A 115,343-nucleotide genomic window follows, 5' to 3' on the forward strand; every position below is an offset into this window, starting at 1 on the left:
AGGAAGATGCCTTGCTGCGCCAGCAAGGCTGCGACGAGATCCAGGGCTATTTCTACTCGCGCCCGTTGTCGCCGCGCGACATGGCGCAGTGGCTGCGCGAAGCCGAAGCCGGCATGCGACTGGGTGCGCGCTTGGTGATCGCCAGCTGAGGCGCTGGTCTGGCTGGCACCGTCAGCCTTGATGCTGCGCTACGGCGCACAGGGGCGTGTAGCGGTTTGATACGCCGATGCGGTGTGCCGTCATACAAAAGGTTTGCAGCTCGCGTAATGCAAGCGACTGCGTGGAGCCACAAGAATCTTCCATGCCATTTTCCCAACGCAGCGGCAGACGCGCGTTCCGCTCAACGTCACATACGCCCAGATGCGCGCCTCGCGATGTATGACGCTGCTATCCGGCGACACGTCACGGATTCCCGTGCGGAGCGTCATGGACATCTGCGACATCTTCCCAATACATCATCAGTGCGGATCTGGCTGCGACGCCGCGCCAACCGCCAGGGCTGATGTCCGGCACATTCAGTGATCACATCTGCATGCAGCCCCGTCGTCAGTGGTGCACGTGAGTTCCGCAAGCCAGCACGCTTAACCTATCTGGTGCCGTGTTCATTCCGGCGCAAATGAAAGCTCGCGCCGCCAGACCAACGGCGTGTTTTCTCTTTGTTTGTCAGGGAAGAAAAGCGATAAATAGCTTGCCGCGATGGCGCGGTCGCGGAGTTTCAGACCGACGCCTTCCGCGGTCACTACGGATACGTCGGTCACCGTGCCTTGCGCATCGACCGTCATGTCCCACACAAGGCGGCCGCGCCACTGGTCCGGGGGAATCGATGCGTCATAGTTCGGTCGGCCAACGACATAAGGCGTTCCAGGGTCGGTGGACAGTGGCGAATCTTCAAGTTTGGCATTGACCTGGATGGTGCTTTCGCCAGTGCGCCCATCGCCTGTTTGGGCTTGAAAAGTCCATAAGCCAGGCGCTCCGCTGTGGCCCAGGTCGGCGCCGTAACACTGCTTTGCACCACGATACTCAGGGTATTGATGGCTCGATACTTCCCGCCCGGATGCGTCGAAGGCCTTCAACATCAACCCGCCCACATCGGTATCGGCAAAGTTGGTTGCGACACAGACTTGGTGATGGTGCTGACCATCGGTCAGAAATTGGATGGTTTGCTGGCGTGTAATCGAATGGGGCGGCCGCGCCTCCCAGAGGAATTCGAGATACACACTCTCGTTCGCCGATGCTGCGACAGCTGCCGCGGGCTGGAGCGCTGCTGCAGCCAATAAAACCAAGCGACTTCCGTTCATGGATATGCAGCACGTTCAACCTAAGGACGAACGCAATCTTCCCATACTGATCGGCAATGGGCCGGCACTCCGGGAGTGATGAAAACGGCGTCGTCCCTGTGGCTGACAACCCCTGGGGCGTGTTGGCGTATTGGCCAGGGCGGGGGAGTTGTGTGCGCGCGGTCCGCGTAGTGCCCTGTGGCCCAGGGTAACTGACAGCCGGCGAGCCTGAGGCGGTTGGCTGGAAAGCCTGAGATCGGGCAGTTCAAAACAACCGGCGGGGCGCCTGCCGAGGCGCGCCCCGCCGTTGCAGGGATCAGCGTGTCGACGCGCCGACGGCGGCGCCGTCCAGGCCAAGGTCCCACGCCACGGTCGCGAACAGCAGGTCGGTTTCGCTGCAATCGCGGCGCGGGTTGATCAACGCCTTGATTTCCGCGCGGGCGGCAAGCTCCAGCCGTTCCAGTGCGGCCGGCAACCGTACCCGCCGCAGCGCCGGCCTGGCCGCTTCGCTTTGCGCGATGCGCTCGGCATGGGCGGTGGCCAAGGCTGCTGCCTGCAATGCGGCAGTGGGGTCGGTATCGATGGTGGGGGCAAGGAGCGTCATGAGCGGAACACCGGGTCGTTACGGAACGACAAATCCCCGGAAAGCCGGGGAATGTCGGGATCAGAAGCTGCGGGCAGACATCGGTCTTAGAACAACTCGACCGTGCCGGCACCCATGCCCTGCTGTGCGACCGGCTTGTGCGGCGGGCGTTCCCACTCCACACGCATGTCGCGCAGACGGCTGGACACCTTGGCCAGCGACGCAACCAGGTCGCTGTCGTACACGCCGCCATTGCGATGCAGCAGTTCCTGCAGCGCCACCGCCTCACGGTTGATCGCGGTGAGGCGATCGAGGTGGGTGTGGATGCCGCTCAACGTCTGCGTGGCGATGTCCTCGAACTGCAGGGCGCGGACGGCTTCGGCCACGCTGCCATCAATGGAACGAGCGCACTCGGAGATTTCGCGCATGCCATCGCCCAACGAGGCGTTGATCTGAGCGACGTTCTCCAGCATGGCGGCCGATTCATGGCGCGCCTCGCGGGAGCGGTCCATGTGACGCGATGCCAGCTGCGAGACCGTTTCACGCACCTTGGCGATCGATTCCTTGGAGCTGTGTGCCAGCTTGCGGATCTGTTCGTTGAAGGTGGTGGAACGTTCGGACAGGTTACGCACCTCGTCGGCGACCACCGCGAAGCCACGACCGGCTTCACCGGCACGTGCTGCTTCGATGGCGGCGTTCAACGCCAGCAGGTTGGTCTGGTCGGCGATCGACTTGACGTCTTCCAGCAACGCGAAGATGCCATCCAGATGCTGTGCCATCTCATCGATGTGATGGACGGTGTTGGTGCTCTGGCCGCTCACCTGTTCCAGCGCTTCCACCAATTGCTCCATGCGGGAGCTGGCGTGCTGGGCGAAGCGGGCGACGTCGACGCCGGCACTGCCATCGTCGCCTGCGCGGTCGACGATGCGGGCCAGTGCCTGGCTTTGCTGGCGCGACTTGCGGTTCATCGATTCGAAGCTGCCACCAAGACCGGACACGGCCTGGCGGATCAGTTCGCGGGCACGCTCGACTTCCGAGCGCGAACCATCGACTTCGTTGCTGACGAACGTACGCAGTTCGTTGAGCAGTTGGTCCTGCTCGCGCAGGATGCGGGTCTGGTCCGGGTTGCGCCGGAACTGGGAATACGTCACCCAGGCAGCGAAAACCAACCAACTAAGGGTCATGGTCGCCAGGATCGCCCAGCGCACCGAGGCGGGCCAGTCGAATCCGACAGCGAAGGGAAACAGCAAGGTCAGAGCCAAAGGAGCGGCTAGACGGATGAGTGGACGTGAATACATGGGCGTTCTCGGCAGAGTCACGGTTGCTGTATCGGCAATACCCCCGTTGTCTTTAGCGACGATCGCCATATCGTCTTGCCCATGCGCTTGCGGCCGGCGCACGCTAGCGCCCGTTATAGGCGCCTGAAACCGCTTTATTTGCGCTACTCAGCGCAGCACGCGGTCCACCGCTTCGCTCATCGCGCGTTTGGCGAACAGGAAGTCCCACAAGCTGCCCCCCATCTGCCGCCACAGGACCGCCGAGCGCACTGCCGCCAGCAACAATGCGCGGATTTCCGCGACCACGCCTGCCTGGCCAAGGTAATGCGGGTTGCCCTGCACCATGACTTTGGGGCGCAGGTGGCTGATGGTCTGCGCGTACAGCCCGCCCAGCGAACTGAGAACATCCGGATGAGCGCTGTCGTTCAGGTTCTGCGCCTGGCGTGCGGCTGCCTCGATGCCGTTGGACACCGTCGACACGGTGGTGGTGTCGCGCACGAAACGGCGCTCCAGTTGCAGCACCGCCAGCGCCAGGCGCGGCAGCACATCGTCCTGAGCCTGGTTGCGGAAGTAGTTGTGCAACAGGCGCAGACCGGGCGCCACCGCCTCAGCCGAGCCGTAAACGGCCTCTGGCGAGGCCGCGTCCACCCGGAACACGCTGTCCATGGCGGTGCGCACCGTCGCCGCTTCCGAATGCCCGGTTTCGGCGATCCGCCGCACCTGCTGCAACGCCTGGGCGACGCCGGCAAGCGCCAGCACGCGGTATTCCATGGAAACACTCATCAAGCCACACCCTCAGAGGAAAAAGAAGATCCCGCCAACTGGCGTTCCAGCGGCGCATCGGTGGCGGCAATGACCGCACCGCCCAGGCATTCCTCGCCGTCGTACAGCACCAGTGACTGCCCGGGCGTTACCGCCCGCTGCGGCCGCTCGAACCACACCTGCACGCTGCCATCGTCCTGCACGTCCACCGTGCACGGCTCGTCCGGCTGCCGGTAGCGTGTCTGCGCAGTGCAACTGAAGCGGCGCGCAGGCGGTGCGCCGGTCACCCAGTGGGCTTGCTCGGACTGCAGCCAGCGCGATTGCAGCAAGGGGCTGTCGCGGTCCTGATCCACATACAGCACGTTGCTGGCCACATCCTTGCCCACCACATACCAGGGCGCTGCTGCCCGGCCACGCACGCCGCCGATCTTCAGGCCTTCGCGCTGACCCAGGGTGAAATAGAACACCCCCGGATGGTCGGCAATGCGCTGCCCCTGCGGGTCGCGGATCTCACCGGTGCGGGCGGGCAGGTAGCGCCCCAGAAATTCGCGGAAGTCGCGCTCGCCGATGAAGCAGATCCCGGTGGAATCCTTTTTGGCGTGGGTCGGTAGACCGGCGTCCTGGGCGATACGGCGCAGCGTGCTCTTTTCCAGATCGCCGATCGGGAACAGGGTCGCGGCCAGTTGGGTCTGCCCCAGTTGGTGCAGGAAATAGCTCTGGTCCTTGCCACGGTCCGCCCCACGCAGCAGCCGCCAGCGTCCGCCGCTGTGGGCTACCTGCGCGTAATGGCCGGTGGCGATGCGCTCGGCGCCCAGCGCCTGGGCAGCGTCCAGGAAATGCTTGAACTTGACCTCGCGGTTGCACAGCACATCCGGGTTGGGCGTGCGTCCGGCGGCATATTCGGCCAGAAAGTGCTCGAACACGCCGCTCCAGTATTCGCCCGAAAAATCGCGAAAGTGGAACGGGATACCCAGCACGCCGCACACCGCGACCGCATCGCGACGGTCGTCTTCGGCGCGGCAATCGCCACTGCCGTCGTCGGCCCAGTTCTGCATGAACAGCCCGGCGATCGGCTCGCCTTGCTGCGCCAGTTTCCATGCCGCCACCGACGAATCCACGCCACCCGACACGCCCACCACGATACGCGGCGTACTCATGCGACGTGCTGTACCAACGCCAGCGGGTGACGCTGCCCGGCCAGAAAGTCGGCCACCACCTGCCACACCAATGGGCTACGCAGCCGCTCGGTCGCGTCGCGCAATTCATCCGGTGTCATCCATAGCGCGCGCACCACACCGGTATCCAGGCGGCGCTCCGGGTGATGGGTCACCGCCTCGCCGACGAAGGCGAAGCGCAGGAAGCACTGGCCGCTCGGCGCCACCCACTGGTAGGTGCCGATGAAGTGGGTCAGCCGCACGTCCCAGCCGGTCTCTTCCAGGGTTTCGCGCACGGCTGCGTCCAGCAGGCTTTCGTTCGGCTCCAGATGGCCTGCGGGCTGGTTCAACAACAGCCGGCCCGCGATGGTTTCTTCCACCTGCAGAAATCGGCCGTCGCGCACCACCACCGTGGCCACGGTGACATCCGGGTGCCAGCGCTGTTCGGGCGTGCTCATCGGTCGAGCGCCTGGGCGGGCGACAGGCCGGCCATTGCATCGGTCACCGCATCGGTGCACGGGCGAGCGGCCCAACACCGCAGGGCAGGCAGGGGCGCGCGGGCATGCAGGGATGCAGCAGCAGACGGCGCCTGTCGCAGCGCGGTCGGGGTATCGGTCATCAAGGGCCAGCCGGGGAATCGGAGACAAATTGTGCGGGCCGCGGCGCAAATCGTCCAATGCGCGCGGCGATGAACCGTATAATGGCCGGATGCCCCGGAAGACATCTCACGAACACGATCATGGCCTCACGGTCGAAGCCAGCAAGCCTGAAGTGGCGCCACCGCCGCGGTACCAGGTGCTGCTGCTGAACGACGACTACACCCCGATGGACTTCGTGGTGACCGTCCTGCAGCAGTTTTTCAACCTCGATCTGGAGCGGGCCACCCAGGTCATGCTGCACGTTCATACCCGTGGACGCGGCGTTTGCGGGGTCTACAGCCGCGAAGTGGCCGAGTCCAAGGTGGCGCAGGTCAACGAATTTTCGCGCATGAACCAGCATCCGCTGCTGTGCACGATGGAACAGACCTGAGCTGGTAGCGGGATCATTCCAGCAGCGCAACAGTGTGGCTGCAATCACGTGCTAACGCCGTCTGAACATGCCTATCCGATAGGGTTGTGGAAAATCCCAACAAAAGCCGCATATTGTTGGCAACAGCCGTTCGGAGTTACCAATGTTCAGCAAAGACCTAGAGCAAACCATCGGCCAGTGCTACAAGCGAGCACGCGAGGCGCGTCATGAGTTCATGACCGTCGAGCACCTGCTGCTCTCGCTGCTGGACAACCCTTCCGCGCAAGCCGTGCTCAAGGCCTGCGGCGCGGATCAGCTGCGGCTGCACAACGACCTGGAACAGGCGATCGAGGCCTCGGTCTCGCGTCTGGCCGAAGACGATGGCCGCGACACTCAGCCGACCCTGGGCTTCCAGCGTGTGCTGCAGCGCGCGGTCTACCACGTGCAGTCCTCGGGCAAGAAAGAGGTCACCGGCGCGAACGTGCTGGTCGCCATCTTCGGCGAAAAGGATTCCCACGCGGTGTATTTCCTGAATCAGCAGGACATCACCCGTCTGGATATCGTCAATTACCTGTCCCACGGCATCGCCAAGCTGGGTGAAGACGGCGAGCAGCCGTCTGCGTCCGACGGCGAGCCCAAGAGCGAGGGCGGGGAGGGCGAGGCCAAGGGCGATGCGCTGGCCGAGTACGCCACCAACCTCAACGAGCAGGCGCGCAACGGCAAGATCGACCCGCTGGTCGGCCGCGCCGATGAGATCGAGCGCACCATCCAGGTCCTGTGCCGCCGCCGCAAGAACAACCCGCTGTACGTGGGTGAGGCGGGTGTGGGCAAGACCGCGATCGCCGAGGGCCTGGCCAAGCGCATCGTCGACAACGACGTGCCGGAAGTACTCGCCGACGCGGTGATCTTCTCGCTGGACCTGGGCGCGCTGGTCGCCGGTACCAAGTACCGCGGCGACTTCGAAAAGCGCCTGAAGGGCGTGCTGACCGCGTTGAAGAAGGTGCCCAATGCGGTGCTGTTCATCGACGAGATCCACACCATCATCGGCGCCGGGTCGGCCTCGGGCGGCACCATGGACGCCTCCAACCTGATCAAGCCGGCGCTGGCATCGGGCGAGCTGCGCTGCATCGGCTCGACCACGTTCCAGGAATACCGCGGCATCTTCGAAAAAGACCGGGCGTTGGCGCGGCGCTTCCAGAAGATCGACATCGTCGAGCCGACCGTCGGTGAAACCTTCGAGATCCTGCAGGGCCTCAAGCCCAGGTACGAGGCGCACCACGGCGTCACCTACGCCGACGATGCATTGCAGGCGGCGGTGGACCTGTCGGTCAAGCACATTGGCGACCGTCTGTTGCCGGACAAGGCCATCGATGTGATGGACGAGGCCGGCGCGCGTCAGCGACTGCTGCCCGAGGGCGTGCGCAAGGAGTTGATCGACATCGAGGAGATCGAAACCATCGTCGCCAAGATGGCGCGCATTCCGGCCAAGCAGGTCAGCGCCACCGACAAGGACGTGCTGCAGCATCTGGAGCGCAACCTCAAGATGGTGATCTTCGGGCAGAACCCGGCGATCGAGACGCTGGCCGGCTCGATCAAGCTGGCACGCTCTGGTCTGGCCAACCCGGAAAAGCCGATCGGCAATTTCCTGTTCGCCGGCCCCACCGGTGTGGGCAAGACCGAGGTGACCAAGCAGTTGGCATTGCAGTTGGGCATCGAGCTGGTGCGTTTCGACATGTCCGAGTACATGGAAGCGCATTCGATCAGCCGTCTGATCGGTGCGCCTCCGGGCTATGTCGGCTTCGATCAGGGTGGTTTGCTGACCGAGAAAATCGTCAAGACGCCGCACTGTGTGCTGCTGCTGGACGAGGTGGAGAAGGCGCATCCGGACATCTTCAACATCCTGTTGCAGGTCATGGACCGCGGCATCCTCACCGATACCAATGGGCGCGAAGCCAACTTCAAGAACGTGATCCTGGTGATGACGACCAACGCCGGTGCCACGCAGGCATCGCGTCGCTCAATTGGTTTTACCAAGCAGGATCATTCCACCGACGCGATGGAGTCGATCCGCCGCGGGTTCACGCCGGAGTTCCGCAACCGTCTGGATGCCATCGTGCAGTTCCAGGCGCTGGGCTTCGACCACATCCTGCGCGTGGTGGACAAGTTCATCATCGAGCTGGAAATGTTGCTGCAGGAAAAGCACGTCTCGCTGTCGGCCACCCCGACCGCGCGCGACTGGCTGGCCCAGCACGGCTTTGATCCGCTGATGGGCGCACGCCCGATGTCGCGCGTGATCCAGGAGAAGATCAAGCGTCCGCTGGCCGACGAGCTGCTGTTCGGCAAGTTGGTAGAGGGCGGGCGGGTCAATATCGACGTCAAGGATGGCGAGCTGGTTGTGGAGGCGCATCCGGAGCCGGAGCGCTTGCTGCCGGCAACCGTCGACTGATCGACGCAGGTGATTCATGCGTTCTGAAACAAAAAAGCCGCTCGAATGAGCGGCTTTTTTATGTCCGGGACGGGGGTTGCTCGATGCTGTCTGTACGAGCAGCCAGTTAGCTCCCAACGCCCCATAATCCGTCGAGCGCCTCGCATCTGCTGAACCCCGCAATGCGCTATGGCGAGCAAGAAAACGGCAAGGGTGGTGCCGTATCGGCGCATGCCCGAGTTTGACGTGCGAATGCCAGCGCGCGCGTGGTCGATGCGGGCTCGTGGATATGCCCGTCAGCGGATTGCAGCCCGCGCCACATCGTGATGAGTCACGGCACTGCCACCAGCAACGTGCCAAATCACAGGCACGACAAAAAGCGGCCATTGGCCGCCTTGCGTCTCAGCACCAGAACCGCTTACTTCATGCGGTAGGTAATACGGCCTTTGGTCAGGTCGTACGGAGTCATCTCAACCTTGACCCGATCGCCGGTCAGGATGCGGATGTAGTTCTTGCGCATACGGCCGGAGATGTGGGCGATGATTTCATGCCCGTTTTCCAGCTTGACCCGGAACGTGGTGTTGGGAAGCGTCTCGCTGACGCTGCCTTCGAATTCAATGGAGTCGTCTTTCGACATGTAATCCTGGCAATCAAAGCTGGCCCGGAGGGGCCGTAAGGGACGGCATTTTACGCTCCATCTCCCCGTGGTGCAAATTTTATGTTAAGCGGGCTTCACCCAGTGCCGTGGCGGGCCGCTCGCCGTAGCGTTCGGACCAGCTGCCGGCCGGTTCTACCAGGGCAACCTGACGCTGCACGTGTTGCACAAACTCCGGGCGTGGCATGTGCTGCGCGCCCAGGCTGAGCAGGTGCGGGTTTTCCACCTGCGCATCGAGCAGCGGCCAGCCGCGCGCATGCAGGTCGGCGGCCAGGGCGGCTAACGCTACTTTCGAGCCGCCGCTGACTGCGCTGAACATGCTTTCCCCGAAGAACATCCTGCCGACTGCCACGCCGTAGATGCCGCCGACCAGACGCGCGCCATCGAACACTTCCAGCGAGTGTGCGTGGCCGCGATGGTGTAACTCCAGATATGCCGCCTGCATCTGCGCGGTGATCCAGGTGCCGTCCTGTCCGGGACGCGGGCTGGACGCGCAGGCGGCAATGACCTCTGCAAATGCGGTATCGGCACGCAGGGTCCAATTGCAGTTGCGCAGCTGCCGTTTGAAGCGCGACGACAGGCGCACGCTATCGGTGCGGAACACCATGCGCGGGTCTGGGCTCCACCACAGGATCGGCTGCCCTTCCGAAAACCAAGGAAAGATGCCCTGCGCGTACGCGTTGAGCAGGCGTTGCGGGTGCAGGTCGCCGCCAAGGGCGAGTAGTCCGTCGGGGTCGCGTAAAGCGTGTTCGACCGGAGGAAACGGACTGGCGGGGTCCGGTAACAGCAAGTGGGGCAGGGCGCGCGACATGGGGTGAGTCTAGCGGTGCGGCATGCGGGTGGCGCGCATTGGGTCAGTCGCGAAACGGGCTGTGGTCTGCCAGTTCGAGCGCGTGCCGCGCGACGGCCTCGCGCTCGTCGGCGCACCATTGCGCCAATGGTTCGCGGAACCCGGGGTCGGCGATCCAGTGACGGCTGCGCACCACGGTCGGCAGAAAGCCGCGCGCAATCTTGTGCTCGCCCTGCGCGCCTGGCTCGAAGCGGCTCAGGCCTTCGCGCAGGCAGTATTCGATGCCTTGGTAGTAGCAGGTTTCGAAGTGCAGCCCGGGCAGGGCTTCGCCGCCCCAGTAGCGGCCGTAGAGCGTGTCGTGGCCGCGCAGGCACAACGCACCGGCAATCGGGTGCCCGTCGAGGTCGGCCAAGAACATCACTAGCTGGCGCGGCAGGTGCTGCGCCAGGTGGCGCAGAAATTCGGGAGTCAGTGCTGGCGAATTGCCGTACTCGTTGAAGGTCTTGAGATAGAACCCGTACATGGCGTCCAGGTCCGCCTCGCTGGCCTCATCGCCATGCACCACGCGCAGCTGTATGCCAGCGCGCTGCACCTTGGCGCGTTCCTGGCGGATGTTCTTGCGGCGCTTGTGGTCCATCGCGGCCAGAAACGTTTCGAAGTCGCTCCAGCCGCTGGTGTTGTGCCAGTGGTACTGCAGATCGTGACGCTGCAGCCACTCGGCATCGAACGCGGTGTCTTCGTCGGCCAGATGAAAATTCACATGCGCCGAGGACAAGCTGCTGCGCTCCACCAGCTCGCGCATCGCGGCCAGCAAATGCCCACGCCACTTGGGCGCACCGAGCAGTCGCGGGCCGGTGACGGGCGAGTAGGGCACGCCGCACAGCCACTTCGGGAAATACTCCTGCCCGTAGCGCGCATACGCATGCGCCCAGGCATGGTCGAACACGAACTCGCCGTGCGAATTGTTTTTCAGGTAACCCGGCGCGGCGGCGACCAGCGTGTCGCCGGTCCACAAGGTCAGGTGCAGCGGATTCCAGCCCCAATCCGGGCGCAGGCAGCCTTCGCGTTCCAGGCCTTGCAGAAAGGCATCGCTGACGAAGGGATGGCTGCCGTCGTGCAGCGCATCCCAGGCACCGGCAGGAAGCTCGTCCAGCCGGCGGCACCAGCGGGCCGTCACGCTCATGCGCGCGGCCCGTTGGTGCTGCTGTCCGCGCGGCGCGGCCGGCGGTCAGCAGCCATCTCAGGCGCTCTTGTCGAGGTAACGCTCGGCATCCAGCGCGGCCATGCAGCCGAAACCGGCCGAGGTGATGGCCTGGCGGTAGTGCTGGTCGGCCACGTCGCCGGCGGCGAACACGCCGGCCACCGAGGTCTCGGTCGCTGCGCCGTTCAGGCCGGAGCGGATTTCCAGGTAGCCGTTGTTCATGGCCAGCTGGCCGTCGAACAGCTGCGTATTGGGGTGGTGGCCGATGGCAACGAAGAAGCCGTGCGCGTCGATATCGCGGGTGCTGCCGTCGAGGGTGGACTTGACCCGCACGCCAGTCACACCGGCATCGTTGCCCAGCACTTCGTCGATGGCGTGGTGCCAGACGGTTTCGATCTTGCCGGCGGCGACCTTGGCGAACAGCTTGTCCTGCATGATCTTTTCCGCGCGCAGGGTGTCGCGGCGGTGCACCAGGTACACCTTGCGCGCGATGTTGGACAGGTACAGCGCTTCTTCGACCGCGGTGTTGCCGCCGCCGACCACCACCACGTCCTGGTCCTTGTAGAAGAACCCGTCGCAGGTGGCGCAGGCGGAGACGCCGCGGCCCTTGAAGGCCTCTTCGCTGGGGATGCCCAGGTACTTGGCGGTGGCGCCGGTGGCGATGATCAGCCCGTCGCAGGTGTACTCGGCGCTATCGCCGATCAGCCGGAACGGCCGCTGCGACAGATCGGCAGTGTGGATGTGGTCGAAGATGACCTCGGTCTCGAAGCGCTCGGCATGCGCCTGCATGCGGTTCATCAAGTCCGGGCCCATCAAGCCGTGGGGGTCGCCCGGCCAGTTGTCCACCTCGGTGGTGGTCATCAGCTGGCCGCCCTGCTGCAGGCCGGTGATCACCACCGGCTTGAGATTGGCGCGGGCGGCGTAGACCGCGGCGGTCCAGCCGGCCGGGCCGGAGCCCAGGATCAGCAGGCGGGAATGCTTGGCGGGACTGGCAGATGAGGCGCTCATGTATACTCGCGGTCTAGGAATTGGTAGGGACGGCGCTGATGAATTGCGCCCCCGTGGCGGCATAGAGTGGCGGTCCCCACCCGGTGAATCAAGGCGGCGCGATGGAACTGCTTGAACCGCAGATGGCATGGTCCGCCCTGATTACATGTTCGACGCCGCCTCGTGCGGCGTTTTTCGTTGGCGGCCGGGCGCCCCGGCAGCCGGTGCTCATCCAACTGCTGAAACCGTGGCCTCAGTCGTTTATTATCAACCACTAACAGCATTTTTCTAAGGTCTGGCTACAGGTGGCAAAGCAGGTTCCCGAACGCAGCAAGCCCGCAGAGGGCAAATCGTCGTCGCGCAAGACGGCGGTGGCGGACAATCCGCGTCGGCAAAAGCTCTGGCGCGATCTGGCATTGATCGCGGTGGCGCCGTTGTTGCTGTATCTGCTGGCCAGCCTGTTCACCTATTCGGCAACCGATCCTGGCTGGTCGCGCACCGGCAATCTGGTCGCGCCGATCCACAACATGGGCGGCAGATTCGGCGCGATGGCGGCGGATGTGTTGCTGCAGCTGTTCGGTTATGTGGCCTTCCTGCTGCCGGTGATCCTGGGCGCGGTGGCCTGGATCGCGCTGATCGGCGAACGCGAGGAGCAGAGTCAGAGCGATCTGGGGCCGGCGCTGCGGCTGGTTGGCATGGTGGGCTTTCTGATTTCTTCGACCGGCTTTTTGCATCTGCGCCTGTTCCAGGGCGAGGTCGCCGAGGCCGGCGGCATTCTCGGCAAGCTGGTCAGCGGCTCGCTCAGTTCGGGCTTCGGTGCTCTGGGCGCCAATCTGTTCGTGATAGTGCTGCTGCTGGTATCGGTCACATTGGCGACCGGGTTGTCGTGGTTTGTGGTGATGGAGCGCATCGGTCAGTGGGTGCTGGCGCTGGGCCCGTTGATGCAGCGCAAGACCCATCAGGCGACCGAGTGGCAGCAAACCCGCGTGATGCGCGAAGAGCGCGAGGAAGTGCGCAAGGTCGATGCGGTCAAGCAGGCCAAGCGCGAGCCGGTCAAGATCGAGCCGCCGCCGGCACCGGTGGTGGAAAAGAGCGAGCGCGCCAAGCGCGACACCCAGATCCCGATGTTCCAGGGCGTGAGCACCGACGGCTCGGATCTGCCGCCGCTGGCATTGCTGGACGACCCCAAGCCGCAGGCCAAGGGCTATTCGGAAGAGACGCTGGAAACGCTGTCGCGGCAGATCGAATTCAAGCTCAAGGATTTCCGCATCGAGGCGCAGGTGGTCGGGGCCTATCCCGGTCCGGTGATCACCCGCTTCGAGATCGAGCCGGCGCCGGGCATCAAGGTCAGCCAGATCAGCTCGCTGGACAAGGACATCGCGCGCGGCCTGTCGGTCAAGTCGGTGCGTGTGGTGGACGTGATTCCGGGCAAGTCGGTGGTGGGTCTGGAGATCCCCAACGTCACCCGCGAGATGATCTTCCTGTCCGAGCTGCTGCGTTCCAAGGAATACGACAAGTCGGCCAGTCCACTGACGCTTGCGCTGGGCAAGGACATTGCCGGGCGCCCGACCGTGGCCGATCTGGCGCGCATGCCGCACTTGCTGGTGGCCGGTACAACCGGCTCGGGCAAGTCGGTGGCGGTCAATGCGATGGTGCTGAGCCTGCTGTTCAAGGCCTCGCACAAGGAACTGCGGATGTTGATGATCGACCCGAAGATGCTCGAATTGAGCGTCTATCAGGGCATCCCGCATCTGTTGGCGCCGGTGGTCACCGACATGAAGGAGGCCGCCAACGGCCTGCGCTGGTGCGTGGCGGAGATGGAACGCCGTTACAAGCTGATGAGCGCGGTGGGCGTGCGCAACCTGGCCGGCTTCAACAAGAAGATCAAGGACGCCATCGACGCCGGCCAGCCGATGATGGACCCGCTGTTCAAGCCGAATCCGGAGCTGGGCGAAGCGCCGCGGCCGCTGGAGACGCTGCCGTTCATCGTTATCTTCATCGACGAATTCGCCGACATGATGATGATCGTCGGCAAGAAGGTCGAAGAGCTCATCGCACGCCTGGCGCAGAAGGCGCGTGCGGCCGGTATCCACTTGATTCTGGCCACGCAGCGGCCGTCGGTGGACGTGATCACTGGTCTGATCAAGGCCAATATCCCGACCCGCGTCGCCTTCCAGGTCAGTTCAAAAATCGACTCGCGCACCATCCTGGACCAGTCCGGCGCCGAGGCGCTGCTGGGCAATGGCGACATGCTGTATCTGCCGCCGGGCACCGCGCTGCCGGACCGTGTGCACGGCGCCTTCGTCAGCGACGAAGAAGTGCATCGGGTGGTCGAGCATCTGAAAGCCAGCGGGCCGGTGTCCTATGTCGAAGGCGTGCTCGACGAAGTGCAGACCATGGGCGATGGCACCGTGGTGGGCGCAACCGGCTTGCCGGAGAGCAGTGGCGGCGGCGGGGATGAGTCCGACCCGTTGTACGACGAGGCACTGCGCATCGTCACCGAAACCCGGCGCGCATCGATCTCCGGTGTGCAGCGTCGCCTGAAGATCGGCTACAACCGCGCTGCGCGCTTGATCGAGGCGATGGAAGCGGCGGGCGTGGTCAGCCAGCCTGAGCACAACGGCGATCGCACCGTGCTGGCGCCGCCGCCGCCCAAGTAAGCGCGGCGGCTCTCGTCGCTGCGCAGTGCGGTGCGGTGGCACGCGGCTGCGGCAGTCGCTGCGCGGTACGGTGGCTGGAGGCGCAGCGAGAGGGCGAAGGGCCATTGCCTGGATCCGACGTGTGCGGGATGCGTTTCGATTCCCGTCTAGTTGCGCCCACGCGCCGGCGCAAGACCCCGTATTGCGCGTCTGCGTGGACTGCGGTGTGTGAGTGGCCTCAACGAGCGCTGCCGCACGCATCAATGCGGCATTGTTGGAAGTCGATACCTGTCATTGCCGGGCACACCGGCTACCCTATCGGACAGCGGCCGCTCCGGCCCGTCGTGATCGAGACCCATGCTGCGTCGTCCTGTGTTGTTGCTCGTATTGTTGATCTGCGCCCCGCTGCTCGCCCAGGCGCAACAGCGCCCCGCGCCTGCCGCGGCGGCGACGCGGACCCAGGCCGATACCAACTACAGCTTTGTGCGCTACCGCGCCGACTACGAAGTGCGCGCCGATGCCAGCAGTGTGGAAACCGACGAGTACGAAATCCTGCTCAAGACCAAGTCGGCGGTGGAGCAGTTCAGCCAGGTGCGGTTGAGCTATAGCGAAAAGATGGAGACGCTCGAAGTGCTGGAGGCGTACACCGTCACCGCCGAAGGGCTGCGCCAGGACGTGGCGGCCGACAAGATCTACACCCAGGAAAGCTATTCCAGCGCTTCGGCGGCGATGTACGCCGACCGCAAGGTCAAGGTAGTGGTGTTCCCGAACCTGGCGCCGGGTGCGCGCATCGTCTATCGCGTGCGACGCGCGCAGAACACGCCTTACTTCCCAGGTTATTTCAGTCTGTGGGAAACCTTCAGCGTGTTCGCGCAGTACGACGATGCAGTGGTCACCTTGGTTGCGCCCAAGTCGCTGCCGATGCATCTGTCCGCACGTGGTCTGCAGGGCAGCACCAAGCCGGTGGTGCGTGGCGATCAGGCGCGCTGGGAATGGCGCTACCAGCGCGCCACGCCGATGAAGAACCAGAACTGGAGCGCGGCGACCTGGGAATTCAGCCCCACGCTGATGGCCAGCACCTTCGACAGTTGGTCGCAGATGGGCCTGGCGTATCACGTCAAGGGTGGGCGCGCCGCTACGGTCACACCCGCGATCCAGGTATTGGCCGACCAGGTGACCAAGGGAATCGATGAGCCGCGTGCGCAGGCGGCGGCGTTGTATGCCTGGGTCGCGCGCAATATCCGCTACGTGGCGGTGTATCTGGGCAATGGCGGCCTGGAGCCCAACAGTGCCGACAGCATCCTGGCCAATCACTATGGCGACTGCAAGGATCACACCGTGATTCTGGAAGCGCTGCTGGCGGCCAAGGGCATCGCCAGCACACCGGTGCTGATCGGCGCGGAGGGCGGGCCGACATTGCCGGCAATCCCGGTGCTCGGGCGCTTCAATCACGCCATCACCTACATCCCGGCCTTCGATCTTTACGTCGATTCGACCAACCCCTACGCGCGCTTCGGCCAGCTGCCGGCCGGCGATCTTGGCGCGCCGGTGGTGCATACGCGCGACGGCAAGGTCACCCAGACCCCGCCGAACGATCGCAAGGTCAACCGCTACGTCGCCCGGACCGAGTACCGCTTCACGCCGCAGGGCGGATTGCAGGGCCTGACGACCCTGGACAGCGGGCAGACCGGCGAAGTGGGCTTGCGCGCGATGTTCGTACAACTCAATGCGCAGAACCGTAACCGTATCGAGGAGTCGATCATTGCCCAGTCCGGTTTCGTCGGGACCGGCGATCTGCTGATTCAGGGCGATCCACTGGATCTGGAAACGCCGTTCAACTATCGCTACAGCTTCCAGGCCAACGATGCGGTGGATTTTTCGGTGGTCGGCGGCATGACCTTGCCGGACATGCCAGGGGCCGAATCGACGCGCGGGATCTACGCCACTACCTCGGCCGAAGACAATCTGACTCCGTTCTACTGCAACGACAGCGTGCGTGAGGAAACCTACGTGGTGACCTTCCCCGAGACGGTGCCGATCATTGCCATCCCGCGTAGCAGCAAGTTTCGCAATGCGGCTGGCGAATACGTGGTGGACTGGTCGCGCCAGGGACAGACGGTCACTGCGGTCCATCGCCTGCAACGTGCGGCGGTGCACGGGCCGCAGGCCTTATGCCAGCCGCAGGATTACCGCGCGTTTCGCGAGTTGTATCAGCAGGTGCGACGCGGCTTTCGTGGGCAGATCGTTTACGGCGATCTGTCCAAGGTGCAGACCAATGATTGAGGCAACCCGCTGCCGCTGCATGAACGCGTCCGTGCAATAGCGCTCGCCCATTCATCTATGAAGCTTCAGAATTGGCGTACTCCTTTCTGGAAGACCGCGATGCATCGCCAGCTCCGTTATGCCGTCCTCGCCACCGCTCTGTTTGCCGGCACCGCGTTTGCCGGTGCGCGCCAGGAGCTGGACACGTTCACCCGCGGCCTGAAGGGCCTGGATGGGCAGTTCGATCAGCAGGTCGCCGATGCCAACGGCCGGGTCAAGGAGCGTTCGAGCGGGCGGGTGGCATTGTCGGCGCCGCGTCTGTTCCGTTGGGAATACGCCAAGCCTTACAAGCAATTGATCGTGGCCGACGGCAAGAAGGTGTGGGTGTTTGACCCCGACCTGGAGCAGGTCACCGTGCGCGCGCAGGGCAACGAAGAGCAGAACAGCCCGCTGGTGGCGTTGATCGACCCCGCGCGTCTGGACAAGCAATACGACGTCAGCGAAGAAGCCGCGCCGCGTGACGGCCTGCAGTGGCTGTCGTTGACGCCCAAGGTCGATACCGAAGCCAGCTTCCAGATGGCCTCGCTCGGCTTCAGCAAGGACGGCCTGGCCAAGATGGAAGTGGTCGATGCGGTGGGTCAGCGCACCGCGATCAGCTTCAGCGGCTGGAAGCGCAACCCCGCGTTTGCGGCCGACACCTTCCGCTACACCCCGGCCAAGGGGGTGGATGTGGTGGGCGACGCGCAGTAAGGTCATGCCCGATTGACGGCGACCGATTCACTCGGGATGCAAGGCTGCACGTTGCAGCTTGCCAGCAGATGCGTTGAGGCAATATTGCAGACGCCTTCCTACGGGGAGGCGTCTTGCGTTGTGCCTTCTGTGATCCAGATGCGCTCGCCAACCAGCATCGTCGCTGCGGTCGCCTTCCGAAACGTGAGAGATCTGCCGCTTTCGCGCGGCAGCTCACCGCTGCAATGCGCTAACGCCCCGGCGCGATAGAATGGGGCGTGGCACGAACCAGATCCACCATCGATAGCACCGCCGATCTGCTTAGCGTGGACGCAGACCATCTGCGCCCGCTTGCAGAGCGCATGCGTCCGCGGACGCTGGACGAAATGGTCGGCCAAAAACGCTTGTTGACGCCCGACAGCGCACTGCGCCGCGCGGTGGAATCGGGTCGCGTGCATTCGATGATCCTGTGGGGCCCACCAGGATGCGGCAAGACCACGCTTGCCTTGCTGCTGGCGCACTACGCGGATGCCGAGTTCAAGGCGATTTCCGCCGTGTTGTCGGGGCTGCCCGAAGTCCGCCAAGTGCTGGCCGAGGCCGCGCAACGGTTTGCCAGCGGCCGACGCACGGTGTTGTTCGTCGATGAGGTGCATCGCTTCAACAAGGCGCAGCAGGATGCATTTTTGCCGCACATCGAGCGCGGCACCATCCTGTTCGTCGGCGCGACCACGGAAAATCCGTCGTTCGAATTGAACTCCGCGTTGCTGTCGCGTTGCCGCGTGCATGTGCTCGAATCGGTGTCGCCGCAGGACATTGTCGAAGCGCTGCAACGCGCATTGCACGATTCCGAGCGCGGGCTGGGACAGGAGACGATCCAGGTCAGCGATGCGTCGCTCCTGGAAATCGCCAGCGCCGCCGATGGCGATGTGCGGCGTGCGTTGACCCTGCTGGAAATTGCCGCCGAGCTGGCAGGCGGCGAGGGCGGGGAGATCACGCCGCAGACGCTGCTGCAGGTGCTGGCCGACCGCACCCGCCGTTTCGACAAGAACGGCGAACAGTTCTACGACCAGATCTCGGCACTGCATAAATCGGTGCGCAGCTCCAATCCGGATGCGGCGTTGTACTGGCTCACCCGCATGCTCGACGGCGGCTGCGACCCGGCCTATCTGGCGCGGCGGCTGACCCGCATGGCGATCGAGGATATCGGTCTGGCCGACCCGCGCGCGCAAAGCATGGCGCTGGAAGCCTGGGATATTTACGAGCGCCTGGGCAGCCCGGAAGGCGAGCTGGCGTTCGCACAGTTGGTGCTGTACCTGGCCAGCACCGCTAAATCCAACGCAGGCTACGCGGCCTTCAATCAAGCCAAGGCCGAGGTGCGCGCCACCGGCACGCAAGAGGTGCCGCTGCATCTGCGTAATGCGCCGACCAAGCTGATGAAGACGCTCGGTTACGGCCAGGACTATCAATACGACCACGATGCCGAGGGCGGCATCGCGCTCGACCAGACCGGCTTTCCGGACGCGATGGGCGAGCAGGTGTATTACAAGCCGGTGCCGCGTGGACTGGAAATCAAGCTCAAGGAAAAGCTCGACCGGCTGCGCGAAGCGCGTGCGCAGGCGCGGGCTGACAAGGCTGGAAAGCCCACGGCATAATCGGCGATACGGGAGATGGCATTCCTCCTTGAACCGCTCGCAGTCTGCGCGCTGATGATGCCTGTCCACCCCCGCCGGGGCGGCAGGCCCGTGCCCCGGCATCGCTTCTCGACTCAGGATTGATGATGCCGAACGCGCATACGTTTTTTTCGAAGACCCCACTGGGCGGTTGCGGAGTACGTCCATGAACGCACCGGTGTGGTGGCAGCAATTATTGTTGGCGATGACCGGCGGCGCATTGGGCTCCGGGCTGCGTTTTACGATCGGTGCAGCGCTGCTGCAGCGCTTTGGCGCCGGCTTTCCGTGGGGAACGTTGACGGTGAATCTGCTCGGCTCGTTCGTCGCCGGCGTGCTGCTGGTCTGGCTGGACGCGCGCGGTCCGTCGAGTTGGCCGCTGCGGGCGCTGCTGATCGTCGGCGTGATGGGCGGGCTGACCACCTTTTCGTCGCTGATGATGGAATGCCTGGTATTCGCACGCACCGATCGCTCCACCATGATTGGCGTGTATCTGGCGGTGACGCTGGTGGCCGGGCTGGCGCTGATGTTTGCCGGTGCGCGTGCAGGCCAGTGGCTGGTGGCACGCTAGACCGCCACGTTGTCCGCAAGATTTTTATAGCGATTGAACTGCGCGGGCGTTGGTTTCTGCCAGCGGCGCTGCGCATTGCGCGCGGCGATCCTGTCGGGATGTGCGGCCTGGTTTGTGCGGTAGTTCCCACGATCGCGCCAACAGCGGCTGCTCAACGTGCGCACGGGCGCGTAAGCGCTGCGTTCACCGGGTGCATCGACTGGGGCAAGCGAATCCGCATGCGATGCAAATCCGGCCGACGGCGGTTTTCAGCCGCCCAGAAAGAAAGCGTGCTCACGCACGCCTTCAGTCGGCTCTTCATCGCGTTCGCGAGATCGGCGCGGTGGCCGATCCCGAATGAAAACGACTTACAGCGCTTCGATAATGCCCGCCGCACCCATGCCGGTGCCGATGCACATGGTGACCATGCCGTACTTTTGCTGACGACGACGCAGGCCGTGCACCAGCGTGGCCGCACGGATCGCGCCGGTCGCACCGAGCGGATGACCGAGTGCGATCGCGCCACCCAGCGGATTGACCTTGGACGGGTCCAGCCCGCTGTCGCGGATCACCGCCAACGCCTGTGCGGCGAAGGCTTCGTTGAGTTCGATCCAGTCGATCTGGTCCTTGGTCAGGCCGGCCTGCTTGAGTGCCTTGGGAATTGCCGCGATCGGGCCGATGCCCATCACTTCCGGGCGCACGCCTGCCACCGAGAAGCTGACAAACCGCGCAAGCGGGGTCAGCCCGTAATCCTTGATCGCCTGCTCGGAGGCCAGTAGCACCGCGCCGGCGCCGTCGCTCATCTGCGAGGAGTTGCCCGCCGTGACGCTACCGCCGAATTGCCCGTTACGGAACACCGGGCGCAGCTTGGCCAGACCTTCCAGCGAACTGTCCGGACGCGGGCCTTCATCGGTGTCGACCAGGCGCTTGCGCAGCGCGATGACGTTGCCGGCCAGGTCGGGCTGGTGCGAGAGGATTTCGTACGTGGTGATTTCATCGCGGAACTCGCCTGCGGCAATGGCCGCAATCGCCTTCTGATGCGAGGCCAGCGCGAACGCGTCCTGATCTTCGCGCGAGACCTTCCATTCTTCGGCGACTTTCTCAGCGGTGATGCCCATGCCATAGGCAATGGCCACGTGGTCGTCGGCGAAGACGTTCGGCGACATCGCCACCTTGTTGCCCATCATCGGCACCATCGACATCGACTCGGTGCCGCCGGCCAGCATCAGGTCGGCATTGCCCAGGCGGATCTGGTCGGCCGCCATCGCCACGGCCTGGATGCCGGACGAACAGAAGCGGTTGATGGTCTGACCAGCCACGGTATTGGGCAGGCCGGCCAGCAGCACGCCGATGCGCGCCACGTTCATGCCTTGCTCGCCCTCGGGCATCGCGCAGCCGATGATGGCGTCGTCGATCCGCGACAGATCGATGCCCGGCGCCTGCGCCACCACCGCACGCAGCACGTGCGCCAGCATGTCGTCAGGACGGGTGTTGCGGAACACGCCCTTCGGCGCCTTGCCGACCGGCGTACGAGTGGCGGCAACGATGTAGGCTTCTTGAATCTGCTTGCTCATGGCTATCTCCGATAGCCGGGATTGGGGATTCGATATTCGGGATTTGTCAAAGCGAATCCCGATGACCGAATGTGTCCTGCCCGGCGGATGAATTTGGTGGAAGCGAGAATGTTGGAGGGCAGGGGAGCCGCTGTTACGAATCCCCAATCCCGAATCACGAATCTCAGTTCCTCAACGGCTTGCCCGTCTTGAGCATGTGGCCGATGCGCGCCTGGGTTTTTTCCTGCTGGGCCAGTTCGACGAAGTGCTTGCGCTCCAGCTTGAGGAGCCATTCTTCGTCCACCAGCGCGCCGCGATCGACTTCGCCGCCGCACATCACCGTGGCGATGCGGGTGGCAATTTCATAGTCGTATTCACTGATGAAACGGCCTTCCAGCATGTTGACCAGCAGCATCTTGAAGGTGGCGATACCGACGTCGCCGGCGACCTGGATGCGACGTGCCGGCAGCGGGGCGCGGTAGCCGCCTTCTGCCAGTGCACGTGCTTCGGCCTTGGCGATGTGCAGCGCCTCGAAGCTGTTGAACACGATCTTGTCGGTAGCGCGCAACAGGCCCAGTTCCTGGGCGTTGACCGCCGAGTTGGAGACCTTGGCCATCGCGATGGTTTCGAAGGTCTTCTTCAGTTCGGCGAACACGTCGCCGCCCGGACCTGCGGCGATCGAGGCGCGCACCGCGATCTCCTTCAACCCGCCGCCGGCCGGCAGCAGGCCGACGCCGGCTTCGACCAGGCCGATATAGCTTTCCAGCGATGCAACGGTCTTGGCGCTGTGCATCTGGAACTCGCAACCACCGCCCAGTGCCAGGCCGCGCACGGCCGAAATCACCGGCACCTGCGCATACTTGATGCGCTGGCTGGTTGCCTGGAAGTTGGCGACCAGCGCTTCGAACGCGTCCACCTTGCCGGCCTGCAACAGGCCCAGCGCGCCGGCCAGATCGGCACCGGCGGAGAAGGGCTCCTTCTGCTGCCAGATCACCAGACCGGCGAAGTCCTTCTCGGCGCGGCCAACCACGTCCTGCAAGCCGTTGAGCACATGGTCGGACACGGTGTTCATCTTGGTCTTGAAGCTCACCACCGCGATGTCGTCGCCGTCATGCCACATGCGCACGCCGTCGTTTTCGAACACGGTCTCGCCCGGCGAGAATTGTTCGCCCAACAGCGGATCGGGGAAGCGCTGGCGCTTGTAGACCGGCAAGGCGGAGCGCGGCAGCTTGGCGTCGTGCGCCGGGCTGTACGAGCCTTCGGCACCATGCACGCCGTCGCGGCCATCGAACACCCAATTCGGCAACGGCGCGCTGCTCATGCTCTTGCCGTTGGAAATGTCTTCGGCAATCCACTGCGCCACCTGCTTCCAGCCAGCGGCCTGCCAGGTTTCGAACGGCCCCAGCGACCAGCCGTAGCCCCAGCGGATCGCCAGATCCACATCGCGCGCGGTCTCGGCGATGTCGGCCAGGTGATAGGCGCTGTAGTGGAACAGGTCGCGGAACGTCGCCCACAGGAACTGTGCCTGCGGGTGCTGGCTCTCACGCAACTTGGCGAACTTCTCGGCCGGGTTCTTGATCTTGAGGATCTCGACCACTTCCGGTGCGGCAGTGCGATCAGCGGCGCGGTAATCCTGCTTCTGCAGGTCCAGCACCACGATGTCCTTGCCGACCTTGCGGAAGATACCGGCGCCGACCTTCTGGCCCAGCGCGCCCTTGGCGATCAGTGCGTCCAGCCACTTCGGCGACTTGAAATACTGGTGCCACGGGTCGTCCGGCAGCGTGTCGCCCATGGTCTTGATCACATGCGCCATGGTGTCCAGGCCGACGACGTCCGAGGTGCGGTAGGTCGCCGACTTCGGGCGGCCGACCAGCGGGCCGGTCAGGCCGTCCACTTCATCGAAGCCCAGGCCGAACTCCTGCGTGTGATGGATGGTGGACAGGATCGAGAACACGCCAATGCGGTTGCCGATGAAGTTCGGGGTGTCCTTGGCGTACACCACACCCTTGCCGAGCGTGGTGACCAGGAACGCTTCCAGGCCTTCCAGCACGGCTTTGTCGGTGCACTTGGCCGGGATCAGCTCCGCCAGGTGCATATAGCGCGGCGGGTTGAAGAAATGCACGCCGCAGAAACGGTGGCGCAATTGCTCGGGCAGCACGTCGGAGAGCTTGTTGATGCCCAGGCCCGACGTATTGGAGGCAAGTACAGCGTGATCGGCCACATACGGGGCGATCTTCTTGTAAAGGTCCTGCTTCCAGTCCATCCGCTCGGCGATCGCTTCGATGATCAGGTCGCAATCGCGCAACTGTTCCAGGCCGCTCTCGTAGTTGGCCGGCGTGATCGCCTCGGCCAACGCCTTGCTGGCGAGCGGGGCAGGGCTGAGCTTGCCGAGATTGGCGATGGCCTTGAGCACGACGCCGTCGGCCGGACCTTCCTTGGCAGGCAGGTCGAACAGCACGGTGTCGACGCCGGCATTGGTGAGGTGCGCGGCGATCTGCGCGCCCATGACGCCGGCACCGAGCACGGCGGCGCGACGAACTAGCAACGGATTGGACATAGCAATTAGCCTCTTGGTGGAGCGTTTACGGTGTGGAATGAGCGCGGAAACCAGGTTCCGCGAAACGAATGAGTTCGCGCGCGGCACGCGCACGATGGTCGGCCTCGCTGACGCCGGCCGGGCGCTTGATCAGCCCGAAGTCGGCCATGGCATAGGTGAGCGCACCGGCTAGAAAATCCAGCCGCCAATACAGCTCTTCCTTGCTCAGGCCCGGCACGCAGCCGGCGATGGCCTTGCCGAATTCGCGCAGAACATGGCCGTAATGGTCGGACAGGAATTTGCGCAGGTTGTCGTTCTTTTCCGCGTAGGCGCGTGCGATCACCCGCACGAAGGCGCCGCCGTTCTGGCGGTCCTGTGCCATCGCCAGCGCCGGCTCGACGAAGGCGGCCAGCACCGCGGTGAGCTCGCCCGGCTGCGATTTCTTTGCTGCCTCCAGCTGTTGCAGGCGCGCAGCGGTCATTTCGTCCATGCGACGGCGGAACACCTCGTTGACCAGGTTTTCCTTGGAGCCGAAGTGGTAGTTGACCGCGGCGATGTTGACGTCGGCCTGGGTGGTCAGCTGCCGCAGCGAGGTGCCGGCAAACCCGTGCTGGGCGAACAGCTCCTCGGCGGCACCGAGGATGCGGTCCTTGGTGGAGAAGTGGGCGGGCTTGGGCATGCGCTGGGGTCGGACTCAATCAAACGATTGTTTGAGTCTACGGGTTTGGTTGCGGGCAGGTCATGCGGCAATGCAGCACGATTCAGGGGGCGGTGTGCAAACACGGTGGCGAAGAGATAGAATTGGCTATCGCAAAGAAGCCTAAGCCCGCGTTTTGACGCGGGTTTTTTTCATGATAACCTCGGGTCTTTAGTGGCCCGCCCAACGGAGAACTTCCCATGGCGCTGGAGCGCACCCTGTCCATCATCAAGCCCGACGCCGTCGCCAAGAACGTCATCGGTGAAATTTACAGCCGCTTCGAGAAGGCTGGCCTGAAGGTCGTGGCCGCCAAGTACAAGCAGCTGTCGCGTCGTGAAGCCGAAGGCTTCTACGCCGTGCACCGCGAGCGTCCGTTCTTCAACGCGCTGGTCGAGTTCATGATCTCCGGCCCGGTGATGATCCAGGCGCTGGAAGGCGAAAACGCCGTTGCCGCACACCGCGACCTGCTGGGCGCGACCAATCCCAAGGACGCTGCGCCGGGTACCATCCGCGCCGACTTCGCCGATTCGATCGATGCCAATGCCGCACACGGCTCGGATTCGGTCGAGAACGCCGCCAACGAAGTCGCGTATTTCTTTGCCGCCACCGAAGTGGTCTCGCGCTGAGGCCGAGAGAGTCGAATCGTGAATGAGGTTGTGATCCCATCCGTGTTGCAGGACGTTCCCGTCCGTTCCCCGGAACTGCGCAAGCAGAATTTGCTCGACCTCGATCGCGAGGGATTGGAGCGCTTCTTTGCCGACACGCTCGGCGAAGCGCGTTACCGCGCCCATCAGGTGATGAAGTGGATTCACCACCGCTACGTCACCGATTTCGACCAGATGACCGACCTCGGCAAGGCATTGCGTGCGAAGTTGCACCAGCATGCCGAGGTACTGGTTCCAAATGTCGTCTTCGACAAGCCGTCTACCGACGGAACCCACAAATGGCTGCTGGCCATGGGCACCGACGGCAAGAACGCCATCGAAACCGTCTACATCCCCGACAAGGGCCGCGGCACGCTGTGCGTGTCCTCCCAGGTCGGTTGCGGGTTGAATTGCACGTTTTGTTCGACCGCCACCCAGGGCTTCAATCGCAACCTCACCACTGCCGAGATCGTTGGGCAGGTCTGGGTGGCGGCGCGCCATCTGGGTAACGTGCCGCACCAGCAGCGCCGCCTCACCAACGTGGTGATGATGGGGATGGGCGAGCCGTTGATGAATTTCGATAACGTCGTGCGCGCGATGAGCGTGATGCGCGACGATCTGGGCTACGGCCTGGCCAGCAAGCGGGTGACCTTGTCGACCTCAGGCCTGGTCCCGATGATCGACCGGCTGTCCACCGAAAGCGATGTCTCGCTGGCGGTTTCGTTGCACGCCGCCAATGACACGCTGCGCGAGAGCCTGGTGCCGTTGAACAAGAAGTACCCGATCGCCGAGTTGATGGAGTCCTGCGCGCGCTACCTGCGTGGCAACAAGAAACGTGACTCGGTGACCTTCGAATACACCTTGATGAAGGGCATCAACGACCAGCCGGAGCATGCGCGCCAGTTGGCCAGGCTGATGCGTCAGTTCGACAATACGGTGCAGTCCAAGGACGCCGGCAAGGTCAATCTGATCCCGTTCAACCCGTTCCCCGGTACGCGCTACGAGCGCTCTGGCGAGACGGAAATTCGCGCATTCCAGAAGATTCTGCTCGACGCGCAGGTGCTGACGATGGTTCGCCGTACGCGTGGCGACGACATCGATGCGGCGTGCGGGCAGCTCAAGGGGCAGGTCATGGACCGCACCCGTCGCCAGGCGGAATTCCGCCGCACATTGGAAGGGCAGGCCGATCGAGATGCGGCAGCGTGAACTTGCGTTAATGGCGGCCGTGGCGATCGCGTTATGCGCGGTCGGCTGCGGTGGTCGCAATGCCAAGGCCGGTTCGGCCAAGCGCGTGGAAGAAGTCGCGCCGGTGTATTCGTTCCGCGACAACAAGGCCACCAAGGATCGTCTGGCGGTGCAGGAAAAGCTCGGCCTGGCCAGTAACCGGATGCAGACCGGCGACTATGCCGGCGCCGAAGAGCAGATCCGCGCCGCGTTGAAGAAAGATCCGCAATCGGTGGACGCCATCGGCATGTTGGCCCTGATCCAGGGTGGCCGCGGCGATGTCGCCGGTTCGGGCGCATCCTATCGCCGCGCCGCCGAACTGGCGCCGCAGCGCGGAGATGTGTTGAACAATTATGGCGCGTGGGTATGCGCCAATGGGTCGCCTGCTGAATCGCTGATCTGGTTCGATCGCGCATTGGCCGACCGCACCTACGCATCGCCTGCGTCCGCACTCGGCAATGCAGGTGGTTGCGCACTCAAGGCGGGGCAGCCCGAGCGCGCGGCAAGCGATTTACGCAAAGCGCTCGAACTGGATCCGAGTAATCCCTATGCGTTGGAGTCGATGGCGCGGCTGGAGGCCGGACGGCGCAATTATTTTGAAGCACGTGCTTTTATCGAACGGCGGCTTGCGGCTGCACCGGTAACGGCTTCCGTGTTACAACTCGCCATTCAGATTGAGCAAGGGCTAGGCGACAAGGTAGCTGCCAGCCGTTACCAACAGCGGTTGGTCAAGGAATTTCCTGACGCAGCGACCGCTAACCCCGGGGCCAATGCATTGTGATCAGTGATTCCAATCCGAACCCTTTCGAGCAGGAAAAGGGCTGCGGGCCGCAGTTACGCGACGCGCGCGAAGCGGCAGGCCTGAGCATCGACGATGTCGCCGGCAAGCTGCGCATGCCGGCGCATGTGGTGCGGTCGCTGGAGCAGGAAGACTGGCAGCGCCTGGGCGCTCCGGTTTTTGTGCGCGGTCAGTTGCGCAGTTATGCGCGGCTGCTGCATATCGATCTGGAGCCGTCGCTGCAGCAAGCCAGCATCGCACCGATCGAACCGGTGAAGCTGGTCAGCCATACCCACACGCCGCGTGCGCGCCGCATTTTCGAAAGTACCGCGCGCAAGGCGATGTATGTCGTCATCACCGGTGTGTTTGCGGTACCGGTCTGGTATGCGACACGCTCGCATCTGGACGGCAGGTCGCCGAGCACGGTGTCGCTGGACAGCATGCCGGTCGCAGCGAAGACAGGCACGGCCGGTAACACTTCAGCGCAACCGGCCGCAGCGCCGCGCGAGCAGCCGGCGCCGTACATTGCGTCGATGACCCCGGTGCCGCGCGCAACGCCCGAAGCCGAGGCATTACCGGCAGTGGCGGATGCTGGCAAAAGTCTGTCGTTGAGTTTCAGTGGCGACAGCTGGGTGCAGATCCTGGCGCCGGATGGCAGCGCAGTCGAAAAAACACTGATCCGTGCCGGTGAGCGTCGCAGCTATTCGCCGGGTCAGGTGGGCCGCATCGTGCTGGGCAATGCGTCGGCGGTAGAGGTTCAGCAAGGCGGCAGTATCGTCGATGTGAAACCGTTCCAGCGCGCTAACGTGGCCCGTTTTGCGGTATCCTCCGACGGCTCCGTGGTACCTGCTTCCGAGTGAAGCGGACTGCGGTTTTTCATTTTTCCCTTTTGATGTTCCGCGCCTCCGGGATGACGGAGCGAGAGTACGCATGGCGATCGACGATCTGCTGGACGAACACGAACAAGGCGAACGCGTTCGTTCCTGGTTGAGAAAGAATGGCGCGGGACTGGTGGGCGGCGTCCTGCTCGGACTGGCCCTGATCCTGGGCTGGCAGTGGTGGCAGAAGCACACCACCACCGAATTGGTTGAAGCCAACGCGCGTTACGAGGCGGTGGTGAAGTCGATCCAGGGCAAGGACCTGGACAAGGCGGCCAAGGACATCGTGGCGCTCGACGACGGCAAGGGCGGCATCTATGCCGAGCTGGCGGCGCTACGTCTGGCCAAGGCGCAGGTCGATGCCGGCAAGAATGCCGAAGCGATCAAGACGCTGCGCGACGTGCCTGCACAAGGCGAGCTCAAGCAAATCGTGCAGCAGCGTCTGGCACGCGTGCTGACCGAGAGCGGCAAGCCGGACGAGGCGATCAAGCTGTTGGCCGATGCGCAGGATCACACCAGCCTGGAGATCCGCGCCGACGCGCTGGTCGCGCAGGGCAAGGCCGATGAGGCGCGTGCGCTGTACGCCAAGGCATTGACCACGGTAGATGTGGCCTCGCCGCAGCGCCGGTTGCTGGAAACCAAGCTGATGGATGTGGGCGGCAAAGTGCCCGATCCGGCGGAGCAGATTTGATGAAGCAGGACACCATGTACAAGCGCATTGCGTTGATCGCCCTGATGGGTATGTCGTTGGCGGGTTGCAGCACGGTCAAGGGCTGGTTTGCCGGTAAGGATGCTGCTGCCAAGAAGGCGCAGGAGCCTGCCGAGCTGGTCAAGTTCGAACCGTCGGTCAAGGTCGACAAGATCTGGTCCACCGGCATCGGCAAGGGTGAAGGGCACATTGGTGTGCGTCAGCGCCCGGCCGTGGCCGATGGCAAGGTGTACGCCTCGGCGATCACCGGCGGCGTGCAGGCGCTGGACCTGCAGACCGGCAAGCGCGTGTGGGAATACAAGCCCAAGAAAGAAGAGCGTAACGATCGCAAGTTCAAGCAGCGCCTCTCCGGCGGTCCCGGTGTTGGCGAAGGCCTTGTGGTGATCGGGACGCTGTCTGGCGATGTGATTGCGTTGAACCAGGCCGACGGCACCGAAAAGTGGCGCGCCAAGGTACCCAACGAAGTGATCGCCGCGCCTGCCATTGCACAGAGTCTGGTACTGGTGCGTAGCAACGACGGTCGCGTCAGCGCCTTCGATGCGGCGACCGGCGAGCGTCGCTGGTTCCATGCCGAGGAAGGCCCGACCCTGTCAGTGCGCGGCAATGCGCCGATCGTGACCGGCCCGGGCGTGGTGTTCGTCGGCAACGATAGCGGCACCTTGAGTGCGCTGGCGCTGCAGGATGGCCGCCCGTTGTGGGAGCAGGCCATCGGCGTGCCGGAAGGTCGCACCGAGCTGGAGCGCATGTCCGACGTGGACGGCGCACCGGTGGTGGATGGCACCACGCTGTATGCCACCAGCTTCAAGAACGAAACGCTCGCGCTGGAAGGCCCGAGCGGCCGTCCGCTGTGGACGCGCGATCACGGCGGCGCCGGTGGCGTTGGTGTGTCGTCCGCCATGGTGGTGGTGTCCGACAACGCCGGTTCGGTGTGGGGCCTGGACAAGAGCAGCGGTGCGGCGATGTGGTCGCAGGCTGCCTTGGCGCGCCGCTCCCTGACCGGTGTGGCCATCCAGGGCGATTACGCCGTGGTTGGCGATTACAAGGGTTATCTGCACTGGCTGAAACTCAGTGATGGTGCACTGGCCGCGCGCGCTCGCGCTGGACGCGACACGCTGCTGGCGCAGCCGATAGTCGTCGATGGCATTCTGCTGGTACAAAACACCGACGGCGATCTCACCGCCTTCCGGTTGGCACAATAAGGACCTTGCGATGCTGCCCCTGGTCGCCCTGGTTGGACGGCCCAATGTCGGCAAGTCCACCATTTTCAATGCGCTGACGCGCACCCGTGACGCGCTGGTCCATGACCAGCCGGGCGTCACCCGCGACCGTAACTACGGCGTCTGCCGTCTCGACGAGGAGCGCCCCTTCATCGTTGTCGATACCGGTGGTATCGCCGGCGACGAGGAAGGCCTGGCCGGTGCGACTGCGCGTCAGGCACGCGCTGCCGCAGGCGAGGCGGATCTGGTGCTGTTCGTGGTCGATGGCCGCGAAGGCGCCTCATCGCTGGACGACGAAATCCTGGCCTGGTTGCGCAAGCTGGCGCGGCCGACCGTGTTGGTCATCAACAAGATCGATGGCACCGACGAAGAGACCGTGCGCTCGGAATTTGCGCGCTACGGCTTCTCCGATGTGGTCGCACTGTCTGCTGCGCATCGGCAGGGGATCGACGAACTGCTTGAGGAAGTCGGTGCCCGTCTGCCTGCGGAAGGTGCCGGCGAGTTGCTGGATACCGATCCGGCACGCGTGCGTATCGCCTTTGTCGGTCGCCCGAACGTGGGCAAGTCGACGCTGGTCAATCGCCTGCTTGGCGAAGAGCGCATGATCGCCTCGGAAGTGCCGGGCACCACGCGCGACTCGATCGCCGTGGATATGGATCGCGACGGTCGCCAATACCGTTTGATCGACACGGCAGGCCTGCGTCGCAGGGGCAAGGTCGAAGAGGCGGTGGAGAAATTCAGCGCGTTCAAGACGCTGCAGGCGATCGAACAATGCCAGGTCGCAGTGCTGATGCTCGATGCCGGCGAAGGCGTCACCGATCAGGACGCGACCATTCTTGGTGCAATCCTGGACGCTGGCCGTGCGCTGGTCGTAGCGATCAATAAGTGGGATGGACAGAGCGACTATCAGCGTGCGCAGGCCGAAGACCTGTTGTCGCGCAAGCTGGGCTTTGTCAGCTGGGCCGAAGCGGTGCGGATTTCCGCGTTGCATGGCTCGGGCATGCGCGAGCTGTTCCAGGCGATCCATCGTGCGCATGCATCGGCCACGCATGAGTTCAGCACCAGCGAAGTGAATCAGGCACTGGAAATTGCCTACGAAACCAATCCGCCGCCGAGCATTCGTGGCCACGTCTCGAAGTTGCGCTATGTGCATCCGGGTGGCGCAAATCCGCCGACGTTTATCGTGCACGGCACGCGATTGAAGGTGCTGCCGGAATCCTACAAGCGCTATCTGGAAAACTTCTTCCGCAAGCGCTTCAAGCTGGTGGGGACGCCGGTGCGTTTCATCTTCCGCGAAGGCTCCAATCCGTACGAGGGCAAGAAGAACACGCTTTCGGACCGTCAGGTTGCGCGCAAGCGGCGTTTGATGCGGCACGTCAAAGGCAAGTAAGTCTTTGCGGTATGCCATGGCGCCTAGGCGCCGTGGCATCGATGGATTGCAGCAGCATGTGTTGGCTAGCGAGCGGCGGGTAATGCGCCGGCACGCGGCAGACAGGCCTACGGGGTAGGCCCCGAGCAGTGATGGCACGCTGGTATCCTTGATGCCATGAACGACTATCCCACCCGTATTGCTTACGCGCAGGCGTTGCAGATTCTGCACGCCGTCGCCGGTGCCAATCGTCCGCCCGACGAAAACATTGCCACCGCGCGTGCCGATGGCCGCATCTGCGCTGCCGATCTGATCGCGCCACTGGCGTTGCCGCCATTCGCCAACAGTGCGATGGATGGCTTTGCATTGCGGCATGCCGATCTGGCTGGCGCGCAGACGCGCTTGCAGCTTGTCGGCGAGCAGTTTGCCGGCGAGCAGTGGGGCGGCACGCTGGCCGAAGGGCAATGCCTGCGCATCACCACCGGTGCTCCGCTTCCGGCAGGGGCCGACACCGTGGTACCCAAGGAAGACACCGAAGAACGCGACGGCGTGGTCACCATCCGGTCCACACCCAGCGCGGGTGCATCGGTGCGCTTGGCCGGCAGCGATGTGCGTGCAGGCGATCTGGTGATCCAGACCGGGCAGGTGCTGACTCCCGCGCGTATCGGGCTGGCTGCGGCGCTGGGCATGTCGCGACTGGCGGTGGCACCGCGGCCGACCATCGCGGTGCTGGCCACTGGCGATGAGTTGGTGGAGCCGGGCATGCCGCTCGGCCCCGGCCAGATCTACAACAGCAACCGCGACATGCTGATGGCGCAGCTGCGGGCGCTGGGCTATGCGCCGACCGCGTGGCCGACCTTGCCGGACGATCCGCAGCGCATCCGCACCATGCTGGAAGATGCGGCGGCCGCCTTCGATGTGGTGATTACCTGCGGCGGTGTGTCGGCTGGCGAAAAGGATTATCTGCCGGGACTGATCCAGGAATTGGGGCAGATCCATTTCTGGCGTGTGCGTATGCGTCCGGGCATGCCGGCGGTGTTGGGGCAGATCGGGCGCTGCCTGGTGTTGGGGCTGCCGGGTAATCCGGTGTCTGTCCTGGCAACGCTGATCGCCTACGGTGTGCCGTTGCTGGACGGGTTGCAGGGGCGCAGCGAGCCGCGCCCGGTGTGGCACGCCGCGCTGGCCAGTCCCTGGGAAAAACGTCACGAGCGTCTGGAATTCCTGCGCGGCCGATTGGAATGTGGCACCGACGGACGTCTGAGCGCGCAGCCGCATCGTGGCGACGCTTCGCATCTGCTGCGTGGCGCGGCCGACAGCAATGCCCTGATCGTCCTGCCGGAGCAGGCGCGTCGCTTCGAGGCGGGCGAGATCGTGCGGGTGATTCCGTACGCGCTGTAGGCATATGACCAAGAGCGGCTCACTCAACGTGGTGAGCAGTCGTCAAGTGGGTATGGACGGCGCGCTCAGAATCGGTGTGTACGAGTGATTCCGAGCACGGGCCGCCCTGCCTGGCGGCTGCAACGTCGTTTGACTAGCTGCTCTAAATGACTCGTCTGCGCGGCGACACTGCTGTCGCGAGGGCAAGGAGTAAGCGTTGCGGAGAACGTGTGCCGCTTGGCTTAGCCGCGCTGCGAAAGCAGCTGTGGTACGCAGGCGCCTGAGGTGGGTTCGCTCAACGCGTTAGCGCGTCAACCGACGTTGATTGGCCGCCAAGTCGCGCCGGCGGATCTGCGCCGCTAGCGCGATCAAAGCGCTGATCGGAGGTTGCAGAGCTGCAATGCCGCTTCGAAAGCTGCGCTCAGCCGACTGCGCTGCCGCAAAAGGACGCGTAGTCCGCATAGCCGGGAAATGCGACACCCGGCGCGCACACCGGGCAGTGCGGATCGGGCGGCAGGCGGATCTCGCGAAACCGCATCGACAGCGCGTCGAAGCTGAGCAGGCGGCCGCTCAGGCTGTCGCCGATGCCAAGCAGCAACTTGAGCGCTTCGGTGGCCTGCAATAGCCCGATCACGCCCGGCAGCACGCCGAGCACGCCGGCTTCCGCGCAGCTGGGCGCAAATTCCGGCGGCGGCGGCTCGGGGAACAGGCAGCGGTAGCACGGCGCCTGCCCGCGATGGCGGCCGGCATCGAACACGCTGACCTGGCCTTCGAACTGTTGCACCGCGCCGTAGACCAGTGGCTTGCCGATTTTGACGCAGGCATCATTGAGTAAATATCGCGCCGCAAAGTTGTCGGCGCCATCGACCACGACATCGACATCCTGCAACAACGCTTCCACGTTGTCGGCGGTCACGCGTGTCTGCACCGCCTCGACGTGCACGCGCGGATTGAGCGCGCCGATGCGCTGCGCCGCCGAGTCGACCTTGGCAGTGCCGACGCTGTCTTCGGTGTGCAGGATCTGGCGCTGCAGATTGCTGCGGTCGACGACATCGTCGTCGGCCAGGCGCAGGTGGCCGACGCCTGCGGCAGCGAGATAAAACGCAGCCGGCGAGCCCAGCCCGCCAGCGCCGATCAGCAGCACGCGCGCACGTGCCAGCCGCTGCTGGCCTTGCAGGCCGACCTGCGGCAAGCGCAGATGCCGCGAATAGCGCTCAAGAAAATCCTGTTCGTCAGCCGGCAGTGTCGGGCGCACCAACGGCAGGCCATCGCTCATCCATGCAGTGGTCCCGCCCAGTACCGATGCAACCTGGGTGTATCCCTGTGCACGCAAGACCTCTGCCGTGTGCGCGGAGCGTTTGCCACTCTGGCAGATCAACAGGATTTCGCCTGCTTGGTCGGGCAGATGCTGGGTGGGTGCGGTTTCAAGATCGTGTTGCGCAATCGCCAACGCACCTTCGGCCTGGCCGCTGGCGCGCTCATGCAGGTGCCGGATATCGATCAATAAGGCGCCTTGCAGGGCGCGTGCACGCGCATCGGCGGGGGAGAGGTCATGGCTGCTCATGGCGCCATTGTCGCGCAAACATCGGGGGTTTGATGTGCAGCGGCTGACGGTGGGAATCGAGCGTATTCAGGCCGATCCTCTGGCCTTCGAGCGCGGTGTCGAAGAACCCTTTACAACGCCATCTTGGCGATGACTGTACGAAGTCTTCTGCAGGTGTGGCCCGCACCTGGCGCAGAAATTCTGCGGCACGCTTCCGGCGATCAACTGCAGCAGATCGATCAGCATCGCGAAGTGGCTGGACCTTGCGTTCAATCACGAGCTCAACAACAACCCGACGCTGCTGGCCGGAGCGCGCAAGTGGCTGGGAACCACGACCAATCACTGCCTGGGTTGCCAGCGCGCAGATTTCCCACGCGAGATTGCAGCGCTGGCACGTGCGTAGCACTGCGGATTTTCGTTCCGCCGATGACGTTGCCTGCTGCATTGTCATCAGGCTCACCCAGGCGGCGGTAGCGTAGCGGAATGGTCTTGCGTTGGATGTTCGTCAGGCAGATGCGGACGGTCTCTGGAATTTGCGTGTTCGCGTCAACGCGCAAGTTATGCGCTGTCCGAATTCCCCTGAGCATTCTTCGCCACGTCTTATCAACCGCGTTTGGCTACAGAAGGAGATCTTGATGACACCCGATATCGATGCGCAGTTGAAACAGCTGGCAGAACACTTGCCTGAGATTCGCAGCCAGCATCCGGACGATTTTTGGGACGTGTTCCACGCACGTGCCGAAAAAATTACTGCTGGTGCCCAGTCGCAGGAAGAGGCCGCGCAGATTGTTAAACGGATCGATGAAATTCTGGCCGCCAATCAGCTGGGACCAGCAGATCCCGGGGCGTGAGATCGCCGCTGCTCGGTTGCCAATCGCGGGCGATAGCGCATGAGCTGGTGCGACCTATCGATCGATGTGCATGTCTTGCGTGATTGAAAGCGGCGCTGCGTCAGCACTGCCTCGGCGCTGGTTTCGTCTTCATCCCGCTGCATGTTCGTGATGCACGCATCCGATTTCAATTCGGTGAAACGCGGTGCGGTGCGTGGTGCGTGCGGGGGCATCGTATGGTTGTGTGTGCGACCGCATCGCCAAACGCCGGTCTTCCAGGCGTGGTAGCAGACCGGTAGAGGCGAAACTGGCACCTTCTCGCATGCCTGGCTTGATGCCTTGCCTGTCGTGGTTGGGCGCGTGCAGCGAGGCGTGTGCGCCTGCGCATGCCTGCGCGGCAGCTTCACCTCGCTTGGGCATCGCCTTCATGTGACCGCCGCCATGCTGCGAGTTCATCGAGCGCGCAACAAGCTGGCAATCCATGGCAAGCACCACACGCAAGATCGCCACCTTCAACGTCAACGGAATCGCCAGCCGGTTGCCGCACCTGCTGGAATGGCTCACACGCGAGCAGCCGGATATTGTGGGTCTGCAGGAGCTGAAAGCCACACAAGAGGCGTTTCCGGAGCAGGCGGTTCGCGATGCTGGCTACGGTGTGATCTGGCAGGGGCAGCGCGCCTGGAATGGCGTTGCCTTGTTGGCGCGCGGCGCCGACCCTGTCGAGATTCGCCGTGGCCTGCCCTGGGACCCGAGCGACACTCAGAGCCGCTATCTGGAAGCGGCGATTCATGGGGTGGTGGTGGCCTGTCTGTATCTGCCCAACGGCAACCCGCAGCCTGGTCCGAAATTCGATTACAAGCTCGCCTGGTTTCAGCGTCTTATCCGGCATGCAAAGACGTTGGTGGAGTTGCCGCATCCGGTGGCCTTGATCGGCGACTTCAACGTCGTTCCGACCGATGCGGACATCTACGACCCCAAGGGCTGGCGTAAGGATGCATTGCTGCAACCGGAGAGCCGGCAGGCGTACCAGGCGCTGCTGGAGCAGGGCTGGACCGATAGTCTGCTGGCGGTGCATGGCGATGCGTCGATCTATACGTTCTGGGATTATTTTCGCCAGCATTTTGCGCGTGATCGCGGGCTGCGTATCGATCATCTGCTGCTCAATCGCGCATTGGCGGCCGGCTTGCAGGATGCGGGCGTAGACAAATGGGTGCGAGCGCTGGAAAAGGCCAGCGATCACGCGCCTACCTGGATCAACGTGCGGGTACCGGACGCGATCGCCGAGACCATGGCGAGCGATGAAACCGCATCGACGACGCGCAAACGTGGGCCGACGAAAAAAACGCCAGTGCGCAGACCGGCAGCCAAGACGGCGGCGAAAAGCGGTTCAAAGCGCGCTGCGAAGCAGTCCGTTACGGTAGCGGTAGCGAAAAAGAAAAATGCAACGCGCACGCCGGCAGGCAGTTCGGCAAATGCTGGCAAAGCAGCAGCGAAGAAGGCTGTGCGCACGGTTGGCAAGACGTGACGGAAACGGCTACGCCATGCGTCCAGTTACCAGCTGGTTGCTGTGCCAAGCGAATCACGCCGTCGCGCTACAACGCCTGCGAATGAGCATGGGGTACGGAGATGCGGCTTCAGCATCTTTCTCTGGCACTGCGCTGTACTCCAGGTGGAACTGCACTGCAGATCACGCACTGCACGGGCGTTGATCCTTCAGTCGATGCCTGTTTGTGCAGTCGACACTCAGAGGCTCCGCCAGCCACTCCTCAGTCAATGCCATCCAGGCGACGATGTTTGATCCGCTGCGGCACATCGCCGGTGCTTACGGTCAGCAGGACCAGGGCATTGCTGAGGATAGACGCCCGATTGCCAACCAGCGCGCTCTAGGGGCAGATCGATCGCGACGCCCAGGTTGTGGCGCTACCAGAACGCCACTGCCCACGCTGTACCGGCCACGCTGCAGGCCGGTATCCTAGCCAGGTCATCCACCGGTCGGCATCGCATTGCTCATGATCAGCTACGCCGAAGCATTTGCCATCGTGCACCAGCAGGTCGCCACGCTAGCCAGCGAGTGGGTGGACAGCGCCGATGCCGAGGGCCGTGTACTTGCGCAGGCGTTGTCGAGCCCGGCCGAACTGCCACCATTCGATAACAGCGCCATGGATGGGTTTGCCATCGCCACACAGGGGCTTGGTGCTGCAGCAGGCAGCGAGCATGTGGTGGCGGGCACGGTCGCAGCAGGGACAGATGCCGGTGCGGCGGAGTTGGGTGCGGCGTGGGAGATCATGACCGGTGCTGGCGTACCTGCGCATGCCGATGCGGTGGTGCCGATCGAGCAGGTAGATGTTCTTGCCCACCACGACGCACGCCCCAGCCGCATCCGGCTTCGTGCGGATGTGTGTGCGGGGCAGCACATTCGCTGCCGTGGGGAAGATGTTCGCCTGGATGATGTCGTGATCGCTGCGGGTACCGTGCTGCGTGGTGCGCATTTGATGTTGCTGGCCGGTCTGGGATGCGCGCAAGTTCGGGTCGTGCGGCGACCACGGGTTGCGCTGATCGCGACCGGCCGCGAGTTGATCAGCGACCCCACGCAACCGCTGCAACCCGGACAGATCCGCGATGGCACCAGCAGCTATCTGCGCAGCCAGGTGCACGCAGCGGGCGCGCACCTGGTGTGGCAAGGGCAGGTGGGTGACGACGATGCGGCGTTCGACGCCGCACTTGCACAGGCGCGCAACGCTGGCGCCGACGTGATCTTGAGTACGGGTGCGGTGTCGCGCGGTCGCTATGACTTTGTGCCCGATGCACTGGCACGGCACGCAGCGTGCCTGCTGTTTCACAAGGTCGCCGTGCGACCGGGCAAACCGGTGTTGCTGGCACGGTTTACCGACGGCGTGTTGTACGTGGGCTTGCCGGGCAATCCAATGGCCAGCGCGGCCGGGCTCCGGTTTTTTGTCGAACCGGCCTTGCGCGGATTACTGGGCATGCCGGACGAGCGCGGCCTGCGCGTGGCATTGGAGACGCCGCTGCAAGCGCGGCCGATCTGGCGCCAGCATCTGCGTGCGCGTTTGTACTGCAACGCGCTGGGCGCGCTGTGCGTGCAGATCCTGCCGCAGCAGGAATCGTTCCGGGTGGCGCCCTTGCTGCAGGCCAATGTCTGGGCGGTGCTGGAGCCGCAGGACGACGCAGCGGCGCCACATACGACGGCGGAGGTGTTCGGGCTGGGCCATCTGCAGCCGGCAGCACCGGTGTTGATGGCATGAGCCGGCACGCGGACCGCACGACAGGCGCGTGCACGGCATGAGCGCCGCATCTCCATGGACTGGCGTGGTGCTGGCCGGTGGCCGCTCGTCGCGGATGGGGCAGGACAAGGCCATGCTGCTTTGGCGCGGGCGTCCATTGGTTGCGCAGATGCAGGCGCTGCTGCGCGATGCGGGTGCGCAGGATGTGCTGATCAGCGGCCAGCGCCCGGACTATGACGGCATCGCCGACACGCATCCGGATCTGGGGCCGCTCGGCGGGTTGGTCAGCGTGATCGATCAGGTCGCCGATCTGACCACGCTGGTGGTGGTGCCGGTGGATATGCCGCTGCTGTCCACGCAGTTGATCGCGCGGCTACTGACACCCGCGCAGCAGCGCTGTGTCACTTTCGATGAGCAGATGTTGCCGATGCGCCTATGCATCGACGCCTCCGTGCGTGAAGCGTTGTCGACGTTGATGCACGGTGCTGCAGCATCACGCTCGCTGCGTGCCCTGCAGCGTTCACTGCAGTGCCATCGCGTGGCTGTCACAGACAGCGAACGCGCCGCGTTCGTCAATTGCAATACGCCCGAGCAGTGGAGCCAGCTTATTCATGAAAATCCAGATTGAAGGTCAGCAGGTGCGGTTCCGTATCGACGAAGACGAACTGGCTGCTTTGCTTGCCGGTCGCAGTGTCGACAATCTCAGCCGCTTGCCAAGCGGGCAGGGCGCGCGGCTGGTGCGGCATAGCGTCAGCCTGACCGGCGGTCACGCTGCGTGCAATTGCGCCACCGATCACTGGCAATTGCTGTTGCCGCGCGACGCGTTGGAACAACACGCCCGCCAACTTCCGAGCCGCGAGGGATTGAGCTTCAGTTTCGATGCGGGCGCTGGGCATGCAGAACACATGGCGCTACACGTGACCTTCGATATCGATGTGCGCGACAGTGCGCGCAAGCGGTTTCCGAAGGAGTGAGTTGACGTCTTAAATGCGCCGTTGCTGCATGCGCGTGATGGGACGACACGGGGACAGAATGCGGTAGGCGCTCGTCCTGCGGTCTGCCCAGCACCGACACGGCCGCAGTCTGCTTGCGACTTGAATCGGCTTAAAACGTAGTGAGCAGTCGTCAGGCGGGTAAGGACGGCACACCGGAAGCTGATTGCATGAGCGATACATATGCACTCAGAGCACCGACCGCGCCGCTTGGGTGCTGCGTAGACGTTTCTGTTAGCCGCTCTTGGTCACGGCGTGAGCCGCTTGCACCGTTCGGTGCAAATGCCTGGTACGCGCTCGCAGGCCAGTCCGCGTTCCTGCAGTGCGGCTTCGATCGGGGCCGCTGCCATAGGGCAGTAGCCGGTACCGCTGCGCAGCGCGACCACATGCAGGCCTTCGCTTGCCAGTTCCAGCAGCAATGCGTGCTGTTCCTGGGGCTCGGGCGGCAGTGCGCGCCGCGAGGCGTCGCGGCGGGCCAGCTCGACTACCGCGTCGGGCACATCCGCGCCGACCAGCAGCACATCGGCCAGATTCATTGCACGCAACGCCTTCAAGGTCAGCAGCCCTGGATCGCCGGGGCCGGTGCCGACCAGCTGCACGCTGCCGCGCGCCGGGACGGTATCAGCGTCGTCCAATGCCGCGTTGAACGCAGCGTCGGCTGCGGCATCGTCGCCGGCCTGCAGCAGCAACGGCACCTGCCCATCGATCACGCGATCGAACCACCGCCTGCGCCGGTTCATATCGGGAAATTGGCTGCGGATACGCTCGCGATGGCGCGCAAACAAACCAGCGAAGCGGCCCACCGATGCATCCAGCTCGCGCTCGAGCCGCTCGCGCAGGCGGCGTGCCAGCATCGGCGCCGCACCGGCCGATGAAATGGCGATGACCAGCGGGTCGCGATCAACGATCGCCGGCACCTGGTACGTCGACAGCTCGGCATCGTCCACCACGTTGACCAGCCGCTGGCGTGCGCCCGCGGCCGCAGCAACGCGTTGATTCAAGTCGGTGTCGTCGGTGGCCGCGACCACCAGCCAGACCGTGTCTATCCAGGCCGGATCGAACTCCCCGCCCAGCTGCTCGAAGCGCCCGGCCTGCATCAACTCCGCAAGTTCGGGCGACAGCGCGTGCGCATACAGGCGGATCTGCGCGCCTGCCTTGAGCAGCGCGAGCACCTTGCGCGTGGCGACCTCGCCACCGCCGATCACCAGCACGGCACGCCCCTGCAGATTTGCGAACAACGGGAACAACGGCATCAGGCCCACTCCAAAATGATGACTCGCACCAACGGCATGTTGCATGGCACCATCGGGCCACGTCCACACGCCTCGCCGCCGCCAATGCGTGTTTTGCTGGTCAACGATACCGAAAAGCCCATTGGCGAACTGCGCCAGGCGTTGACGCGCGCCGGCTACACGGTGCTCGACGATGTGGCATCGGTCGGTGCATTGCTGCATGCGGTGCAGAGCCAGCAGCCGGATGTGGTGGTGATCGACGTGGATTCGCCGTCGCGCGACACGTTGGAGCAGTTGTCGATGCTGCACACCCACGCGCCGCGCCCGGTGGTGATGTTTTCCGGAGATGGCGACGACGCGCTGATCCACGCGGCGGTAGGCGCAGGTGTCACCGCGTATGTGGTGGATGGCCTGGCGCCGGCGCGGCTGGCGCCGATCGTGCAGGTGGCGCTGGCCCGGTTTGCGCACGAAAGCAGCATGCGCAAGCGCCTGGACGATGTGCAGCAGGCCTTGCAGGACCGCAAACAGATCGATCGCGCCAAGGGTCTGCTGATGGAAAAACGTGGCCTCAGCGAGGCCGATGCGTACGCAGCGCTGCGCCAGCAGGCGATGAAGCAGGGCGTCAAGCTGGCCGAAGTGGCGCGACGTATCGTGGCCATGGCCGAGTTGTTGGGATGAACAGATGAGCCAAGCCGATCTCCCCGTATTGCGCGTGGCCTACATGCCGCTGATCGACTGCGCGCCGTTGATTGCCGCACACCGGCTGGGCCTGGATCGCGTGCACGGCCTGCAGCTGGACCTGCACCGGCAGGCCTCCTGGGCCGGCGTGCGCGACCGTCTGCTGGCGGGCGAGGTGGACGCAGCGCATGCGCTGGCCAGCCTGGTGTATGCCATCGATTTGGGCGTTGCCGGGCCGCAGTGCCCGATGGCGTTGCTGATGACGCTCAACCACAACGGTCAGGCGATCACCATGGCGCCGGCATTGGCGCAGGCGCTTGTCGACGGCCAGGCGCTGCCGCAGGTACTGAACAACCTGGGACGACGCGCGGTGTTTGCGCAGACCTTTCCCACTGGCACGCACGCGTTGTGGCTGTATTACTGGCTGGCCGCGGGCGGCGTGGATCCAATGCGCGATGTCGATGTGCTCAGCATTCCACCGCCGCAGATGCCCGATGCCCTGGCCAGTGGATTGATCGACGGCTACTGCTCCGGGGAGCCCTGGGCAGCCGTGGCGCAGGCGCAGGGCAGCGGCGCGCGGGTGATCCGCAGCGGTCAACTGTGGCCCGGTCATCCCGAAAAGGTACTGGCCTGCCGGCGTGAGTTTGCCGCCTTGCAGCCGGAGCTGACCGAGCAATTGACCGCCTGCGTGCTGGAAGCGTGCCGCTGGCTGGATGCCTCCGCGGAGAACCGCGCGCACTGCGCGCAGTGGTTGGCGGAGCCGCAGCATATCGGCGTGTCGGCGGCGCATCTGGAAGCGTGCCTGGATGCCGATGTCGATGGTCTAGCGCGCGATGCCACTGCGCTGGCCTTCCATCGCCACGGCACGGTGAACATGCCTTGGCTATCGGATGGCGAGTGGTTCCTGCGCCAGTTCCAGCGCTGGGGATGGCATGACATCCAGGACGACGATATCGCGCGGCTGCGCGACATCCATCGCTTGGACAACTATCGCCGTGCTGCGGTGCGCGTGGGGGTGGCTGTGCCGGATGGCGATCATCGGCGCAATCGGTTGTTCGATACCCCCATAGGCGACTGACGCGGTTTTTTTGCAGGGCCTTGCCCGGCCACCATCGCGGGACACGCCGTGAATCCTTCCGGGGAGGCTCTTATGCGGCATAAGGTCCTGCGACGGTAGGCGGATAAGGACCAGTGAAGATGGTCGGCGTGTTGGGTTTTCAATAAAGCCGCCAGCAGACTGTCTGGCGCGGTGTCCTTGCCGCTCGCGGGACCGTGTGGCGGCATGGATGCCGCCACCGATCCTCCACGGACGGATGCACGGCGTGTCCCGCGAGCGGTGAGGGCACCGCGCTCTCGACGCAGTCAGCGGTTGCCTGTCTCTATAACGACGCGACTCAGCGACTTATCTTCTGCATCGCAATGCTTGGACAGCGCAGATGCATCCACTGCGGAGCCATAGATCCACGGCTTCGCTGCGGCACACGCGATGGGTGCAGCATGTGATCTTGCCTAGGTAGCAACCTGGATGACCGGCGCACGCTATTGGTGCGTAGCCGCACGAAAGACGGGAGTGGCGAGCTGCATCTGCCTACCAGAAAGCCGCGAAGCATTCGCGCGAAATTCAATGAAACATCTATTTTTCAATGGCTTGCAGAAATGTGACGTGTTGATGAAAAAGTTGGCACGCTGATTGCGTAGCAGTCACGTGCAGGTACAACGGCGTGCCTGCAACAACACGTACACGGTGCAGCGGCTCAACGGCGATCCGCACGCATCCAGGACAACGGCGTCCTTCCGGTTTACCGGAGGGACGCCGTTTTTTTTTGGCCATCGCATTCGAAGAGGTCTCTATGCAGCGCTCGTTCTGGCGATCCGGGCACACGCCCACCTTGTTCGCATCCTTCCTGTATTTCGACCTGAGCTTCATGGTGTGGTATCTGCTCGGGCCGTTGCAGGTGCCGATTGCGCAAGCGCTGGGATTGGATACGCAGCAGCGCGCCTTGATGGTGGCGGTGCCCATCCTGTGCGGCGCGGTGCTGCGCCTGGTGCTGGGCATGTTTGCCGATCGCGTCGGTGCAAAGCGTGCCGGCGTACTCGCGCAGCTTGCCGTCATCGCCGCGTTATTCGGCGCCTGGCAACTAGGCGTCAACAGCATGGGGCAGGTGTTGATATTGGGTGTGCTGCTCGGCATTGCCGGCGCCTCGTTTGCAGTGGCATTGCCGCTGGCATCGCGCTGGTATCCGCCCGAGCATCAGGGCACTGCGATGGGCATTGCCGGTGCAGGCAATTCCGGCACGGTGCTGGCCGCGTTGTTCGCGCCAATGCTGGCCGCCGCATTCGGCTATCAAAACGTATTTGGACTGGCGTGCATCCCCTTGGTGCTGACGCTGATCGTGTTTGCGTCGATTGCCAAGGAAGCGCCCACACCGGTCGCACGCAAGCAATGGGCCGACTACGGCCGCGTGCTGGTGGGTAACCGCGATGCATGGCGCTTCATGTTTTTCTACGCGATCACCTTTGGCGGGTTTTCCGGCTTTGCGAGCGCGTTGCCGGGCTACTTCCATGACCAGTTCGGCTTCGATGCGCGCACTGCCGGGTGGGCGACTGCGGCCTGCGTGCTAGCCGGTTCGGTGATGCGCCCGCTCGGCGGCGTCATTGCCGATCGCGTTGGCGGCACACGTGCCTTGCTGACGGTGTATCTGCTGGTGGCCGTGCTGGTGGGCATTGCCGGGTTCGGTGCGGGTGGGGCCACGCTCACGCTGGCGTTGTTCGTACTGACCTTGCTGTGCCTTGGTGCTGGCAATGGCGCTGTTTTTCAGCTGGTGCCGCAGCGATTTGGCCAGGACATCGGGGTGATGACCGGCTTGATCGGCATGGCCGGCGGCATCGGCGGGTTTGCGCTGGCCGCGAGCCTTGGCGTGCTCAAGCAACACACCGGCAGTTATGCATTGGGCATGTGGCTGTTCGCCGCGTTCGCGTTGGGTGGCTGGGCGCTGCTGGCCGGGGTCAAGACCCAGTGGCGCAGCGAGTGGTCCACCGCCGGCGCGGCGCGCGTCTGACATGTCGACAGGAATCCAGGCAATGAAGCAACCCAGACTCGTCGTCATCGGCAACGGCATGGCCGGCATCCGCACCGTGGAAGAACTGCTCAAGCTGATGCCGGGCATGTATCACATCACCGTGTTCGGGGCCGAGCCGCATCCCAACTACAACCGCATCCTGCTCTCGCCCGTGTTGGCCGGCGAGCAGGAGTTCGACGACATCGTGTTGAATCCGCTGCAGTGGTACCGCGACAACGGCATCCATCTGCACTTGAACAAGGAAGTGACGCGCATCGATCGCGTGCGCCGCCGCGTGATCGCCGCCGATGGCACCGAAGCCGAGTACGACCGGTTGTTGATCGCCACCGGCTCAGTGCCGTTCGTGCTGCCGATTCCCGGCAATACGTTGAAAGGCGTGATCGGGTATCGCGATATCCAGGACACCCGCACCATGATCGACACCGCGCGCAGCAGACAGCATGCGGTGGTGATCGGTGGCGGCCTGCTCGGTCTGGAAGCGGCCAACGGGTTGAAAGTACGTGGCATGGATGTGACCGTGGTGCACCTGGCTGGCTGGTTGCTGGAGCGCCAGCTCGACCCGGTGGCCGGCAACCTGTTGCAACAGGCACTGCGCGCACGCGGGCTGGAGTTTCGCCTCAATACCGCCACCAGCGCGCTGCTGGGCAATGCGCAGGGCGAAGTGATCGGGGTGAAGTTTGCCGACGGCAGCGAGATTCCCGCCGATCTGGTGGTGATGGCCGCCGGTATCCGCCCGAACACGCGGCTGGCCGAAGAAGCCGGCATCCATTGCTCACGCGGCATCGTGGTCAACGACAGCCTGCAGAGTTTCGACCCGCGCGTGTATGCGGTGGGCGAGTGCGCCAACCATCGTGGCATTGCGTATGGCCTGGTCGCGCCATTGTTCGAGCAGGCCAAGGTCTGCGCCAATCATCTGGCGCAGTTCGGTATCGGTATCTATCGCGGCTCGGTGGCATCGACCAAACTCAAGGTCACCGGCATCGACCTGTTCTCGGCCGGCGACTTCATGGGTGGCGATGGCTGCGAAGAAATCGTGCTGTCCGACCCGGCCGGCGGCGTCTATAAAAAGCTGGTGATCCGCGACGACGTGCTGGTGGGTGCGTGCCTGTATGGCGACACCAGCGATGGCGGCTGGTACTTCAAGTTGCTCAAGGACGGCACGCCGATCCAGGCGCAACGCGACCAACTGATCTTCGGCGAAAGCGCGTTGGGCGACTCGGGCACCGGCGGCCAGGACCGTGCCAGCGCGATGTCCGACAGCGATGAGGTCTGCGGTTGCAACGGCGTGTGCAAGGGCACGATTGTCAAAGCGATCAGTGAGCAAGGCCTGTTCACTGTGGACGAGGTGAAAAAGCACACCAAGGCGGCCAGTTCCTGCGGTTCGTGCACCGGTTTGGTCGAACAGATCCTGATGAACTGCCTGGGTTCCAACTTCCAGGAAACTCCGAAAACCAAGGCGGTTTGCGCGTGTACCGACTTGAGTCATGGCGAAGTGCGCCGTGCCATTCGTGAACACAAACTGCTGACCCACGCACAGGCCTATGCCTTCATGGAGTGGCGCACGCCCAATGGCTGCGCCACCTGCCGGCCGGCGATCAACTACTACATGCTCTCGACCTGGCCGCATGAAGCCATCGACGACCCGCAATCGCGTTTCATCAACGAGCGCGCGCACGCCAACATCCAGAAAGACGGCACCTTCTCGGTGATTCCGCAGATGAAAGGCGGGGTGACCAACGCCAGCGAGCTGCGCCGCATTGCCCATGTCGCCGACAAGTACGCGGTGCCGATGGTCAAGGTGACCGGCGGCCAGCGCATCGATCTGCTTGGCGTCAAGAAAGAAGATCTGGTGGATGTGTGGCGCGATCTGGGCATGCCGTCCGGCCATGCCTACGGCAAGTCGATCCGCACGGTGAAGACCTGCGTGGGCAGCGAGTTTTGTCGCTTCGGCACCCAGAACAGCACGCAGATGGGCATCGATCTGGAAACCATGTTGGCCAACATGTGGAGCCCGCACAAGGTGAAGCTGGCGGTGTCCGGTTGCCCGCGGAATTGCGCCGAATCCGGCATCAAGGATGTGGGCATCATCGCGGTGGACTCGGGCTGGGAGCTGCACGTTGGCGGCAATGGCGGCATCAAGACCGAGGTTGCGCGCTTCCTGGTCAAGGTGACCACGGCCGAGGAAGTACGCGAGTACACCGGTGCGTTTTTGCAGCTGTATCGCGAACAGGCCTATTACCTGGATCGCACCGTGCACTACATCGCACGCGTGGGGCTGGATTACATCCGTGCGCAGGTGGTGGACGACGCGGCCAACCGGCGTGCGCTGTACGAGCGGCTGTTGTATTCGCTCGAAGGCCTGGTCGACCCCTGGAAGGCGCGCATCGCCGGCGAGCGGCGCCAGGAATACCAACCGCTGCGCATCGCCGCGCCAGCCGCAACGGTGGAGGAATGAGCATGCAGAACGCCGCATGGGTGCGCGTGTGTGCATTGCAGGACCTGCCGGCGCTGGGCGCGCGCGTGCTGGAAGTCGATGGGCTGCCGCCGATCGCCATCTTCCGCACTGCCGGCGACCAGGTGTTTGCGCTGCGCGATCGTTGCCCGCACAAGGGCGGGCCGTTGTCGCAAGGGATCGTGGCCGGCGACACCGTGACCTGCCCGTTGCATGGCTGGGCGATCGGCTTGCAGAGCGGGCAGGCCTACGCACCGGACGTGGGCTGCGCGCCGCGCTACCCGATCAAGGTGGAAGCCGATGCCGTGTGGATCGTGTTGCAGCCGGTGTCGCAACCGGATGCCGTGACCGAGCCGGCGACATGAGCGAAGGCCTGCAGGCCGCGTCGCCTGCCACGGCAGCGCAGTCGCATATGGCAGCGCCGATGCATCGCATCACGCGTTCGACCTGTTGCTACTGCGGTGTGGGTTGCGGCGTGCTGATCCACAGCGAGCACGACGCCGATGGCGAGCACATCGTGGGCATCGAAGGCGACCCGCTGCATCCGGCCAATCACGGCCGTCTGTGCAGCAAGGGTCTGGCGTTGCCACAGACCGTTGCAAGCACGCAGGGGCGTGTGCTTGCGCCGGAGTTGCGCCGGCATCGGCAGGCACCGCGTGCGCCGGTGAGCTGGGATCAGGCCCTGCAGCATGTCAGCGGCAAGCTGGCTGCCATCGTCAAGGAACATGGCCCGGATTCGGTGGCGTTCTATCTGTCCGGGCAGCTGCTCACCGAGGACTACTACGTCTTCAACAAGCTGGCCAAGGGCCTGCTCGGCACCAACAACATCGATACCAATTCGCGCCTGTGCATGTCCAGCGCGGTCACCGGGTACAAGCTTGCGCTCGGTGCCGATGGCCCGCCGACCTGCTATGAAGATCTGGAGCTGGCGCACACGGTGCTGTTTGCCGGCAGCAACATGGCGTACGCGCATCCGGTGCTGTTTCGCCGGCTCGAAGACGCGCGCGCACGCAACCCGGACATTCGCTGGATCGTGATCGATCCGCGGCGCACCGATACCGCGGCCATGGCCGACCTGCACCTTGCAATCGAACCCGGCACCGACGTCGCCTTGTTCAACGGCATGCTGCATCACCTGATCTGGGAGGGTCTGGTGGATGCGCGTTTCGTTGCGGCGAGCACTCAGGAGTTCGATGCCCTCAAGCGGATGTTGCGCGAGTACACCCCGCGCATGAGCGCCGAGATCTGCGGAATCTCGCACGAGGACCTGGTGCAGGCGGCCGAGTGGTTCGGGCGCAGCCCGGCGGCGCTGTCGCTGTATTGCATGGGCTTGAATCAGTCGGCGCACGGCACCGACAAGAATCTTGCGTTGATCAATCTGCATCTGGCCACCGGTCAGATCGGCAAGCCGGGCGCGGGGCCGTTTTCGCTGACCGGCCAGCCCAATGCGATGGGCGGGCGCGAAGTGGGCGGCATGGCGACGATGCTGGCGGCGCACCGCGAGATCGGCAATGCGGAGCATCGTGCCGAAGTGGAGCAGCTCTGGGGCCTGCCGGCGGGGCGCATCTCGCCGAACCCCGGCACGCCGGCGGTGGAGTTGTTCGAGCGCCTGCGCACCGGCACCTTGAAGGCAGTGTGGATCGTCTGTACCAACCCCGTGCATTCGATGCCGGAAGTGGCCGGCATTCGCGCCGCGCTGGAACAGGCCGAACTGGTGATCGTGCAGGATGCCTTCTCCGGCACCGACACCGTGCCTTATGCCGACGTCTTGCTGCCGGCGGCCAGTTGGGGCGAGAAGGACGGCACGGTGACCAACTCCGAACGCCGCATCACCCGCGTGCGCAAGGCAGTGGAAGCGCCGGGGCAGGCGCGTGCCGATTGGTGGATTGCCAACGAAGTTGCGCGTCGACTGGAGGCGCTGCTGGCGCCCGCCACAGGCGCCGGCCTGTTTGCATTCGACAGCACCGCAGAGGTCTTTGACGAGCATCGTGCGCTGACGGTAGGGCGCGACCTGGATATCGGTGGCCTGGATTACGCAGTGCTGGACAATGGCCCGCAGCAATGGCCGTTTCCTGCAGGGGCCACGCAAGGGCAGGCACGGCGCTACACCGATGGAGTGTTCGCCACTGCCGACGGCCGTGCGCGGTTTCATGCAACGCCGTATCGCAAGGTGGCAGAAGCCACCTCGGCACGCTTTCCGATGCGCCTGCTCACCGGTCGCCTGCGCGACCAATGGCATGGCATGTCGCGCACCGGGCGCGTAGCCGCGGCCTATGCGCACAGCCCGGAACCGTCCTTGCGCATGCACCCGGACGATGCCGTACGCCGCGGGCTGGTGGCTGGCGAATTGGTACAGGTGGCCAGCAAGCGCGGTGCGCTGGTGCTGCCGCTGGAGTTGTCGGACGAACTGCGCTCCGGAACCGTCTTTGCCGCAATGCACTGGAGCGGGCAGACGCTGTCCAGCGGCGGCATCAACGAGGTCAGCACCTCGGCGGTGGATGCGCGCTCGCAACAGCCGGAGCTCAAACACGCGGCAGTCCGCGTGGAGAAGGCGGTGTTTGGCTGGCATCTGCTGGCGGCACGCCGCGGTGATGCGTTGGCGTTGCAGCAGGCACTGCAACCGCTGCTGCGCGAGTGCGGCTACGCGAGCTTGCGTCTGCATGCCGAACCCTTAGCCGATGCCGGTGGGCAGTGGGCGGTGCTGCATGCGGCCTGCGAGCGCGCGCCCGATCCTGCCTGGATCGATCGTCTGGTGGCTGCGCTGCAGTTGCCGGCCGGCGCCGACGTTCTGGAATACCGCGATCTGCGCCGCGGATTGATGCGCCGCGTTGGCTGGCGCACACAGGACGGGCAGAGCCATATCGATGGCCTGCTGCTGACCGCCGCATACCCCAGCGATGCCAATCAGTCGCTGCTGACGGTCGCCTTGGCCGGCAAGCCCTGGCGGGGTGCACGGCTGGCCGTGTTCGCACCGACGCCTTCCGCGCCCAGCGACCCGATCGTGTGCACCTGCATGCAGGTGTCGGCCGCCGCGATTCATGCGGCCATCGACGATGGCGCCGACGTGGCGCAGCTCAAGCAACGCCTGGGCTGCGGCACCGTCTGCGGTTCCTGCATTCCGCAACTGACCCGGTTGTGCCGCCAACCGCGGCTGGCCTGATGCACCTCATCCCTCCACACACTGCGAGATCTCTCATGTCAGTCACACCTTCCTGCGCGCGTGATGTGGTGTTGTTGTCGGCCGGTCCCGGCGATCTGGAGCTGCTCACCATCAAGGCGGTCAAGGCGCTGGCAGTGGCGCAGGTGCTGTTGCTCGACGACCTGGCCAACCCCGACATCGTCACGCTGGCACCGCAGGCGCGCGTGATCCGCGTGGGCAAGCGCGGTGGTTGCCGCTCCACGCCGCAGGAATTCATCTGCCGGCTGATGCGGCGTTATGCGTTGCAGGGCTTGCGCGTCGTGCGCGTCAAAGGCGGCGATGCGTTGTTGTTCGGCCGTGCGGGCGAAGAAATCGGTTTTCTGCGACGCGCCGGCGTGGGCGTGCAGGTGATCAATGGCGTCAGCGCCGCGTTTGCCGCCGCAGCGTCGCTGGAAGTGTCATTGACACATCGCAGCCATTGCCACGGCATCACGTTTGTTACCGCGCATACGCACGACCATGGTGAGCCGAACTGGGGCGCGCTGGCAGCCAGCGGCACAACGCTCGGCATCTACATGGGGTTGCGCCGTGCAGACGCGCTGGCGACGGCGTTGCTGGCGCATCTGCCGGCCAGCACGCCGGCCGCCATCGTGCAGGCGGCCACGCGGCCGGAGCAACAGCGCAGGCTGACCACACTGGGCGACCTGGGCAGTGCCGCGGCAGCGCTGTTGCCCGGTCTGCCAACCCTGCTGCTGGTGGGCGATGCGTTGTCCGAAGCGTCGGTGGCCTGCGACGATCGCTTTGGTGCGGCACTGCAGCAGGCAGTGGGGTAAGCGCTGCGCGGCGCGTCATGGCGCACTGCCTGATGCGCGTGCTGTCTAGCATGCGCACGTTCGAATCGCAGGACCATGCGAGCGATTTTGCTCGAGCAGCCTGATCCGCCGATGCTGGGTGTGTGTGGTTTTGAGCGCTGATCGCTGACCGCTGATCGGTCAGCCAGGTTGAAGGCACAACACCCAGCGGCCATCGGACGCGCTGAGGCGGTTTGGAGCGGCTGAAAACCTCAGCGAGCAATCGTCAGGTAGGTGTGGACGGCACGCTTAGAATCGGAAGGTGCGCGTGGTACATGCCGATTCCTCGCACCGGCCGCGCCCGCCGGGCGGCTGCACAATCGTTTTTTTGTCAGTTGCGCTTAGAGCCGGCATTGCGCACTTAAGCCGATCCTGCATGCCGGCTGCGCGCAACTGACGAGGGCTCGTTCTGTCAGTCCCTGCAGTGCGGGGTGAACCGACCATCCGACACGGCAGGATGTAGCGCAGACCACGCTGATCCGAATCGTGGCTCCCGTCGCGGACGCTCCTCCGTCGGTACGCGGATGCGCGCTGTCGCTGCGGCCGACCGGTCGTTAACGACATCTGTTTCGTCATTTTTGGTAGCGCTACCCATCCTGCAGTGCGATGCGGCGGCTCCAGGCGCGTGAGGTGTGCAAGATTTGCGCAGCGAGCGCAGCCGTTTTTTCCTGCATGTGCTCGTCTGCCCCCATTTGGCCTGTGTTTTTGGTTGGCACGAATGTTGCGTTAAGCCCCTCACCGAATGACGTACCCGATGCATCGAGAGGAGGCACAGTGGAAGACGGACAGAACAGTACTCGTAGCCGGCGTGGCTTTGCCGCATTGGACCCGGAGAAGCGTCGCGTGCTGGCCAGCAGCGGTGGCAAGGCTGCACACGCCAGCGGTAATGCGCACGAATTCACCAGCGACGAGGCACGCGAAGCCGGTCGTAAGGGTGGCCAGGCCGTGAGCCGCGATCGCGATCATATGTCGCGTATCGGCAGCAAGGGCGGGCGGTCCAAGCAGGCCAAGCCACAGGAAGAATCCGCGTAGTCAACGGTTGGGCATGCAATAGCGTGCCGTCATTGATTCAGGGGATGCAGGCCCTGCGCCGTCACGGCGCAGGGCCTGCTTTTTTAGGGCGCACGCCCACAAAGCGCACGCGCCGACAAACAATCGATTGCACGCAGATGACATCGGTACACGCCATCGCCGCAATGCCCGCGCTCCCAAGTCCATAACTGATTGATGCAAAACGCATTACAAGTGCCCAGGAAATTTTTGCAGACCTGCACGCGCTCGCCATCGATTGCAGTGCAAATTTTCCGCCTTTGGTGATCAAGCAGTCTGGCGTCGGCAGAATTTGCAGACCTTGCAGAATCTGCAACGTGATGAGGCGAGTGCTCAGAACGGTCTTGGCAACGAATCACAAGAGCGACAACGGGCCCGCACGCGTGCGATGCCTGGTCTAGAGCGCAGATGCGATAGCGCTATGCAATGGTTGCGCGAAGCGTGCGCAACGGAGCGGCAGGCCGGACCGCTGCGCAAGGGCCAGGCCGGGCGCATCGAGCAAAAGCGGCAACTCAAGACGCGCATCGAGCAGCATCTTGAGCAAACCCGGGGTCGGCAATGCCTGGTGGAATCGTGCATCGAACGCTTGGCGGCTCGCCATCGTCGGCGAAGGACGCCATGAGAAAGATCGCTGCGTTCAACCCAGCCATGGGGCGTGACGATCTTCGATGAGGTCATCGAAGACGCGCTGGCCAGCTAGTTGCTCGAGAACCTGGAGATCGCCGCGTCCACCGCGTTACCGAGTGCAGCCAAGACCATGCGCGAAGTCCAGGCACAGAGTGTCTGCTGGCAGACTCTGCCGCAGGATCAGGACCAGGACCAGGCTATTGCCGACTGGCTGCTTGCACTTCTCCCCGCGCTGATCGAAGAGTGCTTGGTTCGCGATGCCATCTCACACGTGACTGCCACACAGTGGCCTCCAGCGCTGATGCTCTAGGCATCTTAAAAAGTGCGGGCTTTTTCTTTCTGCGCGGCGAGCGCTTACCCTTGGACGCTCTTTGGCAACCCGGCTCGATCATGACAACGCATCTCGATTATCCGATCGGTACTCCTGGCCAGGCATGGGGCGATGGCGAACGCAGCGCATGGCGCGCGCAACAAGTGGTGCAACGCAGTTACGCCGCCGAGGTGGTGCAGGTCATCGATGCACTGGATGAGCGCTACCAACGCGTGCACTACGGCAGCATCGTGGCGGATTCCATGCAATACCCGTTGCTGGCATTGCGCAGTGCCGCGTGGGACAACACGCTGCCGTGCGCACTCGTCACCGGTGGCGTGCACGGCTACGAGACCAGTGGCGTGCAAGGCGCGCTGCTATTTTTGCAGCAACGCGCTCCAGAGTATGTGGGCAGAATCAATCTGCTGGTGGCGCCATGCGTCAATCCCTGGGGCTATGAGCGCATCCAGCGCTGGAACGCCGACGCGGTCGACCCGAATCGCTCATTCCGCGACAACATTCCGGCTGCAGAGTCGGCGGCCTTGATGCAACTGGTAGCCGCAACCGCTGGCACGATGCTGGTGCATATCGACCTGCACGAAACCACCGACAGCGATGAGAGCGAGTTCCGGCCTGCGCTGGCGGCACGCGATGGCGTACCGTTCGTGCCTGGCAGCATTCCGGACGGGTTCTACCTGGTGGGCGATAGCGAAGACCCGCAGCCCGCATTTCAGCAGGCGGTGATCGCGGCAGTGGAACAGGTCACGCATATCGCGCCAGCCGATGCGCAGGGTCAGATCATCGGTGCGCCGGTCGCGGGTCATGGGGTGATCAACTACCCGGTGCGACGCCTGGGCCTGTGTGCCGGCGTCACCGCTGCGCGCTATCGCACCACCACCGAGGTGTACCCGGACAGCCCCCGCGCCACGCCGCAGCAGTGCAACGCCGCACAGGTCGCGGCGATTTGTGCGGCACTGGATTATGCACTCTCGTAAAGGTGAAAACACCCAGGCAGCAGCCTGAGCGCGGGCTCGCGACGCGCTTTAGCTGCCTGCGTGCTGCAGACGAGCGAGCGGCGCCGACCGGCATGTGATCCAGCGCAACCACGCGGCTTTTGCTCAAGGCAGGCGTCGCTGCACCCTGGCGTCCTGCACATAGGCCGCCACCAGTTGCGCCTCCATCGGCCTGGACAGTAGATATCCCTGCGCCTCATCGCAGCCCCAGCTGCGCAGCAACGCAATCTCGTCGGCGTGTTCGATGCCTTCGGCAACGGTGCGATAGCCCAGCGCGCTGGCCAGTCGCACCACTGCTTCTGCGCGCATCTGCATGCCGGCCTTGTTGGCAATGCCGGTGACCAGGGAGCGGTCCAGCTTGAGCACGTTGACCGGCAACTCGGTGAGATACCCGAAATTGCTGTAGCCGGTACCGAAGTCGTCGATGGCCACGCTGACGCCGGCATCGCGCAGGGCGCGCAGGCGCGGGACGGCTTCCACGTTGCTGCGCAACCAGCGGCCTTCGGTGATTTCCAGCTCGACCCGCGTGGTCGGAATGGCCAGGTCCTTGCAGCGATTGATCACGTCAGCGGCCAGATTGATGTTGCCGAAATCGCGCGACGAAAGATTGATCGAGATGGAAAAATCCAGGCCTTGCGCTCGCCATTGCGCCAACTGCAGCAATGCGCTTTCGATCACCCAGTTGGTGACCGTGCACATCAGTGCGGTCTTTTCGAACAACGGAATGAACTCGTCCGGACCGATCGGCCCCAGGCTGGCATGCTGCCAGCGCAGCAGTGCCTCGAACCCGACGACCGACAGATCTTCCAGATCGATACGCGGCTGGAACACCAGCCGGAAATCGCCGGCTTGCAGCGCTTTTTCCGCATCCAGCGCCAACCGATACGAGCGCTGGATGGCATCGTCCTGCGAAGCGCTATACCAGCACACCACGGCATTGTTGCCGATGGCATCGCCTAGCGACACCAGCCCCTTGCGCATCACATCGTTGGTATCTGGTTGTTGCGGTGCAAAGCGCACCACGCCGGCATGGAAGGTCAGCGACATCGGCACCCCGGCGGCATCGAACGGTTTTTGCAGCATGTCGCGCAAATCCAGCAGCAGGTCTTCCATCTCGTCGGGCGCCGAGTTGAGCAGAAAAAACGCAAAACGCATCGACGCAACGTGATAGACGGTGGCCTTGCCGCGCAGGGCGCGGGTCAGCACATAGCTGGCGTGACGGATCAGCTCTTCCAGCGGCTGCATGCCCAGGGCCTGACGCGCCTCGTTGGCCGCCTGCGTGTCGTAGACCTCGATAAAGGCTGCAATGGTTGGCACGCTGTGGCTGCCGAAGGCGAGGGCATCCAGATCCGATTGCAGCTGACGCGTGTTGAGCAGGCCGCTGTGCGGCTCACGCCGGCCCGCGCCGAATTGCAGCTCCAGCTGCGCTGCCGTCACATTGGCAAACATCAGCAGCTGCTGATGTTCCTGGCTGGCGAGGCGGCGCTCGCGCGTGTCGATCACGCATAACGTGCCGGTGATGCCGGCCTGCGGCGCACCGACCGGCACGCACGCAATAAAGCGTGCTGGCAATCCGGGAAACGCCGCATCGCCCAATTGAATCGGCGCGAGTGCGGCGCCTTCGATCAACTCCGTCACACCATTGGCAGCGGCCGGTGCGCGTTGACACAGCGCGATGGCTTGTTCGACCTGGGTGGTGCTGATCCCGCGCGCCGCCAGCACCCGCATGCGGCCGGCTTCGGTAATGGTCAACGCCGCCGCTGGTGCGACCAGCGCATGGCACAGCAGGCGAGCGATCTGCTCGAGCGGCTCCATCCCGCCGAGATCGATTGGCACCCCGGACCAATCGAAGTGGCGTTCCTGTGTTTTGTCTGCCGAAGCAAGCGTCATGTCGTCAGGTTCCGTGTTGAAGATCACACACTGCAGGGCCACTAGAAACAATTCGAGGTCACCAATGGGTGATGAGCCGGGGGCGTGATGCCGCCATCACGCACGAATCCTGCGCGCAATAGCGCGCACTCCCGTAAGCAGGCACAACAAATAATCGATTAAGGCTGCTCGTCTCACTTTGGGCTGGCCTCTACAAATACCGCATTCCACCGACCGGCGTCGAGAGTGGATTGGTTATATCGATCCAACCGGACTCAGGCAGACCATTTGACAGTGATTCCGTTCTTTCGCAACACGACATATTCGCGGTCTCTTCTATTCATAAGGTTCGGCCCGCTGTCACGCAGTGTAATGCGTATTGGCTGATTAGGTGATTCGGACTCAACCAATGCATTGACATGGATCACCGTGAAACACGTCTTGATTTTAGCTGTTTCGCCCGTCTGGAAAGGCTATGACTGCATCAAGGGCGGCCGTTCAAGCGTTTGAAGCGGGCACAAGTAAACACGTCGACAGTTTATGCCCGTGTAACGCGCGGGTGCGTAGTTAGTGATACTCCGCACAGTTCAATTGAGGCGATTCGCCTATTAATTTGGCAACGTGTTTACCAGGGATTGGTATTAACCACTCTCATTCTTGAGCGAGCGGGTTGAAGCGAGTCACGCTTTAAATCCACCGAATCTTTAATCCACTTCCGTCTTTTGAAGGCGCGCATGTGTGCGCGCTGATCTATCGCGCGGCAAATCAGGGGAATCAAAATGAATCGTGCATTTGCGCTGGTCTGGAACGCAGCCATTGGCAATTGGGTCGTGACGCATGAACTGGTGCGGCGTCGACGTAAGCCCGGAGCGACGCGCCGTGCATTGCCCAGCCTGGTGGTTCTGGCGGTAGGGGCCGCCGCTCCCGCATTGGCCTGGGGTGCGTGCACACCCGCATTGCCGACTGCCGGCGCAACCGTCACCTGCACCGGTCTGCCGATCCTCAGCAATGCTTTTTCGAGTAACGCGAATAATCTGACCGTCAACGTTGCGGCGGGCACGCAGATGACGGCCGGTTTGCTGGGCGGTACCGCCATCGCGCTCGGTGGCACCAACGCAACGCTCAACAACAGCGGCACCATCGACCCGTCTGTGCTGGGTCTGCTGTCGGTGTTGAGTACCGGCGTCACCATGGGCAACGCAAGTTCGACATCGGTGATTGCCAACAATCTGTCCGGCGGCACCATCTACGGGACCGGCGGGTTGCTGGGCGCCAATCTGCTCAATCTCGATGGAATGGCGTTGGGCCTGACCTCCGCCAGCAATGGCGTCGTGCAGATCAACAATGCCGGCTTGATCAGCAGCCGGACGTTGCTCAATCTCTCGATACTAGGTGCCGATACGCCGGTGATTGCCGTCAGTGGCGGCGGCACCGTCAATGCGGTCAATACCGGCACCATCGATGGACGCGTCGGTTTTCAAAGCTCGGCTACCGGCAACAGCTTCGTCAATTCCGGCACCATCAACGGCAGCGTGTCGATGGGTGCCAACAGCACCAATACCTTCACCGCAGTGACGGGCGGAAGCATCAACAGCGCTGGCGGACTCGGACTGGAATTGCTTGGTCCAGGCGGTTTGCTGAGCTTTGCGCGTACCGGTGTGGTGGATGGCGGCGCGGGCGGAATCAATACGCTGATCCTGCAGAATTCCGCGACAGGAACCGGCAGCGGCATTACCGGTGTCGGCGCGGCAAGCACCGATCAGTACATCAATTTCGGCAGTCTGCGCGTCAACAGCGGGACCTGGACGCTGGGCGGTGCAAGCAACTTCGGCAGCAGCGCACTCAATGGCGGTGTCCTGCAATTTGCGATACCCGCACAGTTGGGCACGGCGATCACCGCCAACGGCGGCACGCTCGAAGCCACCGCTGCCGGCCTGACGCTGGCACCGGCCGGCGGTATTGCGATCGCGGCGGGCGGTTTGACGGTGCAGGGCACCAATGCGCTGACCATCGGCAGCACGCTGACAGGCACGGGGGCGCTGACCAAGGCCGGTACCGGCGGGTTGAATCTAACCGGCGCCAATACCTTCAGCGGTGGCGTCAACCTGAGCGGCGGCGCGCTGACCGCGGGCAATAGCGCTGCCTTGGGAACAGGCACCGTCACAGCGTCCGGCGGCAGCCTGCTGGCCGGTGCCGCACTCAACCTGGCCAACGCCTTTGTATTGAACAGTAACCTGGGCATTGGCGGGACCAATGCCGTGCGGCTCGGCGGTGTGGTCAGCGGAGCCGGTGCACTCAACAAGACCGGCTCCGGCACGCTCACGCTTGGCGGCGCCAATACCTATTCCGGCGGCACCACGCTGAGCGCGGGCAGCACGGTGCTGGAAACCTCCGGCGCGCTCGGCACCGGCACCGTCACTGCAGCAGGCGGTCTGCTGGACACCACTGCACCGTTGACCTTGAGCAATGCGTTTGCGCTCAACACCACCCTGGGCCTGGGTGCCAGCGGCAATGCACTCACCTTGACCGGTGCGCTTGCCGGCACCGGCGGTCTCAACAAGACCGGCACCGGCACGCTGGCGCTCAACGGCGCCAACACCTATAGCGGCGGCACAACGCTGGCAGCGGGCACCCTGCAATTGGGGACTGCGTCCGCACTGGGCACCGGCGCGTTGAATGTCACCGGCGCCTCCAGTCTCAGCACCAGCGCACCGTTGGCGGTAACCAATGCGGTCAATCTTTCCGGGCCATTGAGCTGGACCGGCGCGCAGGCGCTGACCCTTGGCGGCGCCATCAACGGCAGCGGTAGCCTGATCAAGAGCGGTGCCGGCGATCTCACGCTGACCAATATCAACGGCTATACCGGTGGCACCACGCTGAGCACCGGGCGCTTGGTGGTCGGCTCCAATGCTGCGCTGGGCACGGGAACCTTGAACGCTAGCGGCGGTGTGCTTGATGCAAGCACTGCAGCGACGTTGGGTAATGCGCTTGCGCTCACCGGCACGCTGGGCGTGGCCAGCAATGGCACCGCGCTGAATTTGAGTGGCGCGATCAGCGGCACCGGTGCGTTGAGCAAGCTCGGCACCGGCACGCTCACCTTGGGTGGTTTGAACACCTACAGCGGTGGCACCACGCTTGCCGGCGGCACCTTGCAGGTGACCAATAACGGTGCGCTCGGCACCGGTGCGCTGAGCTTGACCGGCAACGCCAATCTGCAGGGCACCACGCCCACCACGTTGACCAATGCAATCGCATTGAACACCAGTGCATTGACGCTCAATGGCACGCAGGCGCTGACGCTGGGTGGCGGCATCAGCGGTACCGGCAGCCTGGTCAAATCCGGGAGCGGCGATCTCACCCTCACTGGCAACAATCTTTACACCGGTGGCACATCGCTGAGCGCGGGCAGGCTTGTCGTCGGCAGCGATACGGCGCTGGGTGTGGGCGCATTGACCGCAGCAACCGGCACAACGCTGGATAACGTCGCGGTAAGCACGCTTGCCAACGCCATCGCGCTGACGGGTTTGGTCAGCATCGGCGGCAGCAACGCGCTGACGCTCAATGGCGGCATCAGCGGTGTCGGCAGCCTGGACAAACTCGGCCCCGCCAGCCTGACCCTGGCGGGAAATAACACCTACACCGGCGGCACGCTGCTAACTGCGGGCAGCCTGGTGCTGGGCAGCGATGCCGCGCTGGGCACAGGCAGCCTCACCGTTGCCGGCGGCCTGCTCGATAGCACCGCTGCACGCGTGCTCGCCAACAACGTCGTGCTGAATGCCGATCTGCAGCTTGGCGGCAGCCAGGACCTGGCGCTCAATGGCGGCGTCAGCGGTGCCGGCGGCCTGGTGAAGAACGGCGGCGCTGCGCTGACGCTGACCGGCGCCAACACCTTTGCCGGCGGCGTGGATCTCAATGCAGGCGCCTTGCTGATCGACAGCGGGGCGGCATTGGGAAGCGGCGTGTTGACCGCTGCCAACGGCACGCAGTTGCAGGCGACCACTGCAGCGACAGTGGGCAATGACGTCGTGTTGAACGGTGCGCTGTCGCTGACCGGCAACAACGCGCTCGACTTGACCGGCACGGTGAGCGGTGCGGGCAGCCTGATCAAACAAGGCACCGGCGCGTTGACGCTGACCGGCAACAATGGCTATGCCGGCGGCACGCTGTTGAATGCCGGTTCGCTGATCGTCGGCAGTGACACGGCGCTCGGGAGCGGCGCGCTCATCGCGGCCGATGGCACGCTGCTCAGCGCCGCTATCGCCGCGACCTTGCAAAATGCCGTCACGGTGAATGGCGCGCTCGGCATCGATGGCCAGGCGCTCACGCTCACTGGTGTGATCGATGGTGCGGGAAGCCTGATCAAAAGCGGCACGCAGACGCTCACGCTCACCGGCAACAACACCTGGAGTGGCGGGTTGCAGCTGCAATCCGGCGGGTTGGTAGTTGGCAGCAACACCGCCTTGGGTGCCGGCACGCTCACCGCCGCGGGCGGCACAACGCTCGATGCCACCACGGCGGTGACGCTGGCCAATGCACTTGCCTTGAATGGTGCATTGACGCTGCCCGGCACGCAGGACATCACGCTGGACGGCGTGATCAGCGGCGCCGGTAGTCTCGCTAAACAAGGCACGACAACATTGACCTTGGGCAACGCCAACACCTTCAGTGGCGGCGTCACGCTGGATGCCGGCCGCCTGGTGCTTGGCAACGCTGCAGCCTTGGGCGTGGGCGGCCTGGTGGTCAGTGGCGCCACCGAACTGGATGCCAATACTGCGCTGGCTGTCGGCAATAGCGTGCAATTGAACAGCCAGCTTTCGCTGATCGGCAGCAACGACCTAAGCTTGAACGGCACCATCAGCGGCACCGGGAGTCTGGTCAAGAACGGCACCACCACCGTGTCGCTCAATGGCAGCAACAGCTACAGCGGGGGCACCACGCTCAACGCCGGCACGATTGCGGTGGGGGCCGATAACGCACTCGGCACCGGCAGCTTGTCGGTCACTGGCGATTCGGTGCTGAGCAACGCCATCGCGGTGGCCTTGAGCAATGGCATCGATCTGGGTGCAGCGCTCACCGTCGACAACACGGCGGACATGCTGGCCAGCGGCACCATCAGCGGCGCGGGCGCGCTGACCAAGACCGGCCTCGGCACCTTGACACTGAGCGGCAGCAATACCTATACCGGCCCGCTGGCGATCCAGGCCGGCACCGTGGTGGCCAGTACGGCCGCATCGCTTGGCAACGCCAGTAACGTGGATGTGGCAGCCGGTGCGGTGTTGAACCTGACCAACGGTGGCCTGATCAATGCACTCACCGGTGCGGGGAACGTCGATACCGATGCCGGCGCCACCTTGCAGCTGGGCAGCGGCAATTTCGCCGGCAGCCTGGGCGGCGGCGGCAATCTGGACAAGGTCGGCCCGGGCACCGTGAACCTGCTCGGCACCAGCCTGATCGGCGGCACCACGCAGGTGAGCGGCGGCGTCCTGGACGTGGTGGGCAGCCTGGGTACGAGCGCGTTGAACGTGGCAACTGGCGGCACGCTCACTGGTACCGGCCCCAGCGGCAGCATCGGTAGCGATGTGACCATCGGCAATGGCGGCCGGCTGGCATTGAGCAGCGGTGCGTCGCTCAGCATGGGCGGGCTGACGTTGGCACCGGGCGCGGTGATGGACGTGTCGCTTGCGACGCCGAGCACTACGCGCCTGCTTGCGGTCAACGGCAATCTCACCCTGGACGGCACACTCAATGTCATCGACATTGGCGGCTTCGGTTCCGGTGTGTATCGGTTGATCGATTACACCGGTGTGCTGACCAACAACGGCTTGCTGTTCGGCAGCATTCCCGGTAGCGTCGATATCAGCCAATTGGCATTGCAGACCGCGATCGGCCAGCAGATCAATCTGGTGGTCGCGGCACCGGGCAGCATCGTGCAGTTCTGGGACGGCGTGCAGACCACCGCCAATGGCACGGTCGATGGCGGCTCTGGGGTATGGGGCACTGCCACCAACTGGACTGGCCAGGACGGCTCCGCCAACAGCACCTGGCAGGGCGATTTTGCAGTGTTCTCCGGCACTGCCGGCACGGTTGTCGTGCAGGGCACGCAAACCATCGGCGGCCTGCAGTTTGCGAGCGATGGCTACGTGCTGAACGATGCCGGTGCGAGCACGCTGGCGGTGACCAGCCCCCTCACCGCAATCCGCGTCGACCCCGGCGCCACCGCCACGATCGATGTAGACATCTCCGGCATCGGTGGCGTGCAGAAACTCGACACCGGCACCCTGGTGCTCGACGCATCCAACAGCTACACCGGCGGCACTTCGCTCAGTGGCGGCACGCTGGTGCTGGGCGATGCGCAAGCGCTTGGCACCGGCGCGTTGACCGCAGCAGCGGGCACCAGCCTCGATAGCAACCAGGCAGTGGCCGTGGGTAATGCGGTCGTCCTGGATGGCGCGCTGAATCTCATCGGCAGCAACGACCTGAGTTTGTCCGGACCGGTCAGCGGTGCGGGCGGCTTGATCAAGAACGGCACCACCACGCTCACGCTCGACGGCAACAACAGCTACGCGGGCGGCACGGTATTGAATGCCGGCACGCTGGCGGTGGGTAGCAACAGCGCTCTGGGTGTCGGCAGCTTGTCGGTGTTGGGTAACTCCACCTTGAGCAATGCGATTGCACTGGCGCTGGGCAACAGCGTCAACCTGGGTGCGGATCTGACCATCGCCAGTGCCGCGGATCTGGCACTGACCGGCACGCTCAGTGGTGCGGGTTCGCTTACCAAGACCGGGTTGGGCACCTTGACCTTGTCCGGCGCCAACAGCTTCAGCGGTCCGGTGGCGGTGCAGGCCGGTGTGCTGGCCACCGCTGCCACCGGCAACCTGGGCACCACCAGCGCGGTGGATATCGCCGCGGGTGCCGGGCTGTCGTTGGGCAGTAATGCAGCGCTGGGCGCGGTGACCGGGCTGGGTGCGGTCGACATCCTCGGCGGCAACACGCTGCAGCTGGGCGTCAACAACGTTGGCAGTACGTTTGCCGGCAGCTTGAGTGGCGCCGGCAACCTGGACAAGGTGGGCAGCGGCACGTTGCAGCTCACCGGCACCAGCGCGCTGGGCGGCACCACGCAGGTCCTCGGCGGCACGCTGGATGTGGATGGCACGCTGGCCAGCGCTGGTGGCCTGAGCGTTGGCGCGGGCGGCAGCTTGAGCGGCAGTGGCCTGGTCGATGCGGCGGTCACCGTCAACGATGGCGGCCGTCTGGTGGTGAGCAGTGGTGCATTGCTGACCACCGGCAGTTTGAGCATGGCGCCCAACGCCACGCTCGATGCATTCCTGGGCATCCCGAGTCTGACGGGGGTGCTGCAGGTCAACGGCGACCTCACGCTGGATGGCACGCTCAACATCACCGACATCGGCGGCTTCGGCACCGGTGTGTATCGCCTGATCGACTACAGCGGGGCGCTGACCGACAACGGCCTGGGTATCGGCACGCTGCCCGGCACCGTGGACCCGACCCAGCTGACACTGCAGACCGCACTGGCCCAGCAGGTCAATGTGGTGGTGTTGGCGCCAGGCAGCAACGTGCAGTTTTGGGATGGTGCGCAAACCGTCGCCAACGGCAGCATCGATGGCGGCACCGCTGCATGGACGGCCGCCGGCACCAACTGGACATCGATCGACGGCCTGGCCAACGACACCTGGCAGAACAGCTTCGCGGTATTTGCCGGCACTGCCGGGACCGTGGGCGTGCAGGGCACCCAGGGCATCACCGGCATGCAGTTCGTCACCGATGGCTATGTGCTGAGCGATGGCGGTGCCGGTGCGTTGAGCGCCAATGCCGCCAACACCATCATCCGCGTCGACCCCGGCGTGACCGGCACGATCGATGTCGCCATCGGCGGCGCAGGCGCACTGCAGAAACTCGACACCGGCACGTTGGTGCTCGACGCAGCCAACAGTTACACCGGCGGCACCTCGCTCGGTGGCGGCACGCTGGTGCTGGGCGATGCGCAAGCGCTCGGCACCGGCGCGTTGACCGCAGCAGCGGGCACCAGCCTCGATAGCAACCAGGCAGTGGCGGTAGGCAATGCAGTGATCCTGGATGGTGCGTTGAATCTCATCGGCAGCAACGACCTGAGCTTGTCCGGGCCGGTCAGCGGTGCGGGCGGCTTGATCAAGAACGGCACCACCACGCTCACGCTCGACGGCAACAACAGCTACGCGGGCGGCACCGTGTTGAACGCCGGCACGTTGGCGGTAGGCAGCAACACCGCCCTGGGTGTCGGCGCGCTGTCGGTGACCGGCGATTCGGTGCTCAGCAATGCGATTGCTGCCGCGTTGGGCAATGCCGTCAATCTGGGTGCCGTGCTCACCGTCGACAACCCGGCCGATCTGACCCTGGCCGGCGCCATCGGCGGCAGCGGCGCACTGATCAAGACCAACACCGGCACGCTGACGCTGGACGGCAGCAACAGTTACACCGGCGGTACCACGGTCGGTGCCGGCACGCTGGCAGGCGATAGCGCGAGCTTGCAGGGCGCGATTGTCGATAACGCCACCGTCGTCTTCAACCAAGCAGCCAACGGAGTGTTTAGCGGCTCGATCACCGGCACCGGCAACGTGATCAAGGACGGCGCCGGGGCACTGTTGCTCAACGGCGCAAATGGCTACAGCGGCGGCACCACCATTGCGGCCGGCAGCTTGATCGGCGACAGCACCAGCGTGCAGGGCGATATCGTCAACAACGCGGCACTGGTGTTCAACCAGACCACCGGCGGTGTGTATGCCGGCGTGGTCAGTGGGAGCGGCTCGCTGGAAAAGGCCGGCACCGGCGCACTGCAACTGACCGGTGCCAATAGCTACACCGGCGGCACGTTGGTGAGTGCCGGCAGCTTGATCGGTACGACCGCCAGCTTGCAGGGCGATGTAGTGGACAATGCCACGCTGGTCTTCGACCAGACCACCGACGGTACCTTTACAGGCGTCGTCAGCGGCACCGGTAACGTGGTGAAGCAAGGTGCCGGCGTGCTCACGCTGGCCGGTGCCAATACCTATAGCGGCGGCACGGCTATTACCGGCGGCACACTGCAAGGCACCACCACCAGCCTGCAAGGCAACATCCTCGACAACGCAGTGCTGGTGTTCGATCAGGCCGGCGACGGCACCTTTGCCGGCAACATCACCGGTAGCGGTGCGCTGATCAAGAACGGCAGCGGTGCGGTCACGCTGGATGGCGTCAACGCGTATCTCGGCGGCACCACGATCAATGCGGGCAGCTTGATCGGCGACACCGACAGCCTGCAGGGCAACATCGCAAACAACAGTGCGTTGGTGTTCCTGCAGAACGCCAACGGCACCTATGCAGGCACGCTGTCGGGCACCGGCAGCCTGCTCAAGGACGGCGTCGGCACCTTGTTGGTTACTGCGAACAGCAGCGGCTTTACCGGCCCGACCACCATCACCGCAGGCACCTTGAGCGTGGGCAACCCGGCCAACCCGGGCGCCGCCATCGGCGGTCCGGTGACGGTGGGGCCGGGCGGTACGCTGACCGGCAGCGGCAGCATTGGCAGCCTGACCACGACCGGCGGCACCTTGGCCATGGGCGGCACCACCGGCACGATCAGTGTGGGCGGCAACGCTACCATCGGCCCTGGCTCCACGGTGCAGGTCACGCCCGGCACGGGCGGTGCGGTGACGCCTTTGACGGTAGGCGGCGCGGCCACGCTAGCACCGGGCAGCACGTTGGTATTGGTGCGTGCGGTCGACCTGCCATTGTTCACCGAGATTCCGGTGATCAACGCGGCCGGCGGGCTCACCGGGCAATTCACCAACGTCGTGTCCGACTACGCGTTCATGGATCCCAACGTCAGCACCACTGCAACGGCGCTGTCGGTATCGCTGGGCCGCAATACCGTCGGTATGGTGGATGCAGTGACTACGCCCAACCAGCAGTCGACTGCTGGCGCAGTCGATGGCCTGCCAGTGACCAACCCGGTGTATCAGGCGGTGATACGTCTGCCGGACGACCCGGAGGCAATCGCCACCGCTTTCGCATCGCTGTCGGGCGAAAGCCATGCCAGTACCGCGACCGCCATGCTGGACAGCCGCTTTCTCAATAGCGGCATCGGCGGCCATCTGCGCGGCGATAGCCAGGACACCCGCATCGGCGACACCACGGTGTGGATTACCGGGCGTAGCCTGCCCAACCGCGTCGATGGCGATGCCAATGCGATTTCGGTGCGCCGCGAAGACAACGGCATCATGGCCGGTGCAGAACGTCGCATCGGCGAGCGCAGCGTGCTCGGTGTTGCGGTGGGCAGCCAGGACATCGAAAGCTGGTCGCGCGAGTGGGGCGACCGCTCCGACATCGATGGCACGCACGTCGGTGTGTATGGGCAGGCCGACTGGTCCGCGTTTTCGCTGCAGGGCGCAGTGGACTATGCGGACTACAGCGTGGACGGCTCGCGGCGGGTAATGCTGCCCGGCGTGCTCGAAGAACGGCTCACCAGCGAATACGACGCCACTGCGGTAACGGTGTCGGTGGAAGCGTCGTGGAATCTGCGCACCGGCAATGCGGTGTACAGCCCGTTCATTGCCGCCGACTACACCCATCTGAAGACCGATGGATTCGACGAGCGCGGCGGGATCGCCGGGCTGACCGTCGACAGTGCCACGGACACGTTCACCACCAGCATGCTGGGTGTGCGCGGGCGTTGGGAGCTTGGTCGGCAAGCCGCGCTGTATGCCTCGGTGGGTTGGCGGCATGCGTTCGGCGATCGCGCCGTGCAGCGTTCGGCGGGCTTCATCGGGACTGGCTCGGAGTTCGCAGTGCAAAGCGTCACGCTGGCCAAGAATGCCGCCATCGGTGAGTTGGGGGTCAGCCTGATCACCTCGCCCAACAGCCGCCTGTCGCTGTCGTTGCAAGGACTCAACGGCGATGGACAGACCGCGTATGGCGGGCAGGTGACCTGGGGCTGGAGTTTCTGATCGGCTCCACACAGTGAACGACAAAGCCCCGGCATGCCGGGGCTTTTTTTGTGTGTCGATCCACTTGGCCGGGTGCGTATCGACGCGTCGTCGTCGATGAGGTGACCGATCGTTGCCGGTTTGCTCGTGGCTCGCGCTCTGTGTCGACCAGCGCAAGCGCGTCGACAACCATGTGCGGAGCGGTCGATCAGCATGGGCGGGGATCGACTGCACATCACGTCGGTGGCGTGCATTGCCGCAGTCCCGCATCGGTCGAAAGCAGCGCTTTTCAAGCGTTTTCTGCAGGCCGTGGCATCGCCTGGAGTGCCTCCGTAGCGTGCAAGCCCACGGCCACGCGTGCTATGGCAGTCGCGCTGCCACACGCACAGACGCACGAAGGCCCCGGCATGCCGGGGCCTTCGTTGTCGCTGGCGTTACGCGGCCAGCGCATGGTGTCGCGTTACCACCACCATCGCCGGATCAGAACTGCCAGCGCAGACCGACATTGGCGTTGATGCTGTTGGAATCGGAACGACCACGCTCGGCGCCCACATTGCCATACAGCGAGAACGCGTCGTTGACCTGGTAACGCACGCCGACCGAGGCGCGCACGGCCTGCTTCGATACCGGCGTCCCGGCCACATTGAAGCGCGCTTCCGGCAAGCCGGTGAACCAGGCGGTGAAGTCGGCATTGGGGTTGCCCAGCAACGAGCGATACGCGACCAGACCATCGAAGCCCCATTTGCCGCGCGCCAGATGACCGCGGACGCCCACTTCGCCGTAGCCCGCGCGCAGGGTGTCGCTGCCGGCGCTCAGGCCCAGACCGGTCACCGACGCTTCGCTGAAGGCATCCTGGGTCTGGCTGACCACACCCGCAGCAACGAAGGGCGACAGCCCGGCATGCGGCAGCAGGCCCACTTCCGCGCGCAGCGACCAGTTGGTGTCGTGGCGACGGTCCTGCAGACGCTCGCCGATGCTGCCGGCTTGCACGTTGCGCTCGGTGTCTACATTGCTCATGCCATACGAACCAATGCCCGACACGTACGCCTGGCCGATGGGCTGATACAGATACGCGGTCATCGCATAACGGTCCGAGCGCAGGCGGCTGGCCGACGCATCGATGTGCGCGCGGTCCTGGCCCGAGGTCACTGCCGCACCCACCACCGTGCCGGCACTGCCCAGCGGCAGATCCACACCAAAGGTGGTGGCCTGCTGGGTGTAGTCGGCCGAGGCGAACCCGCTGCGGCTCAGATCGCCATCCAGGTAGCTGCCCTGCATCCAGGTGGTCAGCGTGGTGGTGTCGGCCAGATAGGGCAGGCGATCGGCAGCAACGCGCGCATCGTTGAGTGCCGACTGGAAGCCCAGCGTGCGCTCGATACCGTGCACCTGGCCGGCCAGGGTCGGCAGCGATGCGGCAACCTGCGCATTGGATGCCGCCAGCAGCGAGCCGGTGGCGCTGATCAGGCCACCCAGGTTTGCGGTGTCGCCGGAGGCCACGCGGGTGTCCAGCACCTTGACCAGCGCATCGGCCTGGGCGGCACCGTTGACCACCGCCTGCGGCGCACCGGCGGCCTGCGCGCTGGCAGCCGACGCATTACGGGTCAGGGTTGCGGTGACGGTGGTCGGGTCGTAGGCAAGCGATGCGGTCCAGAAGAAATTGTTGGCGTACTGCACGCGGTCGAACGTGCCTTGCAGGACCCCGGCCTTGACGATCTTCTCGCTGCTGCCGACGGTGTAGCCCGCCGCTTCCGGCAGCAATAGCAGATTGCCTTTCAGGCTGGCCAAACCGGTGACGGTCAGGCCCTTGCCCAATTCGATGGCGGTCGTGCCGGTGTTGTTGACCAGGCTGTAGCCGCCGTTGATCACGCCGCCGCGCGACTCGAAGGTGGCCGAGTTGGCCACCAGAAGATCCGAGCGCAGGCTGCCGGACAGCGCGAGCACGCCATCGAGAATGGTGGTGCCGCCGGTATAGGTGTTGTTGCCGCTCAGGGTGAGTTTGCCGGTCCCGCCCTTGGTAAAGCTGCCAGTGCCGGAAATGTCGTTGCTAAAGGTGCTGTCGTAGCCCGCACCTACGCTGATCCCCCAGTTGCTGGCGAACTGGCCCGGGCCCTTGATCGCCTTGGCCGCGTTGACCAGGCCCCAGCCATACAGCGCATCCACGCCCGGGTCGCCCAGATCGGTAGCGGTGGTCAGCAGGGTCTGCTGCAGGTTGGACGCGCTCATCCACGGATACACGCCCAGGACCTGCGCCGCGACGCCGCTGACCGCAGCGGTGGAGAACGAGGTGCCGGCGATCTGGCCCTGTAATTCGGTGCCGGCCAGCGCCGGCGCGGTGAAGCTGCCCGGTGCCACCAGGCACCACTGCGCCGCGGCGCCGCAATGATTGGAATAGCTGGTCAGACCGGCCGCATTGCCGGCATTGTCAACATTGATCGCGCCCACCGCCAACCAGTTGTTGCGCACGCTGGCTTCCTGCACCGGCGTCGCTGCCGGATACGAGGCTTCGGCAGCGCCTTCGTTGCCTGTCGAGGCGACGATCAGTGCGTCTGCCTGCACCAGAGGCGTCAACGCAAACCGCCAGGCGGCTGCCGCGTTCGCGCTGCCGGCGGCGTCGGCATACGAAGCGCCCAGCGACAGGTTGGCGATGCGCACACCCGAGGCGGCCAGATCCACCGCAGCGCGGCGGGCCTGCTGGGTGCCGCAGGAATTCTCGGCGCAGATACGTGCATAGAACAGGTCTGCATCCGGAGCCACGCCACCGGCAAAGCCGTCCTGCGCCGAGCCCAGCACCAGCGCCGAGACGATCGTGCCATGGCCGCGCAGCGCATTGGACGACGACTCGGGCGTGCCCGGGCTGGCGGTGTAATCGCTGAAGCCATCGACCTTGCCGGCAATCGGCGCGTAACTCGGCACCAGGTTGTCGTCCAGCACCGCCAGCTTCACGCCCTGGCCCCGGGCACCGGCTTGCTGCGCCAGATCGGCATTGATCGGCACCAGCAGATTGCTGCCGACGCCTTGATAGCGGGCAGGCGCAGGCGTCGGAACCGGCGTGGTCTTGGGCAGCGGATCGGACGTGGTGCCCGGGGTGGTGGGCGTGGTCGGCGTGGGTGCCGGCGCAATCACGGTGCTCTGCGGCGGATCATTGCGGACGTTGCCGCCACCGCCACCACCGCCACATGCGGTCAGGACGAGACAGGAGGCGATGGTGGTGGCGAGTAGCGAGCGATTCATAAGAGTGGTCGATTCCGTTGTAGGCGCGCCGCTACTGCTGATTCTGAAATTTGGCGCAGAAGGTCCCAGCGCTGGTGGTCACCAACGAAGGCATTTAATTTCACGTTTTATTCACTTAAAACCGCAGCGGTCCGTCCCCTCGGAGTTGCGCTGACGGAGCATGCGGCGAATACGCTGATGTACTCGCCGTGTGCTTGCGGTTTGTTTAACGGCGCTATCCATAAACTCTAAAGTCTGAATGGACAGTTGCTATTCAGAGAAAAGAATCGAGCGATAGGCATCGCCGATTTAATCCATAGCTAAATCGGATTAGAAACCGACTAGCAGGCCAAAATGCAGAAAAACGTCGGACCGAACTCAACAATTATGCGTCACATTTCGCAGAGGGCGGTAAGCCTAAATGCGATAGAGCGCGCGAGTAATCAGGGAATCATGTCAAAGATGTCGGTGAATCCCTCACCCTTGGTAGTGGATTCAACCGCAAGTTAGTCACTCTAACGGACTCTGCCGTATGTGGGAAAATTTTGAATAATGTTGTTTAAGGTGACGGTTAAAGCTGTCTAAACGATCGTTATCACTTGCCTTTTTTGCGATAAAAACGCCCCCGGGAAATGCCGACCGGCCTCTTCCGATTGTGCAAAATTCGACGTTTGAAGGCGCCGATTTCGCAATCGGTTGCATTCAAAATGAACGGTTTGAATAATTCGGTTTATTTTTGGGGTGTATTCTTAATTCCTGCTTTCCCGGCGAATCGAGTGTGTGCTGACAGTTATTTAATTATCCATTCTCGAAATCCCGGTTGGTTTCCGGCGCGAATTGGAGAGTGGCGACCGTGGAGGGCAAGCTTTCGACATCTTCGGCATTCGAGGGCTGGAAAGGTTCAGCTCGCTGGGTGCGGAGGACAGTGACCTCTGCTCCCGCCTGACCGCGAAAGCCGGTGGCGTCGCGGCTGTGACTGTTTGAGGGATCTGCTCAGGCAAGGCCGTGCAGTCTTCATAGACGGCACAGACTGCAGACCGACTCTGTGCCCTGGCTATCTTCACAGGCTGCCGTGGGCAATCACGTCTGCAACCGACTAGTACCGTCACCAGCTACTCCAGAGGCCACCGCTGAACATCCGCAAGATCGACCCACCACCCGCATGGGTTCGGAAGGTATGGCGCGGTCAGATGCACATGGAAGTCCGCAGTGGCACCCGAATGGCGCGTGGAGTGCCTTGAGCGCTGCGCGGGCAGGTGACGCGTCAGCGATAGGTGGCGCATCGGCGCTAAACGACGCGTTTGCAGCGCAAGACACGCAGCGTCGAGATCAACGGGTCAAGGTGCGCGCTAGCCGGGCGCGGTGGTCGTCGCTCTTTCCGGGTCAATGCGCACCGCATCGGGCAATCAGCGGATGGGGATGGCGATGGACGGCGCCGACAGGGGCGGCGGCACCTCGCTGCTTGCCTCCCAACACGCCGATCTGCGGGCTGTGTTGAGGATGCCGCTGATGAGCGGGCACCCGACCACTGGCGCGCACCTGCGGTCGGGTGGTTGCAGAGCGCGGTGTAGGTCGGCAGCAATCTGTCCTGGCAGCACAATCAGCCCATGCATCAGGATACAGACACGCAGGCGCCAGGAGCCGCGCCACCTGCGGCCAGGTCGCTGCCGGCCACGTGGCGGCACATTGGGCGAATCTTTACGCTGCGGCTGCGGCTGCGTCGGCCAGCGGCTGCATCAGTTGGTCAGTACCCTCACTGCGTCTTGGCCAGGGCGGCCTTGGCGCGGGTGCCGGCCGCGGCACCGACCCGTTTATCCAGCACCTGCGCGAGCGCATTGAGCTGCGCGCTGCTCACACCGATGTTCATGCTGATCTTCAGATGCGACTGCAATTGCGAATCCACGCCCTCCAGCGCTGCGAGCATGCTCACCGTTGCCAGTTCGCGGCTCACCCAATCGAGGTTGTCGCGCGCAAAAATGTCGCCGAACAGGTGCGTCTTCAAGTACGCATCGATGGCCGGTGCGAAGTCGAACAGCGGTCCCGACACCGCAGCCCCCACCAATTGCGTCTGATTGGCGGTACCCAACGCAAGCAGTTCCGGCCCGGTCGGCACCGGGCCCGGCAGCGCGCCCTGCGCGTCGGTCACACCGCGCTGCTGTCGCGCCTGGACCACCTGCATCAACGCCGCAAGTGCATTGAGGCTGCGCGGGAAGCCGGCATAGGCGTAGACCTGCACCAACACTTCCTTGCATTCGTTGATGGTCAGCCCGGCATCCAGACCTGCCTCCAACGCACTCTTCAAACGGTCGATATCGCCGGTTGCCGCAAACGCGGCAATCGGGGCGATGGCTTGCTGCTGAGGCGACAGACTTTCTGAGATGGGCATACCGATGGACTCCGGGGAACGTGCTGCCGCGGGGGAGGGGGCAACGACACAAACAGCGGCCGCGCCAAGGGCGCAGACCACTACACGAGCGATCAATGGGCGCCAACGAGGCGCATTGATCGGTCTCTCAGATCCAGATCTAGGGATCGATACGGTGAAATCCAAGCGTTAACCTCCTGTTGCGCGGCAAACAACAACGTTACGCACGGCTGCCAGGCGGGTGTGGGGCGGTGCACAGAGACCGGAATGTACGAGCGGTACATGCCGATTCCGAGCACCCGCAGCCCCGTTGGGTAGTCGCCCAGTCGTGTTGTTGGTCGCTCTTGGTGAATCGATACCTGCAGGCCAGACGCACTGCGCGACCGCGACATGCACGCACCGTTGCAGGGCTCGACAGGGCAGGGCGCCAGCATGCCGTATCCGCGTGGCTGTTCCATCCATGTGCGCCGCATGCAGTTATGAGATGCACTCATCAGCGAGTGTCCGCACCACCTTGTTGCGATGAAGTCCCTGACAGAGCGAGCGCCCGCTGCATACAGACACTCGACGCATACCAATGCCATGACGATGCAATGCGGTCTTTCCGCATCGCCGAGCGCAACAGCCTGGCGCGTGCAACAGTGCGTTCGTGGCATGTAGAGGTGCGATGCGCTGAATATCGCCTTTCTCATCACACGCCAGCTGGCAGCATCGGTGCACGTTTCGCCATCGCCCCAATGAGTTCGCCATGAATGCAGCCGCCGTTTCGCCCCGTCGCTGGGCCATCCACCCGTTCCATGCAGCCGTGCTCGGCGGTGTATGGCCCTTGTTCCTTGGCGCGCTATTGAGCGACTACGCCTACTGGAGCAGCTACCAGATTCAATGGAGCAACTTCGCATCCTGGCTGTTGGTCGGGGCAATGGTGGTGACCACCATCGCGCTCGTGGCCGCCATCGTCGCGCTGGTGCGCGGCAGCCGCAACATCATCTATGTGATCGCATTGGTGGCAACCTGGATCGTGGGATTTTTCGACGCGCTGCATCACGCGCGCGATGCGTGGGCCATCATGCCGGCGGCATTGACGCTGTCGGCAATCGCCACCCTATTCGCAGTGGTCGCTACCTGGTCGGGGCTGTCGGGTCTGCGCGTGGGAGGTGCACGATGAGCCGCTATCCGCGTGTACTTGCCATTTCTGTTCTTGCTGCTGCGCTGGCCGCCTGCGGCAAGGCACCCGAGCTCGATCAGCATGGCGCCACGCCAGAGCTGCCGTCCCCGGATCGCGGGGTGCTGCCCGACATGACGATCGCCGAACCAAGTGCATGGGGCGACCGCAAGCCGACCGTCCCGGCGGGCTATCGCATTACCGCTATTGCCACCGACCTCGGCATTCCACGCCAGACGCTGGTGTTGCCGAATGGCGACATCTTGGTGGCCGAAGGACGCGGCGGTTCTGCTCCAAATCTCAAGCCCAAGGACATCATCGCCGGCCCGATCAAGGCCAAGGGCACGTCCAAGGCCAAGAGCGGCAATCGGCTGACGTTGTTGCGCGATGCCGACGGCGATGGCACCTATGAATTGAAGACGGTCTTTGCCGACAAGCTCAACGCGCCTTACGGGCTTGCGCTGATCGGCAATGCGCTCTACGTCGCCAACCAGGATGCGCTGGTACGTTTCGACTATCGCGACGGCCAGACCAAGGCCAGTGGCGCGCCGAGCAAACTGACCGATCTACCGTCGGTCATCAATCACCATTGGACCAAGGCGCTCACTGCCAGCGCAGACGGCCGTTATCTGTATGTGGCGATCGGCTCCAACAGCAACATCACCGAACGCGGCATGGCTGCAGAAGTCGATCGCGCGCAGGTCTGGCAAGTGGACGCGGCAACCGGCGCGCATAAGCCATATGCCACCGGTCTGCGCAATCCCACCGCACTGGCGATCCAGCCCGGTACCGGCGCGCTATGGGCAGTCGTCAACGAGCGCGATGAAATCGGCCCGAACCTGGTGCCCGACTATCTGACTTCGGTACGCGAAGGCGGCTTCTATGGCTGGCCCTACAGTTATTGGGGCAAAAATGTGGACGCACGTGTGATGCCGCAGGACCCGCAGAAAGTGGCCTCTGCCATCGCACCCGACTACGCGCTGGGGTCGCATGTTGCCGCCCTGGGTGTGGCGTTCTCGTCTCCGGTGCTGGGCGCGAAGTTTGCCGACGGCGTGTTTGTCGGCGAACACGGCAGCTGGAACCGCGACCCGCCAGTGGGCTACAAGGTGGTGTTCGTGCCGTTCCGCGATGGGCGCCCGGCAGGTCAGCCGATCGACTTCGTGTCCGGCTTCCATGGCGATGACGGCAAGACGCGTGGCCGCCCGGTGGGAGTCACCGTGGACCCGCGCGGTGCGTTGATCGTGGCCGACGACCTGGCCAACATCATCTGGCGCGTGACGCCAGAGGCCGCTGCAGCCGCGCCCGCAGCGGCGACTCCAGCCGCGCCACAGTAAGCAGCAACGCGAGAGCCCGCCCGGTTGCATGATGCGCCGGGCGGGCTTTCTTTTTCCGTTCTGATCACATGAGACGGCTAGTCAGCCAGATGCTTGGCAGTGCGCCCAAGTAGCGCAGGGCGGGTGCGCAGCAACGCAATGCATGCGGAAGACTGCGCACTGTGACAGCGTCGCGTCGCGACGGGTTGTGTGCATCCCAGTGCGTCGTCTACTTCAAAGGTCGTCGTGCGCAACTTGCAAAAGATAGCCATCCCCTTCGCATTCGCATACATTGCCGGCCCTGCGTCGGCACTGCCGCGCGGACGTCGGGCGTCAGGACAGCGCCGGGCAAGGCCATCCGGCCAATAGCAGCCAACCAAATGACTGGGCAGCCGCCAGGCGGGCGTGACCGGTGCTCGGTGCGGCATGTACCACGCGTACACGCTGGTTCTGAGCGCGCCGTCCACACCCGCCTGACGACTGCTCGCTACGTTTTGTTAGCCGCTTTAAGAATGCACACACGGGAAGAACGCAGGGACGACTTCTACCGATTGCCAAGGGACGTTGTTGTCGATGTTGTTCAGATGGTTGTTGGGTGTTGTGGGTGTCGCGCTCGTTTTGCCTGCCGGCGCAGCAGAGCTTGTCGGTCGGGCCGCCGTCACCGATGGCGATACCATCACCGTGGCGCACAAGCGCATCCGGTTATGGGGAATCGACGCGCCGGAAAGCGCGCAGCAGTGCAATGATCCGGACGGCCGTGCGTGGCCCTGTGGCCGGCGCTCTGCAGCGGCGCTGGATGGTTATCTGATCGACAAGACCGTGCGATGTCAGCAAAAGGATACCGACCGTTACGGACGCGTCGTTGCCGATTGTTTTGTTCAAGGGCAATCGGTCAACGGCTGGATGGTGCGCAACGGCTGGGCGGTAGCGTATCGCCAGTACGCAACTGCGTTCGTTGCCGATGAGCGCATCGCGCAGCAGCAAAAACGCAATCTCTGGCAGGGAACCTTCCAGCAGCCTGCCGAGTACCGGCGCAACAAACGCCATCACGTTACATTGCGTGCAGCAGCAACTGCACCGGCAGCTGTGCCGGGCAAGTGCGCCATCAAGGGCAATATTTCGGGCAAGGGCAGCAAGATCTTCCACATGCCTGGTCAACGCGATTATGCGCGTACCAGCATCTCGACCGAGAAGGGCGAGCGCTATTTTTGCTCGGCCCAGGAGGCGCTGAATGCCGGTTGGCGGCGCGCCGCACGTTAAGCGGAGAGGGGACTCAGTCGGCCAGGCACGGGAGGCAAGCACCTGCAGTCCGCGTACTGGCCGCGTCTGCTTTGCGCTCTTACAGCCCTGCGCCTGAGGCGCCATGCCGCGCCGATCAAAACGCGTGGTTTGCTAGCATCGTTCGCTCCACGACAACGCAGCGAGCCGATGCCGATGCTCTACATCCCCGAGCCCGATCTGTTCGTGCCTGGCCAAGGCGAGCCCTCCCTGCGCTGGGGCGTGCTCGGTCCCGGCGGAATCGCATCCGCATTCGTGCGTGCGTTGCGCAGCAATACCCATCAACGCCCGGTGGCAGTTGCCTCGCGTAGCAGCGAGCGTGCGAACGCGTTTGCGAAGACCTGGGCGATCGAACGTGCGTACGACAGCTATCAGGCGTTGGTCGATGACCCGAACGTCGACATCGTCTACATCGCCACGCCGCATAGCGAGCATCTGGAGCATGGGCTGCTGGCGCTACGCGCCGGTAAACACGTGCTGATCGAAAAGCCCATCACCACCTGCGCCGACGATGCGCACCTGCTCGTGCAGGAAGCGCGTGCACGCGGCCTGTTTTTGATGGAAGCGATGTGGAGCCGCTATCTGCCGCAGACCTCGGTGATCCGCAAACTGCTTGCTGATGGTGCGCTGGGCGATGTGCGCCAGGTGTTTGCCGACCTGAGCCAGCGTGGACCCAGCGACCCTGCACATCGGCAACGCAGTCCCGAACTTGGCGGTGGTGCGCTGCTGGATCTGGGCGTCTACGCCGTGCAGTTTTCCTCGATGATCCTCTCTGCGCCCACCGCAATCACCGCCGTCGGTGAGCTCACTGACACCGGCGTCGATGCCTTTTCCACCATCGTGCTGTCGCATCGCGCGCATGCGCAGTCCACCTTGATCAGCTCCATCGTCGCGCGCAGCAGTTCGATGGCCTACGTCACCGGCACCGAAGGCCGCATCGACCTGGTCGGCGATTTCCACAATCCCACCACGCTGCGGATTGGCAGTAACGATGACGCCAGCACGTCGGTCGAATGGACCGACCCGACCGGCATCAAGGGCTATGAAGGGCTGTCATGGCAGGCAAACGCCGCCGCACGCTATATCGGGGAAGGTCGCCGCGAGTCGCCGCTGCATCCGCTCGACGAAGTGGTGCAGATCATGGCAACGCTGGACGTGGCGCGCGCACAGCTGCACGCGGCTGCTGCAACGGCTGGCTGATACCGCTTGACGCGCCTCACCGTTGTCAGGGGAGCCGCTACATCACGGATCGCAAGCACCTCATGCCCGCGCCGCACCACAACCACACCAACACACCCGCATCGCGTCAGTCGCACTGCCTGCACGCCCAGCAACCACAGCCAGCGCGGCGGCATCGATCAATCGCCCTCGCGTCGCACCCGTGTACGGTAGGCAGACACATTGTCGCCATCGATCTGCGTTTGGAGCGTGCCGATGATGGTATCGACCTTGACGTCGGTACCGGTCACCGGCTGTGCATCGACCTTGGTTTCGCGCTCGAACGCATGCGATTGATCGGTGTTGCGGTAGTACCGATACAGCATCCAGTACAGCGCCGAGCCACCGGCCGGGCCCGCCAACAGCAGAAAAAGAACGCCATCATCGCTCATCAAACACCTGCCAGAAAAAACAGAACCGCCGCTTCGATCGCGGTGCCGGCAGTCAGCGCAGCCAGCAGCAGTTTCCATTGCTGGACCGGCACGCTGCCCATGGTTTCGCCGGTGCGGCCATTGACTGCGATGTAGTGCAGCATGCCGCCGTCGCGACCGGGCTGATGGTACGAATACAACCACACCGGCAGATACATCGACACCCAGCGCGTGCCGTGCACGTCCAACCGCTCCGATTCCCAGCGCACCCCGCGACCATAACGCCTGACCGACGGCTCGACCTGCGCACGTGCGATCGACAGCAGCTGGTCTTCCAGCCGGGGGCGTAGCTGCGCGATGTCGCGGTCGCGCTTTTCCGAGCTGAAACCGGCCAGATACGACGCATTCCAGCGCACGGCGTTCTTGGTATCGAACGGCAGGATCGCGTTGATGATGTTGTTGGTGTTGACCCGGCTATCCAGATTGCCGCGCGCCGCGGACGACTCCAGCGGCAGATCATCCACCGTGAATTCGATCTGCCGACGCACCTGGTACACGTCGGCGTCGTAGTAGGTCTGTTTGTTCTTTTCGGTGCCGCGCGTGTACTGCCGTAGCTTGATCTCGCCCATTCCCGACACGCTGGCGCTTACATTGCCGTCGACGATCATGTAAGGCAGATACACACCCACCACGTTCTCGGGCGTGAACTGCTGCTTGAACGCCTTCAATGCAAACAACCGGCGCTTGCCCACGAACTGACGGATGCGCGCTACCGCATCCTGCTTGTCGATATGGAAGGGCAGCACCGCGTCGGGAACCGCCCCGTTGGCCACCTGTTCGTTGACGCCGAACACATGCCGGCACCAATGGCAGCGCGCCGTCATGGCGCTTTGGGTGTTGATGGTGACCTCGGCCCCGCAACCGGCGCATTTGAAGCTCATCAGGCTGGCCGCCTCCGCAGCGATGTCTTGCGCACCGGAGGCGACGACCGTGCCGCGCAACGCGTCGAGGCCTTGCCCGAAGCCGAATGCCTCTTCGACCCGTACCCCTGGCCACTCGGTGCGGCAGTACTGACAGACCAGCAGGTCGGTGCCGAGCTTGGGGCGGATATCGCTGGAGCCGCAGGCCGGGCAGCGGCTGAGGCCATCCTTGAGCTCGGCAGCGGCGGTGTCGATCGCCAGCGGATCGGGAGCCAGTACTTCCTCGCGGATCTGGCCGGGCAGAGTGGCCGGGTCGAGCGACAGGCTACCCGGCAACGGCGGCACGTCCTGGGGTGAGCCTGGACCGGTAGGCGGTGCCGCATGCAATGGCGGCAGCGGAGGCGGCTGCAGTGGCGGCAGCGGCGGCGGAAAGCGGGGGTCGGACATGACGGCGAGCGCGCTTACAGACCCAACGCCCTGGCCTTTGCGGCGTCGTAATCGGCCTGCGTGATCAGGCCCAGATCCAGCATGTCCTTGGCCTTTTTCAACTTGGCCACCGGATCGTCCGCCGCAGGCGTTGCTGCTGCGACAGGCTGCTGCAACGCACCCACACCGCCTGCCAAGCCCGTGGCCATGCCCACGCCCACCAGACCTGCCGCTCCGCCGTGTTCGCCTGCCGATTGCAGACCCTGCGCAACGCTGGCCTGCAAGTTGGAGTTACCGCGCGCCCCGGCCAGCGCATCGGCGCGCTGCACGGTCTTGAGCAATTCGCGCGTGTTGGCGTCGTACTCGATCGACACGATGGTGGTCTTGACGATTGCCAGACCACGATCGGATTTCCACTGATACGCCTGCTCCACTGCATCGGACAGGCTGCGCGCAAACCCCAGCGAATCCTGCTGCAGTTTGGTGATGCGATTGCCCTTGGCCGGGTCGTTCGTATACAGGCTGAAAGCGGGCGCGAGCGAGCCGACCACTTCGTTGAACAGCTGACTGGCCGCGGCGTTATCCAGATCGGTGAAGTCGAAGATCGCGCCCGGTTGCAGATAGCGCGCCGGCACAAAATTCTTCACGAACAGGATGGGGTCGACGATCTTCAAGGTGTACGCGCCGCGCGTGATCGCGCCCACCTGCGTGCCCAGAAAGCCGTCGTCCCAATAGATTTCGGACTGTGTGCCGAAGCGGTTATCCGGCAATTCCTTCAGCGAGACAAAAAACGCTGCCTGCTGAGATCCGGGCTGACCCCCGAACTTGAAGCGCTCCCAACTCTGCCGGATCAACGGCGCCACCAGCCCGTCGCCCGCAAACAGCGATTGCGCATTGACATCGTCCGAGCGCCATTCGTAACCGCCCGGTTCGGCCACAAACCCGGTGATGGCGCCATCCTGCAACAGCAGCAATCCATAGCCTTCGGGAACCACGATCTTCGAGCCATTGCTGATGATGTTGGACGACGCGCTGGTGTTGGCGCCACGCCCGGCGTTGCTGCCGTGCGAAACCGCAGCGAACAGCGCTGCCGTCGCCGGTAGATCCGCCGGCACGGTGTAGAAATCCTTCCACTGATCGGCCAACACGCCGCTGACCGCACCTGCCACTGCCTGGATCAGACCCATGACAACATCCTGTAATTGGTAGACCCGCAGCGTACCCGCCTTGCGCACGCAACTCTATGCCGTGCGTCGGGTGCGGCGCGCCGCCGATGGCGCCTGCAGAGCGGTCTTACCCTCCATCGAAGACAGCGGGTTGCACCGCACGACTGTCTGACATGCAAAACCCCGCATCCGCGGGGCTTTGCATTCGTGCATGGCGGCGGCGTAGGGCAGTGCGCTACGCCAGCGCGGCCATCACGGCAGATCGCACTTGATCTTGCCGTCTACGTAATAGGGTTTGGGGACGTTGGGATTGGTGCTGGTTTTTTCGAACACCACCTCGAACGAGGCCATGTCCACCTTGCCCTGTCGCGACGTGCAGGCGTCCTGAAGTTTCTTCTTCACCGCGGCAATGCCGGCTTCGCGGTTGGCGCCATCGGCGCTATTGGTCAGGTTGGCCACTTCGGCCCAAGCCTGGGTGCTCAGGCCGAGCAGGCATCCGGCGAGCAGCATGCTGTGCAGCTTCTTCATACGATCTCCTTTGCAATGTCCATTGTGCAATGTCCCTGGATGCGCGGCAGATGGGTTGCAGCGCGCCGACAGCATAGGCGTGCCACGTTAAGAACCCGTGCGCGGCCACCTGCGCCACTGGCGCGCTGTGTCATGCGCGCTGCAGGTCGTGCAGGCTCCACGTCCCGGCATTACCGGGCAAGTGCCAGCGTTGCCCATGCAAGTACGCCGTAGCGCGTGACCTTGGCGATCGTCACCAATGGCAGGAAGACGCGCAACGGTTCGCGCATGACCCCGGCCGCCAGCGTCAGTGGGTCGCCAATGATCGGCATCCAACTCAGCAGCAGCGACCATTTGCCGTATCTGCCATACCAGGCCTGCGCACGCGCCAAGGCGTTTGGGGTTACAGGAAACCAGCGCCGCCCCTGGAAGCGCAGCACCTCGCGCCCGATCCACCAATTGATCAGCGAGCCCAGCACGTTGCCGACGCTCGCAGCCGCCACAAGCCCCACCACCGAACCGCCATCCAGCAACAACGCAACCAATGCCGCCTCCGACTGCGCGGGAAGCAGGGTAGCGGCAATCAACGACAGTGCGAACAGCGAGAGATAGGTCAAGGGCAGCCTGTGGTTTGATCGTCACGTTTTGAATTTCAGCGGAAGTTGGAGACCTTTGACTCACGCATGCGCTGGTGAGCGAGCGGCAGCGACATCCGCAAAACGTCGCCTCATAAACTCAGTGTGCAGCGATCAATCCGTCGCCATCCAGTGGAGGTTGCGATGCTTGTACCGCTCAATTGTGCAGCGCCCAGCATGCCTCACAGCAGGGCCAGCTGCCCCACCGCATTGCGCACGCTCTTCTTGGTCATACGCACCACGGAACGATGGATCGTCATGCCTTCGATCAGGGCATCGATCGCACTGGCAGCGGGTTTGGAAAAATGCAGTTCCAGCGCCGCGCGGCTGCGTGCCATCCATTGCTCCATGATCGCGGTCATCTCCGGGTGGCGCCGGGCAAACGCGTACAGCTCGTAGCTCAGCAGCAAGATCCGCGGCGAGGCGGTGCTGTCGGCAAAGATGATGTTCACCACAGCATCGCAGGCTTGGTCACGGTTCTTCGCAGCGCGGATCTCGGCGGCGAAGTTCTTCGAGACCTCCTGCGAGAAGCGGGTGAATGCAGCGATCAGCAGCTCATGCATGGAGCCGAAGTAGTACGTGGTCGCGCTCAACGGCACCTGTGCGTGTTCTGCAACCTTGCGGAAGGTTGTCCCCGCCACGCCATGCTCGACGACCACCTGCAAGGTGGCCTGCTCGATATGTTCTTTTCGATGTGGATCTTGCCGCCAGGTCCTGCCGCTCATCTGTCTTCATGCACGTATCGACCAGGTCGATGGTAATCCAGAGTTGACGTGCCAATTGGTACGGATGTACAAATTGACGCCACTGGCTTTACGCTGCCCGCAGAAAGGCACCGGAGAGCATTGCTTTTTCGTCACGAGGACTAGGTATGACGGGTTCGGAAAAACACCAGGTCGATGTGGGCCGCAGGGCGACGCTGGGCGGTTTGGCCGCTGGCGGCGTGGTCATCGCAACCGGTGCAGGTGCAGCGCCATCCAGCCATTGGCAGCACGGCAAATGGCTGAACGAACCCAAATCGCACCGCATCCTGAGCGGCGATGTGCTGGAGGTCGTCACCGACAAGGGCACTGACTTTTGGCGCGAAACCCATTACGGGTTCACCCGCGATAGCGGGCATTTTCTTGGCATCGCGGCGCCGGCAGCGTTTACCTGCCAGCTGCGCGTCCGCGCAAAGTTCGAGCAGCTCTACGACCAGGCCGGGCTCATGATCCGCGTCAACGAGCGGCAGTGGGTCAAGGCGGGCATCGAGCTCAGCGACGGTCGCGCGATGCTCAGCAGCGTGCTGACCGATGGTAAATCGGATTGGGCCACAGGGCCGTACGAAGCTGACCCGTCCGACTTCTGGATCCGCGCCACCGTCGACAAGGGCGTGCTGCGTCTGCAAGTCTCCAAGGACGGCACGTATTGGCCGCTGGTGCGGCTGTGCCCATTCCCGGTGGCCAGCACCTATCTGGTTGGTCCGATGACCTGCACGCCAGAGCGCGAAGGCTTGAAGGTGCACTTCTCCGACTGGAAGCTCGGCCCGGTGCTCGGCAAGGATCTGCACGATCTGTCCTGAGGGTTTAGCGCAGCCAACAAAACGGCTGCGTTCAGCGCCAGGCGGACGTGGCCTGTGTTCGGTGCTTGGTGCGGCACATGCCACGCATGCACTCCTGTTTTGAGTGCGCCGTCTAAACCGAACTGACGATTGTTCGCTCTGCTTTCCTAGATCGGCTAAAAAAGACTGCGTTTACCGCCAGGCGGTGGCGACCAGTGCTCGGAGCGGCATGTGCCACGTGTACATCCCGGTTCTGAGCGTGCCGTCCGCATCCATCTGACGACTGATCGCTGCGTTTTGTTAGCTGCTCTTAGTGACTCTTCATGCCGTCTATCGCCTGGCAGCCGGTGTCTTCGCAGTTGGATGACTGATGACGTCTCATGCTTCACACCGTGCGCAGCAGCACGCATCGGGTTGGGATGCGCCAACATCGCACCGGCGTTGTTTTCGATGGCCGGACAACAGCGCGCCATGCCCGAGGGCATGGCGATCACCGCAATGACGACACTCTGCTACGCTGGCGTCCTGGCCGGCCCCGCCTTGATCGGCTTCGCCGCCCACGGCTGGGGACTGACCGCCGCGCTGATGCTCGTGGCTGCCGCCATGTGTGCGGTCGCCATGTCTGCCCGCTGGTTGCGATTGGGTAACGCTGAGTAGGGCGGGGGAGGGCTAGGCCAACGCCTTGGTCATCAGCATCCCATGGTCACGGCAGCGATCAGCATCAATCGATTGGCTTGCATGTTGCGGTCTCCGGTTCTTGGGACATGTTGACCTCGATACGGATTTCAATGGCCGTCGCCCCTCGAGGCGGCGGCCATCGCTCAGTCGCGCCGCACCACCAAACGTCTGCGCAACCAGCAGATCGATCCCCTACACCGCGCCGCCCAGCAGCGCGGGCCAACCAGCGTTGCCTAGTCACGTCAGGTACGTTCTCACAGTGGCCGCTCAGGTGGAAGCCGGCATTGGTGCGAAGGTGGAGCATCCGCTCCGCGTGAGCAAACGTAGATTCGTTCATCAGTGCTTATGCGTGTGCTTTCCGTGTACTGATGAGTGCTCGCAGCATTCTGCTAGCCGCGATAATCCATCGACCACACATGCGGCCGGCGCGCTGCAACGTCTGCCGCACAAGGCGCGGTGCTGTCAGCATGCAGGCATTAACTGGTCAGGAGCGCTTTGCGCTCATGTACTGATGCGTCGATCAACGCAACGGTGCTTCGGTCGCATTGGCGTCTACGTTCGCAATGAATGCTCAGCAATCAGCAATCAGCAATCAGCGAGCTAAGCGGAGTCGCGGGCGATCCAGCACCAGCTACCACATGAACTTCATCTCACAGCCAAGGTAATTGCTGTCGTGACCGCCGGCGGTACGCACGGTGTCGCCGGCCTGGTAATGGACTGCTTCGATCGCGGTTTGCAGATGTGTGTTGAGCTTCCAGTCACCGCGCAGCTGCAGATAGCGGCCGGTCCAGTGACTGCCGGTGCCGGCAGTGCCGGCCAGCGGAATGTCCGGCTGCACATACACGGCGTCGGCGGTGCTTTGCCGCCATAACAGGCCGAGCGAGGCGGTAACGCTCAGCTGCGTGGTGGGCCGCAGGGTGAGCATCGGTTTGATCTGCAGCAAGTTGCTGTAGCCGGTGTAGCCGGCCAGGTTGATGTATGCGCCGTTCGGGAACAGCGGGTTGAAGGTTTCAAGCTGTCCATCGTCCGGATGTCGGTCGCCGGAGGCGGTATCGACCTGCAAACCCAGGCGCGGCGTCAACGCGCTGTCCTGCCAGGTGTAGCCGGCCTTGAGGCCGAGCGCCCAGGCTCGCGCGCGGCTGTTGCCAACCTTTCCGCGTTGCCCCATCGCCTCAAGATCCCAGTCCAATGCAGTGTGCACACCTGCAAAACGGGCATCGACAATGTCGCGTCGCTCATTGCCGGCCGCATCCAGAAAGCTAGCGTCATCCTGCCGATAGCGTGCGTAGTACAGCGACAGTTCGTCGCTGCCCAGGACGTGGCGTTCGACGCGCACGGTATCAAGGCGCAGATGTCGATTGGAGAAGTCATCGAAGCTGCGCACATCGGCGTACTGCACCGGCTGGCTGACAAACGCAATCCAGCGCCATGGGCCGATCTCGTAGTTGACCCACACCGCGTCGAAAGATTGGCGCACGTTCGGGCCATCACGCAGCGAGACGAATCGCTGCAGGTCGAAGGCAAACTCCTGCCGGCCCACGCGCAGTTTTATATCGCCATCGGCCAGTGGCGCGGTGTATGCGACGAACGCCATGCGCAGGTCGGCACGATTGGCATCGGCCGGGCCGATGCGGCGTTTATCCACTGCGCGTACGTCTTCCAGTTGGGTAAAGAGCTGCAAGTGCTCGCCAACCCGCACGTCCAGATGCGCCTGCAGGCGGTGCAACAGATAGCTGTCGCTCTCGCGGCCGATACCCAGCGCAGGCGTGTGATTGCTTTCGAAGCGTTCGCGCAGGTTGATGCCGAACGATGCGTAGCCCGCGTCGCCAAGCGGCACATATTTCAGGCGATCGAACGGGTGCGTGCGCAGCGCGGGGTCAGCAAGCGGCGACCAGTCTTCCTGCCAACGGTTCGACTTGATGGCAGGGCGTACCGGTGTGGCGGCGGTTGCATCGACCGAAGACTGCGCCCATGCATCGGCGCATGGGCACAGGACCAACATCAAGGGCAGTGTGAGGCGTAACGACATGTGCGATCAGGAGTGGAGTTCGGCGTGCAGCTCGGCGACATAGCCACCGGGGAATTCCACCATCGCCGACTGTCGACCCGACGCGGCCACCGCAGGCACCAACACTTTTGCGCCGGACGCGGTGGCGCGCGCGAGTGTTGCCGCAAGGTCGTCCACTGCGTATCCGGTAAGCTCGTGCCCGTACGGATAGGGCAGGTGGCCGTCAGTCACCAACACCTGCAGCGAACCGAAGCCGGAGCTGATGACGATACTGCGGTAAGTGACGCCAGGCCGGCCGATCAGCGTTGCGTCCGCACGGCGGTCATCGTGCAGCACCTTGCCATGCGAGAACTTCAGCCAGGCTTTAACGAACGCGTCGGCGCGGTCGGGCGAGACGTAGACGCGGTTCTCCGGAATCGTCGCCAGTGGTGCGTAATGCGGTGCGGTGTCGTGCCAGTACAGCTGCATGCTGACGCCGCCCGGCCAGGCGATCACGGCATCCATGCCGATAGGATCCTTGAACGGCGCAACCAACACCTCCGCTCCGGCAGCGCGTGCGGCGCTGATTGCCTGCTGCATGTCGGTCACCAGATAGCCGGTGCGTTCGCTGCCGAACGGGTGGGGCACCGGTGTACGAAATCCGAACAACGACACGGTGCCTGCCGGCGTCTGCACCAGTTGCGAACTGGTACTGCTAGGCGTTGGCGTGACCGTGGCGATCACCTGGCGCGTGCTTTGTCCGCCGAAGGTCGCGGCGAAACTGCGCGCAAACGCATCCACATCGGCAGGTGCCACGTAGACGTGTGTGGTGTCGTACTGCGGGCCGACCGACACCGGTGCCGTAGCATCGGCAAGGACCGGGAGGACCGCGCTCAGCATCAGCGCGGCAGACAGGCTCAGGGAAAGTAGCGGACGCATGGAAGTTCCTTCGGGAAAGAGGGCGGCGGCGGCATCTCCGGCCATGGGCTGTCGATGCCTTTGCGGTAAGAGTTGGATGCACTTGAAGCGTTCTTGCGCGCCGGTTGGACTAGACGCCGCCCGGATCGCGCTGTGTTTGTTGCAAAGTTGCTTGATCACTAGCGCGACCTGTTTTGCAGCTACGCGCATCGCCACAGAGAACAACCGATTGATCGATGCGCCGTCTTTGCAGGATTCTCGCCGGCGACGTACTCGGACTTACGCATGTGAGATGCACCAGCAGATCGCGTGGACGAGCGCGCTCACGCATCGCCTTTGTCGGTTCGCGCAGGTGGCGGTGATGGCGTAGCCGACGGTGCGCGTTTGCCTTCTGGCAGATGCCCGAACATATGTGGCTTGACCTGATGCCCGATCCACGAGGCCTCGGTCTGGCTACGCGTTGTCAGCTGGCGTACAAGTGGCGGCAGTTGCTCACCGACCAGGATGCCAAGCAAGCCGACCAATGCAATGACCGGCGGCGCTGGCGAGCGCACGTTGAGCAAGCTGTAGATCACACCGACCAGCAGACCGGCGCCAAGCGAGAGCAAATAGGGCTTCATCGTGCGACTGCCTGGTGTGGCGCACGGTCCGCGCAGGTCGGCAGTGCATGGCGTCTACGTGCCACCGCCAGCCAACGTGCCTGGCCGCACGGCGAGGGGAGTGCACTGCCGGCGAGCGCGTGGCGCTGGCCCGACACATCAGACATCGTCATGGACGCGATCTCTCTGGAGGGGGAATCGCTGGGTCATGGCGTCGAGGGACGCCAGCGATGTGGTCCATGCTGGACGCCTCGGGCCGAATCCAGAACACCGCGTCGGGGCAGGGTCCGATGACTCGTTCGGGGGATGCGTGCACACGGCACACGGCGCGCCTCCGCCATGCGTTCTGTACAGCAGGCTGGTTCAGGCGACATCAACCAGCACGGCAGATCAACATCGACGCATGGCAGGAAGTGACGCAACAGCGGCATTGTTGCTGCGAGCGAGTGGGCAAAGAATGCACGCATACCACCCACCTACGGCAGCACCATGGCACCTGGCATCTGCCCTGGATTGCTTCGGCACGCCGCGTTGGCTGCATGCGTCTTGCTGGCCGGATGTGCAGCGCCGCCATCGAAGACGACGCCACTTGCAGTAGCGACATCGAGTGCCACATCCACCGAGGAGGCGTTGATCCCCGCCTATCGCGCTCGCTTCAACCGCTCGCGTGCGGTTAGCGGTGGTCGGGGAGAACACAGGCGTGGAGATCAGCGACTTCCTGTTGCCTTTCGCGATCCGCTGCTGGCGTTCCTGACCTAACGCGGACTGCTCGCAGCATTGGGCGCTGCAGATCCGTGAGTCGTGATCGAAGCAGCCAATCACATCGCACTCGGCGATCTGGCACAAGCCAGTCATGTTGTCACCGGTCGGATGCAATGCGTAGAGACAGTCGGCCAGCGACAGTTGGGTGTGTGTGCGAAAGGCAGCGATCGCCGCCTCATACTCACTAGATAAAACGATGGGGCGTGGCCGCCTCGGACCGGTAGGTAACTCCGCAACCGCGGTCTGCTTCTTCCATTCCGCCACGGTTTTTTTGGTTGATTCCTTAACGCTTGTAGAGCGCTCTCAGGCTTTCTTGACGATGTTGTATCGCTCGACGGATTGCCTCTGTCGTGGTGGCGTTCCCGTGCAGTATCGTGCTTGCTTCCAGTCGTGGGTAAAGAGTGCACCCTCAATGTCTGGGACCAAACACCTAGTCACTCGCCGGCGGATCAAACCGTAATCCACCGCGGCTTTGCAGCGCGATGTTTTCGACCTCGACATGGCTCTTTTCCACCAGCATGTCGCCGGTCAGGCGCAGGTAGTCCTTGAAGTGCGGTGTCTGGCGATGCGAGGCATAGGCTTCGGCGTCGGCGTAGATCTCGAAGAAGATCCATTGATCCGGCCGCCCCTTGCGGGTCGCGGCATACATCGCCAGCACGCCGGGCTCGACCTGCATGGATTTGCGCATCTCCTTCGTGACGATGCGATGGAATTGGGCGAGGTCTTCGCGCTTCACCGTCACCTCGACGATGCGCGCTTCCGGCGCCTTGCCGCGCTGCAGGATCGATAGCGCAGCCGGCTGCTCCGCAAGGAACATTGGATCGATCTCGACTAGGCGCTTGTCTGTGACCAGCGACCGCGTCGATTCGAGGAAGCGCCGATAATGGGTAGTCTCGATGTGGCGCCGATAGGCTGCCTCGTCGGCATATAGTTCGAGCACGTAGGCCAGGCCGGGTGTGCTCAGGCTGGCGACCGCATGCATCGCCAGCACACCGGGCTCGTCGCGGAGCGAGGCCTGCATGTTGTCCCGGCCCGCAGCATCGAACACTTGCGCCCGCGCAGGATCGGTCTGCAACTCGAAGATGCGCACCACCGGCTGCGCGGCGGCGATCGGGGCGACCAGCATCGTTGCCATGGTCAATAGAATTCTCCAGCAGTTCACGTGAGTCCACCTTGGTTCGACGGGTGCTTACAGATTGAAACGTTCATGATGCGCCCCGTCGACGGTGGTACTGATCGTCGTTCGGGCCGTCCTGTATTCCCGTGCCGGCGATGCGGGCGTTGCCGGGGCGGCGCACGTCTGGCCAGTGCGTAATGCCAGACGCGCACCGGACCATGTCGCCTGCCGACGTCCGCATCATTCCGGTGTCTGGCCCATGCCTGCGGTCATCACCAAGCGTAGGCCGTTGACGCGGGTTTGCCTGGCGCAGCGTACGCCGACGAGGCGTTAGCGTCGTGTTCGACATGACCGACTCACAGCCCCAGCAATCGCGCCGCGTTGCCGTGGGCGATGAGCGCCTTTTCCGCATCGCTGACGGGCAGGTGGTCGATAAAGGCGCGCGCGCCATCCAGGCTCTGGTAGGGATAGTCGATGGAATACAGGATGCGTTGCGCGCCCATCAGCGCGTACACGAACTGGAAATGCGGCAGGGTGAGCATGCCGCTGGGGGAGACGTACACGTGTTCGCGATAGGTCTGCACGATAGAACGTTCCAGACCCGAGGCTTCCTGCGGAATGGAATCCTCCAGCCGCTGCAGGAAGAACGGCACCATCTCGCCCCAGTGGCCACTGATGACCTGCAGGTTGCGATGGCGGTCGAATACCCCGGCCAGCAGCATGCGCACGACCTGGATGCCGGCTTCGTTGTGCCAGCCCCAGGCGAACATGGACAAGCGTGCGCTCAGCTCGGGATCCAAGCCGCCGTAGTAGGGCGCCTGCACAGCGGGCAGCGGCAGGCCGGGGTGGACGTACAGCGGCACCTTCAGCGTGTCCAACGCAGCGAGGATCGGCGCGTAGCGCGTATCGTCCAGAAATGTATCGCCAGGGCGGCCGTTGATCAGCGCGCCCTTGAGGCCCAGTTCCTTCACTGCACGCTCCAGCTCGCGCGCAGCGGCGGCTGGCGCCTGCCAGGGCAGGGTGGCTAAACCGGCATAGCGGGTGGGGTGGGCCTGCACTGCCTCCGCCAGCCTGTCGTTGGCTGCACAATTGAGCGCGATGGCGTCGGCCGCCGGTAACAGTTGCGGGAATCCGCCGAAGGACAGCACCTGCATGTCGATGCCGGCTGCGTCCATGTTCGCCAGTCGCGACGCGCCCATCTCCATCGCCTTGCGCGCGGACTCGGCAGGCGCGATCACATGCGGGCGACTGCGATCGGTCACCTGCCGGCCATCGATCACGCGGTGGCCCCAATCGGCGAGGTAGGGCGCCTCGGCGCGTACGCGCGCCTGCGCGGCCTGTCCGATCGCCGGATCGAGCACGTGTTCTTCGACGCAGATCAGTTTCATGATGCTCCCGTTGAAAGGGGGATCGGACGCAGGCAGCCATGGTCATCGGCAGCAACGCGAGCAGTCCGCGCCGAGCGTGAACGCCTGCCGCCATATCCGCATGCGATCAGGCCAGCAGCGCGTCCCGCAGTGCCACGCCCAGGCTCGCCGCAGACTGCGGGTTCTGGCCAGTGATGAGCCGGCCGTCGACGATCACGTTGTCGGCCCAATTGGACGCGTTCTGATGATGCGCACCGCGTGCGTTGAGCGTGGACGCCAGCAGAAAGGGCACGACGTGCGTCGATTGCACTTCCTCTTCCTCGTCGTCTGTGAAGGCGGCGATCTGCTTGCCGGCGATCAGCAGGCTGCCGTCGGCGCGTGTCGCGTTCACCAGGGCCGCCGGGCCGTGGCACACCGCCGAGACGATTCCGCCCGCCGCATCGATCTCGCGGATCGCGTTCTGCGCAGCGGCGCTGTCGGGGAAGTCCCACATCGTGCCGTGGCCGCCGGCGAAGAAGATCGCCGAGTAGCGCGCGGGATTCACCTCGTCCAGGCGCACCGTGTTGGCGATCGCATGGCGGAATTCCGCATCGGCCCAGTAGTGCGCGATGACTGAATCGTGCAGGTCTTCCATCCCGTCCAGCGGCGCGTCGCCGCCCTGGATCGAGGCGAATTCCACCTTGATGCCGGCCTTGTGCAGTTTTTCCAGCGGATGGGTGACTTCGGCAAGGTTGTAGCCGGTGGGAATACCTGTGTCGCCCTTCACCGCGCAGCTGGTGACGACGAAGAGGACCGGCAGGAGGTCTGAGGCGTGCTTGGGCATGGTCTTGGAATTCCTGTGTTCGAGCGAGCTCTGGTCTATGGTCAAGCGACTGCATCTGTGCGAGGTGCTTGTCGAAAAATGCGCGAGCGTCGCAACCGGCGGGTCGATGTCGTGCGGCAGCTCGGACAGTGCGATGTGGGTGGTGCCTGCGATCACCAACAGCGACCTGGCTCCTTGGTGAGCGCATCGGCCTGGCCGCTGTAGTCCTCCCTTGATAACGCTCTGCTGCCGGCAACCAGCAGTGGCGGCGACGTCAGCGGCTCCGGCAAGGTGTTGAAGATCGACACCGCCGGCAGGGCGAATGCCGACCAGCACCGGAAAATTGCTGTCCTCGCTGGAATTGCCGGGCAGTTGCAGGCGGGCGACGATCTGCACGGCCCGGTTCTGAAAGCGGGACGGCTGGACCATCGGTCTTCATCAGGACTCAGGCGTTGCCGGATGCGAAGAGCATTTGCCAGTTCGTGAACGGGCCGAGCGGGATTACCTCCCATCCGATCAGTCCGGCCTTGGCCAGCGGAAACGCGCTCAGTGCTTTTTGCGCCGTTTCGACCGAGTCGGCTTCGGCAATGATCGCAACGCCAGGGCGATCCTGGCGGAAATAAATGTCGCGGACGAAGCCGCTTTTGTAGTCCTGCCAGCAATGGCGGGCTTCGTCCAGCATGTGCGGCTGGTACTTCTCAAGGCTGGCGCCGGGCTGAGGCGTGTCGAGGCAGAGGAATTTCATTGTGGATCCTTGTGGGAAATCGATGGAAGTACGTCAGGCGGGTTCAACGCGGGCGGATGCAGGTCCGACGGAAGCAAGCCGGCGCACCGTCTCGGCCACGCGCTGTCCAAGGTAGGCGGCCGTTTCCAGATCGCTTGCGATGGGGGTGTCGTCCGGGCCTTGGTCGCCGTTGGATTGCGCCATGGCGCCCAGCCAGCTTCCGAGTCTGTTGAGGTCGTGCACGCTGCCTCGGCTGCTGTCATTGCCGGGTTTCAGGTCCAACCCCACCCACACCATGCCGTGCTGCGCGGCGAACAGCGCCATCTGGATCAGCGAATGCAGCTTGTCGCCGTTTTGCGCACCGGAATTGGTGAAGCCGGCGGCGATCTTGTCGCGCCACTTCATCGCGTTCCACGCGACCGCGGTGGAGTCCTCGCAGAACTGTTTGAAGCGAGCGCTGGGCGCGCCGTTGTAGGTGGGTGCACCGAAAACGATGGCATCGCTGGCTGCGAGGGCCGGCCAGGGAATCGGTCCGTCGGAGATCGCGATCAACCGCGCTTCGGTTCCAGACACGCGGCGAATGCCTTCGGCGACGGCCTCGGCCTGCTTGCGTGTATGGCCGTAGCCGCTGTCGTAGACGACGCAGATGCTCGGCGGGGGAGTGCTTATCGATGACATGCCGGCATCATGCGCGGCGTATCTCTAAACCAGAAGTCGTCAATTGGTTGATCGTCTATCAACCTGCAGTTGATAATCATCTTTCCGGCATGCCGCCGCCCATCTGAGCACAGCATGGATTCGCCACACCGCGTCCGCGCCATTCTTTCCTTCGTGCACGCAGCGGACGGCGGCAGCTTTGCGGCGGCTGGGCGCACGCTTGGCGTGACCTCCGCTGCGGTCAGCAAGAACGTCGCCACTCTGGAAAAGGTGCTGGGCGTGCGCCTGATGAACCGCACGACGCGCACGCTCAAGCTCACCGACGAGGGCGTTGCGTTCCTGCGGCGGGCACGGCTGGCGCTGGAAGCATTGGACGCGGCCGTCGATGCCGTTGCCATACAGCGCGAGCAGCTCAGTGGGCGTGTCCACATCACCACCAGCGTCTCGTTCGGACAGGAACATCTGATGCCCGTGCTACCGGGCCTGCTGTCGCGGCATCCCGGCTTGTCGGTGGAGGTGGACTTCGACGACCGCGTCGTCGATTTCGTGCGCGGCGGTTACGACCTCGCCCTACGCGGGGGAAATATCCGCGATTCCGCGCTGGTATCGCGCCCGGTCTGTCGCCTGAACACCATCCTCGTCGCTTCGCCCGATTACCTGGCGCGCCACGGCGTACCGCGCAATTCCAGCGAGTTGCGCCAGCACAGGCTGATCGCGCGGCGCTTTCTGGGCGGTGCGGTGGCAACATGGAGTTTCCGCTCGACAGACGGCGGTATCGTCACCCTCGATCCGTCCGACACCGCGCTGCTGACGTTGTCGGCACCGGCAAGCCTGGTCGCGGCCGCATGCGACGGCATCGGCATTGCACAGGTTGGGGTGCATCTGGCATGGGAGGAACTGGTCTCGGGCAGATTGAAGATCGTGCTGCACCGCCAGTACCACCCTGGCAGCTACGAGATGGTCATCCAGTATCCCCACCGCGCCCTGATCGCTCCGCGTGTGCGGGTCACGGTGGACTACCTGCTGGAGGCGTTTTCCGCAGATAAGACCTTGCACGTGCCATTGAAGATGCTGGAAGCCTATGCGGTAAGTGCGGCTTGACGCATGGTGCTGTCGAAGCGTGCCACTGGTGCTGAAGGCGCCAATGAAATGCTATGGACTCAACTCCAGGAATTTCTGGATGCGGCGCATGCCGAGCGAGACACTTTGAACCAACACATGCGCGCCACTGAAGACCGGGCATATGCGGAGATCATTTCGTGCGCTTCAGGAGTCCAATGCACTTGAGGCACAACTGGCCAAATTGAACGATCCGCCGGCAGCACTTGAGGCGGCGTGGCATCAACATCGCGGACGGAGTCAGCCCAAGCACCCCAAACACGCGCGCGCTACGAGATGGTGCGGCAAAGCGGCTGCTACCTGATGCCAAGCAAGCGACCGTGTCGCAATGAATGGCGAGTACAGCAGCAAGGCCTTACTGAGGATCGTGCCCCTTAGAACTTGTTCAAAGTCTTCTAAGCATCAACGCGCGCAAAGCCAAAACGGCGGGCATTGCTGCCCGCCGCCAATCGCTGCGTATTACATCTGCGGCAGTCGTTACTGCACGCAGGTCGCCACGGTGTTCTGTACCGAGGTACGGAACGCAGCGACGCCATCGAGGTAGGCAAAGCCGGCTGGTAATGCCGGACGCGTGGTGGTGTTGTAGAAGATACCGAACAGATCCTTCACTGCCTGCACGTGCGCGGCGCTGCCATTGCCGCTGGTATAGCCGGCAACGTAGGTGATGGCCGCGATCGGATACGCATTGGTGATCGATGCGGCCGGATTGACCAGGCGGACGCAATTCTTGACGGCCTGCGTTCCGGTACCCGGCGCTGCGTTGACGGTGGCACCGTCCAGCACGCGACCACTCAGCAGGGCTGCCGCTGCCAGCGACACCGGGGTTCCGTTCTGGCCAAACAGCGCCGGATCGAATCCGTTGACCTTGGCGTACTTGGCAGACTGCAGCAGCACTTCGCCAATGTCGGCATACCCCAGCGCATTGGTGTTGGCCGTTGCGCGCACCGCGGTGACCACACCGTTGTTGCCACTGGCGCCGATACCGCGCGAGCCGTACACCGTGCTCACACCGCCCGGTAGTGCCGAGTTGAAGGTCTGGTTGGGGGTGAAGACAAAGCCCGACGGCACATTGGCCGTGCCATTGCAGGTACGCGCCAGATAGCTGGTGAAGGCGAAGCTGGTGCCGCTGCCATCGGTACGGTAGACGATCTTGATCGGGCCGGTTGCGCCGCTGCCGGAGACCAGCGACCAGTCACTGACCTGGCCGGAATATATCTGGCAGACCTGTGCGGAAGTCAACGCCAGCGCGGTGGTGGCGGTGCTCTGCGACAACGCGATGGCACCGGCGATGGTCGGGATCTGCACCACGCCGACGCGTGCTGCGGCATTGCTGCCGCTCAGAAATGCCTGGTAGTCGGCGGTGCTGTACGGTGCATCTGTGCCGATGAAATCCGGCGTGGCGGTGGCTGCGCTCAGGCCAGCGGGGGCGACGCTGAAATCGTTACACGCTTGGTTGGCAGCGACGGTACCTGCAAGCGTGTTCTTGCCCGTGCCGCTGCCGGTCTGGCAGTACGACACCTTGTTGCTGTTGGCGCCCGCGCTGAACGTGGCGAAGATCGAGCCTGCGCTGATCCCGGCAACGGTGCTGCTGCCGCCGGCGGTGTTGCCGGCATTGGTGGACAGACGCGCATCGGGGTTCGGCGTCAGGTAGGCATTGCCCACATAAGGCTGCGCCGGGAAGGTCGCGCCGCCACCGTACAGATTTTCGGCAGCCATGGCGGGGGTCGCCAGGACAACAAGAGCGGCCGCGACGGCGGTGGCGAGCGAGACGGGGGACATAATGGAAGTGCGCACTGCTTTTCTCCTTCATTGGAAAACAGCGGATCGGATGGGTTTATCCGTGCGAATTGAATGCGATTAACTATCGCAAACCCAGGCTGCGCTTCTTGCATTATGGTTGCGCGACAAAATTAAATTTCTTTTGTGACTTCGGTTAATTGCGACACGTTGCAACATTCATGTTTCGACCGCCTACGGATTTATGCGGGAATGTCAGATTTACTGCATTCGCACGGGGCAATATCTCCATTCGATGACGAGCGCAAGCGCTGACAGCATCACGGGGTTTTCCGGCAATTCGCATCGTTTTCGGGGCAGTCACCGAATCCCACCACCTGGACGGTGATGATCGATGGCGTGTCGGTGACAGTTGCCGGACGCTTGGCGACCTCGCTGGCGGCGTCAGCCACTGCAGAGGCTGCATTGGATGCACTGCTGAGCGCACTGGTATTGACGCTGCGCGTACTACCAACCCCGACCGCATCGCCCTGGACCTGGATATTGTCGGCATTGGCAACGAACTGCGAGGCCACCACCAGATTGCCGGCGGCGCGAATACCTGCATCACCCGCATCGACGGTGCCGCGCGGCGCAACCAGCACGGCGTTTCCACGCGGATCGCCGGGATTGAGTTGCAGCGTGGCGATGCCGGCACCGCTCACCTGTCCACTGGCGTCCAGCATGCAGAACTGGTCCTGGTCGCACAGATAGCGGGCGCGAGCGCGCTCGGCACTGGTCTTGCTTCCCTTGCCGGCGTTGATGTCGCCGTTGGAGCTCCACACGGTCAGGTTGCCGCCGCGCTGGGTGAAGATTCGGCTCTGCGCGAGCAGCACGTTGGCATCGGTAAACAGGCCGATCTCCCCCTGGCCGACGGCCAGAATGCCTTGTTGCGCCGGGCCGATCAGCACGTTGCCCTGTCCATCGACCACGCTCGGCGGGGCCAGCACGCTACCGATCTGCAGATCGCCGCCGGGGCCGAGCACACGGATGTCGCCGCCACGTTCGGTCTGCAAGGTCGAACCACGCATGTCCAACGCGCCGGTGCGCACGCGCTCACTGGCACCGTTGGCGCCGCCTTCCAGGTTGTTGCGCGTGTAGCCCAGGCTGGCCGGGAACAGCAGATCGATCGCGGCATAGCCGCGTGCGTACTTCTGGAAATCGGCACTGGCGGGATTGGCGTAGCCTTCGCCCACCTGTTTAAGCACGTCCAGAAAAACGCGCTCGGTCAGCAGCCTGCGGGTGCTGGCCGGCAACCGGTTGAAGGTCTGCCAGGCATCTGTTGCGGTCGCGGCCGTGTCGGTGTTGGCCTGCAACGCGGGGGATGGCTCGGTTCCGACACTTTCGGCCGAATGCAGGCGACTGAACGCGAGTAACCATTGCTGATACGTGGCGTTGCTGTGTGCGCTGGACGGGTCCAGGTATTGCGCGGCGAAGGCATCGGCTTGTTCGCCATTGGCAATGCCGTAGCGCACCACCAGGTCCGCGCCTTCGCTGGGCAATCCGGTGTTGCTGCGGTTGCCGGTGGTACGGATGCCGCCGGCATTGCGGTCGTTGAGCAATGCCGCGCTCAGCGCCTCGTTGGCCGAGGTGAGCGGACCAAGATTGCGCCCGGCCTGGACCTCGAAGGTGCCCGGGCCTGCCAATTCCATCCAGCCCCAGCGCACCGCCTCGGTACTGGTGCTTTGATTGGCACCGCCCTGCACCGGGGTGTAGTAAATATCGCGGCCCGCTTGCACGCGGGTTATATCGCTCAGCCGGTAATTTTGCGCACGCAGATCCAGATTGACGATATCGCCGCCGGCACGCAGATCGGCGGGTTTGGGCAGCTTGATGGTCAGCGGATTGACCATGAAGCCATCCACCGCGTAGCCGCCGACCAGATCGCCATCGCGGCTGTACAGGCGCACCGGCTGGGTGTCTTGGCGATGCAGGTTGAGTTTGTCGGTTGCCGCTGCAGCGCTGTCGTCGCCGGCATAGGCGCCGGTTTCATCCAGTATCGCCAGTTCGAATTTGCGTCTGCCGCCGCTCAAGGTGTCGTCGAACAAGCGGATATCGTCCTGGGCCAGGATCTCCAGTTGCCCCTGCGCGGACGGATACAGCCGGCCGCTGGTTTCGATCTGGATGGCGCCACCATGCGCGCTTGCATACAGCTGTGCGGGCAGAACGCTGTCGAATACGCTGTCGGTGAGGATGGCGCTGTCGGTGCCGCGACTCGGGTCGCGTTGCCCGTTGAAGAACAGCACGCCTGGCAATTTGAGCGTTCCCAATCGCACATCGCCATTGAGTGCATCGATCCCGACCGAGGAGGTCTGGCCGTAGTCGGTGGTCGCACGCGCGCTAGCGCCCAACAGCGGACCGATGCTGCCGGTGGCAGTGAGATAGGCGGGATTGACGATGGCGCCAAGCGCGACATCGCCACCGGCGTGCACGGCCCATTGGCCGTCCTGCACCGCCAGCACCGGGTCGACCGCGCTGCTCACGGTACGTGACGTGCCATTGATATCGAAGCCTTGCGCGCTCAGAGCAAATGCGCTGCCCAGACTGCCGCCGGCGCTCAGGTTGCCTTGTCCACGCGCGACGAAATAATCGCCGCCCAGCACATCGCGCCCGGCTTGGACATCGAGATCACCGCCGCCGTACGTCTGCCGGCCATCGGCCACCAGCTGGTAACTGGTCGGCAGGGAGACCGACAGTTCGCGGATATCGCGACCGGCCTGCACCGCCACGTCGCCACCGCTGGCCAGCACCCCCTGAGCGAAGCCGCCATAGTTGATGAGTCCGGCGCGTGGGGTGGTGCCATCGGTGTCCAACGGATTACCCACTTGCAACCAGGGCCACCAATACTGACCGACATAATTGCCGGTCACTCCGGTTCTGCTGCCGTCGCGATCGTAGATTTGGCGGTTGCCCAGAATGTCGCGCCCGGCCTGCAGCTGGATGTTGCCAGCAGCGTCGGCGTTGGCCTGCGCGCTGACGATCTGATCGGCCGCGCTGCCGTCATTGCGCACAACCCGGACATCGGTGCCGATCTCGCCATCGCCAGCGGGCCGGCCGGCGGTGTAGATGCTGGCCGGTGCATCGGCATCGGCAAAACGCAGATCGCGTGCGGCGGCGATCTGGATGCTGCCGGTTCCGGTACGCACTACGGTGGGAAGCAGCAGATCTTTCAGGCCGTCTTCCTGGTAGCGCTGGTGACCATCCAGCACCACGTCCGCAGTGCTGTCGGCACGCAGCGCATCGGGACGAATGCCGGAAAAATCTGCGCCGGCGATGAGGCGGTAACTGCTGCTGTCGCCACCGATCAGGCTGGTAGTCGCCATCGGCAGCGGATTGTTGGCGTTGGCCTGCAGGGACGGCGTGTTCTGGGTGGCCGCCGGAAGCAGCGCTCCCAGCACTGGCAGCGCTGGTGCGGTGAAAGTGGGCAATGCGAACTCACCTAGCGCGTTGTAGAACGCAGCCAGATCCAGCACGTAGCGCTCGTAATTGCTGAGGTATTGCGGGTAATCGGCGGGCGAGCTCGGCGCCGGTGGCGCCACCGGCTGACCGGGATAGTCCTGCACCGGGTAGCCCAGTTCGGGCGCGTAGTTGGCGATGAAACCGCCCAGCAACGTGTCGTAGGGCGGGAAGGTGCCTGCCCATTCCGGCTGCGATTTCTGCAGCATGGCAAGTAACTGCATGTACTGGCCGTAGTACTGCAGGGCCTGTTCCTGGTCGCCACCCAGGCTGGACGGCGGCGCGGGAACCAGGCCGTCCAGGGTGGCGAACAGCTGGTCCTGCCCGAACGCGAGCACCGCCTGATAGCCGGAGTTCGCCGTGGGATAGCTGGCCTGCGGCCCGCCACCGCCAAAGGGGTTGCTGAGTTGATAGAACCCGTCGGTGAGGCTGGCCTTGACGATCACGGCCGATTCGGCGCGCAGGCTGACCGTGGGTGCGTTGCCGTTGTAGCGGAAATCCAGTTGATTGCGGTTGGCGCCGGCGCCCAGGTTCCAGTTGCTCAGCACGCGGATTTCGCCGCCGTTGAGGGTAGGGTCGGGGTTACGCAGTTCGATGCCCGGGCGGGCGTGCAGATTCGGCACATTCGCCAGACGCTGCTCGAACGTAAAGCCGGGGCGCTGCACAAATCCCATCAAGGTGCCGGGTGTGCGCGCCGCATCGTCGGCATAGCCATAGAACTGCCGATGCGCGAGATTGGCGTTGTCGGGGGTAAAAAGATAACGGCTCAGGTAATCGGCGATCTGTTCCGGCTTGCTCGGCGCCACCGCGATCGGCGTGCCGGTCATGTCCGACCAACTGCCTGCCACCAAGCTGCCTTGTGCGTCGTACCAGCCGGCCGGGTCGACGATGCCATCGAAATGCTTGGCTGCATCGGTGCTGGCGTCGGTGGTGCTCCACACCGCATACGCTTCAAGATCCACGCTACGCGCGCCGCGGATGCTGGCGCCATCGGCGACGGTGACGTTGACCTCGCCATCGTTCAACAGCGGCGTGCGGATCTGCACATCGCCACCGGACAGGCCACCGGCACTGCCGCCGGAGACATCCAGCACGGCAGCGGCACCGATGGCGATGGTGCCCGCCGCTGCGGCCTGCACGTTCTGGTAGCCGAACTCTGGATTCAACGAGCCATCGGCCACGCCGCTGCTGCCGAGCTGGATGCTGCCGCCGCGTTTGTCGGCGGCGCTGCCACGCGCCAACAGCTGGCCGTCGATGGCAATGCCGTGGCGTCCCCACAAAGCGATGCTGCCGCCTTGCGTCCCGGAGGCATCGATGCGGCCGTCGATGCGCACATTGCCATTGTCCGCATCGCGGCCGGCGACGGACGCGCCGCCGTCGGCGGTGAGGCTGACGCTGTCCGCACGCAGGCTGCGACCGGCCGACAGCCACAGGTTGCCGCTGCGCGCATGTACGTCGATGGCGCCATCGAACCCGCCTGCGGCCAGTTGCGCTGCCAACGGATCCAGCGCGACCGGGCTGCCCGAATCCAGCACGAAACGCCCGCCGCGCCCCTGTGCGGCGGTGCCGTCGATGCGGCCGGGCAGGGTGACGCTGCCTTGCGCCGCTATCAGCGTCAGCGTGCCGGCGTCGGCCTGTGCTGGGGCGCTCACGTCGAGCCGGGTGGAAGCATCGGCAGACACATCGCCATGCGTGGCAGCGAGCGTGATGCTGCCGCCGGGCGTGGCGTGTACGAGGTCGAAGAACGTGTCCACAACGCCGGCCGCGTCCAGGGATGCGCCATCGTGCAGGCGCACTGCGCCCTGGCTGCTGCGCAGCTGGATCGCCCCGGAGTTGGCGCGGATCAGCGCGGTGCTGTCGACACTGCCGCCTTGCAAGGTGATCCGGCCGCCCAACGGGCGGGCGGTGTCGCTGCCGCCTTCACTGCGCGCGAGCCGTAGTGCGCCTGTGGTGATCAAGGCATGGTCGGCACCGGCGTCGGCCAGCAGCAACGATGCGCGCAGGTCGACATCCACGGCGCCGAAATCGAATTCGCCACGGTCGCGCACCACCACCTGCTGGGTAGCCTCGACCGCGACCGCCGCAAAACCGGCCAGTTGCTTGTCGCCGCCTGCAAACGCCACCTCGCGCCCTTGCAGTCGCAGCAGACCGCTGCCTGCGACCACGCCGGCAGGATCGGCTGCAGCGCCCAGGTTGGACAGGGTCAGCCGATCGGCCTGCAGGCTGACCGAGCGACCATCGCCGATGAAGCGACCGGCGCTGAGGGTGAGGGCGTTGTCCACGCGCAGGTCCAGGCCACCGGCAAACGTCATGTCGCCATAGCTGTGCAGGCTGATCTGCCTGGCCTGCCCGAACTGGGCCAGGCTGGCCAGACCGAACACCAGCCCATCGGCATCGCTGCTGACCGCTTGCGTATCCAGGCGCACCCGGCCGGCGCTGGCATCGATCTGCTCGCCGCGCAGCACGGCGCCCGCGGCAATGGCGCTGGCGCCGGTGGAATCCAGCGTGAGCGCCGCACCACCCTCCAGGCGCGCTCCATCGCCGATCTGCAGCAGCGCCTTCGACTGCGCGGCATCGGGCACATTGGCGCGCTGCAGCGCAACGGGACCCACGCCGGACAGGCGCAGCAGCGCACCGTCCCCGCTCTCTCCAGACGCCTCGCCCAGCAACAGCGGTGTGGCGACGCGCGCGTCACTGCCGGCCTGCGCCTGCAGCACGCTACCGGCATCGATATAGACGCCGCTGCCGCCGCTGCCGCTGCTGTCGCCGCCAGCGGCCAGCAACAGCTCCGGTGCGCGCAGCGCGGTATCGGCAGTGTTGCTGACCCGCACGCGTTGCGATGTCACATGCACGCGCGTGCCCGCCGTGGTCTGCTCGCGCACGCCGCCCAGCAACAGGCTGCCGGCGTTCAGCGCATTGAGCGCGCCGGCGTCGATCCCGACGTAGCCATCGCTGGCAACCTGCCCGCTACCAAGCACCTGCAGCGCACGTGCGGCAATGTCCACCTGCGCGGCGCTGCCGCCGCTGGCGGCTGCGGTGGAGAGCGTGGCGCCCAGGCCGAGCCGCTGCGTGGCTGCCAGGATCAGCTGCCCACCATCGCGTGGCAATTGAGCTGCCGCTTGCTGGCTGAGGCTGGCCTGCGCATCGAAGAAGGCGCTGGCACGGGTGCTGGTGTATTCCGAATACTGGCCCCAGGTCGCTGCCGACTGCACCTCGAACAAGTGCGCGCGCGCATTGCGCGTGCCGCTCAAGGTGTCGACCAAATGACCGGCCACCACGGCGGTGCCATCGGGTGCCAGCAGGTTCTGCGCCGCCGTGGCATCGCTGCTGTCGGGCCGCATCACTACCCGGAAGGCGCCGGGCAGGGTGGCGTACCGGGCCGGCAGCAGGGTATAGGTGCCGCTGGCCAGGCCAGGCACACCGTCCAGGTACACCGCACTGCCGGGTGCGGGCGCGCCCTCCAGGCGTTCGAACGGCGCATCGCTGGCGGCCAGCAGCGATTGCGGGCCGGGCACGATGGCATACACGCGGCGTCCATCGGGGTACAGCGGCACCTGCGTGGCCGCGCCGCTGGCATAGCTGGTGTTGCTGGAGGCCAGCAGATCGCGACTGCCGCCGGTACCCGGCACCCACTCGCTGGCCAGCAGATCGCCGCCGCCAGACAGGTCCACGCGCGCGCCGGGGGCCAAGGCCACCGAGTCGCCCGCAAGACGGATCTGTTTCTGTGGCGGGGCGGTCAGAGCAGCCGAGGTGCCTTGCACGGTGCCGTCGTAGCGCCACTGGCTGCCATCCACGGTGGTGCCATACGGCAACACCGCGCCTTCCAACGACACCGAGGTCAGGCTGCCGGGCTCCAGGCGAACCTCGCGCGTGGGCGTGGTGGCGCGGTTGCCGAAGACGGCATCGGCCGCGCCGTCTTCGGCGGCCTGGACGCCGAGTATCAGCCGGCCGTTGGGTGCGCGCAGGCGGCCCTCCTGCACGATGGTGGTGGCGTCCATGGCCAGCGTACCGCCGGCCGACAACGGCAGCGCCGGCACATCGCCGACCGCTTGCAGATGGATCTGGGTGTCGGCGCGGGTGCCGCTGGCATCCGTCGCGCCCAGGGCACGCACCAGGAAGGTTTCGCCGCTACCCGGATACACCTGCGCGGCGCGCAAGGTCAGATTGCCGGAGGTCAGCAGGTCGCCGGCACGCGGGGTGGCACCGCCGGTGGCGTTCTGCGCATAGGCGTAGGCCACCGGGGTATGGAAGCGTAGTGCGCCGCTGCTGGACAGCAGCGTATTGCCAATTCCGTCGAGCGTGAACTGGCCGCCCACATCGATCTGCTGCGCCTGCACCGCCAGGGTGGTATCGCTGCCGGCTCGCGGCTGCGCCAGCGTGATTTCGCCGGCGCGCTGCAGGCGGTAGCCAGACAGGCCCACGTAGGCAGCGCCAAGATCGACCCGGCTGCTGTCGGCCAGTGACGAGAAGTCGGTTGCATCGCTGCGCAACAGCGCATAGGACGGCGCGTTGAAAAGCAGCGCCCGCGACAGCTGCAACGACACATCGCCGGCAAACCCGACCGGCACCAGCGGCCGCGCTTCGGTAGGCGCCAGGTCGCCAACCTGCAAGGTATCGATGCCGGCGCCGGTAAGACGGTCGGCGGCGAAGTACAGCGGGCCCGGCGTGGCGGTTGCCAATGGCAGCGGCGCACCGGGTTGTGCGCCTTGCGGCAGGCGGCTGTCGTGCTGGGTGAAGATCACCCCGCTGGGTCCGGGCAGCAGCAGCCCGTTACCGGATTGCAGCTGCAGCGGCAGCAGCGACAAGCTGCCGTCGCGCTGTTGCGGCGTGCCGCCGGCAGCCTGGATGCGTCCGTCGAAGAACAGGCCGGTGGCGGCGGCCAATGCCAACTGGCCGCCCGCACTGCCCACCGTCTGCGCCTGCAGCGGGTCGCCTGCGCCAATCAGCGGGCTGCCGCTGGGTAGGTCCAGCGTGGCGGCGGCGCCGCGCAGATCCAGTTGGGCGCCCGCAGCGACGACAACCGCGCCGCTGTCGTTGCTGAGCGTGATGCTGCCACCATCGAGCACGCGGCCGCTGCGTGGCTGCACCAGCCCGCGTGCGCCAGGCCGCCATGCCGCCTGCGGGTCGAGCACCGCGACGCCGGACACATCCAGACGGCTGCTTTCGCCAAGCCAGACCGATTTGCCCGGCAGTGCGTAGGCCTGGCCTTCGTCGATATCCGGCGGAGCGGACAGGCCCGAACTGGCCGAGGTGTCGCCGGAGAGCAGGATGTTGCCGCCCTGGGTCTGGATGCCGCCGAGCACCGTGACCTGGCCGCGCCCACCCAGCCGAACCGTCGCGCCCGGGTCCAGCAGTAGCTGTGCGTCGCGCTCCATCCGCACCTGCCCGGTGCCGTTGTCCAGCGTCGGATTGCCAGCCACCCGGCCCAGATAATCGCCACCACGCAACGCGAAATCGGTGCCGGGACGATAGAACGGATCCAGCTGGCCCAGCGAGACGTAGCCATTGCCGCCGGCCTGCGCGGCACCGGCGAACACCGCGCTATCGCTGGGCGCCGTGGGCAGTGTCTGCAGGTTCGCCAGCAGGCTGCGCTGGCTCACCCGCACCTGGCTGCCGGCGGCGATGCTGGCATCGTGCTCGGCGGCCAGATCGTAGCGACCAAAGCTGCCCTGCTCGAAGAATCCCGCATCCAGGTGCAGCACTCGCGGATCGGACGGCGCCTGGCCACCGATCTGCACACCGAACGCACGCAGGCTCAGGGTGCCGCCACCGGCAAAACTGTCTGCGCGGAGGCTGGCCGGATCGAACTGCAGCCGGCCGGCATTGTCGGCGCGCTGCAGGTCGGCGGTGTAGGTGGGCGAACCTGCGTTCTCGCCGGCCGGGCGTTGATAGGTTCGCAACGCGATGTCGCCGCCGTGTCCAAGCGGGCGGCCATCGCTGAGCGGCAGGCTGCCATCCGGTGCGACATAGCCGCCGCCGGATGCATCCACCACCGCGCCGGGTGCGATCAGCAGCGAGGCACTGACGTCGCGTCCGGTCGCCGAACCCGCATCGCCGATGGCCTGCTGCAGCGCGTCTAGCGTGATGCTGCCGGCATCGATAAATGCGCGGCCCTGCGGTTCCAGCGTGAGCCGGCGATCGTCGTTGACCCAACGTCCGCTCACGTCCAGGCGCGCGCCAGCGCCCAGCAGCAGGTCGCCGCGCTCCTGCGCGTCCACTGCATCCGGCCGCCAGTCCTGCGGCTTGACCAGCCCGCCACTGCTTTGCAGCGCAATGGTGCCGGCTCGCGCAATCAGCGCACCATCCACTTCGACGCGCTGCGCCTGCAATGCAATGCGTCCGCCATCGCTTACCTGCAACTGCGCATCCGCATCCACTGCAATCACCGGCGCATTGCCGATCGCCACGCCGTGCAGGCCGCTGTCCTTGAGCATGCTGCTGGACAGCTGCGACCAGAACAGCGGGTTGTCGCGTTGCTGGGCATTGCCCTGGCTGCCGGGCAACGTCGAGGTTTGCGTGCCGATCTGCAGACCCTGCGGCATCTGCACGGCGGCGTCGACGATCTGCCAGCTGCGTGGGTCGCGCGGCGCATCGCCAGACTGCCCCAGCGTGGTGTTGTACAAGGCCGCGTCGCTGTTGATACCGAGCGTGCCGCCCTGCGGCATTGCACCGCTGGCGCGTTGATACCGCCCAGACACCGCATGCGCCGAGATCTCGCCGGCCAGCACCGCCACGCCAGAGGTGCCCAGTGGCCGCCCGAGCGCGATATTCAACGCACCGCCATTGCCGCCCTGCAGATACTCGCTTTCGTAAAAACGGCGCGTCCCCAGCAGCGGATTGCCGAACTGTTCGCTCACGCCCCAGCGGGTGTGTTCGACCGTTTGCGATCCGGCGATGCCCAGATACTGCCGTGTGGGATCGGCGCTGGCCAGATCGTATAGGCGTCCATCGGCACCGAGCAGGCGCGCTGTTTCCACCATGCCGCCTTCGGTACGCAGATAACCGCCATCCAGCTGCATCTGCGCACGCGGGGCGATCACCAGATCGCGTGCCACGATGTTGACGGTGCCGCCATCGAGCAGGAGTTCATCGATGCTGCGCGGCACCTGGTCCACATACCCTTGTGCATTGAGCAGCGGGCTACCGACCCACGCCTGGCCGTCGCTGCGAACACCGGTTGCACGCCGATCGAACTGCAGCGACTGGCGGAACAGCACGCCGTCGCGTTGCAGCGGCGCATCGGCCAATTCGTTCAAGCCCACGCGCGGGATGCGCACCAGATTGTCCTGCATGGCCTGCTGCACGTTGGCGATACCGGAGACATCGACCCGCGCACCGCTGTCGATCAGCAGGCGGTTGGTGAGGGCAGTGCGGCCACGCAGTTGCGCATCGCTGCTCTCGGCGGCCAGGCTGACCATGTCCACGGTGCCACCGGGCGCGAACGTCAGCGATTGCGGCTGCAGATGCATCTGCGCGCCGGCCAGCACCATGCGCGGGCCGACAAACGCCAGGTCCGAAGCAGCGCTGGAGGTGGTGGTTTCGCCATCGTGTTCGGGCAGTGTCGCGGTGACCGAACCGGGCGCCAGCACCAGCGAGCCGCCCTTGTAACCGGCCAGGCTGTCGCCGAGTTGATTGTCCTGACTGAGCGCCAGCAGCATCACGCTGCCGGGGCGGCTGATGCTGGTGGTGGCCTGCACCAGGCCGCGTTGCTGCAACGAGTAACCGACCAGAGTGGCATTCCCGCGCGTCGCCGACACGATGCCGCTGTTGTCCAACTGGCCAATGCCCGAAAGGTCGTTGCCGATCGGCGACAGAAAATTGCCAAAGCCCAGCGGCGCGCTCGTCCCGCTGCTGCCGAGCAGTTGTTGCAACTCCTGCGATTGCCGCAGGCCCAGCACCGCAGCCAGCAGCGCCTGGCCGTCCTGCACGGTGACGCTACCGGCATTGCTGACATTGGGCGCGGCGATCACGGTGTAGCCCTGGCTGCCAGTGGCCAGACGGGCACCGGCTTCGATGCGGATATCGCCCGGCATGCGGTCGGCGGCGGCCTCGCTGCCGGTCAACACGACTCCGGTCTGGCCGGTGGGACCAAACAGGCCGCGATTAATGAACGTCTGGTCGCTGAGGGCACGGTTGGGGTCGAACAGATCCAGCGACGACACCAGCAACGAATGCGCATTGACCTGGCTGCCGGCACCGAACAACACGCCGTTGCGGTTGAGCAGATACACCTGACCCTGCGCCTGGATGCTGCCAAGGATGTTGCTCGGCGCTGTGCCCGGATCGTTGACTCGATTCAGAGCGATCCATTGCGCGGCTTCGCTGCCACCGGCCGACTGGTCGAAGCGCAACTGCGTGCGGCTGCCGACATTGAAGGTTTCCCAATTGAGGATGGCCTTCTTCTGGGTTTGGGTCACGGTCACCTGGGTAGTGCCATCGCTGACCTGTTGCGTCGGTGCCCTGGCGCCCAGCCAAACGTTGCGCTGGCCCAGCCGTGGGTCGCTCGCCAGCACCGTGCCGGGATCGATCTGCACGTTGTCCGGCACCTGCAAGCCACCGCGTACCAGACCGTCGGGAACCGCTGCCTGCGCTGCAGCTGCCGCAGTACGCGCCGCGGTCTGCGTGGCGTCCAGCGCCTGGCGCGCTTGCGCGGCGCGTTGAAACGCCTGCAACGATTTCTGTGCCAGCGTCCCCGCTGCGGCGGCCTGTACGCCCTGCTGTTGCGCCGCCTGCGCGGCCTGCACGGACGGGTCGGCGCCACGTCGCACGAACGGGCTGGATTGCGCATGCGCCTGATCGAACAGCGCCGTCGAGATCGCCGCGCTCAACAGGAACACGCGCAGGGGACGGGAGCGACGTTTGCGGGTCATGACGAATCCTTGAAAGCGCGCGTGTCAGCGCACTGGCGCGAAGAGAGTGGGATAGCGTGGTGGTGCAGGGCGCTGCGGCTGCGCGGACCTGCCGTAGGCCTGCCCGAGCCGCTGACGCAGTGCAGCCGGAGTGGGCTGGCCGAGGTGAATCGGCGACCCTGTCGCCGGGGTGACCGCTGCCTGGGGCGCACCGGTCGCACGCGCCGTCGTCTCACGCAGCAGCTGATTCAGGCACGACAGACGGCCGGTGCTGGTCTGCCCGATCTGCACTTCCACACAAGGCGCTGCCTGCGAATCGGGGTCTGGCGTGACGGCTGCCTGCGATGCAGCGGCAGCCGGAGCGGCTGCGATCACCGTCATCAACACAACGCTGATCCACAAGGAAGGCGTCATGGCGCAGCGGTCGTTGGCGCCGTTGGCAGGGCACCACCATCCAGGCAGGTGCGCAGCTGCGCGTGGCGCGCATCGATCGTGGATTGCAGGGCATGCACCCGGTTTTCACGCGCCACCCGCGACATACCAAACAGCTCGCGCCCGCGTCCCCGCACAAACCGCACGAACGCCGGGTCGCGATACAGCACCGCCAGTTCCTGCGCACTGGCGTAGAACGCATCGCCCTCTGCGTTGCAGCGGCTTAGCCGCTCGCGCGTCTGCGTGCGTTCGGCCAGCAATGCTTGTTGCTGCTGGTGTTGCTGTTGCGCCAGCGCCTGCTGCTGTGCGGCACTGGTCTGTGCACGCTGCGCGCGTTCGGCGGCCAGCGCCTGCCGTTGCTGTTCCAGCTCACGTTGCAGCGCCGCCAGGCGCACGCCGTTTTCCGCCGGCGCTGCCGCCGCAGGGGTAGGCCGCTGCGCGGCGTCGCGCTCACGCTGTGCAGCGGCGGTGGCCAATTGCTGCTGCGCCAGATCGGCTTCCACCTGGCGCAGCCTGGCGCTGGTTTGACGCAAGGCATCGCGCAGACGCGTTTCGGTCTGTGCCTGCGCCCACGCAGGCAGCGCTCCAACCCACAGCACCGTACCAACCAGCAGAAGCAGCCATGCGCGCATACTCAAAACTCCGCGCTCAGGTCCAGCTGCAACACATCCACCGCATACGGTGGGCCGGAGATTTCATTGGCACTGAGCCAGCGCAACGACAGCCAGGTATTGCGGGCCAGGCCATAGGCGCCGCCCAGGATCATGCCGCGCGCATTGGTGCCGCCCATGTGGAAGTCCGAGTCGGCGAATGCATCGGGCACCGCATCCGATTCGAGATAGCGATAACCGATCGACGCATTCCATTGCCCGGCCTCGGTCACGCGTGGCTGGCCGACCAGCAGATTGAGCAGATAACCGTGGTCGCCGCCGTCGAAGGCGCCACCATTGCCAAGGTTGTTGACCGGGCCCAGCGAGCGCACGCGCTCTGCGTGGTAGCGGGTGTTCTTGACCAGGTCCGCTTCGATCAGCAGCTTGACCGGATCAAATTGCGCTAGTTCAAGCTGCGCGTGCAGATTGGCAATGCCGAACTTGCTGGCGTAACCGTAGTACTGCAGCTGCGGGCCGGCCGGATTGGCGGGGTCGGCGACGATGTTGCGAATGGGCACCAGCGTATTGCCGAACTGCTGAAACTGCGGGCGCGAGCCGTCCGTATCGCAGTTGTCATTGGCGGTGGGTGCAAGGCAGGCACCGGAGCGCTTGCCCTCGAACTGGTCGTACTGGAAATAGCTGAAGGCCATGCGCAGTGCGATGTCGTCGTGCATGCGCCACTGCGCGCCCAGTTCGGCGCCATAGAGCCACTTGTCGCGGCTGCGGGTCTTGAGCGTGTTGGTCGAGCCGAAATCCAGGTCGGTGTTGTACACCGGGAACACACCTGCACTGACATACGGTGCGAAGTCATTTTGTGGCGCAAACGCATAGCGGCCGGCGATGCCATCGAAGTTGATGTCTTCGTCGAACACCAGCTCGCTGCTCCAGAACGGATTGGCAAAGCGCCCGAACGACAGGTCGAGATCGCGCATGGGCTGCAGAACCAGCGCGGCACGGTCCAGCCAGATCGGCTCCTTGGCCAGGTTGCCGCCGCCGCCCAGGGTCTGGTTGGTCGACACCGGGCCGCGATCGGCACCGGTGACCAGGCGGATATCGCCGGTGATCCAGTCGGCGATCTGCGCCTGCACGCCGAGCCGCGCACGGATGCGCATGCGGCTGCGATTGCGCGAGGTATTGAGAAACGGCGCGTTGCCGGTGCCGACTACATCGAAGCCGTTACCCGCATTGATCTCGGTGAAGTCGGGGAAGAACCCGTAGTTGTCGTCGGGATAAAAAATGCCTTCACCGCGCAGACGCAGATCGCCATACAGGCGCAGGCGCTGAGTCCATTCCGGCAATGCGCCCGGTGTGGCCCAGCCTTCGCGCTTGGCCTGCGCAGTCACTTCGCTGCGCAGCTCGTCCTTGATCTGCGCGCGCACCGGTTCGGGCACATACGGCACCACGATCGCGCCCGGCTGGGTCTGGTACGGCAAGCCGGCCGGCGGCGGCGTGACATCGGCCGTCATCGAGGTGGCCGCCTCCTGGATCAACGCATCAGCCTGGTCGCGTGTCATCACGCCCTTGGCCACCAGCAGATCGATCAGGCGCAGCGTCACCTGCGGGCTGATGCGCGCAGGATCTACCACGCTGGCGCCTTGCGCCATGCACACGCCGGGAACGGCGATCGCTAGCAGACACAACGCAAGGCGGGTAACGCGACGTGGCGGGAACGGGGCAGTCATGCACGAGCTTCCTGAAAGAGGGGAACGTCAACCGGGTGCGAGCGCGCCAATCCGCAACTGGATGGGCTGCGGGAGATCGGCGGGTGGGGGCTGGGGCAGGGGCTTGTTCTGCAACGCCTGGGCGATGGCCGCGTCCAGTTCGGGCGTGCCTGCAGATGCGATCACGCGGGTGCGCGCAATGCTGCCGTCGCTGTTGAGCCACACCGCCACGGTGGCGCGGTAGCGGCCCTTGCGCGTCTTCTCGTCGCGCTGCAACAGCATCTGCACGGCGCGCTGCACCGATGCCGCATATGCCGCAAACGGGCTACCACTGCCGCCCCCGCCACCGCCAATCCGGGTGCCGCCGCCATTGCCGGCCTGCAGGCCGAACGGGTTGTCGCCTGGTCCGGCGGCGGCGGTCAGCGGATCGCCGGGGGGCGCTTCCGCCGGCTTGGGCGGTGACGGATCCGGCGCGGCCATCGGCTTGTCCAGCATGCGCGGCTGCGGCTTGGGTGGATCCAACTCGGGTTTGGGTGGCGGCGGTGGCGGAGGAGGGGGCGGCAGCGTCACATGGGTGATGCGCGGCGGTGCCGCGCGCGGCGGTGGCGCGGTAGAAGGGCGCAGTGCCAGCGAGACCAGCCACCCCAACAGCGCAAGCACCGCCAGCACGATGGCCAGCTTGCGCCAGCGCCCGACGCCGGTGGTTTCCTGCAACGGCTGTGTGGGGTCCAAGGCATCCATCGCCGCGTGCTCAGCCCGCAGGCTGGCGTTGCGACGCCAGACCGATCGAGCCGATGCCCAGCTTGCTGCACAGATCCAGCACCGCCATGATTTTTTCGTACTGCACGGTGCGGTCGCCGCGCAGCATCACCGGCAGCTCGGCATCGTTGGCCACCGCGTTGCGTAGCTGCTGCTCCAGCTCGTCCATGCTGACCGGCACCGCGTCCAGGCTGACCTGGCCGTTGCTGTCGATCGCAATCACCTTGGTCTTCGGTTCGGACAAGGGCTTGGCCGCGCTGGCCTTCGGCAGGTCCACCTTGATGCCTTGCACCGCGGCGGTCGTCATGATGATGAAGATCACCAACAGCACGTAGGCCAGATCGAGCATCGGCGTGATGTTGATGTCGTCGTACGGCTTACGCCCCTGGACCTTCATCGCGCTCAGCCTCCCTGCACGCGTGCGGGTGCATCGCCGGCGTAATCTTCGGCAATGCGTTTTTCGAGTTCGTCGACGAACACCTGCATGTCCGCCGCGACCGCATCGGCCTGGCTGAGCAGGTAGTTGTAGCCAAACAGGGCAGGGATGGCCACGGCCAACCCTGCCACCGTGGCCAGCAATGCCGCCGCGATACCGGGCGCGATGGCATTGATGTTGACGTCGCCAGCGGCAGCCACCGCAGCAAAGGTAATCATCACCCCCACCACGGTGCCCAGCAGACCGAGAAACGGGCCGCCGGAAATGGCGATGGTCAGCAACACCATGCCTTTGTGGATGCGTTGTCCTTCGCGCACCACTGCGGCATCCAGTGCCGAGCGAATGGCCGCAATCGACTGTGTGCGCACCACCGAGGTACCGCTGGCGGCAAGACGCCCGCGCAGCTCTTCCAATCCGATATTCAATAGCCGCGCCAGATTGGATCGAGCGCCATTCAACGGGCCGCTTGCATGTAGCTGTTGCCAGCTAGGCGCATGCAACGGATGCTGCGCCACCTGCTGCCGGAACGCGCCTAAAAAGCGTGCATTCGCAGAGGCAGTGGCATTGAGGTACAGCCCCTTGCGCACCATCACCCACCAGCTGATCAACGCCATGACACCCAGAATGCAGATCACCGCCCAGGCATCGGGTGTCAGCGCATTGAGCAGGATGCCGAAGTAGCCATGTCCGCCTTCACCGGCGCGCTGCTCCACCGGCTCGAACGTCAACAGACGCGCATCCACGCCCTGGCTGCGTGCTGCCGCCTCGATTGCGCCGACAGGGCGCGCAACCTTGCTCAGTTCGACCTCGTCCAGCAAACCGATGAAGTTGGGCCGCGTCGTGCCCGGCTCTCCTCCGAGCATCAGCCCGGCGGTCGCCGCCGGAACCGTCGCCGCGGTTTCGCCCACGTTCTTCCCATTGAGGTACAGCGCCAGTTGCTTGCCATCGGCACGCACCGCCAGATGCGACCATGCATCGCCCACCAACGGCGCGGCGCTTGCCAGCCGTGCGCCGCTGCGCGACTCCACCACCACGGTGCCTTTTTCCAGCAGCACGTTCAGTGCACCCGGCAGCGCCAGCAGCACCCCGGACGCGTCAGGCGTGGCCGGCTTGATCCAGGCAGAGAACGTGAATGCAGCGTTGGCAGGCAACGTCAGCGATGCGGAGGCCGGCGCCGACACCGGAGCGGTGCCATCCAGGCGCAGGCCAGAGCCGATGAGCGCCGTGTCGGCCAGTGCCAACGGTGCAGCAATGTTGTTGGCATAAGCGGTGGTGTCCTGGCCGGCGCCTTGCGCATCGGCAAAGTGGTACACCGCCAGGGTGTCGGCGTCGTAAGACTTCTTTGCATCCGCGCCGGTACTCGCCTCTGGATTGCCGAAATACACAAACAGCGGCGTCATCGCATTGGCGGGCAGGGCAGGCAGGTCCACCCATGCCAGCGCAACCTGATCGACCAGGCCATCGTATTTCTCGAAGTGGTATTTCAGTGGCGTGCGGTCATCGCCTGCAATAAACCGGATATCGCTGCCGTCCGGCTTGGCATCGGTGAAATTGAAATTTCCCGAATGCAGCCGTACCAGCACCTGCACGCGTCCAGGTGCCTGCTCGACCGCCGCGCCGGTCGATGTGGTGTTGAGCGAAACCTTGGCGCGGTAACTCCATTTCGCGTCCCACCACGTTTCCGACATGGCAGGCAGTGCCGCCAACATCAAACCGACGAATACATACAGCCGTAATCTGCTCACGCGTTACCCCACTGAAAAGTTGATTGCGTCCGGCTTAAAACTCGCCCCAGAGCCGAAACAGCACATTGAGATCGTCCGGCTTGCGTCCATCCGGGCGCGACAGCGGCGCGGCGAGATCCACCGCGCCGTTGAGATGCGACACGGCCTTGAAGGTGAATCCCAAACCAGCGCTGATCAGGGTTTCGCTAACCCGTTGCTCAGGCAGCGGATCGCGGATGCGTGCGTAGCCCCCATCGACGAACGCATACACGCGTGCCTCCTGCACTAGCTTTGCTGCAGCCGATGCGAACGAGGGGCTGCGCAGCTCCAACTGGCCGATTGCGCCAAAGTCGCCCAAGGCCTGGCTCTCGTCGTAGCCGCGCACGCTGTCAAGGCCGCCCAGGCTGAATTGCTCGTTGCTGATCAATGGTTCTGCCGCGAGCTGCGTCTGCACATGCGCGTAGAGCTGAATGTCTTCGCCCAGCGTCCGGGTCTGCGACCCATCTGCCCGCAGGTGCATGAAGTTTGGGCGTGCGCGGTAGCGCTTGGCATCGAACTGGCGGGCATCGTCGCCCACCCCGCGGAGATTGGCGGTGGCGGTGAAGGTCAGCGCACTGGTGCTGCGCGCGTTCACCCAGCTCGCGTTGTAGGCTGCGCTCAACGGCGCATACCGGATCGGTGCCGAGCTACGGTCGCTGCCGAACACCGTGTCTTCCTTGAAGTCCTTGTAGTCCACTCCCAGGCTCAACGAATGGAAGAATCCAGTGCCATTGGGGAGCGCGCGGATCAGGCGTAACCCGGACAGCGACCCGTTGCCGATCACGTTGTAGCTGTTGATCGCGGCCACCTCACTATCGCTGCGTACGCTGTAGCCCAGCAACGAGAACGGCGAGTCTGAAAAGCGCGCCAGATAAGAGGCGGAATACACCCGCGCATCGTCAGGATTCTGGGGCGCGGTCTGCGCAGAAACATTCAGGCTATGACCGCGCTGCCACAAATTATCGTAGTGCACTGCCGCACTGAGCCGCAGTTCAGAGGTGTTGGCACTCTTGCGGTTATTGAGTTCAAGCGAACCGTGCAGCGGCAATGCGTCGTCGACAGCCAGATCCACATCAACCGTATTCGGCTGCGCACCCGCCTGGACCTGTGGCGTCACACGCCGGTCGGGCAACTGATTCAACGCGACGATATCGCGCTGCACGTCCTTGAAGTTGGGCACGCTGCCTTCGGCCAGCGATGGCGCACCACGGATGACGTCGTCCGGCGAATAGTAGTCCGCGCCCACTACACGCACCCGCCCGACGCGTTGCTCGGTGACCTGCAACGTGACCAAACCGCTGGCCGCATCCTGCTCGGGAACGCTGACCGCCACCGTTGCCAGTCCTGCGGCCTCATAAACGCCTTGGAGTGCAACACGCGCCTGTTCGACGTCGGCGGCGGTGCGCTGTGGACCCAAAAACGGATAGACCGCACGCTCGACTTGCACGTTCTGTAACTGAGTATTGCCTACAACCTGGTAAGCCAGGATGTCGAAATGCGCATCTTCCACCGGCTCCATGGCAGTAGCGTCCGGTGCGCTGACAGCCAGCACACTGAGCATCGCCATACCTCGCAAGTCCATATGAAAGGCGCCCCCAAGATGCGGCGAGGACCTCGCCGCTGGTGCGACCTTAAGCGCGGCAAATGACGATTTTGAAATGCTTTTATGACGGCGCTGTATTGCTGCGTTGACGCTGGCAACGAATCAAGCAAGCGCTAGCAATGCTCTCTGTAAGCAGCGTCTACTCGTCAACCGGCGTGTGGACGCTTGAGCGACAGACTGCTCTTGCCCGAAAGTTGGGGCGCGTGACATAGAGGTTTTTGTACGGATGGAGCGCGAGGATGATGAGGATTGAAACGAACAGCTACTGATCTAGTCGCTTCGCTTAGTGCTTCGTTTGACAGA

79 protein-coding genes, 6 other RNA genes, 3 pseudogenes and 1 riboswitch (1 of these 89 only partly in view) are annotated in these 115,343 nt (G+C 64.4%); of the genes and pseudogenes, 41 read left to right on the forward strand and 47 right to left on the reverse strand.

Annotated elements, in window-relative coordinates; translation table 11 throughout:
- Positions 1–149, forward strand: the end of a protein-coding gene (locus VC212_RS16810; protein WP_193552856.1) for an EAL domain-containing protein. The gene continues 2,638 nt to the left of window position 1, outside the view; the window shows 149 of its 2,787 coding nt (coding positions 2,639–2,787); its start codon lies off the left edge, out of view; its stop codon occupies positions 147–149.
- Positions 150–602: 453 nt separating this feature from the next.
- Here VC212_RS16810 and VC212_RS16815 read toward each other — a convergent pair whose 3' ends face one another.
- From VC212_RS16815 to VC212_RS16840, 6 genes are all read right to left on the reverse strand, one after another.
- Positions 603–1,298 (reverse strand): hypothetical protein, encoded by a 696-nt coding sequence (locus VC212_RS16815; protein WP_323526428.1) that lies wholly within the window; start codon positions 1,296–1,298, stop codon positions 603–605.
- Between the two features lie 295 nt (positions 1,299–1,593).
- Positions 1,594–1,881, reverse strand: coding sequence for a hypothetical protein (locus tag VC212_RS16820; RefSeq protein WP_115527751.1), 288 nt, complete (start codon positions 1,879–1,881; stop codon positions 1,594–1,596).
- Positions 1,882–1,967: 86 nt separating this feature from the next.
- Entirely contained in the window at positions 1,968–3,158 is a 1,191-nt protein-coding gene (locus VC212_RS16825) for a methyl-accepting chemotaxis protein (RefSeq protein WP_055854408.1), read from the reverse strand.
- A 147-nt stretch (positions 3,159–3,305) separates the two neighbouring features.
- Positions 3,306–3,920, reverse strand: coding sequence for a high frequency lysogenization protein HflD (hflD, locus tag VC212_RS16830; protein WP_055854405.1), 615 nt, complete (start codon positions 3,918–3,920; stop codon positions 3,306–3,308).
- Positions 3,920–5,056, reverse strand: a complete 1,137-nt coding sequence (gene mnmA, locus VC212_RS16835) for a tRNA 2-thiouridine(34) synthase MnmA (RefSeq protein WP_323526429.1) — start codon at positions 5,054–5,056, stop codon at positions 3,920–3,922. Before mnmA ends, hflD begins: the two co-directional genes overlap by 1 nt.
- The gene (locus VC212_RS16840) at positions 5,053–5,511 is read right to left on the reverse strand and encodes an NUDIX hydrolase (protein WP_323526431.1); all 459 of its coding nucleotides are present in this window, start codon (positions 5,509–5,511) and stop codon (positions 5,053–5,055) included. Before VC212_RS16840 ends, mnmA begins: the two co-directional genes overlap by 4 nt.
- Positions 5,512–5,761: 250 nt before the next feature.
- On the opposite strand from VC212_RS16840, the gene clpS reads away from it, so the two are divergent.
- A complete protein-coding gene (clpS, locus tag VC212_RS16845) occupies positions 5,762–6,082 on the forward strand; it encodes an ATP-dependent Clp protease adapter ClpS (protein ID WP_016901748.1) in 321 nt (106 codons plus the stop codon).
- A gap of 142 nt (positions 6,083–6,224) precedes the next feature.
- The gene (gene clpA, locus VC212_RS16850; protein ID WP_055854392.1) at positions 6,225–8,507 is read left to right on the forward strand and encodes an ATP-dependent Clp protease ATP-binding subunit ClpA; all 2,283 of its coding nucleotides are present in this window, start codon (positions 6,225–6,227) and stop codon (positions 8,505–8,507) included.
- 397 nt (positions 8,508–8,904) lie between these two features.
- Here clpA and infA read toward each other — a convergent pair whose 3' ends face one another.
- From infA to trxB, 4 genes are all read right to left on the reverse strand, one after another.
- Positions 8,905–9,123, reverse strand: a complete 219-nt coding sequence (infA, locus tag VC212_RS16855) for a translation initiation factor IF-1 (RefSeq protein WP_002813418.1) — start codon at positions 9,121–9,123, stop codon at positions 8,905–8,907.
- Positions 9,124–9,202: 79 nt separating this feature from the next.
- A complete protein-coding gene (gene aat / locus VC212_RS16860) occupies positions 9,203–9,952 on the reverse strand; it encodes a leucyl/phenylalanyl-tRNA--protein transferase (protein WP_323526432.1) in 750 nt (249 codons plus the stop codon).
- 43 nt (positions 9,953–9,995) lie between these two features.
- On the reverse strand, positions 9,996–11,114 hold the full coding sequence (locus VC212_RS16865; RefSeq protein ID WP_323526433.1) for a GNAT family N-acetyltransferase: 1,119 nt from the start codon (positions 11,112–11,114) through the stop codon (positions 9,996–9,998).
- A 57-nt stretch (positions 11,115–11,171) separates the two neighbouring features.
- Positions 11,172–12,140, reverse strand: coding sequence for a thioredoxin-disulfide reductase (gene trxB, locus VC212_RS16870; protein WP_055854385.1), 969 nt, complete (start codon positions 12,138–12,140; stop codon positions 11,172–11,174).
- A gap of 284 nt (positions 12,141–12,424) precedes the next feature.
- Between trxB and VC212_RS16875 the strand changes: the two genes are divergently transcribed.
- The 5 genes from VC212_RS16875 to crcB all read left to right on the forward strand — a co-directional run bounded on the left by VC212_RS16875 (position 12,425) and on the right by crcB (position 19,987).
- Complete coding sequence (locus VC212_RS16875) at positions 12,425–14,779, forward strand: DNA translocase FtsK 4TM domain-containing protein (protein WP_323526434.1); 2,355 nt, start codon at positions 12,425–12,427, stop codon at positions 14,777–14,779.
- Positions 14,780–15,115: 336 nt separating this feature from the next.
- Positions 15,116–17,041, forward strand: coding sequence for a DUF3857 and transglutaminase domain-containing protein (locus tag VC212_RS16880; RefSeq protein WP_323526435.1), 1,926 nt, complete (start codon positions 15,116–15,118; stop codon positions 17,039–17,041).
- Between the two features lie 57 nt (positions 17,042–17,098).
- Positions 17,099–17,770, forward strand: a complete 672-nt coding sequence (gene lolA, locus VC212_RS16885; RefSeq protein WP_323526437.1) for an outer membrane lipoprotein chaperone LolA — start codon at positions 17,099–17,101, stop codon at positions 17,768–17,770.
- A gap of 341 nt (positions 17,771–18,111) precedes the next feature.
- Positions 18,112–19,401, forward strand: coding sequence for a replication-associated recombination protein A (locus VC212_RS16890; RefSeq protein ID WP_193553216.1), 1,290 nt, complete (start codon positions 18,112–18,114; stop codon positions 19,399–19,401).
- 2 nt (positions 19,402–19,403) lie between these two features.
- Positions 19,404–19,472, forward strand: a riboswitch (Fluoride riboswitch).
- Positions 19,473–19,585: 113 nt separating this feature from the next.
- Entirely contained in the window at positions 19,586–19,987 is a 402-nt protein-coding gene (gene crcB, locus VC212_RS16895; protein ID WP_055854372.1) for a fluoride efflux transporter CrcB, read from the forward strand.
- A 347-nt stretch (positions 19,988–20,334) separates the two neighbouring features.
- On the opposite strand, the gene VC212_RS16900 is transcribed toward crcB, so the two are convergent.
- The 3 genes from VC212_RS16900 to VC212_RS16910 form a co-directional block, all read right to left on the reverse strand.
- Positions 20,335–21,540, reverse strand: a complete 1,206-nt coding sequence (locus tag VC212_RS16900) for an acetyl-CoA C-acyltransferase (RefSeq protein WP_323526438.1) — start codon at positions 21,538–21,540, stop codon at positions 20,335–20,337.
- A 163-nt stretch (positions 21,541–21,703) separates the two neighbouring features.
- A complete protein-coding gene (locus tag VC212_RS16905; RefSeq protein ID WP_055854366.1) occupies positions 21,704–24,076 on the reverse strand; it encodes a 3-hydroxyacyl-CoA dehydrogenase/enoyl-CoA hydratase family protein in 2,373 nt (790 codons plus the stop codon).
- Positions 24,077–24,101: 25 nt separating this feature from the next.
- Positions 24,102–24,734, reverse strand: a complete 633-nt coding sequence (locus tag VC212_RS16910; protein WP_007963815.1) for a TetR/AcrR family transcriptional regulator — start codon at positions 24,732–24,734, stop codon at positions 24,102–24,104.
- 218 nt (positions 24,735–24,952) lie between these two features.
- Between VC212_RS16910 and ndk the strand changes: the two genes are divergently transcribed.
- The 8 genes from ndk to glp all read left to right on the forward strand — a co-directional run bounded on the left by ndk (position 24,953) and on the right by glp (position 32,969).
- Positions 24,953–25,378, forward strand: a complete 426-nt coding sequence (gene ndk, locus VC212_RS16915) for a nucleoside-diphosphate kinase (protein WP_002812972.1) — start codon at positions 24,953–24,955, stop codon at positions 25,376–25,378.
- An 18-nt stretch (positions 25,379–25,396) separates the two neighbouring features.
- On the forward strand, positions 25,397–26,602 hold the full coding sequence (gene rlmN / locus VC212_RS16920) for a 23S rRNA (adenine(2503)-C(2))-methyltransferase RlmN (RefSeq protein ID WP_055854364.1): 1,206 nt from the start codon (positions 25,397–25,399) through the stop codon (positions 26,600–26,602).
- A 10-nt stretch (positions 26,603–26,612) separates the two neighbouring features.
- Positions 26,613–27,401 carry a type IV pilus biogenesis/stability protein PilW gene (pilW, locus tag VC212_RS16925; RefSeq protein ID WP_055854362.1) on the forward strand — a complete coding sequence of 263 codons (789 nt, stop codon included), beginning with the start codon at positions 26,613–26,615 and terminating at the stop codon, positions 27,399–27,401.
- Positions 27,398–28,258: a helix-turn-helix domain-containing protein gene (locus tag VC212_RS16930; protein WP_055854359.1), complete on the forward strand. Its 861-nt coding sequence runs from the start codon at positions 27,398–27,400 to the stop codon at positions 28,256–28,258. Before pilW ends, VC212_RS16930 begins: the two co-directional genes overlap by 4 nt.
- 70 nt (positions 28,259–28,328) lie before the next feature.
- Positions 28,329–28,967 carry a tetratricopeptide repeat protein gene (locus tag VC212_RS16935; protein ID WP_055854356.1) on the forward strand — a complete coding sequence of 213 codons (639 nt, stop codon included), beginning with the start codon at positions 28,329–28,331 and terminating at the stop codon, positions 28,965–28,967.
- On the forward strand, positions 28,967–30,184 hold the full coding sequence (bamB, locus tag VC212_RS16940; RefSeq protein ID WP_055854354.1) for an outer membrane protein assembly factor BamB: 1,218 nt from the start codon (positions 28,967–28,969) through the stop codon (positions 30,182–30,184). The genes VC212_RS16935 and bamB overlap by 1 nt, the downstream gene beginning before the upstream one ends.
- A 10-nt stretch (positions 30,185–30,194) precedes the next feature.
- Complete coding sequence (gene der, locus VC212_RS16945; protein WP_115527763.1) at positions 30,195–31,592, forward strand: ribosome biogenesis GTPase Der; 1,398 nt, start codon at positions 30,195–30,197, stop codon at positions 31,590–31,592.
- Between the two features lie 156 nt (positions 31,593–31,748).
- Entirely contained in the window at positions 31,749–32,969 is a 1,221-nt protein-coding gene (gene glp / locus VC212_RS16950) for a gephyrin-like molybdotransferase Glp (RefSeq protein ID WP_323526439.1), read from the forward strand.
- A 16-nt stretch (positions 32,970–32,985) separates the two neighbouring features.
- Here glp and VC212_RS16955 read toward each other — a convergent pair.
- The 3 genes from VC212_RS16955 to VC212_RS16965 form a co-directional block, all read right to left on the reverse strand.
- Positions 32,986–33,062: non-coding RNA, sX9 sRNA (locus tag VC212_RS16955), on the reverse strand.
- Between the two features lie 307 nt (positions 33,063–33,369).
- The gene (gene moeB, locus VC212_RS16960) at positions 33,370–34,512 is read right to left on the reverse strand and encodes a molybdopterin-synthase adenylyltransferase MoeB (protein WP_323526440.1); all 1,143 of its coding nucleotides are present in this window, start codon (positions 34,510–34,512) and stop codon (positions 33,370–33,372) included.
- The gene (locus VC212_RS16965; RefSeq protein WP_323526441.1) at positions 34,499–34,942 is read right to left on the reverse strand and encodes a hypothetical protein; all 444 of its coding nucleotides are present in this window, start codon (positions 34,940–34,942) and stop codon (positions 34,499–34,501) included. The genes moeB and VC212_RS16965 overlap by 14 nt, the downstream gene beginning before the upstream one ends.
- A gap of 184 nt (positions 34,943–35,126) precedes the next feature.
- Here VC212_RS16965 and VC212_RS16970 point away from each other — a divergent pair, with 184 nt between their 5' ends.
- From VC212_RS16970 to VC212_RS16990, 5 genes are all read left to right on the forward strand, one after another.
- Positions 35,127–35,342 (forward strand): hypothetical protein, encoded by a 216-nt coding sequence (locus tag VC212_RS16970; RefSeq protein ID WP_055854346.1) that lies wholly within the window; start codon positions 35,127–35,129, stop codon positions 35,340–35,342.
- 460 nt (positions 35,343–35,802) lie between these two features.
- A complete protein-coding gene (gene xth, locus VC212_RS16975; protein ID WP_115553798.1) occupies positions 35,803–36,846 on the forward strand; it encodes an exodeoxyribonuclease III in 1,044 nt (347 codons plus the stop codon).
- A 484-nt stretch (positions 36,847–37,330) separates the two neighbouring features.
- Positions 37,331–38,584, forward strand: coding sequence for a molybdopterin molybdotransferase MoeA (locus VC212_RS16980; RefSeq protein WP_115553799.1), 1,254 nt, complete (start codon positions 37,331–37,333; stop codon positions 38,582–38,584).
- 37 nt (positions 38,585–38,621) lie between these two features.
- Positions 38,622–39,191 (forward strand): molybdenum cofactor guanylyltransferase, encoded by a 570-nt coding sequence (locus VC212_RS16985; RefSeq protein WP_115553800.1) that lies wholly within the window; start codon positions 38,622–38,624, stop codon positions 39,189–39,191.
- Positions 39,175–39,537 carry a hypothetical protein gene (locus VC212_RS16990; RefSeq protein ID WP_115553801.1) on the forward strand — a complete coding sequence of 121 codons (363 nt, stop codon included), beginning with the start codon at positions 39,175–39,177 and terminating at the stop codon, positions 39,535–39,537. The genes VC212_RS16985 and VC212_RS16990 overlap by 17 nt, the downstream gene beginning before the upstream one ends.
- A gap of 127 nt (positions 39,538–39,664) precedes the next feature.
- Here the strand turns inward: VC212_RS16990 and VC212_RS16995 are convergent.
- Both VC212_RS16995 and VC212_RS17000 read right to left on the reverse strand, forming a co-directional pair.
- Positions 39,665–39,738, reverse strand: a non-coding RNA gene (locus VC212_RS16995) — sX9 sRNA.
- Between the two features lie 65 nt (positions 39,739–39,803).
- Complete coding sequence (locus tag VC212_RS17000) at positions 39,804–40,808, reverse strand: NAD(P)-dependent oxidoreductase (protein ID WP_323526442.1); 1,005 nt, start codon at positions 40,806–40,808, stop codon at positions 39,804–39,806.
- Between the two features lie 84 nt (positions 40,809–40,892).
- Between VC212_RS17000 and VC212_RS17005 the strand changes: the two genes are divergently transcribed.
- The 7 genes from VC212_RS17005 to cobA all read left to right on the forward strand — a co-directional run bounded on the left by VC212_RS17005 (position 40,893) and on the right by cobA (position 50,969).
- Complete coding sequence (locus VC212_RS17005; RefSeq protein ID WP_055854586.1) at positions 40,893–41,465, forward strand: ANTAR domain-containing protein; 573 nt, start codon at positions 40,893–40,895, stop codon at positions 41,463–41,465.
- 4 nt (positions 41,466–41,469) lie between these two features.
- Positions 41,470–42,543, forward strand: coding sequence for a CmpA/NrtA family ABC transporter substrate-binding protein (locus VC212_RS17010; protein WP_323526443.1), 1,074 nt, complete (start codon positions 41,470–41,472; stop codon positions 42,541–42,543).
- An 811-nt stretch (positions 42,544–43,354) separates the two neighbouring features.
- Positions 43,355–44,524: a nitrate/nitrite transporter gene (locus tag VC212_RS17015; protein ID WP_193552886.1), complete on the forward strand. Its 1,170-nt coding sequence runs from the start codon at positions 43,355–43,357 to the stop codon at positions 44,522–44,524.
- A 58-nt stretch (positions 44,525–44,582) separates the two neighbouring features.
- On the forward strand, positions 44,583–47,000 hold the full coding sequence (gene nirB, locus VC212_RS17020) for a nitrite reductase large subunit NirB (RefSeq protein ID WP_323526508.1): 2,418 nt from the start codon (positions 44,583–44,585) through the stop codon (positions 46,998–47,000).
- Positions 46,997–47,362: a nitrite reductase small subunit NirD gene (nirD, locus tag VC212_RS17025; protein WP_323526444.1), complete on the forward strand. Its 366-nt coding sequence runs from the start codon at positions 46,997–46,999 to the stop codon at positions 47,360–47,362. The genes nirB and nirD overlap by 4 nt, the downstream gene beginning before the upstream one ends.
- Entirely contained in the window at positions 47,359–50,157 is a 2,799-nt protein-coding gene (locus VC212_RS17030) for a molybdopterin-dependent oxidoreductase (protein ID WP_323526445.1), read from the forward strand. Before nirD ends, VC212_RS17030 begins: the two co-directional genes overlap by 4 nt.
- A gap of 65 nt (positions 50,158–50,222) precedes the next feature.
- Positions 50,223–50,969, forward strand: coding sequence for a uroporphyrinogen-III C-methyltransferase (gene cobA / locus VC212_RS17035; RefSeq protein WP_323526509.1), 747 nt, complete (start codon positions 50,223–50,225; stop codon positions 50,967–50,969).
- A gap of 219 nt (positions 50,970–51,188) precedes the next feature.
- On the opposite strand, the gene VC212_RS17040 is transcribed toward cobA, so the two are convergent.
- Positions 51,189–51,264: non-coding RNA, sX9 sRNA (locus tag VC212_RS17040), on the reverse strand.
- A gap of 497 nt (positions 51,265–51,761) precedes the next feature.
- Here VC212_RS17040 and VC212_RS17045 point away from each other — a divergent pair.
- From VC212_RS17045 to VC212_RS17055, 3 genes and pseudogenes are all read left to right on the forward strand, one after another.
- Positions 51,762–52,019 (forward strand): KGG domain-containing protein, encoded by a 258-nt coding sequence (locus VC212_RS17045; protein WP_005990975.1) that lies wholly within the window; start codon positions 51,762–51,764, stop codon positions 52,017–52,019.
- A 406-nt stretch (positions 52,020–52,425) separates the two neighbouring features.
- Positions 52,426–52,974 (forward strand): annotated as a pseudogene (locus VC212_RS17050) (DUF892 family protein).
- A gap of 80 nt (positions 52,975–53,054) precedes the next feature.
- Positions 53,055–53,969: a M14 family metallocarboxypeptidase gene (locus VC212_RS17055; RefSeq protein WP_323526446.1), complete on the forward strand. Its 915-nt coding sequence runs from the start codon at positions 53,055–53,057 to the stop codon at positions 53,967–53,969.
- Positions 53,970–54,092: 123 nt separating this feature from the next.
- On the opposite strand, the gene VC212_RS17060 is transcribed toward VC212_RS17055, so the two are convergent.
- Positions 54,093–55,904 carry an EAL domain-containing protein gene (locus VC212_RS17060; protein WP_323526510.1) on the reverse strand — a complete coding sequence of 604 codons (1,812 nt, stop codon included), beginning with the start codon at positions 55,902–55,904 and terminating at the stop codon, positions 54,093–54,095.
- Positions 55,905–56,635: 731 nt separating this feature from the next.
- Between VC212_RS17060 and VC212_RS17065 the strand changes: the two genes are divergently transcribed.
- Positions 56,636–66,835 (forward strand): autotransporter-associated beta strand repeat-containing protein, encoded by a 10,200-nt coding sequence (locus VC212_RS17065; protein WP_323526447.1) that lies wholly within the window; start codon positions 56,636–56,638, stop codon positions 66,833–66,835.
- A 459-nt stretch (positions 66,836–67,294) separates the two neighbouring features.
- Here the strand turns inward: VC212_RS17065 and VC212_RS17070 are convergent, their stop codons facing one another.
- The 3 genes from VC212_RS17070 to VC212_RS17080 all read right to left on the reverse strand — a co-directional run bounded on the left by VC212_RS17070 (position 67,295) and on the right by VC212_RS17080 (position 72,673).
- On the reverse strand, positions 67,295–70,045 hold the full coding sequence (locus VC212_RS17070; protein WP_323526448.1) for a S8 family serine peptidase: 2,751 nt from the start codon (positions 70,043–70,045) through the stop codon (positions 67,295–67,297).
- Between the two features lie 1,732 nt (positions 70,046–71,777).
- Complete coding sequence (locus VC212_RS17075) at positions 71,778–72,410, reverse strand: carboxymuconolactone decarboxylase family protein (protein ID WP_115527777.1); 633 nt, start codon at positions 72,408–72,410, stop codon at positions 71,778–71,780.
- 185 nt (positions 72,411–72,595) lie between these two features.
- Positions 72,596–72,673: non-coding RNA, sX9 sRNA (locus tag VC212_RS17080), on the reverse strand.
- Positions 72,674–73,137: 464 nt separating this feature from the next.
- Here VC212_RS17080 and VC212_RS17085 point away from each other — a divergent pair.
- The 5 genes from VC212_RS17085 (at position 73,138) to VC212_RS17105 (ending at position 77,342) form a co-directional block, all read left to right on the forward strand.
- Positions 73,138–73,554 carry a hypothetical protein gene (locus tag VC212_RS17085; protein ID WP_115527778.1) on the forward strand — a complete coding sequence of 139 codons (417 nt, stop codon included), beginning with the start codon at positions 73,138–73,140 and terminating at the stop codon, positions 73,552–73,554.
- The gene (locus tag VC212_RS17090; protein ID WP_115527779.1) at positions 73,551–74,885 is read left to right on the forward strand and encodes a sorbosone dehydrogenase family protein; all 1,335 of its coding nucleotides are present in this window, start codon (positions 73,551–73,553) and stop codon (positions 74,883–74,885) included. Before VC212_RS17085 ends, VC212_RS17090 begins: the two co-directional genes overlap by 4 nt.
- A gap of 405 nt (positions 74,886–75,290) precedes the next feature.
- A non-coding RNA gene (locus VC212_RS17095) (sX9 sRNA) lies at positions 75,291–75,367 on the forward strand.
- Between the two features lie 70 nt (positions 75,368–75,437).
- Positions 75,438–76,124 (forward strand): thermonuclease family protein, encoded by a 687-nt coding sequence (locus tag VC212_RS17100; RefSeq protein ID WP_115553808.1) that lies wholly within the window; start codon positions 75,438–75,440, stop codon positions 76,122–76,124.
- A 168-nt stretch (positions 76,125–76,292) separates the two neighbouring features.
- Positions 76,293–77,342 carry a Gfo/Idh/MocA family oxidoreductase gene (locus VC212_RS17105; protein ID WP_115553809.1) on the forward strand — a complete coding sequence of 350 codons (1,050 nt, stop codon included), beginning with the start codon at positions 76,293–76,295 and terminating at the stop codon, positions 77,340–77,342.
- A 158-nt stretch (positions 77,343–77,500) separates the two neighbouring features.
- Here the strand turns inward: VC212_RS17105 and VC212_RS17110 are convergent, their stop codons facing one another.
- The 6 genes from VC212_RS17110 to VC212_RS17135 form a co-directional block, all read right to left on the reverse strand.
- Positions 77,501–77,752 carry a hypothetical protein gene (locus VC212_RS17110; protein ID WP_115553810.1) on the reverse strand — a complete coding sequence of 84 codons (252 nt, stop codon included), beginning with the start codon at positions 77,750–77,752 and terminating at the stop codon, positions 77,501–77,503.
- The gene (locus VC212_RS17115; RefSeq protein ID WP_323526449.1) at positions 77,752–79,098 is read right to left on the reverse strand and encodes a TFIIB-type zinc ribbon-containing protein; all 1,347 of its coding nucleotides are present in this window, start codon (positions 79,096–79,098) and stop codon (positions 77,752–77,754) included. The genes VC212_RS17110 and VC212_RS17115 overlap by 1 nt, the downstream gene beginning before the upstream one ends.
- A 14-nt stretch (positions 79,099–79,112) precedes the next feature.
- The gene (locus tag VC212_RS17120; RefSeq protein WP_115553812.1) at positions 79,113–80,264 is read right to left on the reverse strand and encodes an SPFH domain-containing protein; all 1,152 of its coding nucleotides are present in this window, start codon (positions 80,262–80,264) and stop codon (positions 79,113–79,115) included.
- A 231-nt stretch (positions 80,265–80,495) separates the two neighbouring features.
- The gene (locus VC212_RS17125; RefSeq protein WP_115553813.1) at positions 80,496–80,771 is read right to left on the reverse strand and encodes a hypothetical protein; all 276 of its coding nucleotides are present in this window, start codon (positions 80,769–80,771) and stop codon (positions 80,496–80,498) included.
- Positions 80,772–80,941: 170 nt separating this feature from the next.
- Positions 80,942–81,367 (reverse strand): YqaA family protein, encoded by a 426-nt coding sequence (locus VC212_RS17130; RefSeq protein ID WP_115527785.1) that lies wholly within the window; start codon positions 81,365–81,367, stop codon positions 80,942–80,944.
- A gap of 200 nt (positions 81,368–81,567) precedes the next feature.
- A complete protein-coding gene (locus tag VC212_RS17135; RefSeq protein ID WP_115553814.1) occupies positions 81,568–82,110 on the reverse strand; it encodes a TetR family transcriptional regulator in 543 nt (180 codons plus the stop codon).
- A 146-nt stretch (positions 82,111–82,256) separates the two neighbouring features.
- Here VC212_RS17135 and VC212_RS17140 point away from each other — a divergent pair, with 146 nt between their 5' ends.
- The 3 genes and pseudogenes from VC212_RS17140 to VC212_RS17150 all read left to right on the forward strand — a co-directional run.
- Positions 82,257–82,946 carry a DUF1349 domain-containing protein gene (locus VC212_RS17140; protein WP_323526450.1) on the forward strand — a complete coding sequence of 230 codons (690 nt, stop codon included), beginning with the start codon at positions 82,257–82,259 and terminating at the stop codon, positions 82,944–82,946.
- A 208-nt stretch (positions 82,947–83,154) separates the two neighbouring features.
- Positions 83,155–83,231, forward strand: a non-coding RNA gene (locus VC212_RS17145) — sX9 sRNA.
- Between the two features lie 102 nt (positions 83,232–83,333).
- Positions 83,334–83,582, forward strand: a pseudogene (locus tag VC212_RS17150) (MFS transporter); the annotation flags it as partial.
- Positions 83,583–84,234: 652 nt separating this feature from the next.
- Here VC212_RS17150 and VC212_RS17155 read toward each other — a convergent pair.
- The 9 genes and pseudogenes from VC212_RS17155 to VC212_RS17195 all read right to left on the reverse strand — a co-directional run bounded on the left by VC212_RS17155 (position 84,235) and on the right by VC212_RS17195 (position 92,557).
- Complete coding sequence (locus VC212_RS17155) at positions 84,235–85,632, reverse strand: alginate export family protein (RefSeq protein ID WP_323526452.1); 1,398 nt, start codon at positions 85,630–85,632, stop codon at positions 84,235–84,237.
- A 6-nt stretch (positions 85,633–85,638) separates the two neighbouring features.
- Complete coding sequence (locus VC212_RS17160; protein ID WP_323526454.1) at positions 85,639–86,529, reverse strand: glyoxalase; 891 nt, start codon at positions 86,527–86,529, stop codon at positions 85,639–85,641.
- A gap of 302 nt (positions 86,530–86,831) precedes the next feature.
- Entirely contained in the window at positions 86,832–87,128 is a 297-nt protein-coding gene (locus VC212_RS17165; RefSeq protein ID WP_323526455.1) for a XapX domain-containing protein, read from the reverse strand.
- Between the two features lie 843 nt (positions 87,129–87,971).
- Positions 87,972–88,242 (reverse strand): annotated as a pseudogene (locus VC212_RS17170) (IS481 family transposase); the annotation flags it as partial.
- Positions 88,243–88,299: 57 nt separating this feature from the next.
- Entirely contained in the window at positions 88,300–89,004 is a 705-nt protein-coding gene (locus VC212_RS17175) for an antibiotic biosynthesis monooxygenase (RefSeq protein ID WP_115553819.1), read from the reverse strand.
- Positions 89,005–89,342: 338 nt separating this feature from the next.
- The gene (locus VC212_RS17180) at positions 89,343–90,374 is read right to left on the reverse strand and encodes an amidohydrolase family protein (protein ID WP_323526456.1); all 1,032 of its coding nucleotides are present in this window, start codon (positions 90,372–90,374) and stop codon (positions 89,343–89,345) included.
- A gap of 106 nt (positions 90,375–90,480) precedes the next feature.
- Positions 90,481–91,584: a type 1 glutamine amidotransferase domain-containing protein gene (locus VC212_RS17185; RefSeq protein WP_323526457.1), complete on the reverse strand. Its 1,104-nt coding sequence runs from the start codon at positions 91,582–91,584 to the stop codon at positions 90,481–90,483.
- 16 nt (positions 91,585–91,600) lie between these two features.
- Positions 91,601–91,900, reverse strand: a complete 300-nt coding sequence (locus VC212_RS17190) for a superoxide dismutase (protein ID WP_323526458.1) — start codon at positions 91,898–91,900, stop codon at positions 91,601–91,603.
- 33 nt (positions 91,901–91,933) lie between these two features.
- Complete coding sequence (locus tag VC212_RS17195; protein WP_323526459.1) at positions 91,934–92,557, reverse strand: flavodoxin family protein; 624 nt, start codon at positions 92,555–92,557, stop codon at positions 91,934–91,936.
- A gap of 114 nt (positions 92,558–92,671) precedes the next feature.
- Between VC212_RS17195 and VC212_RS17200 the strand changes: the two genes are divergently transcribed.
- A complete protein-coding gene (locus VC212_RS17200; protein ID WP_323526460.1) occupies positions 92,672–93,637 on the forward strand; it encodes a LysR family transcriptional regulator in 966 nt (321 codons plus the stop codon).
- Positions 93,638–94,132: 495 nt separating this feature from the next.
- On the opposite strand, the gene VC212_RS17205 is transcribed toward VC212_RS17200, so the two are convergent.
- The 9 genes from VC212_RS17205 to VC212_RS17245 form a co-directional block, all read right to left on the reverse strand.
- Complete coding sequence (locus VC212_RS17205; RefSeq protein WP_161556494.1) at positions 94,133–95,371, reverse strand: substrate-binding domain-containing protein; 1,239 nt, start codon at positions 95,369–95,371, stop codon at positions 94,133–94,135.
- A 341-nt stretch (positions 95,372–95,712) separates the two neighbouring features.
- Complete coding sequence (locus VC212_RS17210) at positions 95,713–107,757, reverse strand: filamentous haemagglutinin family protein (RefSeq protein WP_323526461.1); 12,045 nt, start codon at positions 107,755–107,757, stop codon at positions 95,713–95,715.
- 24 nt (positions 107,758–107,781) lie between these two features.
- Complete coding sequence (locus VC212_RS17215; protein WP_323526462.1) at positions 107,782–108,150, reverse strand: hypothetical protein; 369 nt, start codon at positions 108,148–108,150, stop codon at positions 107,782–107,784.
- Positions 108,147–108,800, reverse strand: coding sequence for a hypothetical protein (locus tag VC212_RS17220; protein WP_323526463.1), 654 nt, complete (start codon positions 108,798–108,800; stop codon positions 108,147–108,149). Before VC212_RS17220 ends, VC212_RS17215 begins: the two co-directional genes overlap by 4 nt.
- A gap of 2 nt (positions 108,801–108,802) precedes the next feature.
- On the reverse strand, positions 108,803–110,500 hold the full coding sequence (locus VC212_RS17225; RefSeq protein WP_323526464.1) for a putative porin: 1,698 nt from the start codon (positions 110,498–110,500) through the stop codon (positions 108,803–108,805).
- Between the two features lie 27 nt (positions 110,501–110,527).
- Positions 110,528–111,220 carry a TonB family protein gene (locus tag VC212_RS17230; protein ID WP_323526465.1) on the reverse strand — a complete coding sequence of 231 codons (693 nt, stop codon included), beginning with the start codon at positions 111,218–111,220 and terminating at the stop codon, positions 110,528–110,530.
- A gap of 10 nt (positions 111,221–111,230) precedes the next feature.
- Positions 111,231–111,635 (reverse strand): biopolymer transporter ExbD, encoded by a 405-nt coding sequence (locus tag VC212_RS17235; RefSeq protein WP_115527826.1) that lies wholly within the window; start codon positions 111,633–111,635, stop codon positions 111,231–111,233.
- 5 nt (positions 111,636–111,640) lie between these two features.
- Positions 111,641–113,419, reverse strand: a complete 1,779-nt coding sequence (locus tag VC212_RS17240; RefSeq protein WP_323526466.1) for a DUF2341 domain-containing protein — start codon at positions 113,417–113,419, stop codon at positions 111,641–111,643.
- A gap of 34 nt (positions 113,420–113,453) precedes the next feature.
- Positions 113,454–115,004 (reverse strand): ShlB/FhaC/HecB family hemolysin secretion/activation protein, encoded by a 1,551-nt coding sequence (locus VC212_RS17245; protein ID WP_323526467.1) that lies wholly within the window; start codon positions 115,002–115,004, stop codon positions 113,454–113,456.
- Positions 115,005–115,343 lie beyond the last annotated feature (339 nt).

Source organism: Xanthomonas sp. WHRI 8932A (genome assembly GCF_035012785.1).
Taxonomy (GTDB): domain Bacteria; phylum Pseudomonadota; class Gammaproteobacteria; order Xanthomonadales; family Xanthomonadaceae; genus Xanthomonas.

Excerpts from the sequence above, each read along its gene's own strand:
- VC212_RS16865 (WP_323526433.1), bottom strand. The coding sequence starts at position 11,114 with ATGAGCGTGACGGCCCGCTGGTGCCGCCGGCTGGACGAGCTTCCTGCC.
- VC212_RS17115 (WP_323526449.1), bottom strand. The coding sequence starts at position 79,098 with ATGTCCGACCCCCGCTTTCCGCCGCCGCTGCCGCCACTGCAGCCGCCT.
- VC212_RS17180 (WP_323526456.1), bottom strand. The coding sequence starts at position 90,374 with ATGAAACTGATCTGCGTCGAAGAACACGTGCTCGATCCGGCGATCGGA.
- VC212_RS17110 (WP_115553810.1), bottom strand. The coding sequence starts at position 77,752 with ATGAGCGATGATGGCGTTCTTTTTCTGCTGTTGGCGGGCCCGGCCGGT.
- VC212_RS17200 (WP_323526460.1), top strand. The coding sequence starts at position 92,672 with ATGGATTCGCCACACCGCGTCCGCGCCATTCTTTCCTTCGTGCACGCA.
- VC212_RS17155 (WP_323526452.1), bottom strand. The coding sequence starts at position 85,632 with ATGTCGTTACGCCTCACACTGCCCTTGATGTTGGTCCTGTGCCCATGC.
- VC212_RS16970 (WP_055854346.1), top strand. The coding sequence starts at position 35,127 with ATGACACCCGATATCGATGCGCAGTTGAAACAGCTGGCAGAACACTTG.
- VC212_RS17210 (WP_323526461.1), bottom strand. The coding sequence starts at position 107,757 with ATGACCCGCAAACGTCGCTCCCGTCCCCTGCGCGTGTTCCTGTTGAGC.
- ndk (WP_002812972.1), top strand. The coding sequence starts at position 24,953 with ATGGCGCTGGAGCGCACCCTGTCCATCATCAAGCCCGACGCCGTCGCC.
- VC212_RS17085 (WP_115527778.1), top strand. The coding sequence starts at position 73,138 with ATGAATGCAGCCGCCGTTTCGCCCCGTCGCTGGGCCATCCACCCGTTC.
- VC212_RS17245 (WP_323526467.1), bottom strand. The coding sequence starts at position 115,004 with ATGGCGATGCTCAGTGTGCTGGCTGTCAGCGCACCGGACGCTACTGCC.
- VC212_RS16910 (WP_007963815.1), bottom strand. The coding sequence starts at position 24,734 with ATGCCCAAGCCCGCCCACTTCTCCACCAAGGACCGCATCCTCGGTGCC.
- VC212_RS17070 (WP_323526448.1), bottom strand. The coding sequence starts at position 70,045 with ATGAATCGCTCGCTACTCGCCACCACCATCGCCTCCTGTCTCGTCCTG.
- VC212_RS17000 (WP_323526442.1), bottom strand. The coding sequence starts at position 40,808 with ATGCCGTTGTTCCCGTTGTTCGCAAATCTGCAGGGGCGTGCCGTGCTG.
- VC212_RS16880 (WP_323526435.1), top strand. The coding sequence starts at position 15,116 with ATGCTGCGTCGTCCTGTGTTGTTGCTCGTATTGTTGATCTGCGCCCCG.
- bamB (WP_055854354.1), top strand. The coding sequence starts at position 28,967 with ATGAAGCAGGACACCATGTACAAGCGCATTGCGTTGATCGCCCTGATG.
- VC212_RS17135 (WP_115553814.1), bottom strand. The coding sequence starts at position 82,110 with ATGAGCGGCAGGACCTGGCGGCAAGATCCACATCGAAAAGAACATATC.
- clpA (WP_055854392.1), top strand. The coding sequence starts at position 6,225 with ATGTTCAGCAAAGACCTAGAGCAAACCATCGGCCAGTGCTACAAGCGA.
- VC212_RS17220 (WP_323526463.1), bottom strand. The coding sequence starts at position 108,800 with ATGCGCGCATGGCTGCTTCTGCTGGTTGGTACGGTGCTGTGGGTTGGA.
- VC212_RS16905 (WP_055854366.1), bottom strand. The coding sequence starts at position 24,076 with ATGTCCAATCCGTTGCTAGTTCGTCGCGCCGCCGTGCTCGGTGCCGGC.
- VC212_RS17160 (WP_323526454.1), bottom strand. The coding sequence starts at position 86,529 with ATGCGTCCGCTACTTTCCCTGAGCCTGTCTGCCGCGCTGATGCTGAGC.
- VC212_RS17055 (WP_323526446.1), top strand. The coding sequence starts at position 53,055 with ATGACAACGCATCTCGATTATCCGATCGGTACTCCTGGCCAGGCATGG.
- pilW (WP_055854362.1), top strand. The coding sequence starts at position 26,613 with ATGGCGGCCGTGGCGATCGCGTTATGCGCGGTCGGCTGCGGTGGTCGC.
- VC212_RS17120 (WP_115553812.1), bottom strand. The coding sequence starts at position 80,264 with ATGGGTCTGATCCAGGCAGTGGCAGGTGCGGTCAGCGGCGTGTTGGCC.
- VC212_RS17195 (WP_323526459.1), bottom strand. The coding sequence starts at position 92,557 with ATGTCATCGATAAGCACTCCCCCGCCGAGCATCTGCGTCGTCTACGAC.
- moeB (WP_323526440.1), bottom strand. The coding sequence starts at position 34,512 with ATGAGCAGCCATGACCTCTCCCCCGCCGATGCGCGTGCACGCGCCCTG.
- VC212_RS17185 (WP_323526457.1), bottom strand. The coding sequence starts at position 91,584 with ATGGTCCAGCCGTCCCGCTTTCAGAACCGGGCCGTGCAGATCGTCGCC.
- trxB (WP_055854385.1), bottom strand. The coding sequence starts at position 12,140 with ATGAGCGCCTCATCTGCCAGTCCCGCCAAGCATTCCCGCCTGCTGATC.
- VC212_RS17215 (WP_323526462.1), bottom strand. The coding sequence starts at position 108,150 with ATGACGCCTTCCTTGTGGATCAGCGTTGTGTTGATGACGGTGATCGCA.
- VC212_RS17165 (WP_323526455.1), bottom strand. The coding sequence starts at position 87,128 with ATGAAGCCCTATTTGCTCTCGCTTGGCGCCGGTCTGCTGGTCGGTGTG.
- VC212_RS16935 (WP_055854356.1), top strand. The coding sequence starts at position 28,329 with ATGGCGATCGACGATCTGCTGGACGAACACGAACAAGGCGAACGCGTT.
- VC212_RS17225 (WP_323526464.1), bottom strand. The coding sequence starts at position 110,500 with ATGACTGCCCCGTTCCCGCCACGTCGCGTTACCCGCCTTGCGTTGTGT.
- VC212_RS16980 (WP_115553799.1), top strand. The coding sequence starts at position 37,331 with ATGATCAGCTACGCCGAAGCATTTGCCATCGTGCACCAGCAGGTCGCC.
- nirD (WP_323526444.1), top strand. The coding sequence starts at position 46,997 with ATGAGCATGCAGAACGCCGCATGGGTGCGCGTGTGTGCATTGCAGGAC.
- VC212_RS17100 (WP_115553808.1), top strand. The coding sequence starts at position 75,438 with ATGTTGTTCAGATGGTTGTTGGGTGTTGTGGGTGTCGCGCTCGTTTTG.
- mnmA (WP_323526429.1), bottom strand. The coding sequence starts at position 5,056 with ATGAGTACGCCGCGTATCGTGGTGGGCGTGTCGGGTGGCGTGGATTCG.
- VC212_RS16890 (WP_193553216.1), top strand. The coding sequence starts at position 18,112 with ATGCGTCCGCGGACGCTGGACGAAATGGTCGGCCAAAAACGCTTGTTG.
- glp (WP_323526439.1), top strand. The coding sequence starts at position 31,749 with ATGAACGACTATCCCACCCGTATTGCTTACGCGCAGGCGTTGCAGATT.
- lolA (WP_323526437.1), top strand. The coding sequence starts at position 17,099 with ATGAAGCTTCAGAATTGGCGTACTCCTTTCTGGAAGACCGCGATGCAT.
- VC212_RS16825 (WP_055854408.1), bottom strand. The coding sequence starts at position 3,158 with ATGTATTCACGTCCACTCATCCGTCTAGCCGCTCCTTTGGCTCTGACC.
- VC212_RS17190 (WP_323526458.1), bottom strand. The coding sequence starts at position 91,900 with ATGAAATTCCTCTGCCTCGACACGCCTCAGCCCGGCGCCAGCCTTGAG.
- VC212_RS16815 (WP_323526428.1), bottom strand. The coding sequence starts at position 1,298 with ATGAACGGAAGTCGCTTGGTTTTATTGGCTGCAGCAGCGCTCCAGCCC.
- infA (WP_002813418.1), bottom strand. The coding sequence starts at position 9,123 with ATGTCGAAAGACGACTCCATTGAATTCGAAGGCAGCGTCAGCGAGACG.
- VC212_RS17065 (WP_323526447.1), top strand. The coding sequence starts at position 56,636 with ATGAATCGTGCATTTGCGCTGGTCTGGAACGCAGCCATTGGCAATTGG.
- clpS (WP_016901748.1), top strand. The coding sequence starts at position 5,762 with ATGCCCCGGAAGACATCTCACGAACACGATCATGGCCTCACGGTCGAA.
- VC212_RS16840 (WP_323526431.1), bottom strand. The coding sequence starts at position 5,511 with ATGAGCACGCCCGAACAGCGCTGGCACCCGGATGTCACCGTGGCCACG.
- VC212_RS16820 (WP_115527751.1), bottom strand. The coding sequence starts at position 1,881 with ATGACGCTCCTTGCCCCCACCATCGATACCGACCCCACTGCCGCATTG.
- VC212_RS17030 (WP_323526445.1), top strand. The coding sequence starts at position 47,359 with ATGAGCGAAGGCCTGCAGGCCGCGTCGCCTGCCACGGCAGCGCAGTCG.
- crcB (WP_055854372.1), top strand. The coding sequence starts at position 19,586 with ATGAACGCACCGGTGTGGTGGCAGCAATTATTGTTGGCGATGACCGGC.
- VC212_RS16990 (WP_115553801.1), top strand. The coding sequence starts at position 39,175 with ATGAAAATCCAGATTGAAGGTCAGCAGGTGCGGTTCCGTATCGACGAA.
- VC212_RS17010 (WP_323526443.1), top strand. The coding sequence starts at position 41,470 with ATGAGCCAAGCCGATCTCCCCGTATTGCGCGTGGCCTACATGCCGCTG.
- VC212_RS17125 (WP_115553813.1), bottom strand. The coding sequence starts at position 80,771 with ATGAAGAAGCTGCACAGCATGCTGCTCGCCGGATGCCTGCTCGGCCTG.
- VC212_RS17235 (WP_115527826.1), bottom strand. The coding sequence starts at position 111,635 with ATGAAGGTCCAGGGGCGTAAGCCGTACGACGACATCAACATCACGCCG.
- VC212_RS16900 (WP_323526438.1), bottom strand. The coding sequence starts at position 21,540 with ATGAGCAAGCAGATTCAAGAAGCCTACATCGTTGCCGCCACTCGTACG.
- VC212_RS17075 (WP_115527777.1), bottom strand. The coding sequence starts at position 72,410 with ATGCCCATCTCAGAAAGTCTGTCGCCTCAGCAGCAAGCCATCGCCCCG.
- xth (WP_115553798.1), top strand. The coding sequence starts at position 35,803 with ATGGCAAGCACCACACGCAAGATCGCCACCTTCAACGTCAACGGAATC.
- VC212_RS17230 (WP_323526465.1), bottom strand. The coding sequence starts at position 111,220 with ATGGATGCCTTGGACCCCACACAGCCGTTGCAGGAAACCACCGGCGTC.
- der (WP_115527763.1), top strand. The coding sequence starts at position 30,195 with ATGCTGCCCCTGGTCGCCCTGGTTGGACGGCCCAATGTCGGCAAGTCC.
- aat (WP_323526432.1), bottom strand. The coding sequence starts at position 9,952 with ATGTCGCGCGCCCTGCCCCACTTGCTGTTACCGGACCCCGCCAGTCCG.
- VC212_RS17005 (WP_055854586.1), top strand. The coding sequence starts at position 40,893 with ATGCGTGTTTTGCTGGTCAACGATACCGAAAAGCCCATTGGCGAACTG.
- VC212_RS17105 (WP_115553809.1), top strand. The coding sequence starts at position 76,293 with ATGCCGATGCTCTACATCCCCGAGCCCGATCTGTTCGTGCCTGGCCAA.
- hflD (WP_055854405.1), bottom strand. The coding sequence starts at position 3,920 with ATGAGTGTTTCCATGGAATACCGCGTGCTGGCGCTTGCCGGCGTCGCC.
- VC212_RS17175 (WP_115553819.1), bottom strand. The coding sequence starts at position 89,004 with ATGGCAACGATGCTGGTCGCCCCGATCGCCGCCGCGCAGCCGGTGGTG.
- VC212_RS16965 (WP_323526441.1), bottom strand. The coding sequence starts at position 34,942 with ATGACAATGCAGCAGGCAACGTCATCGGCGGAACGAAAATCCGCAGTG.
- VC212_RS17140 (WP_323526450.1), top strand. The coding sequence starts at position 82,257 with ATGACGGGTTCGGAAAAACACCAGGTCGATGTGGGCCGCAGGGCGACG.
- VC212_RS17205 (WP_161556494.1), bottom strand. The coding sequence starts at position 95,371 with ATGGCTGCCGAAAATCTGTACGGTGGCGGCGCGACCTTCCCGGCGCAG.
- VC212_RS17090 (WP_115527779.1), top strand. The coding sequence starts at position 73,551 with ATGAGCCGCTATCCGCGTGTACTTGCCATTTCTGTTCTTGCTGCTGCG.
- nirB (WP_323526508.1), top strand. The coding sequence starts at position 44,583 with ATGGCCGGCATCCGCACCGTGGAAGAACTGCTCAAGCTGATGCCGGGC.
- VC212_RS16985 (WP_115553800.1), top strand. The coding sequence starts at position 38,622 with ATGAGCGCCGCATCTCCATGGACTGGCGTGGTGCTGGCCGGTGGCCGC.